The following is a 107,724-nucleotide window of genomic DNA, read 5'->3' as shown; positions in this document are numbered from 1 at the left end:
CCTGTGGGAGAGTAGGACGCCGCCGAACAATTATTCCGGGAAAGCCCCGTGCCCTTGTGGCACGGGGCTTTTCTGCGTTCCGGACCCATTTCTCGGGGCTCTTAGCCGGCCTGAACCAGGCGCTGGCCACCGAAAACGCGGGCGGGCCGGCCTTCGAGGCATCCGTCCAGCATGCCAAGAACGGCTCTGTCGCTGGACTGCTGAGAGCGTGTCCAATCTCGTTTGCCCGGACAGGAACCGCGGGGCACCATCGGCGGATGGAATACGTCATTCGCGCTGTGCGGGCCTGGGAGTGGGAGTCGGTCAGGGAGATCCGCCTGACGGCGCTGCGGGATCCGGTGGCGCCGATCGCCTTTCTGGAGACGTACGAGCACGCGGCGTCCAGGCCGGACGAGTTCTGGCAGCGGCGGACGGCGGACGCCGCCGAGGGCCGGCTGGTACGTCAGTTCATCGCCGAGGCGCCGGACGGCCGGTGGGCGGGAACGGTGACGGTGCTCGTGGAAGGCCCCTCCGTGAAGCCGGTGTTCGGAAGGGCACCCGCGTTCGACCAGACCCACCTGGTGGGCGTGTTCGTCCGGGCCGGGCACCGGGGGCACGGGGTGGTGGACGCGCTCTTCCGGGAGGCGATCGAGTGGTCGTGGTCGCGGAGTGCCCCGCCGGTGCGGCGGGTGCGGCTGCACGTACACGAGGCCAACGCGCGCGCCGAGGCCAGCTACCGTCGGATCGGTTTCGTTCCGACGGGACGGACCGTGCTGATCGAGGGCGATCCGGATTCGCTGGAGCTGGAGTTCGAGGTCCGCCGCCGGAACGGCCTCGGAAGGGCCGTGAGTGGCCCGGCATCACCTCGGACGTGATCGCGCCACCTCGCGGGAGGCACGCGGCGGGAACGGTGCAGGCCGGCCGTCAGGGCGATTCCGGGCTCCCGATGGGAGGGCTCCCGGTGGGACGGTGCGCGCTGGGACGGTGCGCGGTGGTGGCGATCGTGAGGGTGTTCGCACCTACGATCACGGCGATGGCGAGCCAGGCGGGGGTGTCGAGTCGCTGTCCGAGGACCGCGAGACCGACCAAGGCCGCGAAGACCGGGTTCACGCTCATGAACACGCCGAAGTAGTGCGCCGGGATGCGGCGCAGTGCCAGCAGGTCGGCCAGGAACGGCACGGTGGAGGAGAGCACTCCGGCTGCCAGTGCGCAGCCCAGCGCGGCGGGTGTGGGCGGGTGGTGCCACAACGCCCACGCGCCGACCGGCAGGTAGAGGGTGCCGGAGACGGCCGCTGCGGCGGCCGAGCCCTGGAGGCCGGGCAGACGGGCCCCGACGGTCCGGTTGAGCAGGATGTAGGAGGCCCAGCACGCCGCGGCCAGCAGCGCCAGGCCGATGCCCGGGTAGTCGGTGGAGGGTGTGGGGCGAGCGAGGACGGCCACCGCGCCCGTGGCCGCCAAGGCTGCGCCCAGGTCGGTCCGGCGGCGGGAGCCGGCCAGGGCCACGGCCAGCGGGCCGAGGAACTCCAGCGTGACGGCCAGTCCGAGCCCGATCCGCTCGATCGCCGTGTACAGGGACAGGTTCATCGCCGCGAACACCACCGCGAGCCCCAGCACCGGGCGCCACTGCGCCGCGGTGAAGTGCCGCAGCCGCGGTCTGCCGACGGCCGCGAGCGCGACGGCGGCGACCCACTGGCGCACCGCCACCACCCCGGTGGGCCCGAGTACCGGGAACGCCAGCGCCGCGATGGAGGCGCCTGTCTGGTTGGACAGGCCACTGCCCAGCATCAGTGCCACACCGGCCCCGCGTCCCATGCGCTGTGAAGGGGTGGCACCCTCGGCCGCGGTGGAGCCGGGCGGTGCGGCAGGGGAGGAATCGAGCTTCATGCCTCCCCACGATCGGAGAGGCGCGGGTATACGCAAAATGCATCCGCACGCCCACCTATACGCTCAGTGTATGGATGAGACGAGCATGGCCGCAGCGCTCGAGCTGAAGCACCTGCGGTGTCTGGTCGCCATCATGGACACCGGCAGTTTCACCGACGCCGCCCACGAACTCGGGGTCTCCCAGGCCGCCGTCTCCCGCACCCTCGCCGGTCTGGAGGGCCTTCTCGGAGTGCGGCTGCTGCACCGCACCAGCCGCAGCGTCGCCCCCACCGCCACGGGCGTGCAGACGCTTGCCCGTGCGCGCATCCTGCTCGCCGGCGCCGACGAGCTCGTCCGCGAAGCCGCCACCGGGCGTACCCGTCTGCACATCGGTCACGCCTGGTCGGCCTTCGGCCGGCACACCACCGAGTTCCAGCGCCGCTGGCACGAGCAGCACCCCGACACCGAGCTGCGCCTGATCCGCCACAACACTCCCACCGGCGGCCTCGCCGAAGGCCTGTGCGACCTCGCCGTCATCCGTGCCCCCGTCGACCTGCGGCCTTGGTCCCACGCACGGATCGGCCACGAGGCCCGGTACGTCGCCCTCGCGTCCGACGATCCGTGGGCCCGCCGCCGTGGTATCCGGCTCGCCGAGATCCCGGGACGCACGCTGGCCATCGACCGCCGGACGGGCACCACAGCCCTGGATCTGTGGCCGGAGGAGGACCGGCCGGAGGTCGAGTACACCCACGACATCGACGACTGGCTCGCGGCCATCGCCACCGGCCGCTGCATCGGGTTGACCCCTCAGGCGACCGCGGCCCAGTACCGCCGCGACGGCATCGTCTACCGTCCACTCCGCGACGCCGAGCCGATTCCCGTACACCTCATCTGGCGCGCCCACACCACCCACCCCGCGACCCACACCGCGATCGCCCTTGCCGCAGGCCTCTACCGGGAGTACGACGGCGCCCCGCGTGTCTGAACGACCTTCTGCGGTAGTTCTGTCAGGGCCCTGACTAGCTCGCCCGACTGCGGTGGGCGATAGCCGGTGTTTCGGTGGGCACCGCGTCGGCGGGAGCGTCAGCGGGTTCCCGGGGTGGGCAGTGCTTCCTGCCAGCGGGCTCGGGCCTGTTCCTCGGAGCGGAGCAGGACCAGGGCAGGCATGCCCCGGTCCTCGCCGGCTGACAGCAGCTCCGGAAGCCGGGGAAGCGGGGCCACCGCCGCTACGTCGTCGAGGACGAGCGTCATTGGTGGGTCGAGCCGACCGTCGGTTGACCGTGCGGCCATGCGGCGGCCGTGCTCGACCACGTGCGAGGCGAGTGCGGTGAGCAGGGGCATCGCACCGGGGTTTCGGCGGGGATCCTCGATGGGTTCGCCGACCACATAGAGCGTTCCCCCTTCGCGCACAAAAGATTCCAGTACGAGCGCATCGGCTCGGTTGGGTGTGCACGCCTCGCGGATGTGGACCGAGGCGAGAGACGCGAACGCACGTACGGTCAGTTCCTGCGCCATCTCCCGGCGTTCGGGATACGCGGTGAGCGCCGACTCCAGGAGCCCCGAGAGCCCGGAGGCCGCCTTCGGGTGCGTACGGAGCAGGCGCACCGGTTCCTGGGCGCCCGCGCCGGAGGCCCAGCGGTGGACCTGGCGGAAGGGGCGGCCGTCCACGGCCGCGGCGTGCAGCCAGCAGCGCAGGAGGGTCTGGGCCGTGTCGGCGACGGCGGCGTCAGTCCTGGCCCGGGGGCGGACCGGCGCGAGGAGCGCGGCGGCCCGCGCGTCCGCGGTCCCGGGGTCATCGCACCCGGCGACGGGGGACCAGTGGAGTCTGGCCGGGGTGTCGCAGAGGTGGCCCGGGTCGTAGAGGAGGACGGGCCCCAGCTTGCTGCGGGCGTCCTTCGTCTCGGCCCACACGGTGGGGTCCGAGGTCACGACCAGGGCGGGGCCGTCCGCGTCCCTGATGGCCTGGACGACGGCGGGGCGGCGGGCGGGCGACGCGCCGTACATGACCTGCGGTGTCCGGGGTGTGGGTAGGCCGGGTACGAGTCCCCGGGCGTGGGCGGAGACGGGTGCGGGGGCTTCGGCGGGCGTGGGCGCCGCCGCTGCCTCGACCGGGGCCGCTTCGACCGGTGCCGTCGGCGGGGGTACTGCGGCCTGCTGCGGGGCTCGGGCCGCGGGCCCTGGGCGTACGTCTTCCGGCGCGGGTTCCCGTTCCGCTTCGTACGTCTTCGAGGTCGCGCTCCGCTGCTTCCGGACCAGGCGCCAGCGGGTCACCACACCAGCCGTGAACACGGTCAGGACCAGCAGGACCATCACCTCGCCGATGAACAGACCCCAGAACAGGCCGTATCCGGAGAGTTCGGCTGCCGGGGTGTCGGGCCAGGCACCCGGCAGGTTCGTCGGCTGTCCGGCCAGGGCCCGCAGGGCCAGCGGTGTGCGCGCGAAGGTGACGGCGTGCGGCCAGGCGCCGTGGGTGAAGAGCCCGGCGAGGCCCGTGGCCGTCCAGGCGAGGACCGTCAGTCCGAAGAGGAAGGCCAGGAGACCCACCAGCAGGCCGTCCGGGATACCGCCCTGGCCGTCGCCGCGCCCCGTGCCGGACGGTGGCTGGCGTGCCACGTCACGCCACCGTCGACTCGGACGACTCGTTCAGCCGCTGCTGGTTCTCGATGCGCGCCGCCCGCTGCTCCGCCTCCAGCTCCGCGGCCCGTACGTCCTCGGGCAGCAGATCCGCCGTGGAGCCCTCGGTCATGGCCCGGTCGGTGAAGACCAGGGGTCGTTCCGCCTCGGTGATGAGGTGTTTTACGACCTGGACGTTGCCGTTGACGTCCCATACGGCGATGCCCGGGGTCAGCGTCGGGATGATCTCGACGGCCCATCTGGGCAGACCGATGACCTTGCCCGTCGCTCTGGCCTCGTCGGCCTTCTGGGCGTAGATGGTGCGCGTGGAGGCCATCTTCAGGATGGCGGCAGCTTCCTTCGCCGCGGCTCCGTCGACGACGTCGCTGAGGTGGTGGACGACGGCCACGAAGGACAGCCCGAGACGTCGTCCGAACTTCAGCAGGCGCTGGAAGAGCTGGGCCACGAAAGGAGAGTTGATGATGTGCCAGGCCTCCTCGACCAGGAAGATGCGTTTCTTCCGGTCGGGCCTGATCCAGGTGTGTTCCAGCCAGACGCCGACGATCGCCATGAGGATCGGCATCGCGATGGAGTTGCGGTCGATGTGCGAGAGGTCGAAGACGATCAGCGGTGCGTCGAGGTCGATGCCGATCGTGGTCGGGCCGTCGAACATGCCGCGCAGGTCACCGTCGACGAGGCGGTCGAGGACGAGGGCGACGTCCAGCCCCCAGGCCCGTACGTCGTCTATGTCGACGTTCATCGCCTCGGCCGACTCGGGTTCCGGGTGCCGCAGTTGCTCCACGATGTCCATCAGGACCGGCTGGCGCTCGGTGATGGTGTCGGTGACGTACGCGTGTGCGACCTTGAGCGCGAAGCCGGAACGCTCGTCGAGGCCATGGCCCATGGCGACCTCGATGATCGTGCGCAACAGGGCCAGCTGGCCCGTCGTGGTGATCGACGGGTCGAGAGGATTGAGCCGGATCCCGTCGTTCAGCGCTGCCGTCGGGTCCAGCCGGATGGGCGTGATGCCCAGTTCCTCGGCGATCAGGTTCCACTCGCCGACGCCGTCCTCGCCCTGGGCGTCGAGGACGACGACCTGGCGGTCGCGGAAGCGGAGCTGGCGCAGCACGTACGTCTTCTCCAGTGCGGACTTGCCGTTGCCGGACTCGCCGAGGACCAGCCAGTGCGGGGCGGGGAGCTGCTGTCCGTACAGCTGGAACGGGTCGTAGATGTAGCCCTTGCCCGAATAGACCTCGCGCCCGATGATCACGCCGGAGTCGCCGAGGCCGGGTGCGGCCGTCGGCAGGTAGACGGCCTGGGCCTGGCCCGTGGACGTGCGCACCGGCAGGCGGGTCGTCTCCACCTTCCCGAAGAGGAAGGCGGTGAAGGCATCCGACATCGCGGACAGCGGATCTCGCATGGCGTGACTGCCCTCTCGTTAGCGACGGATGCCGGTGGCGAACGGCAAGGTGTTCACAAAGGCGCGGTGGTGTTCGCGGTCGCACCACTCGAGCTTCAGATACGACTTGCCGGCCGAGGCCCGGATCGTCCGCTTGTCGCGGGCGAGGGCCTCGGGGGACCGGGACGACACGGTGATGTACCCCACCAGGTTCACGCCGGCCGCGCCGCTCGCCAGATCTTCACCCCGCTGGTCGAGTCGGCCGTGTGCGGCGATGTCGCGCGGGTCGACCGTACGGTTCATCTTGGCCTGGCGGCTCGCCTCGGCGTCGTCGTTGGTCTTCTCCGTCAGCATCCGTTCGATGGCGACCTCGGTCGGTTCGAGGTCCATGCAGACGGCGACCGTGCGGATGACGTCGGGGGTGTGGACGAGGAGGGGCGCCAGGAAGTTCACGCCGACCGGGGTCATCGGCCATTCCTTCACCCAGGCCGTGGAGTGGCACCAGGGGGCGCGTGTCCTCGACTCACGGGTCTTGGCCTGGAGGAACGTCGCCTCGACGGCGTCCAGTTCGGCCGGCCAGGCGTTGCGCTTCGTCATCGCCTGGATGTGGTCGATGGGGTGGTCCGGGTCGTACATCGAGTGCACCAGGGAGGCCAGCCGGCTCTGGCCGAGCGGCTGGCGTACCCGGATGTCGGCCTCGGCGAGCCGGGCGCAGATGTCGGTCAGTTCGCGTGCCATGACGACGGCGAGCCCCGCGTCGCGGTCGACCTTGCGGCCGCCCTTGGGGCGGATCGCGCGTGCCATGGCGTTGGCCTCGGCAGCCAGGTCGCGGCTGTAGTGCATGCAGGCCACCAGGTAGGCGCGGTGCTGCTCGCTGGAGGTGGAGACCATCGACTGGAGCTGGTCGTACGACTCCTGGAGCCAGCCGGGCGCGGACCTGTCGCCGCGCTGGGCGACGTCCTTGGCGTGTGCGTCGGGGTCGGCGGGGAGCGTGCGCGCGAGGATCTGAAGGCGCGTCACGTATCCGTCGCCGTTGGCGACGTGCTTGAGCAGGGTGCCGAAGCGGTCGACCAGGGCCTCCTGGTCCTCGCTGTCGCGGAGCCCGACACCGGGGCCCTCGATCTCGATGGCGGCGGTGACCGTACGCCGGTCCGCGTGCAGCAGTACGGCGATCTCGTCGGGCCCGAACGGTGCGGCGAGCCAGCTGATCCGGCCGATGCCGGGAGGCGGCCCGATCTCCACCTCGCGCCCGTCCGCGCTCACCCCAGCCTCCATGGCCGAGGAGCGGTAGGCGGTGCCGCGGCGCAGGGTGCGCTTGAAGCTTCGGTTGATCTCGAACCACTTGTAGAAGGTGCGGCCCTTGTAGGGGACGTACACGACGGCCAGGGCCAGCATGGGGAAGCCCACGAGGGACACGATCCGCAGGGACAGGGCGGGGACCAGGAGTCCGCTCATCATGCCGAAGAACGCCCCGGCGATGATCAGGGCGATCTCGCCCGTCTCGCGGTTCTTGCCGACGATCGCGTTCGGCCGGGCGCGGCCGATGAGATACGTGCGGCGGGGCGCGATCGTGTGTGACTGGATCGTCAACGCCCTCCACCTCCTGAGCTCGTGTTACCTGTGCTGCCTGAACCGCCCCGCGAGGGACGGCTGCCGTGGGGGGTGCCGGAGGTGGGCCCGGACGCGCTGCGGGGCGCGGGTGTGGCACCGCCGCCTCCGCCGCCCTGGTTACGGGAGCTGTGGGCGGCGACTCCGCCGCTGACCGGGTTGGCGGGCCGTGCGCCGCCGCCACCGCCACCGCCCTCACCGCCGCCGCGGCCGCTGTGGGTCTTGATGCCCTGTGAGACGAGCGCGGCCGGCGAACTGATCATGGCGGCGGCCTGGGAGCCGTCGGTGGCCTGCTTGCGGTTGGTGCGGGCGCCCTGGATCTCGTCGCCGAAGCCGGGTACGAAGCGGTAGATCATGGCGGAGGCGAAGATGGCCAGCAGGATGATGGCGAGCCCGGACACGACGGCCGAGAACGCGTTGGGCCCGTCGTCGGCGGAGAGCGCGCCGGCGAGGCCGAGCACGATGACGATGACCGGCTTCACCATGATCACCGCGATCATGATTCCCGCCCAGCGGCGGACGTGGCCCCACATGTTCTTGTCGACGAGCCCGGAGTACACGACGACACCCAGCAGGGCGCCCACGTAGAGCAGGGCGGCCCGGATCACGAGCTCGAGCCACAGGATTCCGGCGGCGAGGATCGAGACGAGCGAGACGACGATCAGCATGATCGGCCCGCCCCCGATGTCCTTGCCCTTCTTGAGCGCCTCGGCGAACGAACCGAAGAAGACGTCGGTCTGCCCACCGGTCGCCGTCGAGATGACCTCTGTGACGCCGTCGGTGGCCGAGACCACCACGTACAGGATGAGCGGGGTGAAGGCGGAGGCCAGGACGGTCAGCCAGAGGAACCCGACGGCCTCGGAGATCGCGGTGGTGAACGGCACGCCTCTGATGGCGCGCTTGGCCACGGCGAAGAGCCACAGGACGAGGGTGAGGATGGTGGAGGCCGCGAAGACCACGGCGTACTGGGTACGGAAGGTGGAGTTGGTGAAGTCGACGGTCGCGGTGCTCTCCACGGCCTCGCTGAGCTTGCCCACGAGGTAGGCGGCGGCGTCGGCGCAGCCGCGGGCGAGGGAGGAGAGGGGGTCGAGGGCGTCGTCGGTTACGGAGGGGGCGCGGCGGGGGGCGCTGCCTCCGCCTTGGCAGTAGTCCTTGGCAGGACCACGAATCAAGTCGCAGGCTTCGTTGCTGCCGCTCGGTGTGGGCGTTGGCGTGGGGTCTGCTGTCGCGCGAGTCGCGAAGAGCAGAGCAGCGACCTGCACGCTGCTCACCACGGCTGTCAGCGAGAGTGCTCGGCGGGATCGCTTACCGGGCATAAGTAAACCCTCCGAACTGCTCAACGGCATTCGCCATCTCCTCAGCGGGAGAGGCCGCCTGGTCACGGCCTACCGGGGTGGGTCCGTCCTTCTGCGTGAAATCGGTGACCTTCCAGTCCCCGTTGGTCCATCTCAGCTCGAAGGTGTTCGTGTACCAGCTTTCCGACACCGGATTTTTGGAACCTTCGCCTGCCAGGCCGAACAGGGCCGAGTACCAGACAGCAATGCTTGCCGAGTCCCCGCCGAACTTTTCCACCTTGGATCCCACCGGGTTGGACCGAGAGATGAAGGTGAGCCCCGTTGGGGCGGTTCCGTCAGGATTCAGTCCGATACTCGTCAGGAATGCGTCGCCGGAGTAGACCGCGTCTAGATCGTCCTGCCGTGCGGCAGCCACTTCAGGGGCGTACACGGCTGCGGTGATTGCGCGGCGAAGGTTCTTGTCGAACATCTCCGCAGACCCCAGCGCCACCGCATAGTTCGCCGCAGCGCTCTGCGCCCCCTGCTGGTCATGCGCGAAGCCCGAGGCGATCGTGCCGTTCTTGCCCTCGACCGGCTTGGTCCCCGTCGCGGCCGTGGGTCCCGCACCAGCGGCGTCCGGCTTCTTCTCGCCGGCGTCGCCCGAGGCGTCTCCCCCACCCTGGTTCGCGAACGCGATTGCCGCGATCAGCAGCACCACCACGCCCACGATCATGACCAGCGAACGGGAGTTCCGGGCAGGGCGTCGCCCGTAGCCCTCGCCTTCGTCGGTGCCTCTGGGCATGCGCGTGCGTGTCTGGCGCGTCCCGCCCAGGGTGCTGTACGCATCGTCCGAACGGCCGCCCGGATCGTTGTCGCCGTAACCGCGCTCATCGCCCTGGCTCATGCCGCGTACGCCCCCTCAGCCGTGTGCACTTCCGCGTAGTACGACGGTAGCGGTGCTGGATTCCTCGTGGGAGCTGTGTGGTGACTCGACATCAGGGGACGCAACCTCTGCCGGTGGGCACGACGGACGGATGGTGTGGGGCGTGCCGGTGGACCCGGGCACGGTGTTGCGCTGACGGTAGGTCAGGCAGCCTCGGGTCAGACGGCCATCCCGTACACGATGGTGAACAGCGTGCCGAGCGAGCCGATGATGAAGACGCCGGTCAGGCCCGCCACGATCAGGCCCTTGCCCTGTTCCGCGCTGAAGGTGTCGCGCAGCGCCGTGGCGCCGATGCGCTGTTTCGCCGCACCCCAGATCGCGATGCCGAGGCAGAGCAGGATGGCGACCGCCATCACCACCTCGATCATGATGCGTGCCTCGTTGCCCAGGGTCCCGAACGGCCCCCAGTTCGGGGCGATTCCGCCGATGATGGTGGTGATGTCGCCCTTTTCCGCTGCCAGGATCATGTAAGTCACCGCCCCTGTTGGGTAGTTCGCAGCCCGCGCCGTGCGACACGGGTCGGTCTCTATCTTCGCTGATGAAACCGGCATCGCACGACGCCTTCCGGGGTCTCTTTACCCGAATCTCGCACGTTTGACCGGAGGAGCCGCCCTGACCTGCGGCTCGTGTCGGCATCTGCACGCATATGCATGGTTACTCTGTGTATCACGCGCTGTGACCGCTAGCAACGACGGTGGCCATGGGTTCCGGATGCGGTTGATGCGTTCACGGGATGCGAGGCGTGCGTACGCGCTGTTCGAGAGCTCTGCCCGCGCCGGTGGCTTCCGGCCGATGCGTCGTCAGCTGTCCTGCGGGGAAGAGGGCGTGCGGTGAGGGGACCGTGCGGGGAGGTGGCCGGGATGGCGGCTGCCTCGTCCGTCCCCCGGTCGGCGGCGAGGCCGGTCCTCTCTGCGAACGACCGCTCGTCCTTCCATCGCCGGTTGGCCACCACCCGTGCGTTCGACCAGGTGTACGGGTGCGGAGAAGCGCGGACGGCCACCGATGAAGATGAAGAGGCTCCGGCGGAAGTTCCGGCGGAGGTTCCGGCGATGGCTCCGGCCGGTCACGGCGCGAGGAGCGCCAAGTCGTCCGAGGTGAGCCGCAGGGCGCCGGCGGCGATGTTCTCGACGAGGTGATCCGGGTTGCCCGTACCGGGGATGGCCAGGACGTGCGGTCCCTGGTGGAGTGTCCAGGCCAGCCGCACCTGCGCGGGCGTCGCGTCGTGGGCGCGGGCGACGGCGAGCACCTCTTCCCTCTCGGTTCCGCCGGCGCCGCCTTCGCGACCGCTGCCGACGATGGCGAAGAACGGCACGAAGGCGATGCCCTCCTCACCACAGAAGCGCAGGAGAGTGTGGTCATCGGCCGGTGAGTCGATGCCGTACGCGTTCTGTACGCAGACGACGGGCGCGATGCTCCGCGCTTCGGCGAGCTGCTCCCGTGAGGTGTTGGAGACGCCCAGGTGGCGGATGAGTCCCGCGTCGCGGAGTTCGGCCAGGGCGCCGAAGTGTTCGGCGACCGGCGCGGTCGCCCTGCTCGGTGCGAGGCGCAGGTTGACCACGTCCAGGTGGTCGCGGCCGAGCTGGCGCAGGTTCTCCTCGACCTGGCCGCGCAGCTGCTCGGGGGTGGCCCAGGTCCAGGCGCCCGAGGGGTCGCGGCCGGGGCCGACCTTGGTGGTGATGACCAGGTCGTCGGCGTACGGGGCCAGGGCGCTGTTGATCAGCTCGTTCGCGGATCGCAGCGCCGAGAAGTAGAAGGCCGCGGTGTCGATGTGGTTGACGCCGAGTTCGACGGCGTCGCGCAGGACGCCGATGGCTCGCTTCCGGTCACTGGGGGCGCCGTCGGCGAAGGCAGCGCCGTTCTGCGTGAGCCGCATGGATCCGAAGCCGATCCGGTTGACCGTCAGATCGCCGAGCCGCCAGGTGCCTGCCGAGGAGGCGTCGATCTTCTCCGCTGATGAGGTCATCGTCGGATTCTGCCACTGCGGGCATCTGCCGACCGGGTCCGCCAACCGGCTCTGCCGTCCGTGGCCGTCACCCCCGTGGTCACGCGGGTCGGTCGAGCACGGACGGCCGGGCGGATTCAGGCCCCGCGCGTCAGTACGGCGGTGAAGCTGCGGCCGTAGGCGTGGTGGGTGGTGACGTCGAGGCGGGTGCCGCCGGGTACGTGCCGGGCGCGTACCCCGGGGTCGGTGGAGACGGTTCGCAGCGGTCGGCCGTGGAGGGTTACCTGTACCGTGCGCCGCGTCGTCGTGGGGTCGGACACCGCGACCGTGTACGTGCCGTCGGGAGTCCGCCGCACCATCACCGACGCGGGGCCGTCGATGGAGAGTCCCCTCACGTGGTGCGTGCCCGGGGTGAAGGCGTTGGCGGCGAGGATGCCCAGGTCCGCGTGTGCGACGGCCTGCAGGCGGACGGTGTTGGCCTGCACGGTCAGCGGGCCGTGGCGGTAGGACGCCAGCCGCGCCGCGGAGGCGTGCGGGACGAGGGCGTGTGCCATGGAGCCGGGGCGCTCTCCGGCGGCCAGGTCGTAGGAGAGCGTGAAGACCTGCTTCGTCACCGCGGTGTCGGGGTTGGCGGCGCGTACGAGTCGCCGGCTGCGGGTGACCGTGTCGAGGGAGGCGGTCGGGGCCGGGCCGGACAGGAGGACGTATCCGACCGCCGTTCCCTGCCCGGCGTCGGCGTAGCGCAGCCAGGCCGGCGGGGCGGTTCCGTTTCCGCGCCAGGGGGTCCCGTCGGGCAGGCCCCCGGTGAGGGTGACGGGGGAAGCGGGGTCGGCGATGCGGGTGTCGATGGTGGTGGTCACCGCGCGGCCCGACAGGCCGGCCACGCCCGCGTTGAGTACGACGATCTCGTCGTCGAGCATGAACCACGAGGTGGTGGCGCGTGCCGCCCGGTAGGCCACGAAGTCGTCGGGGAGTCCACCGGCCTGCTGGGCGGCGTACGCGGCGTCGTCGGACTGGACGAGTCCGGCGACGCCGTGGGCGCCGAGGCGGGCGCCGCCGGAGAACGCGTGGCTGCCGCGGGGGAAGTAGACGTAGGTGTTCTGCGACTCGGAGGACGACGTGAAGCCGCGCTCCGGGTTGTCGTACCAGGGGGTGCCGTAGAGCTCGGGGACGGTCCGGCGCGTCTCCACGGGAGCGGTGACGCCCGCGAGGCGGTGGGGCGGGACGGCGGTGAAGTAGTCGACGCCGAAGGACTGCCGCTGGTCCGCGCCCGAGAGGTAGAGGTAGTGGGCTCCGTCGCCCTGGAACCAGGGGAGCAGGTTCTCGCCGCTCATGTACTCGTACTTGCTGACCCGGTCGGAACTGCGCGCGAGAGCGAAGGCGTAGCCGGGCCGGCGGTGGACGGTCCGGTCCATCGCGTTGTACGCGGTGTGGGAGGCGGCGGGGCCCAGGTCTTTCGCGGGTGCCGCCGAGTTCAGGATGTCGGCGTACCGCGCGATGCTGAGGGGGGAGACGAAGGAGAGCGGGTCCGGAGCGGCCTTCGAGGTCTGGTGTACGTGCTTGACGTAGCCCTGGAGCGCCTCGGTGTCGGCGCCGGTCGTATGGGCGGAGAGGTCGACGACCGCCTCCACGACGCCGGTGACGTCCGCGTAGCCCGTGCCGGGACGCGAGACCGCGCGCCCCTTGACGATCTCCATCATCCAGCCTTCGAAGATCAGCGGTGCGAAGCCGTCCGCCACCCACGTCCGGACGACGCCGACCAGGTCGTCCGCCGCCACGTAGCCGGTGCCGGCGAGGAGCTTCAGGGTCTGGACGATCCGGGTGAGCAGGCCCTTGCCGTACGAACCGGTGTACGCGACCGAGCCGTGCTGGACGAACGAACCGTCGGCGTAGAAGCCGTCGGTGACCCCGTGCCGGAGGTCGTAGGGGTCGATCGTGGCGAGGACGGTCAACTGGTCGGCGACCGCCTTCCGGATCCGGTCGTCGTCGCCGAGAACGGCTCCCTGGAGGATCCGGTTAGTCGTGATGTCGGCGAGGTTGGCACCGGTGTGGAAGCGGGAGTCGAGGTCGACGTCCCCGTCCTTGCCGCTGCGCAGGTAGGCGTCCATCGAGGCGACGTACGTCGCGGTGAGGTCCGGTCGCAGGCGGGCGAGTTCGTCGCGCAGGAGGACGAGGGTCCTGCTCACGTGGCCCGGGATGCCGATCTCCCAGTTGAACCAGTTGCCGTAGTACCCCTTCGCCTGGTCGTCGAAGTACTCGTCGTGGAGCCTGGCCACTCCGTCCACGACCTGACCCCGCAGGACCTGGTTGTTCCGCAGGTCCGAGGCGTCGGTGCCGGGGAGGCAGGTGGCGAGGGCGATCTCGTAGAGGTACTGGTACGTCGTGTTCAGGGCGGTGTCGCTGGTACCGAGCGGCAGGCCCTCGAAGAGCTCCCCGGACCCGGCGGCCTCCATGGCGGCGATTCGGGCGTACGCCGTCGCCCGCAGGGACGCGATCTTGGGGGCGACCTCGGGACGGGCGTTGGATTCGGCGGTCCCCGCGAAGACCGCGGCGGTGTTGTCGAGGACGACGGCCGGTCCCGACTCTCCGTCCGAAGGGGCCTCAACCCCGTTGGCGGCCCGGGCGGGCGGGGCCTGCGCGACCGTCGACAGCGTGACCGCCGGGATCAACGACAGTGCGGAACGACGCGAGAGCTCCACCATTGCGCTCCAGGGTCCGGCCCGAAAGTGCGGGTTCCCCAGCCAAACAAGGGTGTCTCGGCGGTGTCAATGGTCAACTGCGTGGTCCGAAGTCGACGTTGAGGCACAACCCGGTCACCGGGGCGCCGGGCGGATCGGTGTCCTGCCCGAAGTGGTCGAACTCGCCGGCCCTGACGCCCCGGGTGAACGCGTCCCATTTCCGGGTGGTCGTGGTGACCACGGTGCCGGGATCGTCCGTCGTCCGCAGGTGTACGAGGCCATCGGCACCGAACGCGATCTCGATCCAGGGGCCGGGACCCTCCGCGTCCTCGGGGGCGGCACGGGACCATGAGAGGCCGGCGGGGACGTCAGCCACGGCTCTGGCTCTCTTTGACGGTGCGGATGAGGGCGGCCAGGGCGGCGGGAGTGGTACGGAGTATCGCCCCGCCGGGGTCGCCGCTCTCGGTGAGGCCTATCGAGCCTCGGAGCGACGCGACGTGCACGCATGCCTCGCCCTGCGCGCAGTAGGAGGACCTCTGCCAGTCGGATGCGGTCATGTTCGTTCCTCACAGTTCCTGAGCGATGGCGTGGACGAGGTCGAGCGATTCCTTCGGGGGCAGCGCGGCGGTGTCGAGGCGTTCGAGCAGAAGTCGGTACTGGGCCAGTTGGGCTTCCGAATCGATGAAGACCGGGCCGTGGGACTGGTCGAGCTGGGTCGTGTCGAGAGCGGGTACCGGCCCTCGCACGTAGTACACGGACTGACCGGATCCCGGGTAATCCGTGGCTGAGAACGGGATCACCTTGATGGACACATGTGAGCGCTCCCCGAGGTCGAGCAGGTGCTGAAGCTGGCGCCGGGCGACGCCGGGTCCCCCGAAGCGCATGCGAAGGGCAGCCTCGTGAATGAGCGCGCGGTACGGGACGGCACCTTCCCTGTACAGGACTGCCTGCCGTTTCACGCGGTACGAGACCCGGTGCTCGATCTGCGGCGGTGACATCTCCGGTACGGCCTGTCGATAGATCTCGCGTGAGTGATCGACGGTCTGAAGAAGTCCCGGTACGTGAATGCTGTGTGCGGCGTGCAGGCTCGTGCCGTGGTGCTCGATCTCCGCCAGATCGAGGAGCTTCGGCGGCAGGATCTCCCGGTACTCCTCCCACCACCCGCGCCTGCGGTCGCCTGTCATGGCGGCCAGGGCTTCGATGAGCGCCTGATCGGTACATGAGTACGCCTGGGCTGCGACTCGCACCCTCTCCGGGCTGACGCCGAACCGTGCCACCTCCATGTTGCTGAGCTGCCCTGGGCTCGTGCCCAGCAGGTCGGCGGCCTGGGTGGTGGTCAGCCCGGCACGCTCGCGCAGCTTGCGCAGTTCTGCGCCCAGGCGTGTGCGGCGCGCTGTGGGGGCGGTCCGGCCTGCCATGTGAACTCCTCCTGAAATCAACCGCGTTGCGGAGTGTCACTCACACGAGTGGTTCATTCCAAGTATTCCGGGCGAATGACGCAAGGAATACTTGCGAGACTCTAGTCTCTGACTCTGGCCACCTGCCCGGAAGTACCCCGCTCGACGGAGCGGTCTCGTCACCGGGCCGTGCGACGTGCACACCCCACCACCAACTCTGCTCCTCGAACGGAGACTTCCATGACCCTGGTCACCGTAACGCCGCCCTGGGCGTACACCCTCCAACTTCCGCAGGATCCCCGTGGGCCCGGTATCGCACGGGCGACGCTGCGGACGGTGCTGCTGGTGCACGGGATGCGGGATCTCGTCGAGACGGCCGAACTGCTGGCGAGCGAGCTGGTCACCAACGCGTACCGGCACTCGTCGGGTCCGTACTCGCTCCGGTTGCGCGGGGCGGGGCGGAACCGGGTGCGGGTCGGGGTGTGGGACGGCAATCCGGAGATTCCGGCACCGTTCGGCGGTGGCACCGTGACCGAACCATGCGCCTTGGCCGAGCGGGGGCGCGGGCTCCAGCTCGTACGGGAGTGCGCGGACAGCTGGGGCGCGTACCCGATCAGGAGCGGGCTGCCGGGGCAGGGCGGGAAGGTGCTGTGGGTGGAGTGCGCCTTCCCGTCCCCGCCCCTGGCCGGGGCGGCTGGTCAGCCGGTGTAGCGCGCCTCGAAGGTACGGAAGGACTCCTCCTGGCGCCATTCCAGGCGGGCCTTGGGACTGTTCGCCAGCAGCCGGGCGCAGCGGGCGGACCGGGGGTCCTGGCACTCCCGGACCGGGCGGAAGCCCTGGCGTACGGGGTCGGGGAGCCAGAGGCTGCGGCCCGGCAGGAAAGAGTACTCCAGGGACGCCCGGGACAGGTCCTTGAGGTCGGGGTAGCCGAGGCCGTAGGTGCGGGCGGCCCGTTGGTACTCCTGGCCGATGTCGCCGCGCGAGACCCCGGGGTCGTCGGTGGACAGGACCACCGGGACCCCGTACTTCCGGTAGACCGGGAACGGGTGCTCGTCACCCTCGACCTGGAGGATCTGCGCGTTGCTGGTGAGCGGCACCTCGACGGCGATCTGTCGGCGGGCCATGTCGCGGGCCAGGCGCCGCCAGCCGTCCTCCTGCACGAGGTCGACGCCGTGGCCGACGCGTTCGGCCTGGCCGGTGCGTACGGCGTCGTCGATGTGGAAGGTGAGGTCCTCGGGCTTCACCAGACCGGGGACGAGCTCTCCCGCGTGGAGGGTGATGTGGGCACGCGGGTAGACCCCGTGCAGGTAGTTGAGCATGCGCATGTGCAGCCGGTAGTCCCGCAGGGAGATCTCACCGTCCTCCGGCTGGACCAGGTTGACGGCGACGAACCGCTGGTCCCGCTCCGCAAGTCGCAGGCCGAGGGCGATCTGCGTGAAGACCCGCTCCGGGGCGCTGTTGCGGGAGACCTGGGAGATCCAGCGGACGGTGATCCGGCAGCCCGGGCCGGGTGTCGCACTCGCGCAGTGCGCGGTCCGGCGGAACTCGGAATCAGCCGTGTCCGCCTCCTGCTTCGCGTCGGTGATCAGCTTGTCCAGCCGGCCGCCGGTGAGCAGCTTGCGATGCATGGCTGCGAGGTCCGGGTCCCATCCGACGTCCGTGGCCAGTTGCTTGGCCCCTGCGGACGCGGGACTGACCATCGTCTCCAGATAGCTCTGGTTCTGCGCTGCCGCGGTGCCCGCCACGTCGGCCAGCATCTTCCCGCGGTGCGCCGTCGCCGCACCGAACTTCCCGAACGTGGCGAAGAAGTGGTCGTGACCGGACTCGTTCGCGGGGAAGTCCTGCATGGACCAGGCCTGGACGATCTGCCGGCGGAATCCGGCATCCGTGAGGGCGTCCGCGGCCGGTCGTGCGCCGGGGCCGCACGGCGGTGCGACGGCGGTCGTCGTGGCGTCGATGCACAGGCCGTCGTCGGCCGCGAGCTGGATGAGGTACTCGGTCCGGACCGCGCCGGAGAGGTGGTTGTGCAGGTCACCTCCCTTGGGCAGGTCCCGGAAGAAGCGGGCCGCCGCCTTCGGGTGGGCGCCCAGCCAGGCGGTGGTGCGGGCCTCGGCCGTGGTGGCCGGCCGGGGATTGGGCACGTCGGATGCGGCGGTGGCGGCCAGGGCCGTCGGGCCGGTGGGCAGGGCTGCGGCGAGGGCCGCCGCGGCGAGTCCCGCGGCTGTCAACAACCGGGGGAGGCGAGCTGAGTTGCGGATTACGGATTTCACGATCACACCTCGCATGATCACGAAGAGCGGCTCGCGCCAGGCCGTACCGCGAGGGCGGAGCGACGTAAACCATCCGTCCGGGGGACACGGCCTCCACTCAGCCGCGGAGCTCTGCGGGGAATCCGGTCCAGCGGAGGCCTGCCGGGAGGTGGCACATGTCGTTGACGACGACCAGGGCAGCGGGTCTCCCGGGGGTGTACCGGAGCACCGTCAGCGCGGCGTTGCCGTGGTTGAGCCCCATCCAGCGCCACGCGGGGGCATCGAGGGCTTCCCGTACCAGCCAGGCGGCCAGGAAGGCGTGGGTGACGACGAGTTCGTGGCGCGGCTCGTCCCCCGCCGCGTATCCGGTGAACCTGGCTACAGCGTCGCGTGCCAGGTCTGAGCCGTGGGCGCGTTCGTCCTCCGGGACCGCCTCCACGAACGTGGAGGGGGACGGAGCGGGCTTCCGGCCGGTTCCGGGTCGCGCGTTCGGGTGCGTACCTGCGCCCACGGACGCGAGTTGAACCCGAGTACGTTCGCCCTTGCTAACGCTGCACGAGGGTTGCTAAGGGCGCCTACCTCGAATGGTCGACATCCCCGTTTGCGCTCCGTCATGAGACAGGTCGGTGCGCTAGCGTCGTGGTGACGGTGCGTTGCATCCGCGTTGCGGAGCGTGGGGGGTGGAGTCACAGATGGCTTGGGACGAATGGGAACAGCTCAAAGCAGCGGCGGCCGGTGGGGGGCCCGCGGTGCCGATGTCGCTCGCCGGGGGTGCTTCCGAGCCGTCAGGAAGCGGATCGGGGGGAGGCGGCGGCAAGGACGGTCTGAAGCACAGCGGTGGGCCGTGGACCAGCGCATCCGGGACTGCCAGCGGTCTGTGCACCAGTACCCAGACGAGTCGCAGCCGTCTCCGTCCCGCGCACGAGGGTGTTGGGGCCGGTGCGGTGGGTCTCGCATCCGTTGTATCGCTGACCGCCGTGCTGGAGTCGTGGGACGAGCGGCTGGGCGCCGTATGTGGTGAGTGCGACTACCTGGCGGGAGCCTTGTCGAAGGTCGCCAAGGAGATGGGCGAGACCGAGACCGCCGTGGACAAGTCCTTCGAGTCGGTCGAGACGGGTAAGGACGAGCGCCGGTGACCGGGGCGACGTTGACCTGGCAGCGGCTGCGGGACCTGAGATGTGCGGAGTTCGAAGACGCAGGCGACGGCTGGCACGAGATCTCGGGCCGGGCGGACTCCGATCGCGTCCGGGTCGAAAGGGCGATGACGGCGAAGCTGCGCGAGACCCAGGACAGTGATTCGGCGGAAGCGGCCATCAAGAGGCTCGAGCGGCTGAGCCGCAACTTCCGGTACGTGCATGCGGAGGCCGGTCTGATCCGTACCGCCCTGAATGGTCTGGCCGCTGAACTCGCCGCCCCGCAGCGGCAGCTGGCGCAGGCGCTGGAGGACGCGGAGAGACTGAGGTTCACTGTGCATCCGGACGGTTCAGTGAGCTATCCGGCAGCGGTGGGCGAGACGCTGCTGGGCAGACAGGAGCACCCGGGCGGTTCGGCCCGGGGCAGCGCGCGGCTCCCGCTCGAAGCGCCCGGACTGAGTGAGCGGCCCGGGCTTCCCGGGGGCGGCTTCCACCCCAATCCGAACGCTGCGAAGGCCGAGGCCGTCGCGGACCTCATCGCACGTGCCGTGCGGTCGGCCGCGGAGATCGACGACCGCTACGCCAAGGTCCTGAACAAGCTCAAGGCGGCCAAGGGGCTCGACGTCACCAAGGCGACCCTGGACGACGTCCTCCAGGACACAGCAGGCGTACGTTCGACCGCCTCCACGTACCTGGCTCGGGGGATTCCGTGGGGTGAATCGCCTACTGAGCGCAAGGAGTGGTGGGACGGACTGACCGAGGAACGACAGCGGGAGTACATCGACGTCGCCCCGGAACTCGTCGGTGGCCTCGACGGAATTCCGGCCACGGCACGAGACGAGGCGAACAGGAATTACCTTCCGGTTCTCATCGATGAGTTGGCGAGGCAGGACGGTGACGACGCCCGGACCAAGCTGGATGCCCTCAGGGGGATCGAAGCGAAGCTGGGCGAGCCATCGAAAGTTCCGATGTTTTTGTTGGGTATCGGGGATGAGGGAAATGGCCGTGCCATCGTGGCGTACGGCAACCCGGACACGTCCCGCAACGTATCGGCTTATGTGCCGGGGTTGGGGACGAAGCTGGATGAGGGTTTCGTCGACGACACGTTGAAGCGCGGATTGGATACTGCGAAGGGTGCGCGGATCCACGATCCGTCCAGTTCGGCAATTGTCTGGCTCGGTTACGACGCCCCGAATTTGATGACGGTCGGAGGGTCGGGAAATGCTGAGGCGGGGGCGCCTGCCTACAATCAGTTCATGAATGGATTGGGAGTCACGAATCAGAGTGAGGACCCACATGTGACGGCGATCGGCCATTCCTACGGCTCGCTCACTGTCGGTACAGCGGCCAAACAGGACGGCGGAATTCCGGCCGTGGACGACATCATCCTGCTGGGCAGCCCTGGTGTTGGTGTCGACAAGGCCGAGGACCTTGGTGTGGGCAAGGGGCACGTCTACGTCGGGGCGGCTGACAACGACCCGGTGACCATGCTGCCTTCGAAGCAGCAGAGTGCGGTAAGTGTTCTGGCTTCGGCCGGAGGGCCGTTCATCTCCTACATGGCGGGCGACATCGCCGACCAAGGCGACGACGATGTCCACTTCGGCAAGGACCCAGCGAGCGAGGCCTTCGGCGCGAAGCGCTTCGAGGTCGGCGACGGGCCGCACCCGATCCTTGACGCCGGTGGTTTTGACGCCCACTCCCAGTACTTCACGCCGGAGAAAGACCAGGTATCCGCCAACAATATAGGCTTGATCGTCGCGGGGCAGCCCGAAAAAATCAAGACGGAAGAATGGCGGTAATTTAGAGCATGAGGAGAACTCTGGCTCTGTCGATTTCCATTTTTGGCGCCCTGCTCGTTGGGTGCGGAGTTTCGGATACCGGAAAGGGAGGGCGTAAAAACATGAACATGCAAGAGGCGGCTGAGTACTCTGACTCCGTGCTCGATGCCACGCTGAGGTCCGTCAAACCGGAAGTCCAGTGGGCTCACGATGACACGACGAGCGGAACGTGTGACCTTTCCCGGCGTCGGACAGTTATGACCATCATTTCTGATGAACGGCGTGGAAATTTCTTGGGATTGGTCGAAAGCTCCTGGAAGCAAAGTGGCTATAAAATCACTTCGGTCAATGAGAATAGAGAATCCCCTGCAATATTTGCCAGGACGCCTGAAGGGTTCGGGGTCTCCCTGATCATCGGCTTCAAGGGGCAGGCGTTTTTCGAGGTGGCCACCCCCTGTGTAGAAAAATCCGAGGTAGCCGAGCCCACCGCCAAGCCCAACGGCCCCGCATATGAGGGCGTCGAGATCCCCCGACCCAATGTCCGCTCCGATTTCTGGTCCGCGGACACCCCGGTCCCATCGCCTGCTCCGGTGGACGGTTGACCTCTGGGAGGCATCACGTCAGCCGCAGGCCGCCGGCGTCGGGCAGGTGCAACCGGGCTCCGGGCTGCGGGGCCTCCCCTGCGGGCGATCGGCCGCTCCAGCTTCTGGTCCGCCGGCGCCCCCTGACCCCCCGTAGCCGCCCCTGACGCCCCCTCATGCCTCCATCCACCCGTACACACCAGCGAATCTCGACGTGAAACGGCTCCGAATGGGGGATGGTTGTGGGGTGCGGAAATACTGGGTGTTCGTCGGCGGTGGGATCGGGCTGGGCCTGTTGTTCATCGCCCTGCTCGTAGTCGGTACGTACTCCGCCGCTGCCGGGATCTCCGGGGCGGGCGGGGCCGTAGGGCTGGCCAAGGGGGCCGTGCCGGCGCGGTATCAGCCGCTGGTCGAGAAGTGGGGCAGTCTCTGTCCGGCCATCAATCCCGCGCTCCTGGCGGCACAGTTGTACCAGGAGAGCGGCTGGAACCCTCGCGCCAAGAGTCCTGCCGCCGCGCAGGGCATCGCGCAGTTCATCCCCGGGACCTGGGCCACGCACGGCATCGACGGGGACAACGACGGGGACCGGGACGTGTGGGATCCGGCGGACGCGATCCCGTCCGCCGCGTCGTACGACTGCGAGATCGCCGGGTACGTCAAGAAGGTGCCGGGCGACCCGACCGACAACATGCTCGCCGCGTACAACGCCGGTGCCTACCGGGTGATCCAGTCCGGCGGGGTGCCCGCGATCAGCGAGACGCAGAACTACGTCAAGATCATCCGATCGCTGGAGAAGAGCTTTGCCAGGCCCGTAGGGCGGGTGCAGCCCTCGCAGCAGGCGGCCGGGGCCATCTACTTCGCCCAGAAGAAGCTCGGCACGCCCTATCTCTGGGGCGGGAACGGCACGGCGGACCAGGGAGGCCGGTTCGACTGCTCCGGGCTGACCCAGGCGGCGTACCGGACGGTCGACATCGAGCTGCCCCGAGTGGCGAACGACCAGTACAACGCCGGCCCGCACCCCTCTCGGGACGAGTTGCTCCCCGGCGACCTGGTGTTCTTCTCCGACGATCTGAACAACTCGCGTGCCATCCACCACGTGGGGCTCTACGTCGGCGGCGGCTACATGATCAACGCGCCCTACACCGGCGCCGTCATCCGGTTCGACAAGATCGACAGCCCCGACTACTTCGGCGCGACCAGGGTCACGAAGGACGGGGCGGCGGCGCTTCCCACCGCGCTCCCGGAGAGCTGACGGACAGTCGGCCGTGGCTGGAACTCTCCGTGAAGCCTGGGCCCTGAGCTGCGACGACGAGTCACTCTTCGATAACGTCATGGTGATCATTCGGTGGAGAGCGGAACGTAGTCGGGGAACACGTCGTTCCCTGGACTGGGACAACACGTGCACTGACCATGCGTAGCTGTCCGGGAGCAGTCGGACGGCAGGGCATCATGGCGTCCCGCGGCACCGAATCCGCACCGACCACGGGGTCCGACCAAGGCGGCGCACACCGTTGTGCGACGCAGCAGCAGACAAGGCAAGGGGCCGCAGCAGATGGCTGGACTCGCACTCGATGGGTCGAACCCCGACGTCAGCCTGCTCTACGACATCAATGGGCTGGCGAAGGCCGCTCCTACCTGGTTCGACCGGGTCATGGAGTTCGTCGGTGAATACGGGATCATGCTCGGCATGGTCCTGGTGGTCCTGTGGTGCTGGTGGAGCGTGCGCCGACGTGGGACGTCCGAGGACTCGGTGACAGCGGTCGCCGGGCTGGTGTGGGCACCCCTCGCAGCCGGTGTCGCCCTGCTCATCAACATCCCCATCAGGGGGTTCGTGGAGAGGCCGCGTCCGTTCTTCGACCACCAGGGACTCGACGTCCTGGTGAAGGGCAAGACGGACTTCTCCTTCGTCAGCGACCACGCGACGATGGCGATGGCGATCGCCGTGGGCCTCTTCGTGGCGAACCGGAAGTTCGGCCTGGTGGCCATCGCGCTGGCGCTGCTGGAGGGCTTCTGCCGCGTCTACATGGGCGTGCACTACCCGACCGACGTGATCGGCGGCTTCGCCCTCGGTACGGCCGTGGCGCTGCTGCTCGCGCCGCTCGCGATGATGCTGCTGACGCCCGTGGTCGGGGCCGTCGCCCGTGCCGGTGCGGTCGGCCGACTGGTCCGCTCGGACCGGGCGGTCGCCGTGGCCGCGGAGGGGCCGGGCGAGGCGCGCGGGATTCCTGAGCCCCGCCCCGGTTCGGGCCGTGGCGGTGCGCCCGGCGAGAAGGACCTCGCCGCGTAGTGCCACCTGCCGCGTAGGCGGAGCCGGGCGCGCGGAGTGCTCGACGGTGTGAGGGGGCGTCCCGAAAGGGGCGCCCCCTCACGTGCGTTCCGCCTTCACGCGTGCTAGGCCCTCACGCCGACGGGGAGCCTTGTCGAGCGTGTTCCGGCCGTACCCGGGCCGCGGGCTCTCCGCAATTCCTGAGAATGGCTGACTTCGATCGTTCGGAGCCCGTGCCCGTACCCGCGCCCGTGTGTGCCGTGACGGCACGTCCCCTTCGCGCGCCGCCGACTGCGGGAGGCGCTCGCCGTGCTGTCCGGGACGGCGTGAGGCGGGTGCGCGCGTCGGCGCACCACCGAACCACCGACCCGGCTCAGCGCTCCGGGGCCGTGAGGTGCTCCGCTGCGTCGGTGCGGGCCCGGTCGCGGGAGCGGCGCGCGGGGCCCGACCAGCCGCAGACGCAGCGCGCGATACAGAACGAGCCCCGTTCGACGGTGTTCGTGTCGTGTGCCCGGTCCGGGTCCTGGGAGGGAATGCGTACGGGGTCCGTCACGCGGGGGTCCGGGGGCTCCTGATGCACGCCTCCACGGTACTTGGGACCGCGTCCGGAGGCCGGGGTGTGGGCCGATCGGCATCCGGCGGTGGCCTCCCGGCGTGACGGGGCGCCCCGGACGTCGTTAGGCGAAGTGGGCGGCAGCTCGGGCAGGTGTACCTCGTTGGGGGTTGGCAGGCGATGGTGGTGCAGCAGCAGAGGCGCGGAGGCGGGGCACTGGCTGTGTGCGCCCTGACCGTCGCCGGTGTCATGACGGTGGTCACCGGGTGCTCCACCGACGCCGGCGAGGACGGCGCCGGCCGGGACGGCGCCGACGGGCGGGCCGTGACCCGGGCGGACCCCGCCGGGAAACCGGCCGAGGTGGTCCGGCGGGCCCCCGACACCCTGGCCGGCGCGGGCAGCGCCGAGACGCGTACGTCGATGGAGACGGCGGCCGGGGGAACCCGGGTGACGATCCGGGGGCACGGGGTGTACGACTTCCGCGGGCAGCTCGGGCGGATCAAGGTCCTCCTGCCGAAGGACCCGGCGGGGGCGGACGAGCACCGGCCGATCACCGAGCTGCTGGCGCCCGGCGCGCTCTACATGAAGAACCGAGGTGCCGGAGTACCCGACGACAAGTGGGTGCGGATCGACACGACGGCCCTGGAGGACGGCAATCTGGTCACCGGCGGTGTGACGGATCCGACGGCCGCCGCCGAGCTGCTGCGCGGTGCGGGCGAGGTGACGTACGTGGGGCGGACGCAGCTGGCCGGGGTCGAGGTGCGGCACTACCGGGGGACGGCGGACATCGGCAAGGCGGCGCGGGCGGCGTCGCGGGACTCGCGCGGCGCGCTGACGGCTGCGGCGAAGGGGTTCAGCACGGACACGGTGCCGTTCGACGCCTACCTTGACGACGAGGGCCTGCTGCGGAAGGTGCGCCACCGCTTCACCTTCGCCACGGAGGGGCCGGCGGTCGCGGTGGTGTCGACGCTGCTGCTGTACGGCTTCGGGGTGCCGGTCACGGTGGAGTTGCCCCCGGAGGAGGACCTGTACACCGGCCGGGTCCAGCAGGGGAGGAGCGGCCCGGAAACGCCGTAGGGAGGGGGCTGAAATGGTCCGTCCGTGCCATGCGCGGTGCCTGGTGCGCTCCCTACGCTAGGCAGTGGGTGCGCCAGGAGTCGGCGACGGCAGAGAGAGGTGACGCAGGTGGTGACGCTCAGCGCTCCGAACGCTCAGGACTGTGTGGCCCTCGCCGAGATCGAGCTGTGCGGTGAGCTCATGATCGCGGCGTCGGACGCGATCGAGGACCGGCTCAGCCACGACCGTATCGACGAGGTGCTCAACGTCAGGCCGGAAGTGTGCGGGCAGGCGCCGTCCGTTCCCCGGCAGGCCCGCCACCGGGTATGACCTCCGCGGCCCGTCTCAGGTGCGCAGGAGGCGGGCGATCGCCTTGGTGGCCTCCTCGACCTTCGCGTCGATCTCGTCACCGCCCTTGACCGCGGCGTCCGCGACGCAGTGGCGCAGATGCTCCTCCAGGAGCTGGAGCGCGAACGACTGCAGGGCTTTGGTGGAGGCCGAGACCTGGGTGAGTATGTCGATGCAGTAGACGTCCTCGTCCACCATCCGCTGGAGTCCGCGGATCTGGCCCTCGATGCGGCGCAGACGCTTGAGGTGCTCGTCCTTCTGGTGGTGGTAGCCGTGGATACCGCGGTCGTGGTCGGTGACGACCGCGTCCGTACCGGCTGCGTCGGCGGCATCGGTGGTGGTCATGGGGTCCTCCCGTTGTCCTCTTGCCCTGCGGAGTGTGTGCCGTTCCGTACCGTCTGCATACCCCTGCCGGGTATATGGTAGCGAATCCAGCCGAAACGTGACCGGGGGTCCGTGCTGATCACTGTGCCCGATGCGCGACACTGAGGAACGCCGGTTAGCCGTGGCCGGATGATGCGCCTAGCATCAGCCTGACCGAATCCAAAGCATCCCGAGGACCCCACGTGCGCTTTCGTCTGACCCCCAGGGAGACGAGCTTCTACGACATGTTTTCCGCATCCGCGGACAACATCGTCACAGGCTCGAAACTCCTGATGGAACTGCTCGGGGCGGATTCTGCCTCCCGAGTCGAGATCGCGGAGCGTATGCGGGCAGCGGAGCATGCGGGGGACGACGCGACCCACGCGATCTTCCACCAGCTGAACTCCTCCTTCATCACGCCGTTCGACCGCGAGGACATCTACAACCTGGCCTCGTCGCTCGACGACATCATGGACTTCATGGAGGAGGCCGTCGACCTGGTCGTGCTGTACCAGATCGACGAGCTCCCCAAGGGTGTCGAGCAGCAGGTCGAGGTCCTGGCCAGGGCCGCCGAGCTGACCGCCGAGGCCATGCCGAGCCTGCGGACCATGGAGAACCTCACCGAGTACTGGATCGAGGTCAACCGCCTGGAGAACCAGGCCGACCAGATCCACCGCAAGCTGCTGGCCCAGCTGTTCAACGGCAAGTACGAAGCCATGGACGTGCTGAAGCTCAAGCAGATCGTGGACGTGCTGGAAGAGGCGGCGGACGCGTTCGAGCACGTCGCCAACACGGTGGAGACCATCGCGGTCAAGGAGTCCTGAACCTCGTGGACACCTTTGCGCTGATCGTGACCATCGGTGTCGCGCTCGGCTTCACGTATACGAACGGCTTCCACGACTCGGCGAACGCCATCGCCACCTCGGTCTCCACCCGGGCGCTGACCCCGCGTGCGGCTCTGGCGATGGCGGCTGTGATGAACCTCGCAGGCGCCTTCCTGGGCCAGGGGGTCGCCAAGACCGTCAGCGAAGGCATCATCGCCACGCCCCAGGGCCAGAAGGGGATGGGCATCCTGTTCGCGGCGCTGGTCGGCGCGATCATCTGGAACCTCGTCACCTGGTACTTCGGCCTGCCCTCCTCGTCCTCGCACGCGCTGTTCGGCGGCATGGTCGGGGCGGCGCTCGCCGGTGGGACCGACGTGATCTGGTCGGGGGTGCTGGACAAGATCGTCATCCCGATGTTCGTCTCCCCGGTCATCGGGCTGCTCGTCGGCTATCTGGTGATGGTCGGCATCCTGTGGATGTTCCGCAAGGCCAACCCGCACAAGGCCAAGCGCGGCTTCCGGATAGCCCAGACCGTCTCGGCGGCCGGCATGGCGCTGGGACACGGTCTCCAGGACGCGCAGAAGACCATGGGCATCGTGGTGCTGGCCCTGGTCATCGCCGACGTCGAGGGTCCGAACGACGAGATCCCGATCTGGGTGAAGATCGCCTGTGCGGCGATGCTGTCCCTCGGCACGTACGCGGGTGGCTGGCGCATCATGCGCACGCTCGGCCGCAAGATCATCGAGCTGGACCCGCCGCAGGGCTTCGCGGCCGAGACGACCGGCGCGTCGATCATGTTCGGCTCGGCGTTCATCTTCCACGCACCGATCTCCACGACTCACGTGATCACCTCGGCGATCATGGGTGTGGGCGCGACGAAGCGTGTGAACGCGGTGCGCTGGGGCGTCGCCAAGAACATCATCCTGGGGTGGTTCATCACCATGCCGGCCGCGGCGCTGGTCGCCGCGCTGAGCTACGGGGTCGTCGTACTGCTCTTCGGCTAGCCACGGACGGCCGGCCCACCACGACTCACGCGTAAACGGGTCCGCCCCCGCTCTCCTTTGCCGAGAGCGGGGGCGGACCCTTTCGCCTTGGTGGTGGCACCGCCATGCAGCACCCCAAGGCCGTCTGTGGCTAGCCGAAGCGGCCCGAGATGTAGTCCTCGGTCGCCTGCACCGACGGGTTGGAGAAGATCCGCTCCGTGTCGTCGATCTCGATCAGACGGCCGGGCTTGCCCACCGCCGAGAGGTTGAAGAACGCCGTACGGTCCGAGACGCGTGCCGCCTGCTGCATGTTGTGCGTCACGATGACGATCGTGAAGCGCTCCTTCAGCTCGCCGATCAGGTCCTCGATGGCGAGGGTCGAGATCGGGTCGAGCGCCGAGCACGGCTCGTCCATCAGCAGCACGTCCGGCTCGACCGCGATGGCGCGGGCGATGCACAGGCGCTGCTGCTGGCCGCCGGAGAGGCCGGAGCCCGGCTTGTTCAGGCGGTCCTTGACCTCGTTCCAGAGGTTGGCGCCCCTGAGGGACTTCTCCACGACGTCCGACAGCTGGCTCTTGCGGTACGAGCCGTTGAGCCGCAGGCCCGCCGCGACGTTGTCGAAGATCGACATGGTCGGGAACGGGTTCGGGCGCTGGAAGACCATGCCGACCGTGCGGCGCACGGTGACGGGGTCGACGCCGGGACCGTAGAGGTTCTCGTCGTCCAGCAGCACCTTGCCCTCGACGCGGCCACCGGGGGTGACCTCGTGCATGCGGTTCAGGGTGCGCAGGAACGTGGACTTGCCGCAGCCGGAGGGTCCGATGAAGGCGGTCACGGAGCGCGGCTCCACTGTCATCGAGATGTCCTCGATGGCCTTGTGGGAGCCGTAGTAGGCGGTGAGGCCGCCGATGTCGATGCGCTTGGCCATGTGAATCAGCTGCTTTCTGCGTGGCCTCAGCGGCCGGACTTCGGGGCCTTCCAGCGGGCTATGCCGCGGGCCACCAGATTGAGGATCATGACGAAGGCGATCAGGACCAGGGCAGCTGCCCAGGCGCGGTCGTAGGACGCGGCCTCGCCGACCTTGTACTGCTCGTAGATGTAGAAGGGCAGCGAGGACTGGGCGCCTTCGAAGGGGTTCGTGTTGATCAGCTGGCTGCCGAAGACCAGCAGGATGATCGGTGCCGTCTCTCCCGCGATACGCGCGATGGCGAGCATGACGCCCGTGGTGATGCCGCCGATCGCGGTGGGCAGGACCACCTTCAGGATGGTGCGCCACTTGGGGATGCCCAGGGCGAGGGAGGCCTCGCGGAGCTCGTTCGGGACGAGCTTGAGCATCTCCTCGGTGGAGCGGACCACGACCGGGATCATCAGGATCGTCAGGGCGAGCGCGCCCATCAGGCCGGACGGCTCGATGCTCGCGATCAGCATGATCGACAGGATGAAGAGGCCCGCCACGATCGACGGGATACCGGTCATCACGTCGACGAAGAAGGTGACGGACCTGGCCAGCGCGCCCTTGCCGTACTCGACGAGGTAGACCGCGGTCAGCAGTCCGAGCGGGGCGGAGATCACCGTGGCGATACCGACCTGCTCCAGGGTGCCGATCAGCGCGTGGTAGACGCCGCCGCTGTCCTCCGAGCCGAGCACCCCGGCCATCGAGTGGGTGAGGAAGTACCCGTCGAGGCGCTCGGAGCCGCGGCTGACGGTGGTCCAGAGCAGCGAGGCGAGCGGGACGACGGCGATGAGGAAGCACACCCAGACGAGGCTGGTGGCGAGGCGGTCCTTGGCCTGGCGCTTGTTCTCGACCACGGTCGTCGCGACGTACGAGAGGGCCAGGAAGAGCAGGGCGGAGACCATGCCCCACTGGACGCGGCTGTGCCAGCCGGCGGCGACGCCGACGCCGACGCCGAGGGCGATCGACACGGCGGCGAAGCCGAGCGGGGACCAGCGGGGGAGGCTGCGGCTGCTGAGGGCGGGCTCGCGGTTGTCCGGCGAGGTCCGCGGACGGTCGTCCTGGACTTCGGTGGTGGTGGCGTGGCTCATGCGTTGGCCCCCGAGTACTCCTTGCGGCGGGCGATGATGAGCCGGGCCGCGCCGTTGACCAGCAGGGTGAGGACGAAGAGGACGAGGCCCGAGGCGATCAGGGCGTCTCGCCCGAACTCGTCGGCCTCGCCGAACTTCGCGGCGATGTTCTGGGCGAAGGTCCCGCCGCCCGGGTTGAGCACGTGCAGCGAGATGAGGAAGCTCGGCGAAAGGACCGTGGCGACGGCCATCGTCTCGCCGAGCGCCCGGCCCAGGCCCAGCATCGAGGCGGAGATGATCCCGGAGCGTCCGAAGGGCAGGACCGAGAGGCGGACGACCTCCCAGCGGGTGGCTCCCAGGGCGAGCGCCGCCTCCTCGTTCATCTTCGGGACCTGGAGGAAGACCTCGCGGCTGACGCTGGTCACGATCGGCAGGATCATGATCGCGAGCAGGACGCCGACGGTGAAGAGCGAGCGGGCGACGCCGACCTCGGTCTTCTCGAAGATGTACGTCCAGCCGAAGAACTGGTCGAGCCAGAGGTTCAGGCCCTCCAGGTACGGCACGAGGACGAGCGCGCCCCAGATGCCGTAGACGATGCTGGGCACGGCGGCGAGCAGGTCGATGACGTAGGCGAGCGGGGCGGCCAGCTTGCGCGGCGCGTAGTGCGAGATGAACAGGGCGATGCCGACGGCGATCGGAACCGCGATGAGCATCGCGATGATCGAGCTGACGACCGTGCCGAAGAGGAGGACCGCGATGCCGAAGACCGGCGGGTCACCGGCCGGGTTCCAGTCGAAGGTGGTGAGGAAGTTGCCCTCGTCCTTCGATATCGCGATGACGGCGCGATAGGTGAGGAACACGGCGATCGACGCCATGATCGCGAGCAGCAGGATGCCCGAGCCCCGCGAGAGGCCCAGGAAGATCTTGTCGCCGGTGCGCCCGGTGGACCTGGGGCGGCCGGGTGTGGCCGGCGGAGCCGGTGGGATGTCGAGCGGTGTGGTGGAAGCCATGGTCTTTCCGGTCTGTGTGGGGGAGCGGCTCGCTCCCCTGGCGGCGGTGCACCGGATGGGGGTGGGTGGCGGGGCCGGTCCGGAGGGGTGCGCCGGACCGGCCCGCCTGTGCGTACGCGCTGTGCGTGGGGCGGGTTACGAGAGGGCGGCGACCGTCTCGCGGACCTTGGCGTTGATCGCCTCGGGGATCGGGGCGTAGCCGGCGTCGGTCAGGACCTTCTGGCCCTCCGCGGAGGAGGTGTAGGTCAGGAAGGACTTGACCGAGCCGAGGGTGTCGGCCTTGTTGCCGGTGTCGCAGACGACCTCGTAGGTCACCAGGACGATCGGGTAGGCGCCCTCGGCCTTGGTGGTGTAGTCGAGGTCGAGCGCCAGGTCCTTGCCGGTGCCCTTGACCTTGGCGGCGGCGATGGCCTTGGAGGCGTTCTCCGAGGTGGCCTCGACCGGGGCGGCGCCGCCGGTGTTGATGTCGACGGTGGTGATGTCCTGCGAGGCGGCGTACGACAGCTCGAAGTAGCCGATGGAGCCGTCCACCTGCTTGACCTGCGTCGCGACACCGGCGGAGCCGGACGCGGCCTGGCCACCGGGGGCGGGCCACTTCTTCTCGGCCTCGTACTTCCAGTCGCTCGGGGCCGCGGCGTTCAGGTACTTGCCGAGGTTCTGCGTGGTGCCGGAGTCCTCGGAGCGGTGGAACGGCTGGATCGCCTTGTCCGGCAGCTTGACGCCGTCGTTGAGCTCGGCGATCGCCGGGTCGTTCCACTTCTTGATCTTGGTGTCGAAGATCTTGGCGAGCGTGGGGGCGTCCAGCGTGAGCTTGTCCACGCCCTCGAGGTGGAAGCCGATCGCGATGGGGCCGCCGACCATGGGGAGGTTGATGCCCTGGCCGGTCTTGCAGATCTTCTTCGACTCGGCGACCTCTTCGGGCTTCAGCGCCGAGTCGGAGCCGGCGAAGCCGACGGTGCCCTGGTTGAACGCGACGATGCCCTCACCGGAGGAGGAGGAGTTGTAGTTGACCTCCACGCCGGAACAGGCGGCCATGTAGTTCTTGACCCACAGGTCCATGGCGTTCTTCTGGGCGCTCGACCCGGAGGCGCGGAGCTGGCCTTCGGCGTCGTCGCACTTGATGTTCGACGCGGCGGTGCTCTTCTTGCCGCCGCCGTCCGCGCCGGCACCGCTGTTGTCGTCCGAACCGCACGCCGTGAGGACCAGGGCGCCGGAGACGGCGAGGGCACCGAGCGCGGTGGCACGAAGCCGGTTCTTGCGCTGAAGCTTCACTTTCGGGGTGTTCCTTCCAGGAGCCGCCGCGGCTGTGGATGCCTGGCGGCGTGCGATGAGGAGTGGTGCGGTGGCTTGGCGCCGTGCACCGTGTACGTCCGAAATTAGGCAGAACAGGTGAAGCGCCCTACGGGGCAGGGTGAACGGCAGGTGAACCGTGTCGGGCGGGCTGGTTCCGGGGCGCTGTGGGGCTGTGCCGGGGGCGGTTCACGGGGCGCCAAGTGCCCAGGGCGGTCGACGGGGCGTCTGCCGCGCACGCGGCGGGAGTGGCGAAAGCACGCCTGCCGTGCACGCGGCGGGAGTGGCCGGAGCACGGCGGGACGCGGCGGGACCGGCCCGACCGGGGCCCGACCGGCGTCTTGCCGGGACGATCCCGTCAGCGGCCGGATTCGGGTGCCGGCCTGGTCGGCCCGCCCCGTCCGTGGCCGGATTCAGGCGTCGGTCGGGAGCGTCCGCAGGAAGGCGTGCAGCTGGACGCGGTCGCCGGGGCGGGTCAGACGGTCGCCGGCCGAATCGGGGGAGAGCCACTCCAGCCGGTCGACCTCGTCGTTGGGCTCGAAGGCGCCGTCCGCGGCCTCGGCCGCCCAGTAGCTGACCTCCTTCGGACGCCCGTTCGCCGTGTAGCGGGCGGTGGGCAGGGCGGCGCCCGGAACACAGCGGTGGCCGGTCTCCTCCAGCACCTCGCGCAGGGCGGCCTCCAACGCGGTCTCGCCGCGCTTCAGCTTGCCTTTCGGGAACGACCAGTCGTCGTAGCGGGGCCGGTGGACCAGGCAGATCTCCGGGCCGCCGTCCGGCGAGCGCCGCCAGAGCACGCAGCCCGCCGCGCGTACGAGTCCGCTCATGGCGCGGTCACGGCCGCCGCGTACGGCCACGCCTCCCGGAACACCGCGCGCGCGGCCTCCACCTCGTGCCGCTGGTCGGCGTGCAGCACGCCGAGGGCGTACGCGGTCGCCGGGGCGATCCTCGGGGTGCGGGCGGCCTCCGCCGCGGCGGAGGCCGCCTCCGCCGCGTCCCGGTGCAGGTCGAGGGCGTGCCCCGGCCCCGCCAGGGCCGGATCGGGGACGCCCCGCAGCACCTCGTGGGCGTACCGGTGCAGCCGCAGGAGCAGGCGGGCCTGGTGCCAGAGGGCGTCGTGGGCCTCGTTGTACGGCTCCGCGGCCTCGTCCGGCGGCAGGGCGGCGACCGCGGCCAGCATCCGCTGCTCCGCCCGTGCGGCCGGTTCGTGCAGCGACCCGGCGGCGGTCGACAGCGGGACCTCCGAGGCGAGCAGTGCGACGCCGTCGGCGACGGCGTGGAAGCGGGAGGACCCGATGGCCTGGAGCGCGGCCGAGTGGGCGCGGGTCCTGGCGAGGGTGAGCCTGCGTTCGAGGAGGGCCCCGGCCCTGGCGGCGCCGACGCCGAGCGCCGCCCGTTCCTTGTCGCGTTCCGCCGAGGTGTCCGTGTCCCGCGTGGCCCTGGCCGCCGGGAGCGACACGCCGGAGAGCTGGTGCAGGGCCTCCAGGAGCAGGCCGAGCCGGGTGGCGTACGCGTGTTCGCGTGCCAGGGTGCCGGAGAGCCAGGCCAGTTCCGTACGGAGCTGGTCGGCCCAGGACGGTTCGAGCGCCTCCCGGAAGGTGTGCAGGGTGCCGCTGATGCGCCGGGCCGCGTGGCGCAGTGCGCGGGCCGCCTCGTCGGCGCCCTGCGTGCCCGCGTCCGCCGGGGCGCTGTGCTCACGGTGCAGACGCAGACCCCGCAGGAAACAGGCTGCCTGTTCGCGCAGGTAGGGCGCGAGGACCGCTTCGGCCGGGCGGACCGCCTGGGAGGGGGCGGTGGTCGTCTGGTGGTCAGGGCGTCGCACGCCTGCGCCTCCGGGCTTCGATGAGCATCTCTTGTACGTGCCGCAGGGGTTGGCCGTCCGCGTCCGCGGAGTGCCTGGTCCAGTTGCCGTCGGGGCCCAGGTGCCAGGACGCGGTGGTGTCGGACATGCCTGTTTCCAGGAGCCTGCTGAGCGCGGCGCGATGTGCGGGGTCGGTGACGCGGACCAGTGCCTCGATCCGGCGGTCGAGGTTGCGGTGCATCATGTCGGCGCTGCCGAACCAGACTTCGGGTTCGCCGCCGTTGCCGAAGGCGAAGACCCGGGAGTGTTCGAGGAAGCGGCCCAGTATCGAGCGGACCCTGATGTTCTCGGAGAGGCCGTTGACGCCGGGGCGTATCGCGCAGATCCCGCGCACCCAGATGTCGACCTGCACACCGGCCTGCCCGGCGCGGTAGCAGGCGTCGATGACCGCTTCGTCGACCATCGAGTTGACCTTGATGCGCACGTACGCCGACCGGCCCGCCCGCTGGTGGGTGATCTCCTTGTTGATGCGGGCGATCAGCCCGTCGCGCAGGGACTTCGGGGCGACCAGCAGCCGGCGGTAGGTCTCACGGCGGGAGTAGCCCGACAGCCGGTTGAAGAGGTCGGAGAGGTCCGCCCCGACCTGCGGGTCGGCGGTGAGCAGCCCGAGGTCCTCGTAGAGCCTGGCCGTCTTGGGGTGGTAGTTGCCGGTGCCGACGTGGGAGTAGCGGCGCAGCGTGTCGCCCTCCTGACGGACCACCAGGGACAGCTTGCAGTGGGTCTTGAGCCCGACCAGGCCGTAGACGACGTGGCAGCCTGCTTCCTCCAGCTTGCGGGCCCACTTGATGTTGGCCTGTTCGTCGAAGCGGGCCTTGATCTCGACGAGGACGAGGACCTGCTTGCCCGACTCGGCGGCGTCGATGAGGGCGTCGACTATCGGGGAGTCGCCCGAGGTCCGGTAGAGGGTCTGCTTGATCGCGAGGACGTCGGGGTCGCCCGCCGCCTGTTCCAGGAAGGCCTGTACTGAGGTGGAGAAGGAGTCGTACGGGTGGTGCAGCAGCACGTCGCGTTCGCGCAGCGCGGCGAAGATGTCCGGCGCGGAGGCGGACTCGACCTCCGCCAGGTCGCGGTGGGTGCCGGCGACGAACTTGGGGTACTTCAGCTCGGGCCGGTCCAGCGAGGCGATGCCGAAGAGTCCGGTGAGGTCGAGGGGGCCGGGCAGCGGGTAGAGCTCGGTCTCGGAGATCTTCAGCTCGCGCACGAGCAGGTCCAGGACGTACGGGTCGATGGACTCCTCGACCTCCAGGCGGACCGGCGGGCCGAAGCGGCGCCGCATGAGCTCCTTCTCCAGCGCCTGGAGCAGGTTCTCGGTGTCGTCCTCCTCGACCTCCAGGTCCTCGTTCCTGGTGACCCGGAACATGTGGTGGGCGAGGACCTCCATGCCCGGGAAGAGCTCTTCGAGGTGCGCCGCGATGATGTCCTCTATCGGGACGTAACGCTGCGGGGACGCCTCCAGGAAGCGCGTGAGCAGCGGGGGCACCTTGACGCGGGCGAAGTGGCGGTGGCCGCTGACGGGGTTGCGCACGACGACGGCGAGGTTGAGCGAGAGCCCGGAGATGTACGGGAAGGGGTGCGCCGGGTCGACGGCCAGCGGGGTCAGCACCGGGAAGACCCGCTGCCGGAAGAAGGTGAACAGACGGGCCTGTTCCTTCTCGGTCAGCTCGGGCCAGCGCACCAGCTGGATGCCCTCGTCGGACAGGGCGGGCGCGATGTCCTGCTGGTAGCAGGCGGCGTGCCTGGCCATGAGCTCGCGCGAGCGGGTCCAGATCAGGTCGAGGACCTCGCGGGGCTGCAGGCCGGAAGCCGACCGGGTGGCGACACCGGTCGCGATACGCCGCTTGAGGCCGGCCACCCGGACCATGAAGAACTCGTCCAGGTTCGAGGCGAAGATCGCGAGGAAGTTAGCCCGTTCGAGTAGTGGGGTGGAGGGGTCCTCGGCCAGTTCCAGGACGCGTTCGTTGAACGCGAGCCAACTGCGCTCCCGGTCGAGGAAGCGGCCCTGCGGCAGCTCGTCGCCTCCGCCGTCCGGTTCGTAGGCGTCCGCGTCGCTGTCCAGGTCGGGATCCAGGTCGGCGGCTGTGGACAGACCCGAGGGCACCCCGCCGGCTACGGCGCCGGGCCGGTGCGCGGCGAGGGAGCCCACGGACGGCTGGGCGGGCTGGACCGGGACCTCGGAGCTCGGCTGCTGGCTCATGGACCTATTCTTCCGCGCGTTCGGCTCCTCAGGCGCGTCGGAGCCGAGAAAGATCGCGGAAGAGACGGGACCGGTCCGTGCTGCGCGGTCCTTGCCGTTGCGGGGGGTGGGCAGAGCTGGCTGCATCCCGTGAGGGTCGCAAGCTCTTCTGAATGGCCGGTAACGGCGACATGACGTACAGGAAGCGGTGTGGCTGCGGTGCCGCGCCGGTCACGGTGGGTGAACCCCTGCCCGGCCTTCCGTCCGGGGGCCGGGCAGGGCGGTCCTCAGCCGGTGCGGCGGCGCAGCACCCGGAAGGCGAGCGTGACGGCCAGGGCGGCGAGGACGAGCAGGATGCCCGTCTCGACGAGCTGGAGGGGCCAGTGGTGGGAGGCCGGGTGGTAGTCGATGAACGTCCCGGTGATGTCGTGGGCGGCGATGCACCGGTCCTTCACCCCCTGGTCGACCTGCGGCGGGCACACGTCGAAGGGCAGCCGGCCGCCGCCGCCGGTGACGTGGCCTGCGTCGACCACCCAGGAGCCGAGGGTCGAGTCCGGGCCCTCCGTCGAGACGCTGGTCCGCGTGGGCCAGAGGCTGCTCCGCAGGGTTCCGAGCGTCCCCGCCACCGTGCCGGTGACGAGCACGGCCACCGACATCGCGGCCACGGTGCGGGGCACCAGCAGGCCGGTGAGCGTGCCCACGGTGACGCCGAGCAGCGTGTAGCCGATGACGACCGGGACGGTCGCGCCGAAGACCGGGACCTCGTACCAGAAGCTCTGGAAGCCGGTGGCCGTCCACTTCCGTGCCCAGGCGAGGACCGCGGACAGCACGGTCACGCCGGCCACGAGCAGGACGGTGGGGACGGCGAGTTTGGCCGCCAGCCAGCGAGCGGGCGTCACGGACTGGGTCCAGGCCATGCGGTGGGTACCGCTCTCCAGCTCCCTGGCGATCAGCGGCCCGGCGACGAACGCGCTCACGACTGCGGGAAGGACCACCAGGGTCAGTCCCGCCCCGGTGAGCACACTGCTGTAGAGGGACATCGAACCGTTGAAGTCCACGATCCGCCGGTCGCAGGCGGCGCCCGAGACGCCCGAGGCCTCGCAGGGAGCCGCCTCGAAGCCGTCGATCAGGTGGGACGCCCACAGGGCGAAGCCGATGAGGACGACGGCTCCGGCCACGGCGAGAAGTCCCGCGGTGCGCAGGGTGTTCCGGTGCTGGCGTACGACGACGCGGGCGGGGCCGCGCAGCTTGGTGAGGGTGCTCATGCGGATGTCACCGTCCTGGACTGGTCGTTGGACGCGCTCGGGGTGAGCAGGGCCGGGGCGTCGGGGGCGCGGAGGTGGGCCAGCAGCAGTTCCTCCAGGGACGGGTCCGTGACATCCCAGGCGGTGCGGTCCACGGGGCCCTCCCTCCGTACGAGTGCGGTGAGCTGACGCCCCGTCGTACGGGCCTCGACCACCGTGTGCGGGGCCGGATCGCGTACCTGGCCGGTGAGCACGGCGTGCGCGGCGAGGATGTCGTCGCTCTCGCCGCCGAGCCGGATCCGGCCGTCGTCCACGAACAGGAGGTAGTCGCAGGCGCCCTCCAGCTCGGCCAGGATGTGCGAGGACATCACGATGGTGGTCCCGCGCTCGGCGGCGTCGGCCATCAGGACGCCCATCAGCTGGTGGCGGGCGAGGGGGTCGAGGTCGGACATCGGCTCGTCCAGCAGCATCAGTTCGGGCCGCTTGCCGAGCGCCAGGGCCAGGGCGAGCCGGGTGCGCTGCCCGCCGGACAGTGTCCGGACCTTGGCGTCCTGGGGGAGGGGGCCGGCGACCCGGTCGGCGGACGCGCGGTCCCAGGTGGCGGGATTGAGCTCGGCCCCCGCCCACAGGGTGTCGGCCACGGTGAGCTGCGGGTACAGGGGCTTGCCCTGCGCGACGTACGCGACACGGGGCCGCGCCTCGGCGGCGGTGGAGCCGAGCACCCGCACCGACCCCTCGGCGGGCCGGAGCAGGCCGGCCGCGAGGGAGAGCAGGGTCGACTTCCCGGCACCGTTGGGTCCGACGAGTGCGCATATCCGTCCGGTGGGCAGGCGGAACGAGCAGTCGCGCAGCGCCCACCCGCGCTTTCGCCCGTAGGCCATGCCGAGGCCGTTCGCCTCGATCGCGGCGCCTGTCATGAGTTCTGGTCCCCCTTGAATGTGCTGTCCAGTACGTCGGTGAAGAGCGCGCTCACGTCGTCCTTGTCCAGTCCGGCGGCGCGGGCCCTGGTGATCCACGCGGACAGTTCGGCGCGCAGGGGCGGGTCGGTGGTGACCGCCGCGCTGCCGAGGGTCCGGCGGACGAATGTGCCGAGGCCGCGGCGGGCCTCGACGAGCCCTTCGCGTTCCAGTTCGCGGTAGGCCTTGAGCACGGTGTTCGGGTTGATCGCGGTGGCCTCGACGACCTCGCGGGCCGTGGGGAGCCGGTCGCCCGGCTCCAGCACACCGAGGCGGAGGGCCTGCTTGGTCTGCTGCACGATCTGGAGATAGGTGGCGACGCCGCTGCGCCGGTCGATGCGGAACTCGACCGCTGCGGACTCTGCCATGAACACCACCCTTTCACTAATTGAGTAGTGAAAGGGTGGCGTAAAGAAGGGGCGGCGTCAAGCGGCGCCGCCCCTGGACGGGTCGAGTGCTCAGGACTCCGTGCGGTACATCAGGTCGACCTCGTGCGTCGCGAAGCCCATCCGCTCGTACACCGACAGGGCGGCGGGGTTGTCGGCGTCCACGTAGAGCATGGCCGTCGGGAGTCCCCTGGAGGCCAGATGGCGAAGGCCGATCGCGGTGAGCGCCTTGCCGAGGCCGCCGCCCTGGGCGTCGGGCCTGATGCCGACGACGTAGACCTCGCCCAGCTCGTCCTCGGCGTGCACCTTCGTCCAGTGGAAGCCGATGATCTCGCCGTCGCGCTCGGCCAGGAAGAAGCCCTCCGGGTCGAACCAGGGTTCGGCCTTGCGGTCGTCCAGGTCCCGCTGGGTGAGGGAGCCCTGCTCCGGGTGGTGGGCGAACGCGGCACTGTTCACGGCGAGCCAGGCGGCGTCGTCCCGGCCCGGCACGAAGGTGCGGACGGTGACGCCGGGCGGGAGCGCCGGCTCGGCGATGTCGAGGGAGTCCAGCGGGCGCCGCAGCTGGCGCAGTTCGCGGAAGAGCGACAGGCCGAGGACCTGCGCGAGGTGGCGGGCGGCCGACTTCCCGCCGTGCGCCCAGGCCCGCAGCCGCTTCCCGGTCGCGCCGAGGAGGGCGGCCCCCAGGGCCCGGCCGTGCCCGCGGCCCCGGTGGGACGGGGCCACGACCAGCTCGGCGGCCGGGGCCTCGACGGGGTCGGTGTCCTCCAGCTGCGCGTATCCGGCCAGTTCGCCGTCGACCGTGAGCAGGAAGTGCCTGACGCCCTCGCGGTGCCCGCCCCTCAACTGCAGCCGCCCCTGCTCGGAGACGGCCTGCCTGCCGTCGGTCCCGGCGGCTTCGCCGAGGAGGGCGAGGACGGCATCGGCCTGCTCGGGGGTGAGCGCGTCGAGGGTCTCGATCTCGCGTCCGGGGGAGGGGAGGGGCGTGTCAGTCGTCATGGGTACGAGCGTACGGCGGAGAGGCTGGGAGCCGGGGCGGCAAGCCCGGTGCGGGACCGGTCGGGCGCCGTCCGCCGTTGCCGGCCGGAGGGCGACCCCGCGCCCCACGGTCCGCGCTCCACGCCCCAAGGTCCGCGCCTCCGCGACCCGCGACCCGGGATCTGGGACGAGCCGCGCGCACACGTGTGGCCCGCGCGATCGGCCCGAGGGGTATCGGCCATCTCGCGGCGATGTACCGGCAGTTCGGTCCTGGGGCGGTCCGGGACCACCGCGCGGGGCGCGAGTTCGCCGTCCCCCCGCCGACGGGCTCCCCGGCGCGTACGGGCGCGGTGACGTTTCTGCTGGTATATGTGCGCTCTCCGGGTGATCGGTCCCATTCCGGGCGCACGGCAACCAGTTCGTAACCCCGGGCACCTGTCGCGCTACGCGCGTTGACTCTAGGCTGCGGCACGCAGGATCCAGAGAATCGAAGGGGACCGATGTCAGCGACTCCACAGAAGAACCGTGTGCCCAGGCGGGTGCTCGCCGCCGCCGCCGGGCTGGCCACCGTGGGCGCGCTCGTCGCCGCGATGCCGGCCGGTGCCCATGACCGTGGCCACGGTCACGGCCACCACAAGCCCCGTACCGTCGACGTGCAGCTGCTCTCCTTCAACGACCTGCACGGCAACCTGGAGCCGCCGGCCGGTTCCGCCGGGACGGTCGCTGAGAAGCAGGCCGACGGCACGGTGAAGTCGGTCCCGGCCGGTGGCGTCGAGTACCTGGCGACCTCGCTGCGCACCGCGCGCAAGGGCCACCCGTACTCCGTCACGGCTGCCGGCGGCGACATGGTGGGCGCGAGCCCGCTGTTGTCGGGGCTCTTCCACGACGAGCCCACCATCGAGGCGCTCAACGGGCTCGACCTCGACGTGACGGCCGTCGGCAACCACGAGTTCGACGAGGGGGCCACGGAGCTGGGCCGCCTCCAGAACGGCGGCTGCCACCCGGTCGAGGGCTGCTACGAGAAGGGCAAGAAGTTCAAGGGGGCCGACTTCCCCTACCTCGCGGCCAACGTGACGAGTGAGAAGACCGGCAAGCCGATCCTCAAGCCGTACACGGTCTGGAAGAAGAACGGCGTCAAGGTCGGCTTCATCGGGGTGACCCTGGAGGGCACGCCGAACATCGTCACGGCCAACGGCGTCAAGGGCCTGAAGTTCCACGACGAGATCGAGACGGTCAACAAGTACGCCAAGGAGCTCGACCGGCAGGGCGTCAAGTCCATCGTCGCGCTGATCCACGAGGGCGGGGCCCCGGCCTCCTCCTCGTACAACTACGACTGCGACAGCCCGGGTGCCGGTGACGGCGTCTCCGGTCCGATCGTCGACATCGCCAAGGGCATCACGCCGAAGGTCGACGCACTGGTCACGGGCCACACCCACCAGGCGTACGTCTGCACGGTCCCGGACCCGTCCGGCAAGCCGCGCATGGTCACGTCGGCGTCGTCGTTCGGCAAGCTCTACACGGACACCACGCTCACCTACGACCGCCGCACCAAGGACATCGTGCGCACGTCGGTGAAGTCCGCGACGTCGGCGAACCACGTCGTCAGCCGGGACCAGGCGAAGGCCACCGACATGACGGCCCTGATCGCCCGCTGGAACACGCTCGCCGCGCCGATCGCGAACCGGCCCCAGGGCTTCATCTCCGCCGACATCAACGGCCGGGGCTCCACCGCCCCGGAGAAGCCGCTCGGCAACCTGATCGCCGACGCCCAGCTCGAGGGCCTGGCCCCGGCGGACAAGGGCGGCGCGGTCGTCGCGTTCATGAACCCGGGCGGTATCCGCTCCGACCTGGTGTACGCGGCCTCCGGCAGCGAGGGCGACGGGGTGGTGACGTACGGCGAGGCGTTCACCGTCCAGCCTTTCACCAACATGATGAACGTCGTCGACCTCACCGGCGCACAGCTGGTCGCCGCACTCCAGCAGCAGGTCAGCGGCTCCAACGAGGCGTCCCCGAAGATCCTCCAGGTCTCGAAGGGGCTCACGTACACGCTGGACCTGACGAAGGCGGGCGCCGACCGGGTGGTCGCTTCCTCGATCCTGCTGAACGGTGAGGCGATCGATCCGGCCAAGACGTACCGCGTCGCGATGAACGAGTTCCTCGCGGGCGGCGGCGACGGCTTCGCGGCCCTCGGCCAGGGGACGAACAAGCTGGTCGGCGCCTCCGACCTGGACCTGTTCAACACCTACCTGGCGGCGCACTCCACGGCCACCGCGCCGCTGGCCCCGCCGGCCACGGACCGGATCACGGTCGTGCAGTAGTTCCGGCGCGCGGGAGCGTCGCGCTGCTCCTGCCCGGCTCGAAGACCGACGGTCCGCCACGCGAGGTGGCGGACCGTCGGCATGTTCAGGCCGGCCCGGGGACGAAGATGTGGTGCCCCCCTACCCGGCGCCACAGGATGCGCCTTTCCCCGGGACGGACTTCGTCTCCGTACTGCCAGGTGGCACGACCGTCCGGCGCCAGGTCATCTCCATGACGGGGCGTGCGCCCTGCGGCGGAGAGATGCGTGATTCCTGTCCCGGGATGTAGCGCGGATTCCGGCCGTACGGGTCCGTGCGGGGTGGACCCTGTTCCGGTATTGAGGTGTACCCGACATAATTCGAGCCTCCCCCCACAGCCGACGGAGGCCTCCCCGCATGAGCCCGTACACCCCCAGCCGACGCGCCTTCCTCACCGGCGCCCTCGCCGCCACCGCCGGAGTCCTCATCGGCGGGACGCCCGCCTCCGCAGCGGCAGGCCGCGCGTTCGGCACCCAGGACTGGATGGGAGGCATCGCCGACGCCACCCCGCTGCAGCGCCTCACGATCCCGGGAACGCACAATTCGGGGGCGCGTTTCGGCGGCCCCTGGACGGAGTGCCAGAACACCACGGTCGCCGAGCAGCTCGACAGCGGTATCCGCTTCCTCGACATACGCTGCCGGATCAGCGGCGACGCCTACGCCATCCACCACGGAGCGTCGTACCAGAACCTGAACTTCGACGATGTCCTGGGCGCCTGCCGGGACTTCCTGGCCCGGCGGCCGTCGGAGACCGTACTGATGCGGGTCAAGCAGGAGTACTCGCAGGAGAGCGACGCCGCGTTCCGGCGGATCTTCGACATCTACCTCGACGGCAAGGGCTGGCGTCCGCTCCTGCGCCTCGACTCCACGCTCCCGGACCTCGGTGCCGCACGCGGCAAGGTCGTGGTTCTCGCCGACAACGGTGGTCTGCCCGGGGTCCGCTACGCCGACTCCGCGCTCTTCGACATCCAGGACGACTACATGGCCGAGCCGGGAGCCAAGTACCCGAAGATCCAGGCGCAGTTCCGCAAAGCCGCGCAGCAGCCCGGCAAGCTGTTCATGAACTACGTGAGCACGGCGGCGCTGCTGCCGCCGCGCTGGAACTCCGACCGGCTCAACCCGCAGGTGCACTCGTTCCTCGAAGGGTCCGAGGCGGCGGGCTGGACCGGCCTCGGCATCGTCCCGCTGGACTATCCGGCGACCCGTTCGGGCCTGGTCGAGTCGTTGATCCGGCACAACCCGGCGGCCTGAGGCGGCGCACTCGGGCCCAGGGCCCGGTGGTGCTCACACTGCCGGCGGCGGCTGCGGTGCCCCCGGCAGGCGGATCACGGCTGTCGTGCCACCGCCCTCCGCCGGGCGCAGGTCGATCTCGCCGCCGGCCTGCTGGACCGTGCGCGCCACGATGGACAGGCCGAGGCCGGAGCCGGGGAGCTGGCGGGCCGACGGTGATCGCCAGAAGCGGTCGAAGACGTGCGGCAGGTCCCCGGCGGGGATGCCGGGGCCGTGGTCCCGCACGGTCAGCTCACCCCGGTGCAGCGCGACCTCGATCGTCCCGCCGGGCGGGCTGAACTTCACCGCGTTGTCCAGGACGTTGACCACCGCGCGCTCCAGCGCCGCAGGTTCGGCGCGGACGTACCAGGGGGCCAGCTCGGCGGTGATGGTCAGCTCGGGGCCGCGCAGCCGGGCGCGCCGCAGTGCTTCGCGGGTGACGTCGTGCAGGGCGACCACCTGGAGGGGGCCGGGCTCGGCGGCGTCGGGGCGGGAGAGTTCCTGGAGGTCGCCGATGAGCGCGGCCAGCTCGGTCATCTGCGCCTTCACCGAGGACATCAGGGCCTTGCGGTCGTCGGGCGGGATCGCGCGGCCCGTCTCGTCACTGCGGGCGAGCAGCTCGATGTTCGTACGGAGCGAGGTGAGCGGGGTGCGCAGCTCGTGTCCGGCGTCGGCGATCAGCTGCGACTGCCGGTCGCGCGAGGTGGCCAGGGCGCCGGTCATGGAGTTGAAGGAGCGAGAGAGCCGGGCGATCTCGTCCTCGCCCTCGGCGGGGATCCGGACGGTGAGGTCCTCGGTGCGGGCGACGTGCTCCACGGCGTGGGCGAGGTCGTCGACCGGGCGCAGTCCGGTACGGGCGATCCACAGGCCGGCGGCGCCCGCGCCGACGACACCGATGCCGGAGACCAGGAGCAGCACCCAGGCGAGGGTGGAGAGCGGGTCGGTGACCTCCTTCTCGGGGCGGGCCACCGAGACGGCGTAGAGCTGGCCGGACGGGCGCAGCTCCAGGCCGTAGGTGTAGACGCGCATCCTCGTGCCGTCCGAGTCGGTCCCCGAGTGCAGTGAGTCCCGCCGTTCGCCCGCCGCCACGGCCAGGTCCTCGTCCGCCGGTGAGATGCGGGTCGTGTTCGGGCTCCCGCAGACCGTTCCGGCCGCGTCGATGATCTGGAGGGTGTAGGAGCCCGGCGGCTTCAGGGGGCCGCGTCCGGCACCCTGGCAGCTGGCCAGCAGTTCGGTGACGAGCGACCTGTCGACGGCCGGCGAGTTGCGGAGTGAGCTGTCCAGCTGGTGCTCCAGCTGCTCCCGCGTCACGAACCAGCAGGCCGCCGCCACTGCCGCCACCGCCACCGCCACCGCCATGGCGACCAGCAGCGCCAGCCGTGAGCGGAGCGGGAGGGCGCGGAGCCGGCGGGGCAGGCCGGTCACCCGTCACCGCCGCCCGAGCGCAGCGCGTACCCGACGCCGCGCACCGTGTGGACCAGGCGTGGCTCGCCGCCCGCTTCCGTCTTGCGGCGCAGGTACATCACGTACACGTCCAGGGAGTTGGAGCTGGGTTCGAAGTCGAAGCCCCAGACGGCCTTGAGGATCTGCTCACGGGTCAGCACCTGCCGCGGGTGGGCGAGGAACATCTCCAGCAGGGTGAACTCGGTGCGGGTGAGCTCGACGCGGCGCGTGCCGCGCGTGACCTCGCGGGTGTTCAGGTCCATACGGAGGTCGGCGAAGGACAGCACGTCGTCGTCGGGCAGGGCGCCCGCCGCGACCGCGTACGAGCTGCGGCGCAGCAGGGCCCGGATGCGGGCGAACAGTTCGTCCAGCTCGAACGGCTTGACGAGGTAGTCGTCGGCGCCCGCGTCGAGGCCCGTGACCCGGTCGCCCACGGTGTCGCGGGCCGTGAGCATCAGGATGGGAGTCGTCGTTCCGGTGGACCTGATGCGGCGGGCGGCGGTGAGGCCGTCCATGCGCGGCATCTGGATGTCCAGGACGATCAGGTCGGGGGCGTACGACTCGGCCTTGGCCAGGGCGTCGTAGCCGTCCACGGCCACTTCCGTGCCGTAGCCCTCGAAGGCGAGGCTGCGCTGCAGGGCCTCGCGCACCGCGGGCTCGTCGTCGACGATCAGGACGCGCTGCGGATCGTCTTCGGCGGGGCTCATCGCTTGTTGGTCCTCTTCCTGGTCGGGCTGGGTGCTGTGTGTGCGGGTGCGGGGTTCTCAGCCTCGCACGGCCGCCGCACGGCGTCGCGCGGCACGGCGTCCGCGGCTGCCGCCGCCGCGGATCCCGGCCGCCCTGGGCGCGGCCGGGTCGCGGTGGCGAGTCCGGCCACCAGGGCGAGCGGCAGCGCGAGGTCGGACGGGCCCGCCACCGCGGGGCCGGTGCCGGGGTTCACGGGTCCTCCTCGTCAGGAGCCGTTGCCGGCGCGCAGGGTGTCCAGGTCGGACTTGACGGTGTCGACCGGGATGGCGAAGCCGAGGCCCACGCTGCCCGCGGCCGAGCTGCCCGTGGAGCTGGCCGAACTGGGCGAGTACATGGCGGAGTTGATGCCGATGATCTCGCCGTTCATGTTGATGAGCGCGCCGCCGGAGTTGCCGGGGTTGAGCGAGGCGTCGGTCTGCAGTGCCTTGTACGTCGTCTTGGACGAGCCGGTGTCGCCGTTGAACTGCCGGCCGCCGAACTCGAAGGGCCAGTTCCCGTCGCCCTGCTGCTGCTGCTGCTGCTGTTGCTGCTGGCCCTGCTCGTCGTCCTTGGCGACGGTGACGTCGCGGTCCAGCGCCGAGACGATGCCGCTGGTGACCGTGCCGGTGAGGCCCTCGGGCGAGCCGATCGCCACGACCTGGTCGCCGACCTTCACCGAGGAGGAGTCGCCGAGCGAGGCCGTCTTGAGTCCGCTCGCCCCCTGGAGCTTGATGAGCGCCAGGTCCTTGTCGGCGTCGGTGCCGACGACGTCGGCCGTGTAGGTCTTGCCGGTGCTGAGCGCGACCTCGATCTTGGAGGCGCCGGAGACGACGTGGTTGTTGGTGACGATCTCGCCGTCCGACGTGATGACGACACCGGAACCGGTGGCCTCGCCCGCCGAGGACGTCGCGCTGATCTCGACGATGGCCGGCGACACGGCCGCCGCCACACCGGAGACGGTGCCCGCGCTGCTCTGCGAGACGGTGGTGCCGTTCACGGCGCCGGCGGAGCCCGTGCTGCCGGAGTCGCCGCCCGCGAGCTCGCCGATGAGCGTGGCTGTCCCGCCGCCGATCGCCGCCGCGGCGATCGCCACGGCGGCCAGCAGTGCGAGGGGCCGCTTGACCCGGCGCTCGGACCTGGGCGCCTCCGCTGCCGGTCCCGCGGGGTCGGGCTGGGGTGCCGGGGGCGGCCAGGCGTGGGCGGCGGGCATCTCGGAGGTCTGCCGCTCGGGTTCGTAGGCCGGAGGCGGCGGGTAGGCCGCCTCGCCGCCGTTGTACGAACCGCTGTTGTTCGAACCGCCGGCGTACGGACCGCTGCCGTACGAACCTTCGCCGTACGAACCTTCGCCGTACGAACCGCTGCCGTACGCGTTGCCGTACGAGGGGGACTTCGGGGACTCGCCGCTCGGGCGGTGGCTGTCGGTCATGTCCACGAGAGTGGGCGGCGAACATGAGAGCAGCCTGAGTACGTCCTGAGAAGCCCGGCAGAACCGTGTATGCCCGATATAAGGGCGCCCGAGGCGCCCGCGCTGTCGGGGTCTCCGCCTTGCGAGGCACCGCATCCGACGCCGCGCGCCGATCCACCGGGGATCAAGGGGACAGCCCTTACCGGGCAGCCGTCACCGGGCGGTGGCGGTCGGTTCCCCGCACCCGCACGAACGGCGCACGACCAGCGCGGACGGGAACTGCTTCAGGCGCTCGCGGCGTGACCCGGAGACCCGCAGTGAGTCGTCGAGTACCAGGTCGACGGCCGCCCTGGCCATCGCCGGACGGTCGGAGAAGACGGTGGTCAGCGGCGGATCGGTCAGTCCCGCCTCCTTCACGTCGTCGAAGCCGGCGACCGCGAGCCCTTCCGGTACGTCGATCCGCAGCTCGCGGGCGGCCCGCAGCACCCCGATCGCCTGGTCGTCGGTCGCGCAGAAGATCGCCGGGGGCCTGTCCGGTCCGGAGAGCAGCTTCAGCGCGACCTGGTAGGCGTCGTAGCGGTTGTACGGGGCGTGGAAGAGGCGGCCCTCGGTCGGCTGCCCCGCCTCCTGCATGGCGCGTCGCCAGCCCTCGATGTGGTCGGCCACCGGGTCGCCGACGACCGGGGTCGACTCGATGCCGCCGAGGCACGCCACGTAGGCGTTGCCGTGTTCCAGGAGGTGGCGGGTGGCGAGCTGGGCGCCGCCGATGTCGTCGGTGACGACCGCGACGTCGTCGATCGCCTCGGGGCGCTCGTGCAGCAGCACGACCCGGGCGTCCCAGGCCTCTATCTCGGCCGCCGCCCGCTCGCTGGGGCCCTGGCTGACCAGGATCAGTCCGGAGACGCGCATGCCGAGGAAGGCCCGCAGATAGTGGACCTCGCGCTCGTCGCGGTAGTCGGAGTTGCCGACCAGCACCATCTTCCCGCGCTCGGCGGCGGCCTGTTCGACCGCGTGCGCCATCTCCGCGAAGAAGGGCTGCCGGGCGTCCGGCACGATCATGCCTATGAGGTCGGTGCGCCGCGACGCCATGGCCTGGGCGACCCGGTCGGGCCGGTAGCCCAGCTCCTTGATCGCGGCGAGCACCCGCTCGCGCGTGGCCGGGGCGACCGGCCTGGGTCCGTTGTTGATGACGTAGCTGACGACCGCTGTCGAGGTCCCCGCCAGTCTCGCCACATCGTCCCGCGTCACCTTGGCCACGCGCGGCAGTCTACGCGGATCGACCTACCGCTTGGCAGGCCGGACCGGGGCTTCTTCCGTGATCTCGGCGTCCCCGGACTGCTCCGGACGGGTGGCCGGCTCCTCCACCTGCCTCGTAGTGGCCCTGGCCTTGGCCTCCTCGGCCGCCCGCTCCACCTTCTCGGGGGTGACGAAGCGGTAGCCGACGTTGCGTACGGTGCCGATCAGCGACTCGTGCTCGGGGCCGAGCTTGGCGCGCAGCCGTCGTACGTGGACGTCGACCGTGCGCGTGCCGCCGAAGTAGTCGTATCCCCAGACCTCCTGGAGCAGCTGGGCCCGGGTGAACACCCGTCCCGGGTGCTGCGCCAGGTACTTGAGGAGTTCGAACTCCTTGAAGGTCAGGTCGAGGACCCGGCCCTTCAGCTTGGCGCTGTACGTCGCCTCGTCGACCGACAGGTCACCGTTGCGGATCTCCATGGGGGAGTCGTCGGAGGTGATCTGCATACGGCCGGTGGCCAGCCGCAACCGGGCCTCGACCTCCGCGGGGCCCGCGGTGTCCAGCAGGACGTCGTCGATGCCCCAGTCGGCGGTGACGGCCGCGAGGCCGCCCTCCGTCACGACGAGGATCAGCGGACAGCCCGGTCCGGTGGACCGGAGGAGCTGGCACAGCGAGCGGACCTGTGGGAGGTCGCGGCGGCCGTCGATGAGAATGACGTCGGCACCGGGGGTGTCGACGAGAGCGGGTCCCTCGGCGGGGGCGACCCGCACGCTGTGCAGCAGGAGGCCGAGGGCGGGAAGCACCTCCGTCGACGGTTGAAGGGCATTCGTCAGTAGCAGCAGTGAACTCATCGCCGCCCACCTGCCTGGGTCGTCGGTCGATCGTGCACGGTTCGCTCGCCCATTACGTCGGTCCTCCTCGTTCCCTGCGAGAGGGGCACTCCCGGGTCGGACCCGGGGGAGTAGTGCGGCACTGCTTCGTACTCCCGTACGGCCATCACCTGCGACGGCTGTCATACGGTTTTTACTGTGCGGTCCCGCGCCCGGGGGCCGCTGAGCTTATGGAAACGCTGCCGTAACAACGCTCGGAAAGCACAAAAGGACCCGGGGGCTGCTTTGCCCGGATCCTCTTCGCAGCAGAATAGCCCACATGAGTTCTGTGTCCGAGGGTCGATTCCTGAGTTCTTCTGTTCCCTCGATCACGCCGACCACCCGGCGCACCACGTTGCGGACCGGTGACGGGGTGCGTATCGAGGCGGTGTACACCCCGTGTACGGCGGGTTCCGAGGAGAGCGGAGGCTTGGCCTCCGCCGAGACCGCCGTCGTCCTCGCGCACGGCTTCACCGGTTCCGCCGACCGGCCGGCCGTGCTGCGTGCCGCCGGGGTGTTCGCCCAGCGTGCGGCCGTGATCACGTTCTCCTTCCGGGGTCACGGAAGGTCCGGTGGGCGGTCCACGGTGGGCGACCGGGAGGTGCTGGACCTGGCCGCTGCGGTCGCCTGGGCGAGGTCGCTCGGACACCGGAGAATCGTTACGGTCGGCTTCTCCATGGGCGGTTCCGTGGTGCTCCGGCACGCCGCTCTGTATACGGCTCCGGAACCCGGTGAATTCGCTACCGAACAGGGGCGCACTCAGGGGGCCGAACGGGTCGGGCGGCGCAGTGAGGCGCACGAGGGGCGCACGGGGGCGCATACGGACGTGGTCGTCGCCGTGAGTGCGCCGGCCCGCTGGTACTACCGGGGCACCGCTCCGATGCGCCGCCTGCACTGGGTCGTCACCCGCCCCACGGGCCGGCTCGTCGGCCGGTACGGCTTCCGCACCCGGATCCAGCGCGAGGACTGGGACCCGGTGCCGCTCTCGCCGGTGGAGGCGGTTGCGCTGATCACCGCGCCCCTGCTCATCGTGCACGGCGACCGGGACGCGTACTTCCCGCTCGACCACCCCCGGATGCTGGCGGGAGCCGCGCGCGGCGGGGCCGAACTGTGGCTGGAGCGCGGGATGGGGCACGCGGAGAACGCGGCGGACGAGAAACTGCTCACCCGCATCGCCGACTGGACGGAGTCGGCGTGATCCATCATGGACAGCCGACGCACGACGAAAGGGGAGCCGCCATGGCAGCGGGAACGATCCGCTACTGGGCCGCGGCCAAGGCCGCCGCGGGGACCGCGGAGGAGCCGTACGCCGCGGACACGCTCGCCGAGGCGCTCGCCGGGGTGCGCGCGAGACACCCCGGCGAACTGACGCGCGTACTGCTCAGATGCTCGTACCTGATCGACGGGAATCCTGTGGGGACCCGCGGGCATGAGACCGTACGCCTTGCCGAGGGCGGCACGGTCGAGGTGCTCCCGCCGTTCGCAGGAGGGTGAACCGCAGACCATGAGCGACAACGATCAGCAGTACCCGTACGACCCGGTGTACGGGCAGCAGCCGCAGGACCCGGCGTACGGAGAGCCGCAGCAGGCGTACGGACAGCCGCAGGACCGGGCGTACGGACAGCCGCAGCAGGCGTACGGGGAGCCGGTGTACGGGCAGCAGCCGCCGCAGGCATACGGGCAGCCCGCCTACGGGCAGCCGGCCGGCTACCCGGAGCAGGGGGGCCCGCAGGTCCAGGGCCACGGTGAGGAAGGTGCGGCCCAGACCTGGCAGGGCCAGACCTGGGACACCCAGTACCAGCCGACGGTCCAGCGGCAGCCGCAGCCGCAGCCGCACCGGTCCGAGCAGCAGGCCGCCCCCGCGCAGGGCGTTGGCCCCGCCGCCTACCCGCTGCCGCCCGAGGCTCCGTCCGTTCCGGCGGCCGTACCGGCCCCCGCGCCCGCCGCCGGTTCCGAGTACGGAGCGCCGACCACCGTGGGGAACACCCGGGTCACCGATGCCCAGCGGGCCCGCGCCGAAGGGCGTTCGCCGATCATCGCGCCCGGCATGCAGCCCGCCGCGATCACGGCCGGCCTCGGTCTGCTCCTCGCGCTCGGCGCTGCCGTCGGCCCGTACGCGCTGCTCGTCCCGCTGGTCCTGCTCCAGGCCGTGACGGCGGCCGGATGGTTCCGGCTCAACGGCATGTGGCCGGCCAGGCAGGGCATCGCGCTCGCGTTCGCGGGCGGCGTCGTCGCCGACGCCGTCCTGCTCGCCGCGGGCCGGAGCAACGCTCCCGCGGCCATCCTCGGGACGCTGGGCGTCTGGGTGCTGCTCACCCTCATGCTCCAGCTGCGCAGCCGTGCCGGGGCCGACGAGCGGATGTACGGCCTCACGGCCACCGTGGCGTCCGCCGCGCTCGCCGTCCTGGCCGCAGGGCATCTGGCGGCTGTTCCGGACGCCGTGACGGTGGGCGGTATCGCGGTCGCCGTGGCCGTGCTCGTCAGGGCCCTTCCGCTGCCCGGCGTGGTCTCGGTCGTGGCCGCGCTGCTCGCCTCGGCGGGGGCCGGACTGGCCGCCGCGGCCCTCACGGACTTCGGGACGCCCGCCGCGCTCCTCGGATTCGCCGCCGGTGGTTGCGCGCTGATCGGCCTGCGGGTCGCGAGCTACGACTACCCGTCCCGCTTCGTGCACATGACGGCGGGAGTGGCGCTGCCGCTCACGGCGGCGGCCCCCGCCGTGTATCTGATCGGCCGTGCGATCGCCTGACGTTCCGGACGTTCCTGACGTTCCCTCACCCCCGCCCGGACCCGGCCGCTCCTGGGGGAACCTGTCGGCCCCCGGATTCGTCGATCAACTGGGCGCACGACGGCAGTAGGCTCACGTGCGTCATACGTCCGGCTGGTCCGAGTGGGGGAACAACAGGCATGCGCGCACTGCGAATACTGCTCGTCATCGCTGTGGTGCTGGGGGGCATCTTCGTCGCAGCGGATCGCGTCGCACTGCACTTCGCGGAGTCCGAGGCGGAGGACCGGGTCGGGTTCGGCGGCGCCGAGGCGGGGGCGACCGACATATCGATCAAGGGCTTCCCCTTCCTGACCCAGGTCGTCGACTCGCAGCTGGACGAGGTCGACGTCAAGGTCAAGGACATCCGGGCCAGTGCGGGCGGGCGGGACATCCGGATCAGTGAGATCCGCGCCCAGCTGCGCCACGTGAGACTGGGTGCCGGCTACACCAGCGCGACCGCGGCCAGCGCCACGGGCACCGCCCTCCTGTCCTACGCGGCCCTCACCGAGGCGGCCGACGACGGGGTCACCGTCTCCTACGGCGGCGACGGCAAGGTCAAGGTCGCCGGCTCGGTCCGGATACCGCTGCTTGACCGCACGGTCACGCGCAGCGTGCTGTCGACCGTCACGCTGGTGGACGGCGACACCGTCCGGGTGCGCGCGGACGAGGTCCCGGGTGAGGGCATCCCCGGCCTGGAGGACCTGGTGAGGAAGAAGACCGACTTCGAGCGCGGCATCGGCGGGCTGCCGGAGGGCCTGGAGCTGGAGAAGATCGTGGTCGCGCCGGGCGGTCTGGAGATCTCGATGAGCGGCGCCGACATCGCACTCGCCGGATGACGGCCCGGCGGCTGACCCGTCTCCGGGCGGGGCGGTCCGGGTAGTCCCCGGCGCGGCGGGGCAGGGGTCTCAGGGAGACCGTCCGGGCTGCTGATCCGGATGCTGAGACGGTCCCGTCCGATCCGCAGATGGCTGTCCGGCCCCGACCGTCGCCATCCCGTGCCGGGCAGGGCCGGGAGGCGGTCGCGTCTCACACGGTGGACGATCGCGTCTCATCATGCGACACGACGGTGACATCTCCGCCCGTACCTCCCTACGATCGGAGGCATGAAGCGACAGGCGGACCTCACGAAGCGGCGGGCAGTAGACCTGTGCCGCGTCGCCGCCATGCTCTGTCGCACCTTCTGAGCGGGACCCTCTCCCGTTTCCCGGGCCCTTCGACGCTGTCAGGGCCGACCCCGTGCCTCCGTACGCGTTCCGCCGCAGGCACCCGCGCGTACACCCCGCACATCGCACCACCCCGCCGCAGACTGCCCCGGAGGAGAAACACATGAGCCGCGCAGACGTTCTGGTCGACGCCGACTGGGTCGAGGCCCACATCGACGACCCGCAGGTCGCCATCGTCGAGGTCGACGAGGACACCTCGGCGTACGAGAAGAACCACATCCGGAACGCGATCCGGATCGACTGGACCCAGGACCTCCAGGACCCGGTCCGCCGCGACTTCATCGACCAGCCCGGCTTCGAGAAGCTCCTGTCGGAGAAGGGCATCGGCAACGACACCACGGTCGTCCTGTACGGCGGCAACAACAACTGGTTCGCCTCCTACGCCTTCTGGTACTTCAAGCTCTACGGCCACCAGGACGTCCGCCTGCTCGACGGCGGCCGCAAGAAGTGGGAGCTCGACTCCCGCGACCTGACCGACGCCGTCCCGGCGCGCCCGGCCGCGCAGTACAAGGCCAAGCCCCAGGACGAGTCGATCCGCGCCTACCGCGACGACGTCGTGAAGGCCATCGGCAGCCAGAACCTCGTCGACGTGCGTTCGCCCGACGAGTTCAGCGGCAAGCTGCTCGCCCCGGCGCACCTCCCGCAGGAGCAGTCGCAGCGTCCCGGCCACGTGCCGAGCGCCCGCAACATCCCGTGGTCGAAGAACGCCAACGACGACGGCACCTTCAAGTCGGACGACGAGCTCAAGGCCCTCTACGAGGACGAGCAGGTCGACCTGGCCAAGGACACCATCGCGTACTGCCGCATCGGTGAGCGCTCCGCGCTCACGTGGTTCGTCCTGCACGAGCTGCTCGGCCAGGAGAACGTCAAGAACTACGACGGTTCGTGGACCGAGTACGGCTCCCTCGTGGGCGTGCCGATCGAGCTCGGCGCCAACAAGTAGTTCCGCAGGACCCGATCAGCAGGACCCCGACCAGAAGGACAGAACACCATGTGTGGAGCACAGGCCGGCGGCCCCGACGCTTCGACGATCAAGCCGGGCGAGACGACCATCCAGGGCAGCGTGACCCGCGACGGCGAGCCGGTCACCGGCTACGTCCGGCTGCTGGACTCGACCGGTGAGTTCACCGCCGAGGTCCCGACCTCGGCGACCGGGCAGTTCCGCTTCTACGCGGCCGAGGGCACCTGGACGCTCCGCGCCCTGGTTCCGGGCGGTACCGCCGACCGCACGGTCGTGGCGCAGACCGGTGGCCTCGCCGAGGTCGCCATCGCCGTGTAGTTCACGCGCGCATACGGCGCGGAGGGCCGCACCCCAGGGGGTTGGACGCCACCTGGCAGGGGTGCGGCCCTCCGCGCCGTCCGTATCCGTTCCGCGCCGGGGGTCCTACGCTGGAGTCATGTACGCGCGGCGCAGGCGCGCCTATTTCCTGATGATGGGCGGATGCCTCTTCCTCTTCGTATCCGCCTGGGCCTTCGTGCGCCTCTGGTCCGTTCCGGCGGCCGTGGCGATGTGCGTGGTCGCCATGGTCATACCGCCCGTCGCGGCGATGGTCGCCAACCGCCGTGGCCCCGAGGACCGTTGGTGGGACGATCCCTCCGGCGACCCGAAGTCGGACGAGTGGTGGGACGAGCTCGACGGCAGGAAGCGCCGACGGTGAGGCCGCCGGGCGGCGGTCAGTAGACCAGGGCCTGGGTGCCGTCCGCCATGGCCTCCTGCACGAAGACCTGCGCTCCCGCGATCCGCACGCCCTCCAGGACGTCCTTCTCCGTGATGTCGCGGCGCGCCGCGCACTGCGTGCAGAGCGTGATCCGGCCGCCCGCCAGGATCGAGTCGACCAGATCGGGCAGCGGCGCGGAGTGCGGCAGCTCGAACTCGGCGGCCCGCCCCGGCAGGGCGAACCAGGCGGACTCGCCGGTCAGCCACAGCGAGACCTCCACGCCGCTCGCGACCGCCACGGCCGCCACGGTGAAGGCCTGTGAGCAGCGCTCGGGGGAATCGGCACCGGCGGTCACCTTGATCACGAGCTTCTTCGACATGTACCGAACTGTAATCCTCAGGTGCGCGACCATCCCCGGGACCTGTGACCTGCGGCGGTCGCGCCGAACCTCCGTGTATGCCGAGTCGTTGGGCTGACCGGGCCCGGGCCGCGCCCCGGAACCGCGTGCCGGGTCCCCACCCATTAGGCTGGGGGCCCGGACGCGTACTGCCGTCGCGTCGTTCGTTTCGAGGAGCTCCCGTGCTTGAGGCTTTCTTCTCCGCCCTGCTGGTCCTGGTCTGCGTCGGCGTGCTCGCCTTCGCGGCGGTGACCGTGAAGAAGCTGTACCAGGGCCAGCGCTGACCCTCGCCGAACTCCTTCCGTACACCCTCACAGATCGTCTGAGCCGCTCATGATCGAGATTCCGTCCGACCTCCACCCGGACCTCGTGCCGCTGGCCTTCCTCCTCGGGAACTGGGCGGGTGCGGGCGTCTCCGACTTCCCAGGCGCCGAGAAGTGCAACTTCGGGCAGGAGGTCACCTTCAGCCACGACGGCCGTGACTTCCTGGAGTACGTCTCCCACTCCTGGGTGCTGGACGCCGACGGCAAGCAGGTCAGGCCGCTGGAGACCGAGTCCGGTTACTGGCGCGTCGACAAGGACCGCAAGGTCGAGATCGTGATGGTCCGTGACCAGGGCATCGTCGAGGTCTGGTACGGCGAGCTGGCCAAGCAGAAGCCGCAGATCGACATCGTCACCGACGCGGTGGCCCGCACGGCGGCCTCCGGCCCCTACAGCGGTGGCAAGCGGCTCTACGGCTATGTGAACAGCGACCTGATGTGGGTCGGCGAGAAGGCCACCCCCGACGTGGAGCTCCGTCCGTACATGTCGGCGCACCTCAAGAAGGTCGTCACCCCGGAGGAGGTCGCCGAGATGGCGAAGAGCCTCGGGGACATGCCGGACGACGGCATCGCCTTCTTCAAGTAGCCGGTCCGGGCCCCGTTCCCCGCGGACACCGGGGCCCGTGCCCGCTCCGCCCTACACTGGGGCTGTGGTGAGCATCGACTGGAAGACCGACCTTCGGCAGCGTGGTTACCGGCTGACGCCTCAGCGGCAGCTCGTCCTGGAGGCAGTCGACAAGCTGGAGCACGCGACGCCCGACGACATCCTCTGCGAGGTGCGCCGGACGGCGTCCGGCGTGAACATCTCGACCGTCTACCGGACCCTGGAGCTCCTGGAGGAGCTCGGGCTGGTCAGTCACGCCCACCTCGGCCACGGCGCTCCGACGTACCACCTGGCCGACCGTCATCACCACATCCACCTGGTGTGCCGGGACTGCGCGGACGTCATCGAGGCCGACGTCGACGTGGTCGCGGACTTCACCGCGAAGCTGCGGGGCGCGTTCGGCTTCGAGACGGACATGAAGCACTTCGCGATCTTCGGGCGCTGCGCCGACTGCACGGCGAAGGCGGCCCAGGACGGTCCCGCCGCCGGGCGTTAGTCCGGGCCGTACGAGTCGTAGGCTGGTCGCATGAAGAGCCCCTTGCTGTCCCTCCCCGGCGCCGTCCCCGCCGAGGGCCGCGACGAAGGTGTCGCCGCGCACTACGGCGACCTGTTCCGTGAGCAACGCGCACTCGCCGACGGTGGCGGCCTGGTCGACCTCTCGCACCGCGGCGTGGTCACCGTCACCGGCGACGACCGGCTGGCCTGGCTGCATCTGCTGCTCACCCAGCACGTCAGCGACCTGGCGCCGAACCGGGCGACCGAGTCGCTGATCCTCTCCGCGAACGGGCACATCGAGCACGCCCTCTATCTCGTCGACGACGGCACGACGATGTGGATGCACGTCGAGCCGGGGACCCAGGGCGACCTGATCGCGTACCTGGAGTCGATGAAGTTCTTCTACCGGGTGGAGGTCGCGGACAGTACCGCCGACTTCGCCGTCGTGCACCTGCCGGCCGGGTCCATCGCCGAGGTCCCGGACGGCGTGGCCGTACGCGAGACCGCGCACGGCCGCGACCTCTTCCTGCCCCGTGCGGACCTCGAGGCGTACGCCGCCGGCCACGGCCCTGCGGTGGGCATCCTGGCGTACGAGGCGCTGCGCGTCGAGACGCACCGCCCGCGTCTCGGCTTCGAGACCGACCACCGGACGATCCCGCACGAGCTGGGCTGGATCGGCTCCGCCGTGCACCTCCAGAAGGGCTGCTACCGGGGCCAGGAGACGGTCGCGCGTGTCCACAACCTGGGGAAGCCGCCGCGCCGCCTGGTCTTCCTGCACCTGGACGGCAGCGAGGTCCACCTGCCGGGCCACGGGACGCCGGTCAGGCTCGCGGCCGACGGCGAGGAGGGCCGGCAGCTCGGTTTCGTCACGACGTCCGCCCGGCACCACGAACTGGGCCCGATCGCCCTGGCGCTGGTGAAGCGGAACGTGGCCGTGGACGCGGAGCTGATCGTGGGTGACACCGCTGCGGCACAGGAGACGATCGTCGAGCCGTAGAAGCACTACGCCGGTCCGTCCATGCGGACCGCCCGTCCGCGGCTAGACCTCGATCAGCACGGTGAACGGGCCGTGGTTCGTGAGTGAGACGCGCATGTCCGCCCCGAACCGGCCCGTCTCCACCCGGGCGCCGAGCGCGCGCAGCCGTGCCACCACCTCGTCGACCAGCGGTTCGGCGACCTCGCCCGGTGCGGCGGCGTTCCACGTGGGCCTGCGGCCCTTCCTGGCGTCCCCGTAGAGAGTGAACTGCGAAATGACCAAAAGCGGTGCATTCACGTCCGAGCAGGACTTCTCACCCTCGAGGATCCGTAGGGTCCACAGCTTGCGGGCGAGCTGTGCCGCCTTCTCCGCCGTGTCCCCGTGAGTGACCCCCACCAGCACACACAGTCCCTCGCCGACGATCTCGCCGACCGTCCCCGGCTCCGGCGCATCGCCCGCGGCGCCCGCCACGGTGACGCTCGCGCCGTCCACTCTCTGTATCACCGCACGCATACGGCCCAACCTATCTTGGGCTGAACGGGTAACAGAGCATCCACATGAACACCGTGCGTAGTGGCACGATGCACGATGTCGGTGTGTCGACGCACCGGTCGAGGGGACGGAACATCATGACTGCACATGGAACCGGGCCATCACCCGGTGCCCTACCAGTGGCGTGCACGGCCGGCAGCATGCGGCCACCGGTCCAGCGGAACGGCGCCTCGCCGGGCCGGCCACCCGTGACGCCGCCCGCCGCCCAGCTGACGGGGGCGGTGTCCGTGCCGGGGCAGACCGGTGTCGGAGCCGGCGAGGCACTCGCCTCCGTCCGCCCGCAGGCCGAGTTCGGGGGGCTCCGGCTGCCCGATCTGCGCGCGAGGCGCCGTGACGCCCAGCGCGACGAGGCGGACCTCAGTTACGTACGCCGTCTGGTCCAGGGCCGGATCGACATCCTGCGGGCCGAACTCGCCTGCCGTGCGGGCCCCGGGTCGCCCGTCGTGGGCCGGCTCTCGGAGATCCTCGCCGACACCCCCTCCACCCACCGGACCTCGGCCAGGCACGTCACCCTGACCACTCCGCGCAGTGACGAGTACCGGCAACTGGCGGAGGACACGCTCGCGGAGGTCGAGCTCTCCGACCTCGACGCCCGTACGGACGAAGAGCTGCTGACCGCGATGGGACGCCTCGTCCGCTACGAGCAGCAGGTCTCCCGCCGGCGTCACCGGCTCCAGCGGACCGTCGACGATTGCAGCGCGGAGATCGCCCGCAGGTACCGTGACGGAGAAGCACAAGTAGAGGACCTGCTCGCCTGAAGCGACCCTTCCGGGGGCGGGTCACGCCCGTCCCCGGAAGGCCACCCGCCCCATGACCTCCTTCATAGCCCCGTCGTCGTCCCCGTCCCCCGCGCTCCCGGTCCTCGCCGAGGTGGTGCGGTCCGGTTTCACGGAGGGCAGGCACCGGGGGTCACTGGTCGTCCTGGCCGCCGACGGCAGTGTGGAACTCGCCCTCGGCGACCCGGCGGCCCCGGTCTTCCCGCGCTCGTCCAACAAGCCGATGCAGGCCGCCGCGATCCTGCGCGCCGGGCTGGACCTCTCGGGCGAGCGGCTGGCCCTGGCCGCGGCGAGCCACTCCGGGGAGGCCTTCCACCTCAGCCTGGTACGCACGATGCTCGCCGAGCACGGCCTGAAGCCGGACGATCTGCAGACCCCGCCCGACCTGCCGCTTGACCCGGTCGAGGCGGAGGCGTACCTCGCCGCCGGTGGCGTGCGGGAGCCGCTCACCATGAACTGTTCCGGCAAGCACGCGGCCATGCTCGCGGTCTGCGTGCTCAACGGCTGGGACACGGCCGGCTACCTCGATCCCGGCCACCCGCTCCAGCGGCTGGTCGGCGAGGTGGTCGCGGAGTCGGCGGGCGAGCCCGTCGCGGCGATCGGTACGGACGGCTGCGGGGCCCCGCTGATGGCGATCGGCCTGGTGGGCCTGGCGCGTGCGTTCCGCGCGTTCGTACTGGCGGAGCCCGGCTCGGCGGAGCGCCGGGTCGCGGACGCCATGCGGGCGCACCCGGAGTACGTCGCGGGGACCCGGCGGCCGGACACCTGGCTGATGCGCGAGGTGCCGGGCACGCTCTCCAAGATGGGGGCCGAGGCGGTCCAGGCGGTGGCCCTCCCGGACGGCCGGGCGCTGGCCTTCAAGATCGACGACGGCTCGACGCGTGCCCTGGGGCCCGTGCTGGCCCGCGCGCTCGGACTGCTGGGCGTCGACGCCCCCGTGGTCTCCCGCATCGGGCGGGCCCCGCTGCTGGGCGGCGCGGCCGAGGTGGGCGAGATCCGGGCGGCCTTCTGAGCGAGGGCCGTCCCGTCGGGGCCCGCACGCGAGGAAAGCCGGGCCGCCGGGGTCCGCTCCGTGCGCGGAAAAGCGGGCGACATCGCGAATCCCCTGTGCTTAGCGTGGGCCTCATGAGCCCTGATCCGCGTACCGTCACCGCCGCCGAGTTCCCCGACTGGATACGTGCCGTGGGGACGGGATTCCTGCGGGCGTCCGACGTGCCGGGGGAGGAGGAGGTCGCCGTGCGCCTGGCCCACACCGATCTGGCCCGTGTCCAGGGCGTGTTCGACGCCGGGCGCTGTGTGGCCACGTTCCGGTCCTTCGCCCAGGAGCTGACCGTCGTCGGCGGCGCCAAGGTGCCGGCCGACGCGATCACCGCGGTGACGGTGACTCCCACACACCGGCGGCGGGGCGTGCTCAGCCGGATGATGGCCAGGGACCTGGCGGCGGCGAAGGAGCGGGGCGACGTCGTCGCCTCGCTGATCGCCGCGGAGTACCCGATCTACGGGCGGTACGGCTTCGGGCCCGCCGCCTGGGCGGCGGAGTGGGAGATCGACGTCCCCCGGGCCGGTCTGGACCCGCGCACGCCGGTCCCCTCGGAGAAGGACGGCGGGCGGATCGAGCTCGTCGAGGGCGCGGACGTCCGCAAGCTGGGTCCCGAGCTCCACGACCGCCTCGCCGCCCGGCAGCACGGAGTCGTCTCCCGGGACGAGCGCTGGTGGCAGCGCGGCACCGGGGTCGACGTCCCGGCGTTCGAGACGTGGACGGAGCCGTTCCACGCCGTGTACCGGTCGCCGGACGGGGAGGCGGACGGGTTGATCACCTACCGCGCCGACGACCACTGGGGTGACGGGAAGCAGCCGCTGAACAAGGCGACGGTGGCAGGCATGATCGCCGTGACACCTGCGGCGGAGCGCGCGCTGTGGCGGTTCGTCTGCTCCATCGACTGGATCACCACGGTCCGCACGGGCTACCGCGCCCCCGACGACCTGCTCCCCCTGCTCCTGCCGGACCCTCGCGCCGCTCGCGTCGTGACCCAGTCGGACTGGCTGTGGCTGCGGGTCCTGGACGTTCCGCGCGCTCTGGAGGCCCGTACGTACGCCGGTGAGGGGGCCCTGGTCCTGGACGTGCGCGATGCCACGGGACTGGCGGGCGGCCGCTTCCGGCTGGAGGCCGCACCGTCCGGCGTCTCCTGCGTGCCCACGACGCGGGACGCCGATCTCACGCTGGACGTGGCGGAGCTGGGGACGCTGTATCTCGGCGACGAGTCCGCGGTGCGGCTGGCCGCGCTGGGCCGGCTCGACGAAGGCCGGGCGGGTGCGGCGGCCTCGGCCGACGCGCTGTTCCGGGCGTCTCGGCGGGCGTGGTGCCCGGACGTGTTCTGAGGTGTCTCCGATGTCCTGTGAACCGTTGCGCCGGCCTGGACCGCCGGCGGGACGCCGTACTTCCACTGGATGATCTGCTCAAGGCCCAAGGCGAACGGGGGCATGGCGGTCACTCCTTCCCGGACGGAGGCACCGGCCGATGACCGTGCGCCGCTGGTGGGGGAGGCCGGTTGCCTTACGCGACTCTGCGTAGAGACCGAACAACTGCCTTACAAGTCACCCGCTATCCCGGAGGAGGGCACCGCGACGCTGCCCGACGGGGAGGACGTCGCGACGTACGACGCGTACGGCACGGGGGCCACCCTCTATCCGTTCCGGGCGTCGGCCGACTCCACCCCCGAACAGGCGGGAGTGGTGCGGGCGGCGCGAAAGTTCTTCGACGCCACGTGGGACAACCTGGCCACGAAGGCGCCCTTCTGACCGTGCCCGGCACGACGACCCGCTGACGGCCCTGGTGAACGGATCGACCGCATGACTGTTCGGCGCGATGCCACCCCTCCCGGTGCCACGGCGTCCGGCCCCGCCGCACTCCTCGCGGCGGTGGAATGTGTCCTCTTCGACTTCGACGGCCCGTTGTGCGACCTGTTCGCCGCCCGCCCGGCGGCGGAGGTGGCGGCGCGCCTGGTCGCCGAGCTGTGCAGGACCGGCTGCGACCCCGGTGTCGCGGCGTCCGGCGGGGACGACCCGCTGGCCCTGTTGCAGGCGGTCGGCAAGCACTACGGAGTGGGCGGGACGACGGCGCACGCCGAGCGCTGCCTCACCGCCGAGGAGACCGAGGCGGCGGCCGGCGCCACACCGACCGAACACGCGCTGGAGCTGCTCGGGGTGCTCGACGCCGGTGGCTGGGACCTGGCCGTCACGACGAACAACTCCCCGGCCGCCGTGGTCCGTTTCCTCGACCGGCACCTGCCCGCGGTTCTGGCCGCCGAGCACATTCACGGACGTACGTCCGACCCCGGGCTCCTCAAGCCCGATCCGCACTGTCTGGTACGCGCCCTGGAGTCGACCGGGTCCACCGCCGCGACGGCGGTCATGATCGGGGATTCCCCCGCGGACTGCCTGGCGGCGAAGGCGGTCGGTGTACCGTTCATTGGCTATGCGGTGCACGCGCGCAAGCGCCGTGCCCTGGAGGAAGTGGGGGCCAGGTGGGCGGTGCGTTCGCTGCGGGGTCTCGTGGAGACGGCCCGGCAGCGCGTGGAGTCGAGGGAGCCGGGAGTGGGGCCGCTGCCGGCCGGTGTCCGCGGGTAGAGGCGGGAGCCCGCCCGGACGGTGAGCCGGCCGAGGACCGGCTGCTCCTGGACCTGCGGGGCCGGGTGCGGCGGATACCCGAGATCGTCGTACTCGACGAGCACATCCTCCTGCAGGGGTTCATCGAGGGGCGGACGCTCGGCCGCGGCACGGCGGGCGCGCTCTCGGCGCGGCACGCGGCCCAGTTGGGCCGGCTCTTCGGGGAACTCGTGGCGCTGGACACCGGGTCGATCGACGCGCCGAGGCTGTGTGTCCCGGCGGATCACCCCGGTGACGGGGATTCCGTGGCCTTCCTGGAGGGCCTGATCGCCTTCACCGAGGACGAGGTGTACGGCCGTCACGCCGACCGCTCCGGCTCGCTGCTGCGCGAACTCAGCCTGCGAGAAGGTGCGTTGGACGGGGTCAGGGGTCGAGCGAGGGGGCTGACCGGCCGGCCCTTCACACTCGTCCACGGCGACCTGCACCGGCTGAACTTCGTGGTGGACGGCGGCGGCGACCTCTGGACCATCGACTGGGAGCTCGCCATGATCGGCGATCCGCTCTACGACCTGGCGACGCACCTGCACCTGATGCGGTACTCGCCGCCCCGGGAGGCCGCGCGGACCGCCCGTCTCTGGGCGGCGGCCGTGCACGGCGTACGGCCGGAGTGCGCTAGGGGGTGGCGTGACGACCTGGGCGTGCTCCTGGCGTACAAGCGCGCCCAGTCCGTCTACACCGACGTGATTCGCGGAGCCATCGCGCTGGAGCAACCCGGCACCGGGCCGGCCTGGAGCCGGCTGCCCGTGACCGCGCACCGCGTACGTGAGGTGCTGGAGCGGGCGCGGGAGCCGCTCGGCCTCGACACCGTCCCGTCGCTGCGCGAGGTCATGGGTGCCTACGCCCGCCGGCTGCACGGCCGCGAGCCGGGTGTCACCGCGTCCGGACCCTGAACAGCACCCCGGAGAGGGCCACCGCCACGACCAGGATTCCGCCCGCCCACGCGAGCGCGATCCACGGGGCGCCGCCCACCGGCTGGTTCAGCAGGAGTCCGCGGAGGCTTTCGATGGCGGGGGTGACCGGCTGGTGGTCGGCGAAGCCGTGCAGCCAGCCCGGCATGCTGTCGACCGGGACGAACGCGCTGCTCGGGTAGGGCAGGAACGACATGAAGAAGGTGAACCCTCCGGCCGACTCCGGGCTGCGGGCGAGCAGGCCGATCGCCGCCGAGATCCACGACAGCGCCACGATCCAGGCGAGCAGGACGGCGGCCACCCCGAGCCAGCCGGCGAGGGTGGCCGCGGGGCGGAAGCCGATGAGCAGGGCGATGCCGAAGACGAGGGTGGTGGAGATGAGGTTGCGTGCGGTGCTCGCCACGACATGGCCGGCCAGGACCGCCGTACCGCCGATGTCCAGGGAGCGGAAGCGGTCGATGACGCCGCCCTTCATGTCCTCGCTGACGGCGACGGCCGTGGTGGCGGAGCCGAACCCGGCGCACAGGAACAGCACGCCGGGGACGACGTACATGACGTACGAGTCGTAGGCGTCGCCGGTGTCGATCGCGCCGCCGAAGAAGTAGACGAAGATCAGCATCAGCATCACCGGCAGCATCATCGAGGTGATGACGGCGTCGGTGTTGCGGCGGCTGACGAGCAGGCTGCGGCCGGTCATGACCGTGGCGTGCGTGAGGATGCCGGGTGCGTCAGACATGGGCGGATGCCTCCGGGGTGTCGTGTGCCTGCGGGGCCTCGGGGGTCTCGTTGGTCCCGGACGGCTCGTTGGTCCCGGGCGACTCGGTCGAGCCGGGCGTCTCGGTGGTCCCGGAGGTGAGGGCGAGGAACACGTCGTCGAGGGTGGCGCCGTGCACGGAGAAGCGGTCGACGTCGGTGCGGTGCGGGTCGATCTCGTCGAGCAGGGCGCGGGCGTGGCCGGCCGTGCCGTCCGTGGGGATCCCCAGGGTGAGGGACTCGGGGGAGTGGTGGACGGCGCGGAGGGCGAGCCGGAGGTAGGCCTCGCGGCTGGTGAGGACGAGGTCGAGGCGGTGCCCGAAGACGCGTGCCTTCAGGGCGTCCGGGGTGCCCTCGGCGACGACGCGTCCCTTGTTCAGCAGGGCGATGCGGTCGGCGAGCTGGTCCGCCTCCTCCAGGTACTGGGTGGTGAGCAGCACCGCCGCGCCCCGGCCCGCCAGTTCACGGACGACCTGCCAGAGCTCGCGGCGGCTGCGGGGGTCGAGGCCGGTGGTCGGCTCGTCGAGGAAGAGGACGCCGGGTTCGGGTGAGCCGACGAGTCCGGCCGCCAGGTCCAGGCGCCGCCGCATCCCTCCGGAGTACGTGCGTGCCCGGCGTCGTGCCGCGTCGGAGAGGTCGAAGCGGACGAGAAGGTCCTCGGCGCGCTGTCGGGCCCGGGCGCGGGTCAGGCCGCTCAGCCGCGCCATCATCCGGAGGTTCTCCTCGCCGGTCAGGGACTCGTCCACGGCGGCGAACTGCCCGGTCAGGCTGATGGCCCGGCGTACCCGGCGGCGGTCGGTGACGACGTCGTACCCCGCCACGCGCGCCGTTCCCGTGTCGGCGGTCGTGAGGGTGGCGAGGATCCGTACGGCCGTCGTCTTGCCCGCGCCGTTGGGGCCGAGCAGGGCGTGGATCCCGCCGCGCGGTACCCGGAGGCCGACGCCGTCCAGGACGCGGACCCGGGCGCTCGGCCTCCCGTAGGACTTGGTCAGGCCGTGCGCCTCGATCATGACGTCGCCCATGACGTCGTCGCCTGCCCCGTGCGAGGTGTCCTGCCGGTCTTCTCGTGTGTCCGTGTGTCTGTCCGTGCGCATGACGGATCCCCCTTCTGCGTATGCTGTACGCGTTACTGCGTAAGCATTACGCAAACCTAGGATGGTGGCAAGCCAGTTACGGGAAAGGCGGCTTCGGGTGACCGACAACAGCAGTGCGGCCGACGGCACGGGGCTGCCGGCGAGCATCGAGGCCGCATGGGGCCTGCGGGACCGTCCGGCCAAGGGCCCGAAGCCCGGAATGACGCTGGACCGCATCGTCGCCGCGGCCGTGTCGGTGGCCGAGTCGGAGGGCCTCGCGGCCGTCTCCATGGGCCGGGTGGCCAAGGAGTTGGGCGCGTCCACGATGTCGCTGTACCGCTACGTCTCCGCCAAGGAGGAGCTGTACCTCCTCATGCACGAGGCCGCCATGGGCACCCCCGAACCCCTGCGCGCGCTGGAGAGGGGCGCGGACTGGCGGGAGGCGCTCGGCGAGTGGGCGTGGGCGCAGCGCCGGATGTACCACCGCAGCCTGTGGGCCCTGCGCATCCCGATCTCCGGCCCTCCCGCCAGCCCGCATTCGGTCGCCTGGTGGGAGCAGGGGCTCCAGGCGCTGGAGGGCAGCGGGCTGGACGAGGGCGACCGGATCTCCGTCATCCTCCTGATCACCGGCTTCGTACGGAACGAGGCCCTGCTGATGAGCGACATGGCCGCCGCGGTCGAGGCGAAGGGTGTCCCGCCCCGCGAGGTGCGGGGGCAGTGGGAGCGGACCGTGCAGCGGCTCGTCGACCCCGTACGCCACCCGGCGCTGTCCCGGCTGCTGTCCACCGAGGTGATGAGCGAGCCGGACGACCCCGACTACGAGTTCGTGTTCGGCCTCGAACGGATGCTGGACGGCGTCGGGGTGCTCATCGCGAAGCGGGGCGCGGCGTCATGAGCGCGGAGAAGCCCGGGCTCCGGGAACGCAAGAAGCGGCTGACCTACCAGGCGGTCTCCGACGCGGCGATCTCGATGTTTCTCGAACGCGGTTTCGACAAGGTCTCGGTCGCCGAGATCGCCGCCGCGGCCGACATCTCCAAGCCGACGCTGTTCCGCTACTTCCCGGCCAAGGAGGACCTGGTCCTGCACCGGTTCGCGGACCACGAGGACGAGGCGGCCCGGGTCGTCTCCGACCGGCCGGACGGTACGTCCCCGCTGGACGCCCTGCGCCGGTACCACCTGGACGGCCTGGACCGCCGTGACCCGGTGACCGGACTCTGCGACGTCCCGGAGGTGCTCGCCTACCACCGACTGCTCTACGGGACCCCGTCGCTCGTCGCCCGTCTGTACGGCTACCAGAGCCGCTCCGAAGCCGCACTCGCCCACGCCCTGGACCCGGCCGCCCCGGTGGCCGCGCGGCTCGCGGCGGGCCAGATCGTCGCCGTACTGCGGATCCTGGCCGAGGAGAACTGGCGGCGGATCGACGCGGGGGAGAGCGTCGCACAGGTCCACGACGACGCGGTGGCGGCGGCCGGACTCGCCTTCGCACAGCTGGCGGACGGCCTGGTCGGCGGCCCCGCTGCTGTGTGAGCCCGACAGGCCCGAAAGGGGCGTCACCGGGTTATAGGGAGTCCTCGGGCGCCGTCCCGCGCAGGGGACGTCCGCACGGGCGGGAGGCCGGCCACGCCGCGACTCGCCCGCCCGCTCGTGCGTCGGTCTCCCGTCCGGCTCCGCGCTACGCGTTCCGTTCGGCCTCCAGCGCGGCGCGCTCCAGCCTGTCCCGGTGCTTCTCCCAGTACGCGGGGTCGGCCGACGGCATGCTGTCGTTGCCCTGCTGCATCCCGGTCGCGCCGTCCAGGAGTTCGCGGATGATGTCGGCGTGGCCGGCATGCCGGTGCGTGTCGGCGATCACGCGGACCACGGCATGATGCAGCGTCACCTCGTCCCGGTGACCCGGCCACCACGGAACCTTGCCGACCGTGTCCAGCGCGAGTGCGCCGATCGTCGCGTCCGAGTGGGCCCAGGCGCGTCGGTAGAGCCCCACGACCTGTTCGCGTGACTCGTCGGCGGTTGCCCACATGTCCGCGTTGGCCTCGGCGTCCGCCTCGGCCCAGGGCAGCGGTTCGCCGGACGGGCGTCCGAAGGTGTCGCCGAGGTAGCCCAGTTCCACGCTCGCCGTGTGCTTCACCAGTCCCAGGAGGTTCGTGCCGGTCGGGGTCAGCGGGCGGCGGATGTCGTACTCGGAGAGCCCGTCGAGCTTCCACAGCAGGGCGTCGCGTGCCGACTGCAGGTAGCGGTGGAGATCGGCCTTCGCGTCCGGTGTCGTCATGGCCCCAGTCTGACTCGCGGCGACCACGGGAGCCATGGCCGGGTGCGTTCGCCGCTGTTGCCCTCAGGCGACTTCCGGTGCGGCGCGCGCCTTCTCGGGGTCGGCGGTGGCGTCGCCGGGCACCGCTCCGAAGTGCGGCGGCCCCGAGGTGCCCCCACCCGCTCCTACGTGTACCGATCCCGGGCGGTGACCGCCCAGCCCGCACGGGAGAGTGCGAGGCTGGGCGGTGACAGCTGTCCGCTCAAGTGACAAACCGCCGGGCGCAGCCGCCGCCCCGCATGGCGTGGAACACTTTTGCAAGCAGGCGCTTGCAAAAGTTAGCAAGGGTGGGCAGTATCGAGGCATGGCATCACTCAACGTCGGCAATCTCGGCGAGTACCTGCGCGAGCAGCGGCGTACCGCGCAGCTCTCGCTGCGGCAGCTCGCCGACGCCGCCGGAGTGTCCAATCCGTATCTCAGCCAGATCGAGCGAGGTCTGCGCAAGCCGAGTGCCGAGGTCCTGCAGCAGGTCGCCAAGGCCCTGCGGATCTCTGCCGAGACGCTGTACGTGCGGGCCGGGATCCTCGACGAGCGGGAGCGGGAGGAGCTGGAGACGCGGGCGGTCATACTCGCCGATCCGTCGATCAACGAGCGGCAGAAGAACGTTCTTCTGCAGATCTACGACTCCTTCCGACACGAGAACGGATTCGATGCCGCGTCCGACACCGACGCCGGGTTCCACGGTGCCGCCGCCTCGGAGAGCAGAATCGACGCCGACGCGGAAAGCGGTGCCGGCGATGCGAACGGCGCCGGTAAGGATGCCCGCGGCCCCCGTACGGCCGGCGGCAGTGATGCAGAACCACCCCTGAACTGACTTCGATGATCCGGGAGGACCACAGCCATGGCCATCACCGACGACCTGCGTAAGACCCTCACCGACCCGACCCCCCTCTACTTCGCCGCCGGTACGGCCGACCTCGCCGTCGAGCAGGCGCGCAAGGTCCCGGGTCTCATCGACCAGCTGCGTGCCGAGGCGCCCGAGCGGATCGACGCGGTGCGCAACACCGACCCCAAGGCCGTCCAGGAGCGGGTCACCTCGCAGGCCAAGGAAGCCCAGGCCACCGTGCAGGCGAAGGTGAGCGAGGTCTTCGGGGCACTCGACACCGACCTGAAGAAGCTGGGCGAGACCGCTCAGGACCTGGCGCTGCGGAGCGTGGGTGTGGCCGCCGAGTACGCGGTCCGTGCCCGTGAGACGTACGAGAAGGTCGCCGAGCGCGGCGAGGTCTCCGTGCGGACCTGGCGTGGCGAGACGGCCGAGGAGATCGTCGAGATCGCGGCCGTCGTCGAGGCGGAGCCGAAGGCCGTGCCGAAGCAGAAGTCCGAGGCCGCCGTGAAGCCGGCGACCCCGGCGAAGCCTGCTGGCTCGGTCAAGCCGGCGTCCACGGCCAAGCCGGTGTCGCCCGCGGCGAAGAAGCCCGCGCCGAAGGCCGCCGAGTCCAAGGCCGCGCCCGCCGCGTCCGCGAAGAAGTCAGCTCCCGCGCGCAAGCCCGCCGCCCGGAAGACCACCCCGCCCTCCGCGAAGTAGCGGAGGCGGCCGCGGGCTGCCGGAAGAACGGGCCGGGCACCTTCGAGGGTGCCCGGGTCGTTGTCCCGGTACCGTTGCGGCGAGAGCTCATCCATCGATTAGGCGGTGCTCACCGTGTTGCTCGAAGCATTCGGCTCGGTCCTCCAGCTGCTGTACCTGGCCATGCTCGTCCTGGCCGTGGTCGCGCTGGTCTTCGCGGTGACGGCGCGCGAGGACGCCTACCGTGCGGCTGACAAGCAGAAGAAGTCCTTCTGGCTGATCATCCTCGGGATCACCGTGTTCGTGAACCTCGTCATCCCGATCCTGTTCCTGCAGATCGCGGGTGTGATCGCGTCCATCGTCTTCATGGTGGACGTGCGGCCGGCGATCAAGGCAGTGTCGGGCGGCCGCCGCGGCGGTTCCAGCAGTGACGGACCGTACGGCCCCTACAACGGCGGGCGCTGAGCGCCCGCGGGCGAGGCGGCACCAGGGCGGGAGCGCGTTGCGCTCCTGCCCTTTCGTCGTATCAGGGCCTCGTCGCGCTCCAGCAGCACGACCGCCACGTCGTCCGTCAGCTCGCCGCCGTTCAGCTCCTGCACCTGCGTGACGGCGGCCTCCAGCAACGCCTCGCCGCCGAGCCCCTGGTCCAGCCGGCCGTTGATCATCGCGACCATGCCGTCCTGGCCGAGCCTCTGGCCTCCGAGGCCCACGCGGCCTTCGATCAGCCCGTCCGTGTACAGCATGAGGCTCCAGGAACCGCCGAGCTCCACCTGCCGGCGCGGCCAACGGGCGTGCGGCAGCAGGCCGAGGGCCGGGCCGCCGTCCTCGTAGGGGAGCAGGTGGGCCGCCCTGCCCTGGCGGGCGATCAGCGGTGCGGGGTGCCCCGCGATGCACAGGCCGGCGCGGCGGCCGTCGGGAGTGATGTCGACGGTGCACAGCGTCGCGAAGATCTCCTCGCTCTGCCGCTCGTGCTCCAGGACCTGCTGGAGCGTGGACAGCAGGGCGTCGCCGCACAGCCCGGCCAGGGTCAGCGCCCGCCAGGCGATGCGCAGCTCCACGCCGAGCGCCGCCTCGTCCGGGCCGTGCCCGCAGACGTCACCGATCATCGCGTGGACCGTGCCGTCGGGCGTACGGACCGTGTCGTAGAAGTCGCCGCCGAGCAGGGCGCGGCTGCGGCCGGGGCGGTAGCGGGCGGCGAAGGACAGGTCGGAGCCGTCCAGGAGCGGGGTGGGCAGCAGCCCGCGTTCCAGCCGGGCGTTCTCCTGGGCGCGCAGCCGGGACTCGGTCAGCTGGTGCTGTGCGGTGTCCGCCCGCTTGCGCTCCACGGCGTACCGGATGGCGCGGCTGAGCTGGCGGCCGTCGAGCTCGCCGCGGAAGAGGTAGTCCTGGGCCCCTACGCGTACGGCTTCGGCTGCGCGCTCGGCGTCGTCCTCGGCGGTGAGCGCGAGGACGGCGTGGCGCGGGGCGATGCGCAGGACGTGCTTGAGGGTGGCGAGCCCGTCCGGGTTGGCGCTCACCCCGTCGGCGCGGGCACCGGTCGGCTGCGACGACTCGAGTTCCAGGTCGAGCAGGATGCAGTCGACGTCGTCGGTGAGCAGCCGGCCGGCCTCGGTGAGGTTGCGCGCGGTGCGGACACGGACCCGTGCCCCGGTCGACGACAGCTCGGGGACGGTGAAGTTGCCCGCCGGGTCGTCCTCTATCACCAGCAGTGTGAGGTCGGTGCCGTGAGTGGTCTCCGCAGCGGGAACGGCACGCTGCTGCGGTACTGGTACGGGCATCGGTTCGGGTTTCCTTCCCTCCCCCCGAGGGCGCGGCGGGACGACGATCGACGACCCGCCGACGGGACGATAGCGGTCCGCAGCCGGGGAACGGAACGGCGCCAGGCGACCAGTGCGTGTCATATGCGCGGCCATAAGCCGCGTCCCGCCACGGATCCGGCGTGATGGGCACGCACGAAACGGACATGAGGTCATGACGAACATCACGCGCCGCACACACCTCCCACGCGCCGTTCGCCGGACCGTGGTGCGGCGTGCGTCACGCGGTCCGCGTCACACGGCGTCGGCCCGGCCTCGCGGGCCTACTTGTCCGGGCGGACCACCCCGAGTATCTGCATCGAGCCCGCACCCGCGAGCGTGACGTGCCTGCCGGGCCGGGGTGCGTGCACGATCGAGCCGTCGCCGACGTACATCCCGACGTGGCTGGCATCGCTGTGGTAGATGATCAGGTCGCCGGGGCGCATGTCCTGGACGGGGATGCGGGGCAGTTGGCGCCACTGCTCCTGGGATGTCCGGGGGATCGGCCGCCCGGCAGCCGCCCAGGCCTGCGAGGTCAGCCCCGAGCAGTCGTACGAGCCGGGGCCCTCGGCTCCCCATACGTACGGCTTGCCCATCTGGGCGGTCGCGAAGGCCAACGCCTTCTTGCCGCTCGCGCTCGCCTCGCGGTTGATGTCCTTGAGCGCGCCGGAGGAGAGCCAGGCGGCCTGGGCCGTCGACGCGGCGTCCTTCTCCAACTGGAGGAGCCTGGCCTGCTCCTCCTTCGCCAGCTGCGACTCGATCTTCTTCGCGGCCGCTATCTGCGCGTCGATGCTCTTCTTGGCCTTGGCCTGCTTGACCCGATTGGCTTCGAGCTTCTCCCAGTTGAGGTTGGCGTCCTGGGTGTAGGTCTCCAAGTCCTCCTGAGCCTGCTCCAGTTCGGTCAGCATCCCCTTGGTGGCCTGCTGGCCCTGCCTGGCCTGGTTGACGCCGTCGAGGAAGAGGTGCGGGTCGCCGCTCAGCACGAGTTGTGCGCCCGGGGGGAGTCCGCCGCTGCGGTACTGCTCGCGGGCCTGGGCTCCTGCCCTGTCCTTGAGATCGGCGATCTTCGCCCGGCCGTCGGCCATCGACCTGGTGAGCCGGGCGATCTCGCCGGACTGCTTCTCGGCCTGCTCGTCGGCGAGGTTGTACGCGTCGGTTGCCGCCCCGGCCTTGCGGTAGAGGGTGTCGATCTCCTCGCGCACCTCTTCGAGGGACTTCCCTCCGGCGGTGGGCGCCGTGGCGGTCGGGTCGGGCTCGGGAACGGGGGCGGCCATGGCCTGGACCGGCGCGGTCAGCAGGGCCAGTGCGCAGACCAGGGTGATCGCGGCAGCGGCACAGTGGCGTCGGTTCACAAGCTCCCCCTCCGGGCGAAAGGCAACGAAAGCCGTATCGCACTCATGTGACTTACCGTCAGTAACGTTTGGATGACGACGCGATCGTGCCATGCCGTCCGGTAAAGCAACAGAGGTCCGCGCGGGCGGGCCCGTCACACAGGGGACGAACGGTGATCCACCGGCGTTCCCGGTTCCGGCAGGGTTCCCCCTGTCGTGTCCGGTCCGCTGGCGTTCAGCGGCCCCGCCCGCAACCCTTGCCCCGGCCCTGACGTCCCCCGAGGCTCACGCTGTGCCGGGTCGTAGCGCGGGCCAGCGCACGGTGATCTCGCCCTCCCGCCATCGCCGTACCTCGTCCGTCAGCGGCCAGTCGGCGGAGACCGCGCGGGCCGTGGCGATCCAGCGCTGCCGTGCGCCCAGCGACGCGTAGGGGGACGCGGTGGCCCAGGCCCGGTCGAGGTCCCGCAGGAAGGCGTGGACCGGTTCGCCCGGCACGTTGCGGTGGATCAGGGCCTTGGGAAGGCGTTCGGCGAGGTCCGAGGGGCGGTCCAGGGAGCCGAGCCGGGTCGCGAACGTGACCGTGCGCGGCCCCTCCGGGCCGAGCGCGACCCACACGTGCCGCCGGCCGATCTCGTCGCACGTGCCCTCCACCAGCAGCCCGTCCGGGGCGAGCCGGGCGCACAGTCGCTGCCACACCGCCGCGACCTCGCCCTCGTCGTACTGGCGCAGCACGTTCGCCGCACGGATGAGGGCGGGGCGCCCGGCCGACGGGATCTCGAAGCCCCCGTGGACGAAGGTGAGGCCCTCGCGCGCGTACGGCGCCGCCGCGGCGACCCTCTCCGGGTCGATCTCGACGCCGACGACGGCCGTCCGCGGATCGGCGGTGCGCAGCCGCTCCAGCAGCTCGACCGCGGTCCAGGGCGCGGCCCCGTAGCCGAGGTCGACCGCGACGGGGGCGTCGCTGCGGCGCAGGGCTGGGCCGTGGGTGGCGGCGATCCAGCGGTCCATACGGCGCAGCCGGTTGGGGTTGGTGGTCCCGCGGGTCGCGGTGCCGACGGGGCGCTGGCGCATGACAGGGAGCGTATGCGAAGCGCGGGCGGGCACCCGTGCGAGCGGGAAGCGCGTGCCTCGGCGCGCCGATCGGACCGTAATGATTTGGCAAAGCGGGAAATGAAAGGCCGAGTTCCGCTGTTCTGGCCCTTCGAAGGGGCCGTGTGCCCCGTACGTGTCATGCCCTGAGCGAGGAGGAGCGGACCCGTGAGCCAGTACGTCTCCCGGCTCGGCAGCAGCCGTGCGGCACCCCGTATCCGCTTCCCGGGCGGTTTCGCCGGCGGTCACCGCAAGCCGCGTCGTGTCGCGATGCTCTCCGTCCACACCTCGCCCCTGCACCAGCCCGGTACCGGCGACGCGGGCGGTATGAACGTCTACATCGTCGAGCTGGCCAGGCGCCTCGCCGCGATCGGCATCGAGGTCGAGATCTTCACCCGGGCCACCTCCGGCGGGCTGGCCCCGACCGTCGAGCTGGCCCCCGGTGTCCTGGTCCGCCACATCGACGCGGGTCCGTACGAGGGGCTGGCCAAGGAGGAGCTGCCCGCGCAGCTCTGCGCCTTCACCCACGGCGTGATGCAGGCGTGGGCCGGCCAGCGCCCCGGATACTACGACCTCGTCCACTCGCACTACTGGCTCTCCGGCCAGGTCGGCTGGCTCGCCGCCCAGCGCTGGGGCGTCCCCCTCGTCCACGCCATGCACACCATGGCGAAGGTCAAGAACGCCGCGCTCGCCGCGGGCGACACCCCTGAGCCCGCCGCACGTGTCATCGGCGAGACCCAGATCGTGCGCGCCTCCGACCGCCTCATCGCCAACACGGCGGGGGAGGCGGACGAGCTCGTCCGCTTCTACGACGCGGACCCGGCCTCGGTCGCCGTCGTGCACCCCGGGGTCAACCTGGACCGCTTCCGCCCCGCCGACGGCCGCGCCGCCGCCCGTGCCCGCCTGGGCCTGCCGCAGGACGCCCTGATCCCGCTCTTCGCCGGACGCATCCAGCCCCTGAAGGCCCCCGACGTGCTGCTGCGCGCGGTCGCCGTGCTGCTGGACCGCGACCCGTCACTGCGCTCGCGCATCGTCGTACCCGTCGTCGGCGGCCCCAGCGGCAGCGGCCTCGCCAAGCCCGAGGGCCTGCAGAAGCTGGCGGCGCGCCTGGGTGTCGCCGACGTCGTACGCTTCCACCCGCCGGTCGGGCAGGACCGACTCGCCGACTGGTTCCGGGCGGCCTCCGTGCTGGTCATGCCCTCGTACAGCGAGTCCTTCGGGCTCGTCGCCATAGAGGCCCAGGCGGCCGGCACGCCGGTGATCGCGGCGGCCGTGGGCGGACTTCCGGTGGCGGTGCGGGACGGGACCAGCGGTTTCCTGATCCCGGGCCACGACCCTCAGGCGTACGCCGAGGCGCTGGGCCGATTCGCCGAGAACGCGGAGCTGGCCGACCGGATGGGCGAGGCCGCCGCCGCGCACGCCCAGTCGTTCGGCTGGGGCACGGCGGCCTCGGCCACCGCCGACGTGTACACGGCGGCGATCCAGGACCACCGGCGCCGCGCCCGCTCGCACCGCGGCTGAGCGCCGCGACGCCTTGTCGTACGCTCGCAGCATGGCTGACGTATCCGGCGGGACAGCAGCGGCGCAGGTCATCGAGGCGACGCTGGACGACGCCGAGCTCGAGTGGGAGAGCCCCGAGCCCGGCGAGTACGTGGTGAAACTCCCCGGCACGCGAAAGCTGTCCACGACCTGTTCCCTGCGCGTCGGCCGGCACTCCCTCGCCCTCGACGCGTTCGTCATCCGCCATCCCGACGAGAACGACGCGGCCGTCCACCGCTGGCTCCTGGAGCACAACCTCCGTCTCTACGGGGTGAGTTACGCCATCGACCGGCTCGGCGACATCTATCTGGCCGGCCGGCTCCCGCTCTCCGCCGTCACGCCCGAGGAGCTCGACCGGCTGCTGGGCTCCGTCCTCGAAGCCGCGGACGGCGCGTTCAACCCGCTGCTCGAACTGGGCTTCGCGAGCGCGATCCGCAAGGAGTACGCCTGGCGGGTGGAGCGCGGCGAGTCCACCCGCAACCTGGACGCCTTCGCGCACCTCACCCAGCGCCCCTCCTGACCGGTCGGCCTCCTGGCGTCCTGCCCGTCGGCCCCGCACGCCCGGTGAGTGGCGGGCACGCGTACCCGGTGTCACTCCCGGGCCGACGTCACCTCGTCCAGTGCCTCCACGAGCCGCGGTGCCACCTCGCGCCACGTCCGGTCCGCCGCCTCCGCCCCCAGCCCTCGGGGCACCGTCTCGGTGAGCATGATCAGGTAGAGGTACGCGCGGTAGAGGCCGAGTCGGCGGCGTACGGAAGCGGTGAACACGAAGGGCTCGGCCGCCGTGGACGCGTACCCGGCGAGGAACTCGGTGTCCTCCTCCGGGCGGCCGAACAGTGACACGGAGACCAGCTCGGCGACGGGGTCGCCCCAGAACATCCGCTCACCGTCGACGACCCCGCCGATCCGTCGGGCGCCCGTCGGCCCGGTGACCAGGATGTTCCCCGGCCACAGGTCGAAGTGGACCAGAGCGGGCCGCGTCACCTCGTCCAGCAGGCCGGCCCCCGCTGCGAGCGCCTCGCGGATCTGCCCGGCCGGGCGCGGCAGACGCGCCCCGAACCCCTCCGCGTCGGCGAGCACGGCGTCGGTCATCCCGGTGAACGCCTCCCGCCAGGTGGGGGACAGGGCCCCCAGGGGCTCGGCGGGATAACCGAACCCGGCGGCACCCGTCACGCCGTGGAGACGTCCGACGATCCGCCCGAACTCGGTTCGCAGGCCCCGGTGCTCCGCGTCCGTCAGCTGCGGGGCGAAGTCGTGCCAGGGCAACCCGGGTCGGGCGGTCATGACGACGTACGGGCCGGTCGGGGCGCCGGGGTCGAGCTCGCTGTGCACGACCTGCGGGATCGTGCGGTCGCCCGTGGCGGCGGCCGACGCGTAGAAGGTGACCTCGTTGGTGAGCAGCCGCTTCTCGTAGCTCAGCCCGGCGTGGTGGCCGGGCGGTGTCTTCACCACCCAGTCCCTCCCGTCCGTGAGGACGACACGCGTGACGGTGTTGTACGTGCCCCCGGTGAGCGTTTCGCGGGAAGCGATGCCGCGGCTCCCGACCCCCAGCGCTTCGAGTACGGCTGTGGTCGCGTCCACGGACATTGGCGGGTCCCCCGGGCTCTCCTGCGGCATCGACCGCCCCACAGCGTCTTCACAGGATGATCACGGAGGAATCACGATCACATCCCGCGACCGCTCGGAACGATCATCGGACAGGTGTCGATCGTAGAGTGTGCCGCACTGTGACAACCCTCCCCGCGGTCATGAATTCCGCCCCGGGTAAGGGTCGTTGCTCCTTCCGACCGAGAGATGAACGAACCATGCGCGCCACCGCCGTACGCCGCACCTCCCTCGCCGCCTCCGCGGCGTGTCTGGCCCTGCTCGCCACCGCCTGCGGGGGTTCGGACTCCGGTGACAAGGACGACAGCGCTGCGTCGGGCGCCAAGGACGACGCCACGAAGCCCGCGGTCAAGGCCCTGACGTCGGCCGAGCTGGAGAAGGCCTCGCTGGAGCAGGGAGACGTCGCCGGCCACAAGATCTCGAAGACGGGCCCCGAGGACATCGCGCAGCCCGGTGCCGTCACCGTCGACAAGAAGGAGTGCGAGCCCATCGGCTTCGCCTTCTACGGCGTGAAGCGTGGCAACCCGGTGGGGAACGCCGGGCGCAAGGTCGTCGAGGAGCCCAAGAAGAAGAGTGCCGCGCCCGAGGACTTCGAGGACGCCATGGGCGCCGCGCTCGACATGACGTCGTCCCTGGTCACGCTGGCCTCGTACGACGGTGACGGCGCCGAGAAGAACCTCGCCGAGCTCCGCACCTCGGCCGCGGCGTGCGCGACCGGTGGGTTCACCCTGTCGATGAAGGACTCGAAGCAGACGATCACCAAGCTGACCGAGGAGAAGGTGACCGGGGGCGACGAGGTCGTCGCCTGGCGGGTGCAGATGGGGAAGGGCGAGTCGGCGGCCCCCTTCAAGCTCGTGAGCCTCCGCAAGGGCGGCACCGTCGCCACCTTCTTCTCCTTCAACCTCGGCGCTACGGGCGCGAAGTCCGACTTCGACCTGCCGACCGCGGTGATCGACGCGCAGGCCGGGAAGCTCGGCTGATTCGCAGGAGGCGGGGAACGGGGGCGGGGCGGGCAGGACGGCTCCCGCTCCTTCGTCCCGGCCCGCAGGAGATTCTGGGGGCTGGGTCCACCGGACGCTGAGCCCCGCGGGGGCAGTGGTCAACGGTTACCCGCTCGCGACGATCTGACTGCCCGTCGCCTCAGCGGCTCACGGCAGGGGGACGAGTCTGACGACGGTCACCGTCAGCACGGTCCCGGAGACGTAGTAGAGGACGATGGCCCCGGCCACGGTCGCCTCGCGCCGGTCGCGTTCACGCTTGACGGCGCTGGAGGCGTGTCCGTATGGATTCAGGCCCACGGTGCGCGCCATCTCGCCGCGGAACGAGTCGCCGTCGCGCATCTTGGCCAACGTGTCGTCGGCGGGCGGTGCGTAGGAGATGCGGAAACTCAAGCGACGTTCCGCCTCTCGGCCTCGTCCTGGGCCAGCCGGTCCAGGATCTCCTCGGCCTCGGGGTCGGGCACGGACTCCAGCATCCAGTGCCGCATCACGGCCTGGATCTCGTGCACCCCAGCCTCGTTGATCGCGTGGTCGAACTCCTCGCGTCTCTCCTCGGGCAGCGCGGCACGGATGGCCGGGATGCTGTTGGGTACCTCGACCTCGGTCCCGCCGACGAAGGTCCTCAGAGACTCGCCCATGATCGCTCTCCTCGATCTCCTTGCTCTCCGCGCTCCGCCTGCCGCCGCCGGTGGGGGTGTGCACCCGGGCAACAGACAGGCATGAGCGCCACGTTAGCGCGTACCGCTACGGCAGAGACGGACGGCAGGCGGGCCTGCGCTGGACGGACGCCGTTCAACCCGCGCGTCGGGGACGGGGATGGCGTACCTGGTTGCGGGCTCGTGGGCGGGCGTACTCACGTCTTCCCGACTTGGTCCGATTGGCCCGCCCCGATGCCCCTGGTCAGCGAGAGCCGGGTTCAGCCGAGACCGCGATGAGCTGCCCACAGCGCCCCGGCACGGCTGGCGGCGTCGGCGACAAGGGCCACCAGTTCGGGCTTGTCGGGCACGGGGAACGATACGTACGCGCCCCGACCGCCCCCGACCGGTCGGCCGTAGGCCTTCGTCGCGAGGCGGCCGTCCGGGAGAAGCCGGACGTTGAGCGTGGTCAGCGTGAAAGCTTCACCGCGTCGAGTGTCCGTCCAGCGGAGCGACTGCGGGATCGTGACGTTGATCGCCAGCGCACTCACTTCCAGGTCGCTACTCATGGACGGATGTTCTCACGCGGCCTAGACCACGCAGAGGTCTGCGGGGATGCCTTCGAGGACCTGGCGGCCAAGGGCGGGAAAGCGCCACGGGGGATCTGGACACCGGCCGGAGGAACGCCCGCCCTGAGGGCCCAGGGGTGGCCCGAGAACGAACAACAGCCCCTGACTTGCACAGTGAGTGCAGGTCAGGGGCGTGATCGCTAGCTCTACTTCTTCTTGCCCTGGGTCTTGCGGGATATCTCGCCGACCAGGGTTTTCGCAGGTGGGGAAGCTGATCGACTCGGGGTGAGCAGTCGTCATTGGTCGTCATCGGGTGCCGTTGAGCAACCTCGGACGGCCCAGAGACGGCCCAGGAACGGCCCGGTCACCGCTCGCCGCGATGGTCACTGACGACCGATGGGAACCTCGTAAACGATCTCGCACAGCGCTGCGGGAAGGACGATGTCCGCCGTCTCCACCGGCCGCCCCTGATCGCTGTAGTAGGTCCGCTTGATGTGCGTCACGAGAGCGGATTTCTGGATCCCCAGGAGCGAAGCTTCCTCGTAGGGTGACCCGGTCGGCTGCTCGCGCGCCGACGATCGCACCACCCGCACGCGCGGTCGGGGCTCGGCGACGTAGGTGCCCGACCCGGCACGGCCCTCCAGCACACCTTGGGAGATCAGCAACTCCTGCGCCCTGCGGACCACGTTCTCGCCTACGCCGCATTCCTCGCCGATCTGGGCGCGGGAGGGCAGGCGGTCTCCCGGCTCCCACACGTGCTCCACGATCCGCTGCCGGAGGACATCGGCGACGCGGAGATAAGGCGGCTGCTCAGGCATATGGAAGATCTAGTCCACTAGCTCTAATCTAATTAACTAGCTTCACTGAAGGTGATCGCTGGTGACGGAGGCTGCCCTGTGCCCGCTTCGGGAGTTAGTGCGGCGGCCCCGCTGATAGTCCGGCGACAGCGACGACACCTCGACGCCTTCACTCCTGACCGGCACCACTGACCCCGGCACCCTCCCGCCCTTCGGCGTCGGCGTCGGCGCAGCGTTTTCCGCAACCGGCACAGCTGTCTCCTCGACGTCAGCACCCCCGCCCGGGCCAGCAAGGACCTCGACAAGAACCTCCCGCGCAGTCACGAACCGTTCCCAGAACAGCTCCGCGTCGCGCAGCTCGGCAAGGACCCGGTCCGCTTCCTCACGCAACACCTCAACCCGCTGCCGGGCACCCCGTTCCCGCTCCTCCAGCAAACCGACCACCGACGGCATCCCAGAACCTCCACGACCAAGACGACACGACGTGTCCTATCTGCCATAGAACCCGCCACACCATGCCTGACCAGTAGAAAGTCAGCGTTCAAGTACGGAAAGACAACGGCTTCTCAGGTAAGCGGATAGGGCTCAACTCTGACCTGGTGCGTCCTTCACCTGCGCTGATGGTTAGCGGAGGTCGTTTTCGTCCGCCTTCGTCCGTCGGTGCGAGAACGTCGGCAGACTTACAGCGGGCTGGTCCCGATATCCCCGGCCAGGCCGTTCGGCAACCCGACGCCTCTCTGGGGAAAACCTGGGGGAAAGCCCCAAGTGGGGCAGTAACTGTCTGCCCGGGGCGGGCGGGATCGGCGCGGTCCGTCCTCATCGTCGTAAAGGAGGCGTGACCCTGGCCGCTGCCCCCATAGGTGAAGGGGCCCCCTGGTCGGTCTCGCCGTGGAGTCCTCAGCAGACTCCGTCAGGCGGCGGGTGGCAAGCAGGGGCGTGCCCTCCGACCCCTGCCCCATCAACGGCACCCACAGCGCAAGGGCCCGTTCGGCCAGTCACTTCCCAGGAGAGGGCAAGTGGCGCCCCTCGTCCGGCACCACTGCTGGCAAGGGGCCCGAAGCACTGCCCGGATAAGCGGAACTATAAATTCCGGGACTGCGAAATCGAAGGAGATTGCGTCCACGTTCCGGAGACCGTTCGGCAGCTCACTGAGACTGCCTGGGAGGCGCTCCAGAGCACGGGGGTAAGGGATCCGAAGGAAGTAGCGTACTTACGCGTGCACAGATGCAGCACGGGTCCCCTACATCATGAGTCGTAGCGGCATCGCTTCTTTCCGCCGCCGGGCCATCAAGACATCCAATCGCCTTTACACGCAGTGAGTCCGCAGCGATCATCGTCACATGGTCAGATGGCGCGATGAGGTCCCTGCCAGTGGAGGCGTCGATCTGCCGCCAGAGGCACGGTCGATGGATGGTCTCGGTCGGAATCACTCGTTAGAAACCGCGCTGGCCGACCTGGTGGATAACTCCGTAGACGCAGGAGCCACAGACACTCTCATCCGCATAGTCAGGAATGCGGGCAGACTCTGTAGCCTCTACGTGGTTGACAATGGCTCCGGTATAGCACCTGAAGCCATCGATGACGCCATGACTCTGGGGGGACGCCGCACATACAAGACCGGTGATCTAGGCCGTTTCGGCATTGGCTTGAAGGCCGCCTCTTTCAGTCAGGCTCGCAGTCTCACCCTGCTCTCTCGGGACCAGAGAGGACGTGCAGTTGGACGCCGGTGGGAGCTTAGTTCTCAGCAGAGCGGCTTTCTCTGTGGCGTGGTGCCTGAACACTTCGCCGCCGGCGAGCTTGACCGCGAGTGGAACCTCCCCCAGGGCGCCGGACGAACCGTTGTTCGTTGGGACGAGGTCACGGGATTCCCCGCCACCGATGACCCGACCCGAGTAGAGGAATACATCAGCAAGACTCTAGTACAGATACGCCAGCACCTCGGGCTGGTTATGCATCGACTACTGGCCGCGCAACGCGTGAAAATATGGGTCGAAGTAGAAGAGGCAGAGACCGGGGAATTCGGTAGCCGGTTCAGCATTTCACCACTCGACCCCTTCGGCTATACGCGGACAGGTAAGAGTGGCTGGCCCAAAAATTTGGTCGGCCGGGCCGAGGGGCTCACCTTGAGCATGCGCTGTCACATCTGGCCTGGTCGCTCGCAACTGCCCGAGTTCAACCTTCCGGGCGGGACTGACTCCAGGCAGGGTCTGTACTTCTATCGAAACGACCGTCTACTCCATGCTGGCGGCTGGGAGGGGATCCACGCCGGCGACCGCCGACTCCGTTTGGCCCGTGTCGAAATCGATATCGAAGACGACGCGATCGGCCTTTTTAAAATGAATCCGGAAAAGTCCAAAGTCAGCGTAGGAGCCAAGTTCGCATATCTATGCGAAGAGGCTCGCGCCGAGGATCAGACCACGCTCGCTGAATACCTGAAAGTCGCCGAAACAGCATTCCGCGACTCCCGCAAAAGAACTATGCAGCGAAAACGGATGATTCCCCCCGGGCGCGGCCTTTCCCCGCCCCTAAAGAAGGCCATCGAGCGAGAAATCCCGCTACTAGAGGACGAAGAGTCCATCAATATTCGCTGGGCCGCATTCGCGGATGAGTCTTTCTTTCGCATCGATCGCGATAACCGTACCCTGTGGCTCAATGACAGTTATCGGACAACACTTCTCGGTGGCCGCAGAGGCGGTCTCAATGACATGCCCGTCCTCAAAGCCCTTCTATATATCCTCATGGAAGACCTATTCCAGGGTGAATATCTCGGTTCGAAAGACAAAGATAATCTTGAAATGTGGCAGGAATTGTTGACTGTGGCAGCGCAAGGGGAGAAATCGTGACTGACGGGGTCGAACGACGCCATCTTAGCGAAGCGAGCCTCAGGAGCTACCTGCGCTCCAACGTGCCCATCGACCAGCCGATACCTGGCGAGCCGACTCTCGTTCTCTTCATCTCTCCAAAAAGATCCGAAATTGGACTGAGAGTCCCTTTTGATGGCACTGGGATTGTCAATGACCCAGGGTTGGAGCACATTCGCTGCGGGATTGCATGGAACGGCGGCCGCCGTCACCTAGAGATCGCGGTGACTCGCCGTGATCTGTTCGCCGACGCATATCCCATGCTTTGTGCCATCGCCGACCGGATCCAGCTTAAAGGCCTTTCTCCAGAACAGGCGCTTGTCGAAACCGTTCGTTTACTTGCCAACTTGATCAAGAGCAGCCACTCCCTGGAGATCGAGCGCGAGGTAGGACTCTTCGGTGAGCTCATCGTATTCCTCGGATTGACGCGGACTGTCGGCAGCAAGGAGGCTCTCGCTGCTTGGTTGGGCCCCCAGCGGGAAGAGCACGACTTTGCCCTATGCGGTCTCAACATCGAAGTGAAGACAACACGGTCGGAACGACGCATCCATTGGATCGAATCTCTAACCCAGCTGCGCCCTACCGGCTCCCGGCCTCTCTGGCTTGTTTCTTGCCAAATAACGTCGGCAGGGTCAGGTGCCGGGAATGGGCTGCCTGACTTGGTCCACCTCGCCCGAGCCGAAGCGCGAAACGACGAAGACCGCGCCGCCTTGGAAGCACGCCTGAGACAGGCTGGCTGGCGCGATCGCTTCGAGCGCACATGTCAGGGACCCTGGGCGCTTCGGACGAAGCCGGCGGCTTTCGCCGTTACGGACGACTTCCCTCGCCTGACCCCGGATGAAGTCCGCAGAGTTGCAGCTCGGGAACAGATCGTCCAGGTCCGCTACCAAATCGACCTGACGGGCCGCAATCCAAGTGCTCCACTACCAGAATTTCTCGCAGACATCCTAGAAGAAGTGGAAATTGTATGAGCGGCTGCCAAACACTGACGGACGCCTACCTGGCGGCCCTCAAATTGATGGAAGGGCGCGGCCCTCGCGCAATTCACACCGCAGCGGAATTTGCTGCGGATGACTCCCATGCTCCAGCGGTTCCGGTCGGGGATACCGAGCTTTGTCGCCACCTTAGCTCAGTCGGCGCTAATGACCCTCTTCGGATCAAAATGCACCTAAGCATAGCCGGATGGGACGCCGCGCTTTCCACCGACTCATGGACGCAGCACACTGAGGCTGGAAGTAACCAACGCCGAGCGGTCATCATTGATCGCCTGCGGGTCGATGAGACAACGGCCATACTATTTATGGAACTCTTCCCGGTAGCGCAGACGGGCCGACCCACGGTAATCGCGTCGTCCGAAAATTGGATTCCCTGGTACACGGAAGGACTAGCCAGCGACAGGGGATTCTACTGGGAACATTATAAGAACTATCTTATCGATAAAGGGTGGTCTGCCGAAGACGTCGCGAGCTCTCTCGGGCCAGCCACCACACGCGTGGTGGAGCGGTTGGCTGATCCGACTGCTGATCAGCCTTACCAGTCAAAGGGGCTCGTTGTCGGTTATGTGCAGAGCGGAAAGACGGCCAACTTCACTGGAGTGATCGCTAAGGCGGTCGATGTTGGCTACCGGCTCATTATCGTGTTGACGGGGACCACGGATAAGCTACGGTCCCAGACTCAGCGGCGCCTCGATATGGAATTCGCTGGAGTCAGCAGTGTGTTGGGAGGCATCGACCCTACAGACGAGTTCGCGCTGGATGATGTCGACTACCAGCAGGATAAAGAATGGGTCGCCGGTCGATTCATTGACCACGGGCAGATACCCGCAGGGGCGCGCATCCCTGAGGTGCACCGTCTCACCAGGCATCATCAGGACTATCAATCCGGCGCAATCGATGCTCTCGACTTCCATGGCACAAACCCGACCAAGCCGCTATATCACCCTGACAATGTATTCCCTGAAGCCGCTCGCCTCGCCGTGGTGAAGAAGAACTCTGGTGTTCTCAAGCGGGTTATCAAGGACCTGAAAAAGGTCCATTCGCGCCTACCTGGAATCCCCACCCTGATCATCGACGACGAGTCGGATCAGGCTTCGATCAACACGAACCGTAAAAAGTGGTACGAGGAAGAAGCCGAACGGACTGCCATCAACAAAGCGATATCTGAACTCCTCACGATGTTGCCTCGTGCCCAGTACGTGGGGTATACGGCAACACCATTCGCCAACGTTTTCATAGATCCCGGAGATCCCCACAGCCTTTTCCCGAAGGACTTCCTCGTTTCCCTGGATCGACCCAGTGGATACATGGGGGCATCGGACTTCAACAACGCTGATTCGTCTACAGGCGAGGAAGAGGAGACTTACGAGAACTCCCCTGAGAAATGCCATGTGAGATTCCTACCTCGACACAAGGATGATGATTCCAAGCTTGGGGAGGCCCTCGACGCCTTCGTCCTTTCTGGAGCGGTTAAGCTCTTCAGGGAAAGCCTTGGCGTTGGAAAATTCAAGCACCATACTATGCTCGTACATGAAGCCCAGAAGAAGACCGTGCATAGAGATCAAGCCGAAAACATCAAGCGGCACTGGCGCAGGGCGGGATACTCTTCAGCCAAAAGCTATGAAAGGCTCCGGGACCTTTATCTGCGTGACATCGCACCAGCCTCTTCCGCCACCGCTAGCGATTTGCCACTGCCCACTGGATTTGACGAGCTCAAACCCTACGTGGCAGAAGCTGTAGCACTGATCGAGCAGACTGGGCAGCCGGTACTGGTCGTCAACAGCGATAAGATCGAAGGCGAGGAGCTGGACTTCGACTCATCGCCCGTCTGGCGAATCTTGATCGGCGGCAACATGCTTGCCCGCGGTTTCACCGTCGAGGGTCTCACAGTTACCTACTACAGGCGGGCTGCACGGGCAGCTGACACTCTCATGCAGATGGGACGCTGGTTCGGATTCCGGAAGAATTACCGTGATCTGGTGCGTCTCTATATTCCCAAGAGTCTCCATGAGACCTTCGCTGGCATCTGCCAAGATGAAGAATTCTTTCGGAATCAACTCGGCAAGTATGCGAAGATGGATGACAATGGCCGACCTCTGATCACGCCTCAGAGGATTGTCCCTCTCGTCGCTCAGCACTCCTCCGTCAAGCCCACTGCGGCGAATAAGAGATGGTGCGCCATCCTCGAACAGGATGCCACGGGCGTTAAGGAGCCCAGTAGCGCGTACCCGCTACTGGGAGAGAAAGCGAAACTGCACGATAACTTGAAGGCTTTTGGCCCTGTCCTGGCCGGCATGAGTGGTCCACAGCCTGCCCCGCACGTAAGCAAGTCGCTGGACATCTTCCAAGGCGACTTTGCTCACGGCTTGGTTGTCAAGATCTTGGAGAGGCTGTCCTGGCTGGATGAGGAGAAATTTAAGGCGGACCTGCGCTGGCTGAAATCCTTGGATTCCTCGCAAGTCGACAGCTGGCACGTTGTCATGCCACAGCTTCTCGACGCTGAATCGACCACGCCATTGCTCGGTTTCGGACCCTTCAGTCTCCACAGCCGAAACGAGATCGAAGGGCGCCTCCAGGCGAAGTCGCAACCCATACATCATCGGTTGCTTCATGATGTTGTGCGCGTCCCGGGTTCACGTACGGCTGGCATGTTGCTTTACCCGATGATCGCCAAGCCGGAGGAGGAGACCATCAGGTTTGACTCGACTCGAATCGTCATGGCGTTCCGCTTGGAGCTCCCCTCGGCCGCCAAACCAGACGATGGGCGGGTCCTGAAGTACCGCGTGGAGTCGAGCCTCTGACAGCGGACTCGGCCGTATCTTCAGGCATTCGCTGTCTGACGGATGCATGTTCCCCGACGTCCGCGATCCCGCTCTGCGCACTTGCGGTGGCTGGGTCCGCAGGCGGACCCAGCCACCGCCCCTCGTCACACTTCGACGCCATCTGCGGCCGCGCCGAGCACTAGACCTCTCAAATGCCGCTGGGACACGGCATCAGTTGAGTAGAGCCGCGTGCCGCGTGTTCCTCGAGTCGCGAGGACTCTGTAGGTTTTCGACGCGTAGCGCAGATAGTCGCTCGGGGAGAGTCCCTGAAGGGCGCTGACATGGCTCTTCTCCGGCTTGCCAGGCCACCCGTCGCGGTTCTGGTGGTGATGCCTGCGCTGTGGCCCGCGTGATGGTGGCCGGTGCATGATTCGGGCACGATCATGCTGGATGTGGCTCTCGCGGTCGCGCTGGGCGGGGACTGCCTGGCCGATGCGGGACTGCTGCGGGCCGAGCCGGCCGTGTTCGGGCCGGTGGCCTCCGACCCAACGGTCTCCCGGCTGATCGACACCCTCGCCGTGGCCGGGGGGCGTCTGGACATCACCCCCCGGTGGCCTCCGTCGACCACGGAAGGAGATCGAGGTTAGGCGAAAGTTCCGTACCAGCGATGTAATGCCTTCGCGCGCTCTGGGAGTACATCTCCCTTGGATACATTACGGCGTATCCAGGAAGCACCATGATCTGCCACGAATCAGGCAGCTGGGCGCTCACAAAACGAAGGAACTCATTCGCCGTCATCTCTGGCTGCTCGATGATTACCTCGAACTGCTCGTAGAAACTCTCCTTCTGGGTTCGGTAGTACGCGTACCTGAAGGTGTACGGCAGCGTCGTCTTGGCGAACTTCAAGAAGGAGCGCAGGGTTTGAGTCCCTTGAGGGAGATCGCCTATCACCCAAGCAAGGTCAGCGGGGTAGAGCTGATCGAAATGATCATCTGAGAAAACCGTGGTGTCACGCTCAACCCCGGGATCATTGATGCCGAAGCCGTTCTCGTTCCACGGTGCCTGGCCTTCGCTCTGAAATCTGTCGATGAGGAGCTTTTCCGGAGCTACCGCCGCGAAATCCTCGTCCACGGATAGAGCCGTGAAGGTCATCCACTCCAAGTGAATATTTTCGCGACCACTGAGCTTCTTAAGGTGCTTCCTCAGCCTTTGGCCGAGGGTGGCGTCGGCCTTCCCGATGTACACAGGCTCGCCGTGCCGGTAGAGCTGATATACCCCCTTGTGACGCGGGAGGCGACTGACGTTCTCCTCCGTCAGGGGTGCGGGCGTGAGCTTCTCCAGGGCCGCGGCCAACTGATCGCCGAGCGCCTTCGTGATGCTCAGCTTGAACTCGGCATGGTTCTCAAGCGGCAAGACCGGGGCTCCCTTCGGGCGAGTGATCGGCATCACCTTAACCGGTGAAAACGGGGCGCCTGTTGCGCGTCTTCGTTGAAGCGGCTTGGTGATCACAAACTCCGCGGTACGCTTCTCTCATGCCTGAGCTGCGAGAAGAACGCCAAGAGGTGGGGACGTGTGTCGAACTGTTCGCCGGCGGCGGGGGGCTCGCGATGGCTGTGCACGCCGCGGGCTTCCGTCCGCTCCTGGTAAATGAGTACGCCAAGCGGGCGTGCGAGTCCCTGAAGAACAACCCGCCGGACCCCGACGAGCCGGAGAAGCGTTGGCCGCTCATCCCGGGCGACGTGCGTGACGTCGACTTCACCGACCTTGTGACGGACGAGGTCGATGTCCTCGCCGGTGGACCGCCCTGCCAGCCGTTCAGCCTGGGAGGCGTCCACAAGGGCATGGAAGACGAGCGGAACATGTTCCCGCAGATGTTCCGCGCGATTCGGGAGATGAGGCCGAAGGCAGTCATCTGCGAGAACGTGCGCGGCCTGCTTCGACCGTCTTTCAAACCCTACTTCAAATACATCTTGAACGAAATGCGCCTGCCTTTTGTGGAGCGCGACAAGAACGCGACGTGGGAAGACCACAACGAAATTCTTGAGAAGCTTATCGCCAACGACTCGGTTGAACTGTCGGAGCGATACCTGGTCAAGGAGATGGAAGTCAACGCGGCTGACTACGGTGTTCCGCAGATTCGGAATCGAGTGATTATCGTCGCGTTCCGTGCCGACCTCGGCGTCGATTGGGACGACTTCATGCCTAAGGAGACGCACTCCGAGGAGTCGATGATCCACTCCATGCGCGAGGGCGGACCCTACTGGACAGAGCGGCACAAGAAAGTGCCCGCGGATGTTCGCAAGCGCACCATCGCCAACCTTCCGAAGCTTGACTACGAGAACAAGAAGGTTAAGGAGAAGCTGAAGCTGGAGCCGTGGCGCACGCTGCGCGACGCCATCACGGGAATCGACGAGAACGAGGGGAAGCCGCTTCCGTACGTTACGGAGGAAGCCGTCAAGGGCAAGCTCGAAGTCAGTGGCATCGCCGACCACATCGGGTGGCCTGGAGCTCGCATGTACACCGGGCACACCCCGAACCTGCTGGACCGACCCGCGAAGACCGTGAAGGCGGGTGTACACGGCGTGCCGGGCGGCGAATCCGTCATGCAGCTCGACAACGTCAACTTTGTCAACGCCGGGGGCGGAAACGGATACCGATACATGACTGTGCGGGAGACGGCGCGAGTCATGACGTTCCCGGACCGTTGGATTCTCGACGGGCCGCGGGGGGAGAAGATGCGGCAGTTGGGTAACGCCGTGCCCGTGAAGCTTGGGGCGGCCTTCTCAACGGCTGTCGCCGAGGCTCTCAGGTCGGTTGGGGCTCTGGAGGACCCGGAGAAGCGAAAGTGACCGAAGCCGCGAGCGATCGGCAGAGGCGTTGGAAGGATCGGATGCCTCCCGATCGGGCGTGGAAGCCGAGAGCAGGGATAAACAGGGAGGCCCGAGCGGCTGAGCAAGATCGAGCCGCTGGCAGCCGCCTCTCGCGCGCGGTCGACATCGGCGAGGGCCGATATGCGCGCGCGTCCATCGCGCTGCGCCTGTACCGCAGCACCCGCCGCATCCGCGCGTACCTACGGTGGTCACAGGAGGGCGAGACACAGGAACGGTACGTCGGCGAGGTGGACGCCGCGACTCGCGCCGCAAACCTGGCGCAGGCATGGGAGGTCGCTCACGTCGCCGGATACGTGACCACCGAGACCGTTCCCCGCGACTCGTGGGCGTCCTCCCCCGCTTCCCGAGCGGTCATGACCGCCAACAAGGGACGGGACACGAAACCCGAGAAGCTGTTGCGGTCCGCGCTCCATAGACACGGACTGCGATACCGCGTGGGCGTCAGACCGATCCCCGACCTGCGCCGTACCGCCGACGTGGTGTTCACCAAGGCTCGCGTCGCCGTATTCGTCGATGGCTGCTACTGGCACGGCTGCCCTGAACACCACCGTCCCGCCAAGAAGGGGGCGGCGTTCTGGCAGGAGAAGATCGCTGGGAATCAAGCCCGCGACGCCGAGACCAACGAGGCACTACGCAACGCGGGATGGCTCGTGGTCCGATTCTGGGAACACGAAGATCCGGAGCAAGCCGCGCAAGAAGTGGTCAAAGCAGTGCGGTCGAGACAGAGTCCACCACCGAGCGTCGACAAGCAAGACTGACTCTCGGCAGCTCTGGCAGGAGCGGCCGGCACCCGCGCACATCGCCCCGATCATCCCGGAGTCTCGGGCCCCCGCCGGAGGCATGTCTTGTGCCTGCGGATGGCTTCTCCCCTTTGCCCGCTGCACGCAGCGCGCCGCCGGGCGCGGCCAGCCGGGGCGAAGACAGAGGCAGGCCGCGCCGCTGAGGCGGGGCGCGCCCGCGCCGTGCGCGGGTCTTGATGAAGTAGGGAAAGTTCTATCGCACCGGCGTCAGGCGCTTGCCGTCATGGCTTCGCACATGGGGCCCGTTGCCGTCGAGAGCATCCAGCAGTCGGACCGCATAGACCTCGGACATCCACTCGGTGACCTCGTCCGGCGTGAGCCAGCTGACCGCGGTCGATTCGCTGGAAGTCCGCTCGCTTCCGCCGGCGGGCTTGCACCGGAAGACCAGGGCAACGGTCTACCAGTGGCGCCGGAAGCGGACCGGACCCTGCGGCTTCCGTGTCGGCCGGCACCTCCGCTTCGACCCCGACGACGTCCGGGCCTGGGTCGACTCCCGCCGGAGCGAGGCGGCTGCCTGATGGCCGGACACATTCAGGACCGCTGGTTCGTGACCGTGACCGGTCCTGACGGTAAGCCGCGCAAGGTGAAGTCGGATCGCTACGGAGTGGGGTCCCGCTACCGCGCGCGCTACGTCGGGCCGGACGGCACGGAGAAGTCAAAGAGCTTCCCGGACCGACAGAAGCGGCTCGCTGATCAGTGGCTGGCCCATACCGAAGCGGACATGGCGCGGGGTCAGTACATCGATCCCCGCGCGGCCCGGACCACCTTCCAGCAGTACGCGGAGAGCTGGGTGTCCACCCAAGGGGCGGACCCCAACACGCAAGCCTCGATGGAGTCGCAGCTCCGGCTGCACGCGTTCCCGTACCTCGGCACGCGTCCGCTCGGTTCGTTCCAGCCGGCGCACATCCGCGACTGGGTGCAGCAGCTCCAGGCGAACGGGGTGCGTGGCTCGTACGCCCGGACGATCTACTCCAACGTGCGGGCGGCTCTCAGCGCGGCCGTGGATGACGGGCACCTTCCGCGGAACCCTTGCTCTGCGCGTTCGGTACGGCCGCCGACCGTGGACACGAAGCGCGTCACGCCTGCGCGGGCATGCCGGAGCGGTATCAGGCGATGGTCGACCTGGGCGGCGGCTGCGGCCTACGGCAGGGCGAGATCCTGGGCATCGCGGTGGACGCGATCGACTTCCGCTCGGACACGCTGCACGTCGTCCAGCAGCTCAAACTGAGCCGCAGCAAGCCCGTCTTCGCTCCACCCAAGGGCGGCAAGCTGCGGGACGTGCCGCTCCCCGGCCCTGTCGCCGACGCGCTGCGGGCACACATGAAGCAATTCCCGCCGGTCGAGATCACGTTGCCGTGGAAGGTGGCGGGCGGACCGCTGGTGACCAAGCGACTCATCTTTATGGGACCGCGCGGTGGTCATGTCTGGCGCACCTCGCTGAACGAGGAAGCGTGGAAACCTGCCCTGGCCTCGGCCGGAGTGATCCCGGTCCCGGCGGCCGGCGCTCCGCACGCCGAGTCACGCGAGAACGGTATGCACGGGATGCGGCACTTCTACGCGTCGGTGTTGCTGGACGCTGGGGAGAACATCAAGGCGCTCGCCGAGTACCTCGGGCACTCCGACCCTGGCCTGACGCTCCGGGTGTACGCGCACCTGATGCCGTCGAGCCAGGAGCGCACGCGCAAGGCGGTCAGCGCGATTTTCGGATCGCAGAACCTAGAATCAGGCAAGGGCTCGTTCTCGAAGGCGTCTGGTCTGAAACCCGAACCTTACATCTGAGATCTGTTCAAGGTTCCAAATATGAGTTTCGAAGCAAGGTTGAAATCGGTAAGGAGAAACCGATACTCCGCAACCGATTCTCCGACATCGATTTCCCGAAATCAGCTACGGAAACCGATTGGCGCAACCGGTTGCTCATGCCTGGCGGCGGCGGCCCTGGGCGGCATCGTCCTCGTGTCCTGCGGGGCGAGGTGGCGCGAGGTCACACGGCGGCACCAGGCAACGAGGGGTAACGAGCCGCATCGGACGGCGCCTGGAAAGATTCGAGGGTCTGGAAAGTCTCCGGGAAATGTCGGAGTGCTGTGGCTGTCCATGTGCGTGGACAATCTGTCTACGCAAACGAACAGGGTAGCTTTCAGCTGCGCGTTTGTCCGACGCGTGACGACTGTGGGAAAGTTCCTGCGGCATGTGAATGCCGCCCCTGCAAGGGCGGCATTCACCTCCATTGCCACGCCCCAGAAATCACCTTGCGAAGTGAACCGAGCACAGCTGGAGGGCTTCATGGTCCCACGCGTCGGCGTAACCGTCGATATCCACCCTCGCGATCTCCCGATCGCGCTCATCGGCACTGCCGGCGGCGCACTCGCCCTCTGGGCTGACGCCCCCGCAGAGATCGCCGTACCCGTGGCACTGCTGATCGTCCTCGACATCCGCATCCGCCGCTGGAGCCGCCGCGCCTGACGGCCCGTTGAACATGTGACGGCCCACAGACGGCCCAGCGCACCAAAAAGCCCCCCACCAAGCGGAAAACCCGCAGGTGGGGGGGGGGCTAGTTCAGCTCTGCTTACTTCTTCTTGCCCTGGTTCTTCACGGCCTCGATCGCGGCCTTGGCCGCATCCGGGTCGAGGTAGGTGCCGCCCGGCTTCAGGGGCCGGAAGTCGGCGTCCAGCTCGTAGGCGAGCGGGATGCCGGTCGGGATGTTGAGGCCCGAGATGGCGTCGTCGGAGATGCCGTCCAGGTGCTTCACCAGGCCACGCAGGCTGTTGCCGTGGGCGGCGACCAGGACGGTCTTGCCGTCGAGGAGGTCCGGGACGATGCCGTCGTACCAGTACGGCAGCATGCGGTTGACGACGTCCTTGAGGCACTCGGTGCGCGGGCGCAGCTCCGGCGGGATCGTCGCGTAGCGCGGGTCGGCGCTCTGCGAGAACGCGGTGCCGTCCTCGAGGGCCGGCGGCGGGGTGTCGTAGGAGCGGCGCCACAGCATGAACTGCTCCTCGCCGAACTCGGCGAGGGTCTGGGCCTTGTCCTTGCCCTGCAGCGCGCCGTAGTGGCGTTCGTTCAGTCGCCAGGAGCGGTGGACGGGGATCCAGTGGCGGTCCGCGGCTTCCAGCCCGAGCTGCGCGGTGCGGATCGCACGCCGCTGGAGGGAGGTGTGCACGACATCGGGGAGCAGGCCGGCGTCCTTGAGCAGCTCACCGCCGCGGACCGCCTCCTTCTCGCCCTTGTCGGTGAGGTCCACGTCCACCCATCCGGTGAACAGGTTCTTCGCGTTCCATTCGCTCTCGCCGTGGCGGAGGAGGATCAGCTTGTACGGTGCGTCGGCCATGGGTCCGAGCGTAATCGAACCCGTGCGGGCTCCGCGCAGGCGGCCAAGGGGCGGACCGCGACGTCGCCGGGCGTGTCGACCGACGGCTGGGCGTCAATCGGGTGGCGGCCGGGGACTCGACTTCGTAAGGCTCGGAGAGCTGTCGGATCACTTACGTGGCTGCGTCCCGTCCTCCGGACGGCCGGCCGAACCGCGCTACGGCGGTGCCCAACCACGGACAGCACGCGTCCGTAGTGCGGCACCGCCGTCGCGCGGTTCGGCCCGGGTCAGCCGCCGCACTGGCAGGGCGCGCCGGACTGGCAGCCGCACCCGCAGCCCGAGCCGCAGCCGCAGGCGCCCAGCACGGTCAGGCGCACCACTTCGGTCGGCGGCTCCTGCTGGGGTTCGGTCACGGGGGAATCGGCCATGGTCCCTCCTCAGGGGGTACGACTCGACGACGTACGGCGCACGCGAAAGGCGCGCACGCCTACGGCGGGGGTGTACGGCATGGCTCGCCGCCCCCGCACCCATTGCATGCCCCGTCAGGAGGGCGCATCAACGGCGCACGAAGGCGGCAACAGACGTACGGGCGCGGCGACGCCCGCGCCCTCTACGCGCCCTCCGCCGTGTTCGAGGCCTGGAGCTCGTCCGCGTGCTCGCCCGTGACCAGGTAGACGACCCGCTTGGCGACCGATACGGCGTGGTCGGCGAAGCGCTCGTAGTACCGGCCGAGCAGGGTCACGTCGACGGCCGTCTCGATGCCGTGCTTCCAGCGGTCGTCCATCAGGTGCTGGAACAGCGTGCGGTGCAGCAGGTCCATCTCGTCGTCGTCCTGCTCCAGCTGCAGCGCCAGGTCGACGTCCTTGGTGATGATGACCTCCGCGGCCTTCGCCATGAGCCGCTGGGCGAGCTGGCCCATCTCGAGGATGGTCGCGTGCAGGTCGTTCGGCACCGCGGTCTCCGGGAAGCGCAGCCGTGCCAGCTTGGCGACGTGCTGGGCGAGGTCGCCCGAGCGCTCCAGGTCGGCACTCATCCGCAGAGACGTCACCACGATCCGCAGATCGGTGGCGACGGGCTGCTGGCGGGCCAGCAGCGCGATGGCGCGCGCCTCCAGGTCGTGCTGGAGGTCGTCGACCTTCTGGTCGGCGGCGATCACGCTCTCGGCGAGCTTGAGATCGGCGTCCAGCATGGACGTCGTGGCCCGTCCGATCGCCGAGCCGACGAGCCGGGCCATCTCGACCAGGCCTTCGCCGATCGAATCGAGTTCCTCGTGATAAGCGTCGCGCATGGAAGTCCCTCTCCAGATCCTTACTGAGGCCGGGGTCACTGGGCCGACCCCCACGCTGCCACGATGCGGCCCCAACGCGTCGGGTTCCGGCCGCCTAAGTGAACCGGCACTATCCCCTTGGTGAACTCTGGGCGACGAGTGTTCGAGATGGCACCCGGATGGCTGGGAGAGTGTCGGCGCGCCCGCATAACCTTGAAGCATGGACGTGAACGCGGCGGTCGCCGCAGCTTCCGCGATCGCCGGGCTGTGCACCGGGGTGATCGCGATGCTGGCGTTCCGCTGGAGCGAGCGTGAGCAGAAGCGGCCCACGCGTACGTCCCTGCGGCCCGACGGCAACGCGGCCCTGCCCCCGGGCGTCGACACCGTACTCTCCGTGCTCAGCTCGTCCGCCGTCGTCCTCGACGAGAGCGACAGCGTCGTCAAGGCCAGCTCCGCCGCCTATGCGCTGGGCCTGGTCAGGGGCGGGCGCCTGGCCGTCGAGCCGATGCTCAACATGGCCAGGGACACCCGGCGGGACGGCGAGATACGGCAGGGGGAGCTCGATCTGCCCCGCCGCGGCACCGGCCGGGGCGAGGCGCTGGCCGTCTCCGCGCGGGTCGCACCGCTGGGGTCGCGACTCGTCCTGCTGCTGGTCGAGGACCTGACGGAGGCGCGCCGCATAGAAGCGGTACGACGCGACTTCGTCGCCAACGTCAGCCATGAGCTCAAGACCCCGGTCGGTGCGCTCTCGCTGCTCTCCGAAGCCGTCATGGACGCCTCCGACGACCCGGAGGCGGTGGAGAGGTTCGCCGGGCGCATGCAGATCGAGGCGACCCGGCTGACCAACCTCGTGCAGGAGCTCATCGACCTCTCCCGGGTGCAGAACGACGACCCGCTCGAGGACGCCGAGCCCGTACGGGTGGAGGAGCTGGTCGTCGAGGCCATCGACCGGTGCGGCCAGCAGGCCGGCTCCAAGCAGATCACCATGGCCTCGGGCGGCACCGCGGACCTCTTCGTCTGGGGCAACAGGGGCCAGCTCGCGGCTGCCCTGGGCAACCTCGTGGAGAACGCCGTCAACTACAGCCCCGCCCGCACCCGCGTAGGCATCGCCGCCCGGCGACTGCCCGCACCAGGCGGGGACCTGATCGAGATAGCCGTGACCGACCAGGGCATCGGCATCTCGGAGAAGGACCGCGAGCGTGTCTTCGAGCGGTTCTACCGCGTCGATCCGGCCCGTTCACGGGCCACCGGTGGCACCGGTCTCGGCCTCGCCATCGTCAAGCACGTGGCCGCCTCGCACGGCGGGGAGGTCACCGTCTGGAGCTCGGAGGGACAGGGCTCCACGTTCACCCTGCGGCTGCCCGAGTCGGGTGTCGTCAGGGGTCGTACCACCGGCGGACCGTTCGTCGTCGACGACGCTGTCGACGACGAGGGGCCGTACGAGACCGATACTTTCGAACCATTCCCTGCCCCGGAGGCTCTTCCGTGACCCGAGTGCTTGTCGTCGAGGATGAGGAATCCTTCAGCGACGCCCTGTCCTACATGCTCCGCAAGGAGGGCTTCGAGGTGGCCATCGCGGCCACCGGCCCCGACGGCCTCGACGAGTTCGAGCGCAACGGCGCCGACCTCGTACTCCTCGACCTGATGCTGCCCGGTCTGCCCGGTACGGAGGTCTGCCGGCAGCTGAGGGTGCGGTCCAACGTCCCGGTGATCATGGTCACCGCCAAGGACAGCGAGATCGACAAGGTCGTCGGCCTGGAAATAGGAGCCGACGACTACGTGACCAAGCCCTTCTCCTCGCGGGAGCTCGTGGCCCGCATCCGCGCGGTCCTGCGCCGCCGCGGTGAGCCGGAGGAGGTCACTCCCGCGGCCCTGGAGGCGGGTCCGGTCCGGATGGACGTGGACCGCCACGTCGTGACGGTCTCCGGCGGCAAGGTCGACCTGCCGCTGAAGGAGTTCGACCTGCTCGAGATGCTCCTGCGCAACGCCGGTCGCGTGCTGACCCGCATGCAGCTGATCGACCGGGTCTGGGGCGCGGACTACGTGGGTGACACCAAGACCCTGGACGTCCACGTCAAGCGGCTCCGCGCCAAGATCGAGCCGGACCCCGGTGCGCCGCGCTACCTGGTGACGGTGCGCGGCCTGGGTTACAAGTTCGAGCCGTAAACCGAGGGTGGCGAAACGCTGTGGGGGTGTCTCCGGCCGGAGACACCCCCACAGTCAGTCGTACGCGGACCCGTCCGGGTCATCGTGCTCGGGTCACTCGGAAGCGGGAACCTCGTCCGACCCGTTGGCCGATCCCTCCGCCGACTCCGACGGGCCGGCGGAACCGTCCGCCGGGGCCGACGGGCTGCCGGACTCCGTGCCCGGGGTCTCGGACGACGCGTCCGAGGGGGTGGGCGTGGGCTTCGGCGTCGGCAGCGTGCTCGGGCCGAAGTCCTTGAAGAAGCTGGTCGCGGGGACGACGGCGGCACCGAGCTGGATGTCGCCGGTCTCGCTGAAGCTGAAGGCCACGTTCTGGACGCTGCCGTCGGCACCGACCTGACGGCCGTTCTCGATCACGGCGGAGGCGTTGTTCTTCCCGCCGAGCACGAGCCGTCCCCCGGCGGGGAGCACGAGCGGCCCCTTGCCCTTGGCGGGCTGGAGCTTCACGGTGGCGTCGCCGCCGGGCAGCGTGATCCTCTCCAGGACCTCACGCTCGGTGCCGTCGTTGAAGAGGGTGGCACTGATGACGGCCGGGCCCTCTGCCTCGTGGTCGGGCTGCGTGATCACGTTCAGGTTCTGGATCTTGATGCCGTCGACAGCGGTGGCTGCGTTGTCCGGCCTGACCTGGAGCGTCTGCGCGTTGTTGCCTGCACCGCACGCGGACAGGGTGGCGATCGAGAACACGAGGGCAGTGGCGGCGAGGGCGCCGTGTCGAAGGCTGCGGCTCACGGCGGCGGCAACTCCTTGAACGTTCGGACTGCGGACTTCGGACTCTGCGGACAGGAAGGCCCGAGCGGCCGTAAAGCCGCCCTAAGTGTGTGTCAGCGGCCTCAGGTTACCGAGCCGCCGTCCCGGGCCCGCACCCGACCCGCCCCCGAGGCGGTCCCACCTGTGGACCGCACCCGCCCGGTGCCGCCCGTCCCGTGCGCCGACGCGCCCGGGACGCGCGCGTCCCGGGGGTCCGCCGTGGTGCTGCGGACGTTCCCGACAGGTGCGCGACCAGGCTGATTCGCACCGCGTTCACATAACGCGGTCGGGTGGTCCGCCGGTCGACCGATGATCGATTTCCGGGCGGTGGCGCATTTCCCGCGCATAATCCACCGGCCGCCGGACGTTGATCAATTTCAATGACCACGGAGCTAAGACTCGTACGGGTGGTCGATGTTCGAGCGCGGGAGGGAAATTTCGCCATCTTGAATCCGGCAAAACGGGACGTTCGGCCCCTTCTGGTGGACTTCCGGCCCGTGTGACGCGCGTGTTTCAGCTCGGTCGTACGCCCGCTCCGACCTGCGAATATCGCCTTCCGGAAGCCTCGCGCAGCACGTTCGTGTTGCAGTTGTCAAGCCCCGAGATATGCCCTGACCTGCGAAAACGCCATTCAGGAGATGCCGTTCTCGTGTTACTCTGGATAGCCACGGAAGGGGTACCTGTCACATGACGTTCAAGGTTGGCGACACCGTGGTCTATCCCCATCACGGGGCCGCGCTGATCGAGGCTATCGAAACTCGTCAGATCAAAGGCGTGGACAAGACCTACTTGGTGCTCAAGGTCGCCCAGGGCGACTTGACGGTTCGTGTGCCGGCGGACAATGCGGAGTTCGTCGGTGTGCGTGACGTCGTCGGGCAGGAAGGGCTGGACCGGGTCTTCGAGGTGCTGCGCGCGCCGTACGCCGAAGAGCCGACGAACTGGTCCCGACGCTACAAGGCAAATCTCGAGAAGCTCGCATCCGGCGATGTCATCAAGGTCGCCGAAGTGGTTCGCGACCTGTGGCGTCGTGAGCGCGAGCGCGGACTCTCCGCGGGTGAGAAGCGCATGCTCGCCAAGGCCCGCCAGATCCTGGTGAGCGAGCTCGCCCTCGCGGAGAACACGAACGAGGACAAGGCCGAGGCCCTTCTCGACGAGGTTCTCGCGTCCTGAATCCGGACGACACCGACCGGATGACCCGAATCACACCGACGACCGGATGACAGCGATGACCGGATAGCACCGGCGAGAAGAATCCGGTCCGAAGTAATTGTGCCGCAGTGCCCGTTGACCAGCCGTTTTCACGGCACGTCGTCGGGCGCTGCGGCATGTTCGGATCCAGGGCAGGCCTGAGACGGTCCTGCCCTGCCGCGCGTCTCCTGGGCGGTACCGGTCGCCGAACGGCCCGTACGCCCTGGTGCGCCCTCGTACGCAGAGGGTCCGGTCCCGTCCTGGATCCGGTGGTGGGACGGAACACCACCCGAGCCCGCCCGTCGTCCTCCGGGCCTGCCCGCAGGATTCGGAAGCCGCATCGGTGAGCTCGCGCTCCCGGTCGTGGAGCCGGCGCCCCGGTCATGTCCCCGTGTCGTTCCCCCGGTAACCTCGCACCCTCTTCGAGCCCGCGCTGCGGCTCGACCGACCAGGGGTCACGGAAGGGGTCCCGGTCAGGTCAAGGCGTCACGCCAGGCTCTGCCCCCAACCTACGGCCGGGGGTACGCCCAGGCCATACCCACGTCGGCCGTGGAAACAAACCTGCCGAAGCTTCGGAGTGCAACCGATGTCACCGCTGTCACCGACGCCCGCTGAATCCGGCCCCGCCCGCACCGCCGCGGTGATCCCCGCGGCGGGCCGGGGCGTCCGGCTCGGCCCGGGTACCCCCAAGGCGCTCCGCGCCCTCGGCGGTACCCCGATGCTGATCCACGCCGTACGGGCGATGGCCGCTTCCCGTGCCGTCACGCTCGTCGTCGTGGTGGCGCCCCCGGACGGAGCGCCCGAGGTCAGGAACCTCATCGACGGACACGCCCTACCCGAGCACACCGACTACGTCGTCGTCCCCGGCGGGGCGACGCGGCAGGAGTCCGTGAGGCTCGGCATCGCCGTGCTGCCGGAGGACGTCTCCGTCGTACTCGTCCACGACGCGGCCCGTCCGCTGGTGCCCGTCGACACCGTGGACGCCGTCATCGAGGCCGTACGGGACGGGGCTCCCGCGGTGGTTCCCGCCCTTCCGCTCGCCGACACGGTCAAGGAGGTCGAGCCCGCCGCCGGTCCGGGCGTTCCGGAGCCCGTCCTCTCGACCCCCGTACGGTCGAGGCTGCGGGCCGTGCAGACCCCCCAGGGCTTCGACCGGGACACCCTCGTGCGGGCGCACGGGAGCGTGGCCGTCGACGGTGACGGTGCGACCGACGACGCGGGCATGGTCGAGCGGCTGGGCGAGCCCGTCGTGGTCGTGCCCGGACACGAAGAGGCCTTCAAGGTGACCAGGCCCCTGGACCTGGTCCTGGCCGAGGCCGTTCTCGCACGCAGGAGGGCGAACGATGGGTTCTGAAGCAGCGATTGGGCAGTCCGCCCCGGTGATCCCGCTCGTCGGGATCGGGACCGACATCCACGCCTTCGAGGAGGGGCGCGAACTCTGGTGCGCCGGGCTGCTGTGGGAGGGCGAGGGCCCCGGCCTCGCCGGCCACTCGGATGCGGACGTCGTGGCGCACGCGGCGTGCAACGCCCTGTTCTCCGCCGCCGGACTGGGTGATCTGGGGCAGCACTTCGGCACCGGCCGGCCCGAGTGGTCGGGAGCTTCCGGTGTCACCCTGCTCACCGAGGCGGCCCGGATCGTGCGGGCCGCGGGCTTCGGGATCGGCAACGTCGCCGTGCAGGTCGTCGGCCTCCGGCCGAAGATCGGCAAGCGCCGGGACGAGGCGCAGAAGGTGCTGTCCGACGCGGTCGGCGCCCCGGTGTCGCTGTCCGCCGCCACCTCCGACGGCCTCGGGTTCACCGGCCGGGGCGAGGGCATCGCGGGCATCGCGACCGCCCTGGTCTACCGCGCCGCCGACTGACACCGGATCGCCGCCGCCCGGAGTTCGAGGAGGGAGGTACGCGGCCCGGCCCCGCCACTTTGTTGCACATCGCTCGCAGGTACGCTGATTCGGCAAGTGATGTGCGACAGGTGTCGAGGGTGAGGGTGGGTGTCCGTGGCGATTGCCACCGCCGGGCAGGCGGCGACGCGGGACGCGTCGGCCGGTGTGGACGGGTACGTCCTGCGCACCGCCACCGCGCAGGACGTCGGCGGCGCGCGCGCCGTCATGCTGGACACCGTCTACCGCGACCTCCGCTCCGGTTACGTTCCGCGCTGGCACGCCGACATCATCGACATCGAGGGCGCTTATCTGGTGCCCCCGCGCTGCACCCTCCTGGTGGCCCTGCACGGCGGCGAGGTCGTGGCGACGGGTGCGGTACGGGACCGCGGTCCGCAGGCGCCGCCCAATCCGCGACGGGTCGCGGACCGCTTCCCCTCCGGTACGACCGCGCAGCTCTGCCGGATCTACGTACGCCCGGCGCACCGCAGGCGCGGTCTCGCCCGCCGGATGGTGCGTGAGCTGGGCGAGTTCGCCGTGCGGGCGGGCGGCTACACATCGCTCTACCTGCACACCGACCCGGCCGTACCCGGCGCCGAGCCCTTCTGGCGGTCGCTGGCCGAGGAGGTGTGCGACGAGCGGACACTGCCGGACGGAGGCCAGGGCATCGTCCACTTCGAGCTGCCGATGCCCCGCCCGGGTGGGCGGGCGTGAGTGCTCCCGGGCGTCCCGGAAGGGCCCCGAGGCACCCTCAATATCAGATGATAATCGTTTTCATATAGGGTTTCCGTCATGCCTACGCCCCGAAGCCGCCGCGCACCGCTGCCGATCGTCGCCGCCGCCCTCGTGCTCCCGCTCGCCGCCTGCTCCATGTCGGGCGGCTCCAAGGCCTCCGGCGACGCGCAGCGGCTCCGGGTCGTGATGGCCTTCCCGCCCGCCCAGGCCATGTCCCCCTTCGGCGACGACGCGGTCACCCTCAGCCGGCTCGCGGTCACCGAGGGGCTCACCACCCTGGACGCGAACGGCGCGGCCAAGCCCTCGCTCGCGACGTCCTGGAAGCGGGACGACCCCACCACCTGGACCTTCACCCTCCGCGACACCCTGTTCCAGGACGGCGCGAAGGTCGACGCCGCCGCCGTCGTGCGGTCGCTCACCGCCGCGGGCAAGGCCTCCCCGCCGCCCCGGGTCCTGTCCGACACCACCCTCAAGGCGACTGCGACCGGCGCGGACACCGTGCGGATCGTCACCGGGGACGCCGACCCGTTGCTCCCGCAGCGGCTCGCCAACCCGTCCCTCGCCATCCTTTCCCCTGAGGCCTACGGGAAGGACGGGAAGGTGGACCCCGCCGGGCACGCCACCGGTCCGTTCACCCTCACCGACGTCGAGGGCGCCGTCGCCGCCACCCTCGAACGCAACGAGGACCACTGGGGGAGCAAGGCCGAGGCGCCGGGTGTCGACGTCACCTTCGTCGCCGACGGCACCGCCCGTGCCAACGCTCTGCGTACGAAGGCGGTCGACGTGGCCGAGTACATACCCGTCTCCCAGGCCTCGCTGCTCGGGGACGGCCTCGTCCACGAGTTCCCGTCCGCCCGCACCAACGGCCTCTCGCTGAACACCCGGCACGGCGTCTTCGCGGACCCGGCCATGCGCGCCGCCGCCAGGGCTGCCATCGACTCCGACGCCCTGGTCGACGGGGTGTACGAGGGCCGGGCCGACTCCGCGCAGGGCCTCCTCGGCCCCGGCGTCCCCTGGGCCGCCGGGAAGCGCACGGCCCCCACGGACAGGGTGGCGGCGGCCGGCCGCGACGAGGTGGCGAAGACGGAGGAGATCGTCCTCGCCACCTACACCAACCGGCCCGAGCTCCCCGAGGTCGCGACGCTCGTCCAGCAGCAGCTCGAGAAGCGCGGCTTCACCGTCAAACAGGTCGTACGCGACTACGCGCAGCTGGAGGCGGACGCCCTCGCCGGGAAGTACGACGCATTCGTCCAGGCCCGCAACACCCTGCTGGACACCGCCGACCCGGTCTCCTACCTCGCCTCCGACTTCACCTGCGACGGCAGCTTCAACATCTCCCAGCTGTGCGACGAGCGGGTCGACGCCGCGGTGGACAAGGCCGCCTCCCTGGCCGGCACCGAGGATCGCCACCGCGCCGAGATGACCGCCGAGGCCGCGGTCCTGGGCGCCGACGCCCTCGTGCCGCTGGTCCACGAGCGCTTCGTCCAGGGCTACGACGACGCCCACGTCGAGGGCGTCGCCCTCGACCCGATGGAACGCACCCTCATCACCGCCGACACCCGCATCGGGTGACCGGGTGAAGCACCTGGCCGGACGGCTCGGCGCGCTCCTGGCCGTCGTCGCCGTCATCGGCCTGCTGCCCCGGCTCACCCGTACCGATCCGGCACTCACCATCCTGCACGCGCGTTACGGGGACCGGCCGCCCACACCGGCCGTGCTCGACGCTATCCGTGCCGAGACCGGGCTCGACGGCGGTCCGGCACACGTCCTCGGCGGCTGGGCGGCCGGACTCCTTCGCGGCGACCTGGGGGAGTCCTGGGTCTCCGGACAGCCCGTCGGCCCCGACGTGACGTCCGCACTCGGCGTCTCGCTCACCCTGATGGGCGCCTCGCTCGCCGTGGCCGTCCTCCTCGCGCTCGCCCTGGCCGCCGGGACCCTGCGGCGGGGGGCCCACCGGAGGCTGGTCAGCACCCGGGCGGGCGTCGGGGCGGCCACACTCGCCGCGCTGCCGGAGTTCCTCCTGGCCTCGGTGCTGGCGACGGTCTTCGCCGTACAGCTGGGATGGCTGCCCGCGCTCGGTTGGGGCGGGGCCGGCCAACTCGTCCTGCCGGCGCTCGCCATGGGCGTTCCGGCCGGTGCGCTGCTCGGGCGGCTGCTGGACGACGCGCTGCCCGCCGCGTTCACCGAACCCTGGGCCCGTGCGGCCACGGCCAACGGCCTGCCCGCGCACCGGATCGCCGCCCACGCCCTGCACCGCACCCTGCCCGCGCTGCTGCCCCAGCTCGGCCTGGTCGTCGTCGGGCTCACCGGCGGGGCGGTCGCCGTCGAGACGCTCTACGCGATACCCGGGCTCGGCGGCACGGCCCTGGCCGCCGCACTCGCCCAGGACCTGCCCGTCCTCCAGGCCTGTGTGCTGCTCCTCCTCCTGCTGGGGGCAGCCGCCGGGCTCGCGGCCCGGCTCGGGTCCCGGGCGCTGCTCGGGCCCGCCCGCACGGACGGAGCCCTCCCACCGCTCGTCGCCCCGTCGCTCCCCGCCCGGCGCCCGGTCGCCGTGGCCGCGTCGGTCCTCGGGGCGCTCCTCGTCGGCGCAACCCTCACCGGCCTGCTGCGCGACCCCTTGTACGCCGATGCCGCGGCCCGTCTCGCGTCCCCTTCGGCGGCTCACCCGCTGGGAACCGACTCGCTCGGCCGGGACGTACTCGCCCGGCTCGGCCACGGCGCCGCCACGACCGTGCTCACCGCCGTCGCTGTGGGCGCCGTGACTCTGGTGGTCGGGCTGCTCGCCGGCGCCGTACGGGCCGGGGCGCTCACCGAGACGGCCAACGCGCTGCCCGCCGTGCTGGCCGGCCTCGTCGTCGCGGGTGTCGTGGGCCCCGGGCCGTGGGGCGCGGCCACGGCCGTCGCGGCCGTCGCCTGGGCGCCGCTCGCAGCGCACACCTCCGCGCTGTACGCCCAGGAACGGGCGGCCCCGCACGTCACCGTCGCCCGCGCCCTCGGCGCCGGCCGCCTCCACCGGCTGCGGCGCCACATCCTGCCGGGCGTCGTACCACCGGTCGTACGCCACGCCGTCCTGCGCGTCCCGGCGGTCGCCCTGGCCCTGGCCTCCCTCGGCTTCCTCGGCCTCGGGACCGAGGCCCCGGCCCCTGAGTGGGGCCGCATGCTCTCGGAGAACATGCCGTACGCGGAACGCGCCCCCTGGGCCGTCCTCGCCCCCGCCGCCGCCCTCGCCCTGCTCGGCTCGCTCGCGGTGCTGACCTCGGCGGCCGTACGGGGCAGGGGCCGCCGCGCGTGACGACGTATCCGCGGAGCACCCGGCCCGCCACGGACCCCGCGGGGCTCAGGCCCTACCTGCGGCTGCTGACCGCCACCCAGTTCGCCTTCAACACCGGCTTCTACGCGGTGCTGCCCTATCTCGCCGCCCACCTCGGCGACGGGCTCGGCATGGCGGGATGGCTGGTCGGGCTCGTGCTCGGGCTGCGCACCTTCAGCCAGCAGGGGCTCTTCGTCGTCGGCGGGGCGCTCACCGACCGGTACGGTCCCCGACCCGTCGTGCTGGCGGGCTGTGTCCTGCGCATCGCCGGATTCTGCTGGCTGGCCCTGGCGGGTTCCACCGCCACCGTCATCGGGGCCGTCCTGCTCATCGGCTTCGCCGCCGCGCTCTTCTCGCCCGCCGTCGAGTCGGAGACCGCCCGCGCCGCCGTGGCGTACGAGACCTCCACCGGGACGCCGCGCGCCCAGGTGCTGGCCGTGTTCTCCGCCGCCGGTCAGGCCGGCGCGTTCCTCGGTCCCCTGCTCGGCAGTCTGCTGCTGCTCCTCGGCGGCGGGTTCCGGACCGCGTGTGCCGCCGGGGCCGTGGTCTTCGTCGGCGTACTCGCCGGACACGCCCGCCTCATGCCCCGCGGGCCGCGCCGGGTGCGCCGCGGGCGAGGTCCCGGGGCGGGCAGCGGTGAGCCCCGGGAGGTCTTCGCCAACCGGCCCTTCCTCGTCCTGTGCCTCGTGTACAGCAGCTACCTCGTCTCCTACAACCAGCTCTACCTCGCCCTGCCCGCCGAGGTGGAGCAGGCCACCGGATCGCAGGAGGCGCTCGGCGGACTCTTCGCGCTCTCGTCGCTGCTCGTGGTCGCCGTCCAGCTGCCCCTGACCCGGTGGTCCGCCCGCCGCGTCGCGCCCAGGAGCGCGCTGGCCACCGGGCTCGCCGTCGTCGCCGCCGGGTTCGTGCTGGTGCCGGTCCTGCCGGGCGGGCCCGCCGGACTGCTCCCCGTGGCCGCCTTCACCGTGCTGCTCACGCTCGGCCAGATGCTGCTGGTCCCGGCCGCCCGGGGGCTTGTGCCCGACCTGGTCGAGGACCGGCGCCTCGGCCTCGCCACCGGAGCGATGTCCTCGCTCTCCGGCGTCGCGGTCCTCGTGGGGAGCGCCGCCACCGGGGCCCTCCTCGACGCACCCGGCCCCGTCCTGTGGACCGCGCTCGCCGCGGTTCCCCTTGCGGGCGCCGGAATCGCCCTGACACTGCCCTCCGGACGGGGTGCGGGGGAGCCCGCGACCACCGTCACCGATTAGTTGTGACACGTTTTCCACAGGGGGCGCCGGGCACTGGTGCGGGCCCACTACCCTTGAGGGGTGACTATTCGCCTGCACGACACCAACGCCCGGCAGATCCGTGACTTCGTCCCGCTCACAGCGGGCTGTGTCTCGATCTACCTCTGTGGCGCGACTGTCCAGGCTGCCCCGCACATCGGGCACATCAGGTCCGGGCTGAACTTCGACATCATGCGCCGCTGGTTCGAATACCGCGGGTACGACGTGACGTTCATCCGGAATGTCACCGACATCGACGACAAGATCATCAAGAAGTCGGCCGAGCAGGGCCGACCCTGGTGGGCCATCGGCTACGAGAACGAGCGCGCGTTCAACGACGGCTACAACGCCCTGGGCTGCCTTCCGCCCACGTACGAGCCGCGTGCCACCGGCCACATCACCGAGATGGTCGAGATGATGCGCGGCCTCATCGAGCGCGGCCACGCCTACGAGGCCGAGGGCAACGTCTACTTCGACGTGCGCTCGTTCGAGGGATATCTGGAGCTCTCCAACCAGGACCTCGACGACCTGCGCCAGCCCTCGGGCGACAACGAGACCGGCAAGCGGGACAAGCGCGACTTCGCCATGTGGAAGGCCGCCAAGCCCGGCGAGCCCAGCTGGGAGACCCCGTGGGGCCGCGGCCGCCCCGGCTGGCACCTGGAGTGCTCCGCGATGGCGCACAAGTACCTCGGCAGCGCCTTCGACATCCACGGCGGCGGCATCGACCTGGTCTTCCCGCACCACGAGAACGAGATCGCCCAGGCCAAGGCCTTCGGTGACGAGTTCGCGAAGTACTGGGTGCACAACGGCTGGGTCACCCTGTCCGGCGAGAAGATGTCGAAGTCCCTCGGCAACTCCGTGCTGGTCAGCGAGATGGTGAAGGCCTGGCGCCCCATCGTCCTGAGGTACTACCTCGGCACCCCGCACTACCGCTCCATGATCGAGTACAGCGAGGAGTCCCTGCGCGAGGCCGAGTCGGCCTTCGCGCGGATCGAGGGCTTCGTCCAGCGCGTGGTGGAGAAGGCCGGGGGACCGGTCGAGGCCGCCGCCGAGGTGCCGCCCGCGTTCGCCGACGCGATGGACGACGACCTGGGTGTCCCGCAGGCGCTCGCGATCGTGCACACCACCGTCCGGCAGGGCAACTCCGCCCTCGCCGCCGACGACAAGGAAGCCGCCGTCGCACGCCTCGCCGAGGTGCGCGCCATGCTCGGTGTCCTCGGTCTGGACCCGCTCGACCCGCACTGGGCGGGCGAGAGCGACCGCGGCGAGGATCTGCACGGCGTCGTCGACACCCTCGTACGCCTCGTCCTCGACCAGCGCCAGTCGGCCCGCGAGCGCAAGGACTGGCCCGCCGCCGACGCCATCCGCGACCAGCTCAACCAGTCCGGCCTCGTCATCGAGGACGGCGCCGGCGGACCGAGGTGGAACCTCGGACCGCGCTGAGCGGACCTTCGCACCATGCGTGAGCAGCGCAAATGTGCCGCCCGGCCGTCCGGGCGGCACACTTTCACTTGACGACGTTTTTCTGAAGCAACGAAACAGGTAGGTCATGGCCGGGAACAGCCAGCGCAGGAACCGCCGCACGTCCAACAAGAAGGGCATGCAGGTCGGCAGCGGCGGTAACCGACGCCGTGGTCTCGAAGGCAAGGGACCGACGCCGCCCGCCGCCGACCGCAAGGGACACAAGAAGAACAGGGTGGCGAACGCCCAGGCCAAGCAGGCCGCGTCCCGCCGCCCCGCCCCGCGCCGCGGTGGCGCCAAGGGCACGTCGGAGATGGTCGTCGGCCGCAACCCGGTCTTCGAGGCGCTGCGCGACGGCGTCCCCGCCACCACGCTCTACGTCCAGCAGTACATCGACAACGACGAGCGGGTCCGCGAGGCGCTCCAGCTCGCCGGTGAGCGCGGCAACATCCACCTCATGGAGGCCCCGCGCCCCGAGCTCGACCGGATGACGAACGGCCTGAACCACCAGGGCCTCGTCCTCCAGGTCCCGCCGTACGAGTACGCGCACCCGGAGGACCTCACCGCCGCCGCGTACGACAACAACGAGGACCCGCTGATCGTCGCCCTCGACGGCGTCACCGACCCCCGTAACCTCGGCGCGATCGTCCGTTCCGTGTCCGCCTTCGGCGGCCACGGTGTCGTCGTCCCCGAGCGC

Annotated in this window: 108 protein-coding genes and 4 pseudogenes (1 of these 112 cut by a window edge); 59 read left to right on the top strand and 53 right to left on the bottom strand. The window is 69.9% G+C overall.

The genetic code is table 11. The features are described 5' to 3' along the window. The first annotated feature begins 257 nt into the window (after window positions 1-257). Complete coding sequence (locus tag AB0I83_RS24975; protein WP_363306201.1) at window positions 258-854, top strand: GNAT family N-acetyltransferase; 597 nt, start codon at window positions 258-260, stop codon at window positions 852-854. Between the two features lie 49 nt (window positions 855-903). Here AB0I83_RS24975 and AB0I83_RS24970 read toward each other — a convergent pair whose 3' ends face one another. Next, window positions 904-1,863 carry an EamA family transporter gene (locus AB0I83_RS24970; RefSeq protein ID WP_363306200.1) on the bottom strand — a complete coding sequence of 320 codons (960 nt, stop codon included), beginning with the start codon at window positions 1,861-1,863 and terminating at the stop codon, window positions 904-906. Between the two features lie 70 nt (window positions 1,864-1,933). On the opposite strand from AB0I83_RS24970, the gene AB0I83_RS24965 reads away from it, so the two are divergent. Further along, a complete protein-coding gene (locus AB0I83_RS24965) occupies window positions 1,934-2,827 on the top strand; it encodes a LysR family transcriptional regulator (RefSeq protein WP_363306199.1) in 894 nt (297 codons plus the stop codon). A gap of 98 nt (window positions 2,828-2,925) precedes the next feature. On the opposite strand, the gene AB0I83_RS24960 is transcribed toward AB0I83_RS24965, so the two are convergent. The 11 genes from AB0I83_RS24960 to AB0I83_RS24910 all read right to left on the bottom strand — a co-directional run bounded on the left by AB0I83_RS24960 (window position 2,926) and on the right by AB0I83_RS24910 (window position 15,717). Beyond that, on the bottom strand, window positions 2,926-4,455 hold the full coding sequence (locus tag AB0I83_RS24960) for a type IV secretory system conjugative DNA transfer family protein (RefSeq protein WP_363306198.1): 1,530 nt from the start codon (window positions 4,453-4,455) through the stop codon (window positions 2,926-2,928). A gap of 1 nt (window position 4,456) precedes the next feature. Next, the gene (locus AB0I83_RS24955) at window positions 4,457-5,875 is read right to left on the bottom strand and encodes an ATP-binding protein (protein WP_356537515.1); all 1,419 of its coding nucleotides are present in this window, start codon (window positions 5,873-5,875) and stop codon (window positions 4,457-4,459) included. A gap of 18 nt (window positions 5,876-5,893) precedes the next feature. Continuing rightward, a complete protein-coding gene (locus AB0I83_RS24950) occupies window positions 5,894-7,444 on the bottom strand; it encodes an SCO6880 family protein (RefSeq protein ID WP_356537517.1) in 1,551 nt (516 codons plus the stop codon). Further along, window positions 7,441-8,778 (bottom strand): hypothetical protein, encoded by a 1,338-nt coding sequence (locus AB0I83_RS24945; protein ID WP_363306197.1) that lies wholly within the window; start codon window positions 8,776-8,778, stop codon window positions 7,441-7,443. Before AB0I83_RS24945 ends, AB0I83_RS24950 begins: the two co-directional genes overlap by 4 nt. Then, a complete protein-coding gene (locus tag AB0I83_RS24940) occupies window positions 8,768-9,640 on the bottom strand; it encodes a hypothetical protein (protein WP_363306196.1) in 873 nt (290 codons plus the stop codon). Before AB0I83_RS24940 ends, AB0I83_RS24945 begins: the two co-directional genes overlap by 11 nt. Before the next feature lie 197 nt (window positions 9,641-9,837). After that, a complete protein-coding gene (locus AB0I83_RS24935; RefSeq protein ID WP_014047394.1) occupies window positions 9,838-10,146 on the bottom strand; it encodes a hypothetical protein in 309 nt (102 codons plus the stop codon). 596 nt (window positions 10,147-10,742) lie between these two features. Beyond that, window positions 10,743-11,642: an aldo/keto reductase gene (locus AB0I83_RS24930; protein ID WP_363306195.1), complete on the bottom strand. Its 900-nt coding sequence runs from the start codon at window positions 11,640-11,642 to the stop codon at window positions 10,743-10,745. Between the two features lie 116 nt (window positions 11,643-11,758). Then, the gene (locus tag AB0I83_RS24925; protein WP_363306212.1) at window positions 11,759-14,320 is read right to left on the bottom strand and encodes a polysaccharide lyase family 8 super-sandwich domain-containing protein; all 2,562 of its coding nucleotides are present in this window, start codon (window positions 14,318-14,320) and stop codon (window positions 11,759-11,761) included. A 73-nt stretch (window positions 14,321-14,393) separates the two neighbouring features. Beyond that, window positions 14,394-14,675, bottom strand: a complete 282-nt coding sequence (locus AB0I83_RS24920) for a DUF397 domain-containing protein (protein WP_363306194.1) — start codon at window positions 14,673-14,675, stop codon at window positions 14,394-14,396. Beyond that, window positions 14,668-14,856: a DUF397 domain-containing protein gene (locus AB0I83_RS24915; protein ID WP_363306193.1), complete on the bottom strand. Its 189-nt coding sequence runs from the start codon at window positions 14,854-14,856 to the stop codon at window positions 14,668-14,670. The genes AB0I83_RS24920 and AB0I83_RS24915 overlap by 8 nt, the downstream gene beginning before the upstream one ends. A gap of 9 nt (window positions 14,857-14,865) precedes the next feature. Next, on the bottom strand, window positions 14,866-15,717 hold the full coding sequence (locus tag AB0I83_RS24910; protein ID WP_363306192.1) for a helix-turn-helix transcriptional regulator: 852 nt from the start codon (window positions 15,715-15,717) through the stop codon (window positions 14,866-14,868). 219 nt (window positions 15,718-15,936) lie between these two features. On the opposite strand from AB0I83_RS24910, the gene AB0I83_RS24905 reads away from it, so the two are divergent. Then, window positions 15,937-16,407, top strand: coding sequence for an ATP-binding protein (locus tag AB0I83_RS24905; protein ID WP_363306191.1), 471 nt, complete (start codon window positions 15,937-15,939; stop codon window positions 16,405-16,407). On the opposite strand, the gene AB0I83_RS24900 is transcribed toward AB0I83_RS24905, so the two are convergent. Continuing rightward, window positions 16,395-17,981, bottom strand: a complete 1,587-nt coding sequence (locus AB0I83_RS24900; protein WP_363306189.1) for an adenosine deaminase — start codon at window positions 17,979-17,981, stop codon at window positions 16,395-16,397. The genes AB0I83_RS24905 and AB0I83_RS24900 overlap by 13 nt on opposite strands. Before the next feature lie 82 nt (window positions 17,982-18,063). Next, a pseudogene (locus AB0I83_RS24895) lies at window positions 18,064-18,372 on the bottom strand (histidine phosphatase family protein); the annotation flags it as partial. A 517-nt stretch (window positions 18,373-18,889) separates the two neighbouring features. On the opposite strand from AB0I83_RS24895, the gene AB0I83_RS24890 reads away from it, so the two are divergent. From AB0I83_RS24890 to AB0I83_RS24870, 5 genes are all read left to right on the top strand, one after another. Continuing rightward, on the top strand, window positions 18,890-19,081 hold the full coding sequence (locus tag AB0I83_RS24890; RefSeq protein ID WP_363306188.1) for a hypothetical protein: 192 nt from the start codon (window positions 18,890-18,892) through the stop codon (window positions 19,079-19,081). Next, window positions 19,078-20,877, top strand: a complete 1,800-nt coding sequence (locus tag AB0I83_RS24885; RefSeq protein WP_363306187.1) for an alpha/beta hydrolase — start codon at window positions 19,078-19,080, stop codon at window positions 20,875-20,877. Before AB0I83_RS24890 ends, AB0I83_RS24885 begins: the two co-directional genes overlap by 4 nt. Before the next feature lie 101 nt (window positions 20,878-20,978). Further along, window positions 20,979-21,458: a hypothetical protein gene (locus AB0I83_RS24880; protein ID WP_363306186.1), complete on the top strand. Its 480-nt coding sequence runs from the start codon at window positions 20,979-20,981 to the stop codon at window positions 21,456-21,458. Window positions 21,459-21,699: 241 nt separating this feature from the next. Beyond that, the gene (locus tag AB0I83_RS24875; RefSeq protein WP_363306211.1) at window positions 21,700-22,689 is read left to right on the top strand and encodes a bifunctional lytic transglycosylase/C40 family peptidase; all 990 of its coding nucleotides are present in this window, start codon (window positions 21,700-21,702) and stop codon (window positions 22,687-22,689) included. Window positions 22,690-22,989: 300 nt separating this feature from the next. After that, entirely contained in the window at window positions 22,990-23,724 is a 735-nt protein-coding gene (locus AB0I83_RS24870; RefSeq protein WP_363306185.1) for a phosphatase PAP2 family protein, read from the top strand. 352 nt (window positions 23,725-24,076) lie between these two features. Here the strand turns inward: AB0I83_RS24870 and AB0I83_RS24865 are convergent, their stop codons facing one another. Beyond that, the gene (locus tag AB0I83_RS24865; protein WP_363306210.1) at window positions 24,077-24,256 is read right to left on the bottom strand and encodes a hypothetical protein; all 180 of its coding nucleotides are present in this window, start codon (window positions 24,254-24,256) and stop codon (window positions 24,077-24,079) included. Between the two features lie 180 nt (window positions 24,257-24,436). Here AB0I83_RS24865 and AB0I83_RS24860 point away from each other — a divergent pair, with 180 nt between their 5' ends. Both AB0I83_RS24860 and AB0I83_RS24855 read left to right on the top strand, forming a co-directional pair. Further along, window positions 24,437-25,333: a hypothetical protein gene (locus tag AB0I83_RS24860; protein WP_363306184.1), complete on the top strand. Its 897-nt coding sequence runs from the start codon at window positions 24,437-24,439 to the stop codon at window positions 25,331-25,333. Window positions 25,334-25,432: 99 nt separating this feature from the next. After that, the gene (locus AB0I83_RS24855) at window positions 25,433-25,642 is read left to right on the top strand and encodes a hypothetical protein (protein ID WP_363306183.1); all 210 of its coding nucleotides are present in this window, start codon (window positions 25,433-25,435) and stop codon (window positions 25,640-25,642) included. A gap of 15 nt (window positions 25,643-25,657) precedes the next feature. On the opposite strand, the gene AB0I83_RS24850 is transcribed toward AB0I83_RS24855, so the two are convergent. Next, window positions 25,658-26,005 carry a metal-sensitive transcriptional regulator gene (locus AB0I83_RS24850; protein WP_356537546.1) on the bottom strand — a complete coding sequence of 116 codons (348 nt, stop codon included), beginning with the start codon at window positions 26,003-26,005 and terminating at the stop codon, window positions 25,658-25,660. Window positions 26,006-26,226: 221 nt separating this feature from the next. On the opposite strand from AB0I83_RS24850, the gene AB0I83_RS24845 reads away from it, so the two are divergent. Next, a complete protein-coding gene (locus tag AB0I83_RS24845; protein WP_356537548.1) occupies window positions 26,227-26,847 on the top strand; it encodes a DUF47 family protein in 621 nt (206 codons plus the stop codon). Between the two features lie 5 nt (window positions 26,848-26,852). Then, window positions 26,853-27,851, top strand: a complete 999-nt coding sequence (locus AB0I83_RS24840) for an inorganic phosphate transporter (protein ID WP_356537549.1) — start codon at window positions 26,853-26,855, stop codon at window positions 27,849-27,851. A gap of 130 nt (window positions 27,852-27,981) precedes the next feature. Here AB0I83_RS24840 and pstB read toward each other — a convergent pair whose 3' ends face one another. From pstB to mshD, 11 genes are all read right to left on the bottom strand, one after another. After that, complete coding sequence (pstB, locus tag AB0I83_RS24835; RefSeq protein ID WP_356537551.1) at window positions 27,982-28,758, bottom strand: phosphate ABC transporter ATP-binding protein PstB; 777 nt, start codon at window positions 28,756-28,758, stop codon at window positions 27,982-27,984. A 26-nt stretch (window positions 28,759-28,784) separates the two neighbouring features. Beyond that, on the bottom strand, window positions 28,785-29,873 hold the full coding sequence (gene pstA, locus AB0I83_RS24830) for a phosphate ABC transporter permease PstA (RefSeq protein WP_363306182.1): 1,089 nt from the start codon (window positions 29,871-29,873) through the stop codon (window positions 28,785-28,787). Further along, complete coding sequence (gene pstC, locus AB0I83_RS24825; protein ID WP_363306181.1) at window positions 29,870-30,862, bottom strand: phosphate ABC transporter permease subunit PstC; 993 nt, start codon at window positions 30,860-30,862, stop codon at window positions 29,870-29,872. Before pstC ends, pstA begins: the two co-directional genes overlap by 4 nt. Before the next feature lie 135 nt (window positions 30,863-30,997). Beyond that, window positions 30,998-32,134 carry a phosphate ABC transporter substrate-binding protein PstS gene (gene pstS, locus AB0I83_RS24820; RefSeq protein ID WP_356537557.1) on the bottom strand — a complete coding sequence of 379 codons (1,137 nt, stop codon included), beginning with the start codon at window positions 32,132-32,134 and terminating at the stop codon, window positions 30,998-31,000. 431 nt (window positions 32,135-32,565) lie between these two features. Next, on the bottom strand, window positions 32,566-32,976 hold the full coding sequence (locus AB0I83_RS24815; protein WP_363306180.1) for an NUDIX hydrolase: 411 nt from the start codon (window positions 32,974-32,976) through the stop codon (window positions 32,566-32,568). Further along, window positions 32,973-33,971: a CHAD domain-containing protein gene (locus tag AB0I83_RS24810; protein WP_363306179.1), complete on the bottom strand. Its 999-nt coding sequence runs from the start codon at window positions 33,969-33,971 to the stop codon at window positions 32,973-32,975. Before AB0I83_RS24810 ends, AB0I83_RS24815 begins: the two co-directional genes overlap by 4 nt. Beyond that, window positions 33,958-36,204 (bottom strand): RNA degradosome polyphosphate kinase, encoded by a 2,247-nt coding sequence (locus AB0I83_RS24805; RefSeq protein ID WP_363306178.1) that lies wholly within the window; start codon window positions 36,202-36,204, stop codon window positions 33,958-33,960. The genes AB0I83_RS24810 and AB0I83_RS24805 overlap by 14 nt, the downstream gene beginning before the upstream one ends. 266 nt (window positions 36,205-36,470) lie before the next feature. Then, a complete protein-coding gene (locus AB0I83_RS24800; RefSeq protein ID WP_363306177.1) occupies window positions 36,471-37,448 on the bottom strand; it encodes a hypothetical protein in 978 nt (325 codons plus the stop codon). Further along, window positions 37,445-38,344 (bottom strand): ABC transporter ATP-binding protein, encoded by a 900-nt coding sequence (locus AB0I83_RS24795; protein ID WP_356531245.1) that lies wholly within the window; start codon window positions 38,342-38,344, stop codon window positions 37,445-37,447. Before AB0I83_RS24795 ends, AB0I83_RS24800 begins: the two co-directional genes overlap by 4 nt. Then, a complete protein-coding gene (locus AB0I83_RS24790) occupies window positions 38,341-38,751 on the bottom strand; it encodes a GntR family transcriptional regulator (RefSeq protein WP_356531246.1) in 411 nt (136 codons plus the stop codon). Before AB0I83_RS24790 ends, AB0I83_RS24795 begins: the two co-directional genes overlap by 4 nt. A gap of 90 nt (window positions 38,752-38,841) precedes the next feature. Continuing rightward, window positions 38,842-39,765, bottom strand: a complete 924-nt coding sequence (mshD, locus tag AB0I83_RS24785; RefSeq protein ID WP_363306175.1) for a mycothiol synthase — start codon at window positions 39,763-39,765, stop codon at window positions 38,842-38,844. Between the two features lie 479 nt (window positions 39,766-40,244). Between mshD and AB0I83_RS24780 the strand changes: the two genes are divergently transcribed. Continuing rightward, window positions 40,245-42,062, top strand: coding sequence for a bifunctional metallophosphatase/5'-nucleotidase (locus AB0I83_RS24780; protein ID WP_363306174.1), 1,818 nt, complete (start codon window positions 40,245-40,247; stop codon window positions 42,060-42,062). 375 nt (window positions 42,063-42,437) lie between these two features. After that, window positions 42,438-43,331, top strand: a complete 894-nt coding sequence (locus AB0I83_RS24775) for a phosphatidylinositol-specific phospholipase C (RefSeq protein WP_363306173.1) — start codon at window positions 42,438-42,440, stop codon at window positions 43,329-43,331. A 33-nt stretch (window positions 43,332-43,364) separates the two neighbouring features. Here AB0I83_RS24775 and AB0I83_RS24770 read toward each other — a convergent pair whose 3' ends face one another. The 6 genes from AB0I83_RS24770 to AB0I83_RS24745 all read right to left on the bottom strand — a co-directional run bounded on the left by AB0I83_RS24770 (window position 43,365) and on the right by AB0I83_RS24745 (window position 49,008). Further along, the gene (locus AB0I83_RS24770) at window positions 43,365-44,774 is read right to left on the bottom strand and encodes a HAMP domain-containing sensor histidine kinase (protein WP_363306172.1); all 1,410 of its coding nucleotides are present in this window, start codon (window positions 44,772-44,774) and stop codon (window positions 43,365-43,367) included. Further along, window positions 44,771-45,499 (bottom strand): response regulator transcription factor, encoded by a 729-nt coding sequence (locus AB0I83_RS24765; RefSeq protein WP_356843311.1) that lies wholly within the window; start codon window positions 45,497-45,499, stop codon window positions 44,771-44,773. The genes AB0I83_RS24770 and AB0I83_RS24765 overlap by 4 nt, the downstream gene beginning before the upstream one ends. Then, window positions 45,496-45,732 carry a hypothetical protein gene (locus tag AB0I83_RS24760; RefSeq protein WP_363306171.1) on the bottom strand — a complete coding sequence of 79 codons (237 nt, stop codon included), beginning with the start codon at window positions 45,730-45,732 and terminating at the stop codon, window positions 45,496-45,498. Before AB0I83_RS24760 ends, AB0I83_RS24765 begins: the two co-directional genes overlap by 4 nt. A 12-nt stretch (window positions 45,733-45,744) precedes the next feature. Then, entirely contained in the window at window positions 45,745-46,944 is a 1,200-nt protein-coding gene (locus tag AB0I83_RS24755; protein ID WP_363306170.1) for a trypsin-like peptidase domain-containing protein, read from the bottom strand. Between the two features lie 192 nt (window positions 46,945-47,136). Further along, window positions 47,137-48,180 (bottom strand): LacI family DNA-binding transcriptional regulator, encoded by a 1,044-nt coding sequence (locus AB0I83_RS24750; RefSeq protein WP_363306169.1) that lies wholly within the window; start codon window positions 48,178-48,180, stop codon window positions 47,137-47,139. 24 nt (window positions 48,181-48,204) lie between these two features. Next, window positions 48,205-49,008, bottom strand: coding sequence for a response regulator transcription factor (locus AB0I83_RS24745; RefSeq protein ID WP_363306168.1), 804 nt, complete (start codon window positions 49,006-49,008; stop codon window positions 48,205-48,207). Window positions 49,009-49,306: 298 nt separating this feature from the next. Between AB0I83_RS24745 and AB0I83_RS24740 the strand changes: the two genes are divergently transcribed. From AB0I83_RS24740 to AB0I83_RS24705, 8 genes are all read left to right on the top strand, one after another. Next, the gene (locus AB0I83_RS24740; protein ID WP_363306167.1) at window positions 49,307-50,224 is read left to right on the top strand and encodes an alpha/beta hydrolase; all 918 of its coding nucleotides are present in this window, start codon (window positions 49,307-49,309) and stop codon (window positions 50,222-50,224) included. A 41-nt stretch (window positions 50,225-50,265) separates the two neighbouring features. Continuing rightward, on the top strand, window positions 50,266-50,520 hold the full coding sequence (locus AB0I83_RS24735) for a MoaD/ThiS family protein (RefSeq protein ID WP_356531265.1): 255 nt from the start codon (window positions 50,266-50,268) through the stop codon (window positions 50,518-50,520). Between the two features lie 10 nt (window positions 50,521-50,530). Then, window positions 50,531-51,772 carry a hypothetical protein gene (locus tag AB0I83_RS24730; RefSeq protein ID WP_363306166.1) on the top strand — a complete coding sequence of 414 codons (1,242 nt, stop codon included), beginning with the start codon at window positions 50,531-50,533 and terminating at the stop codon, window positions 51,770-51,772. 158 nt (window positions 51,773-51,930) lie between these two features. Continuing rightward, a complete protein-coding gene (locus tag AB0I83_RS24725; RefSeq protein WP_363306165.1) occupies window positions 51,931-52,626 on the top strand; it encodes a DUF2993 domain-containing protein in 696 nt (231 codons plus the stop codon). Window positions 52,627-52,893: 267 nt separating this feature from the next. Beyond that, complete coding sequence (locus AB0I83_RS24720) at window positions 52,894-52,974, top strand: putative leader peptide (protein WP_350310325.1); 81 nt, start codon at window positions 52,894-52,896, stop codon at window positions 52,972-52,974. Between the two features lie 142 nt (window positions 52,975-53,116). Further along, a complete protein-coding gene (locus AB0I83_RS24715; protein ID WP_356531269.1) occupies window positions 53,117-53,956 on the top strand; it encodes a sulfurtransferase in 840 nt (279 codons plus the stop codon). 48 nt (window positions 53,957-54,004) lie between these two features. Continuing rightward, window positions 54,005-54,292, top strand: coding sequence for a DUF1416 domain-containing protein (locus AB0I83_RS24710; protein WP_014154938.1), 288 nt, complete (start codon window positions 54,005-54,007; stop codon window positions 54,290-54,292). Window positions 54,293-54,410: 118 nt separating this feature from the next. Continuing rightward, window positions 54,411-54,671: a DUF3099 domain-containing protein gene (locus tag AB0I83_RS24705; RefSeq protein WP_356531270.1), complete on the top strand. Its 261-nt coding sequence runs from the start codon at window positions 54,411-54,413 to the stop codon at window positions 54,669-54,671. Window positions 54,672-54,687: 16 nt separating this feature from the next. On the opposite strand, the gene AB0I83_RS24700 is transcribed toward AB0I83_RS24705, so the two are convergent. After that, on the bottom strand, window positions 54,688-55,050 hold the full coding sequence (locus AB0I83_RS24700) for a DsrE family protein (protein WP_356531272.1): 363 nt from the start codon (window positions 55,048-55,050) through the stop codon (window positions 54,688-54,690). A gap of 351 nt (window positions 55,051-55,401) precedes the next feature. Between AB0I83_RS24700 and AB0I83_RS24695 the strand changes: the two genes are divergently transcribed. The 3 genes from AB0I83_RS24695 (at window position 55,402) to AB0I83_RS24685 (ending at window position 57,484) form a co-directional block, all read left to right on the top strand. Beyond that, the gene (locus AB0I83_RS24695; protein ID WP_356531273.1) at window positions 55,402-55,974 is read left to right on the top strand and encodes an FABP family protein; all 573 of its coding nucleotides are present in this window, start codon (window positions 55,402-55,404) and stop codon (window positions 55,972-55,974) included. A 64-nt stretch (window positions 55,975-56,038) separates the two neighbouring features. Then, window positions 56,039-56,488: a Fur family transcriptional regulator gene (locus AB0I83_RS24690; RefSeq protein WP_363306164.1), complete on the top strand. Its 450-nt coding sequence runs from the start codon at window positions 56,039-56,041 to the stop codon at window positions 56,486-56,488. Window positions 56,489-56,518: 30 nt separating this feature from the next. Next, entirely contained in the window at window positions 56,519-57,484 is a 966-nt protein-coding gene (locus tag AB0I83_RS24685; RefSeq protein WP_356531277.1) for a folate-binding protein, read from the top strand. 42 nt (window positions 57,485-57,526) lie between these two features. Here the strand turns inward: AB0I83_RS24685 and dtd are convergent, their stop codons facing one another. Then, entirely contained in the window at window positions 57,527-57,976 is a 450-nt protein-coding gene (gene dtd, locus AB0I83_RS24680; protein ID WP_356843300.1) for a D-aminoacyl-tRNA deacylase, read from the bottom strand. A 116-nt stretch (window positions 57,977-58,092) separates the two neighbouring features. Here dtd and AB0I83_RS24675 point away from each other — a divergent pair, with 116 nt between their 5' ends. The 6 genes from AB0I83_RS24675 to AB0I83_RS24650 all read left to right on the top strand — a co-directional run bounded on the left by AB0I83_RS24675 (window position 58,093) and on the right by AB0I83_RS24650 (window position 63,347). Continuing rightward, on the top strand, window positions 58,093-58,773 hold the full coding sequence (locus AB0I83_RS24675; RefSeq protein WP_363306163.1) for an ABC transporter substrate-binding protein: 681 nt from the start codon (window positions 58,093-58,095) through the stop codon (window positions 58,771-58,773). 52 nt (window positions 58,774-58,825) lie between these two features. Continuing rightward, window positions 58,826-59,803 carry an asparaginase gene (locus AB0I83_RS24670; RefSeq protein ID WP_363306162.1) on the top strand — a complete coding sequence of 326 codons (978 nt, stop codon included), beginning with the start codon at window positions 58,826-58,828 and terminating at the stop codon, window positions 59,801-59,803. 113 nt (window positions 59,804-59,916) lie between these two features. Beyond that, on the top strand, window positions 59,917-61,170 hold the full coding sequence (locus AB0I83_RS24665) for a GNAT family N-acetyltransferase (protein ID WP_363306161.1): 1,254 nt from the start codon (window positions 59,917-59,919) through the stop codon (window positions 61,168-61,170). A gap of 102 nt (window positions 61,171-61,272) precedes the next feature. Continuing rightward, complete coding sequence (locus AB0I83_RS24660; protein ID WP_363306160.1) at window positions 61,273-61,590, top strand: hypothetical protein; 318 nt, start codon at window positions 61,273-61,275, stop codon at window positions 61,588-61,590. 51 nt (window positions 61,591-61,641) lie between these two features. Then, window positions 61,642-62,418: an HAD family hydrolase gene (locus AB0I83_RS24655; RefSeq protein WP_363306159.1), complete on the top strand. Its 777-nt coding sequence runs from the start codon at window positions 61,642-61,644 to the stop codon at window positions 62,416-62,418. Further along, on the top strand, window positions 62,316-63,347 hold the full coding sequence (locus AB0I83_RS24650; protein WP_363306158.1) for an aminoglycoside phosphotransferase family protein: 1,032 nt from the start codon (window positions 62,316-62,318) through the stop codon (window positions 63,345-63,347). Before AB0I83_RS24655 ends, AB0I83_RS24650 begins: the two co-directional genes overlap by 103 nt. Here the strand turns inward: AB0I83_RS24650 and AB0I83_RS24645 are convergent. After that, window positions 63,328-64,101 (bottom strand): ABC transporter permease, encoded by a 774-nt coding sequence (locus AB0I83_RS24645; RefSeq protein ID WP_363306157.1) that lies wholly within the window; start codon window positions 64,099-64,101, stop codon window positions 63,328-63,330. The two genes, AB0I83_RS24650 and AB0I83_RS24645, sit on opposite strands and share 20 nt — an antisense overlap. Further along, entirely contained in the window at window positions 64,094-65,140 is a 1,047-nt protein-coding gene (locus AB0I83_RS24640; protein WP_363306209.1) for an ATP-binding cassette domain-containing protein, read from the bottom strand. Before AB0I83_RS24640 ends, AB0I83_RS24645 begins: the two co-directional genes overlap by 8 nt. A gap of 169 nt (window positions 65,141-65,309) precedes the next feature. On the opposite strand from AB0I83_RS24640, the gene AB0I83_RS24635 reads away from it, so the two are divergent. Further along, complete coding sequence (locus AB0I83_RS24635; protein ID WP_363306156.1) at window positions 65,310-66,086, top strand: TetR/AcrR family transcriptional regulator; 777 nt, start codon at window positions 65,310-65,312, stop codon at window positions 66,084-66,086. Continuing rightward, complete coding sequence (locus AB0I83_RS24630) at window positions 66,083-66,718, top strand: TetR family transcriptional regulator (RefSeq protein ID WP_363306155.1); 636 nt, start codon at window positions 66,083-66,085, stop codon at window positions 66,716-66,718. The genes AB0I83_RS24635 and AB0I83_RS24630 overlap by 4 nt, the downstream gene beginning before the upstream one ends. 145 nt (window positions 66,719-66,863) lie before the next feature. Here the strand turns inward: AB0I83_RS24630 and AB0I83_RS24625 are convergent, their stop codons facing one another. Next, window positions 66,864-67,457 carry a DinB family protein gene (locus tag AB0I83_RS24625; protein WP_363306154.1) on the bottom strand — a complete coding sequence of 198 codons (594 nt, stop codon included), beginning with the start codon at window positions 67,455-67,457 and terminating at the stop codon, window positions 66,864-66,866. A gap of 343 nt (window positions 67,458-67,800) precedes the next feature. Between AB0I83_RS24625 and AB0I83_RS24620 the strand changes: the two genes are divergently transcribed. The 3 genes from AB0I83_RS24620 (at window position 67,801) to AB0I83_RS24610 (ending at window position 69,465) form a co-directional block, all read left to right on the top strand. Then, entirely contained in the window at window positions 67,801-68,310 is a 510-nt protein-coding gene (locus tag AB0I83_RS24620) for a helix-turn-helix transcriptional regulator (protein ID WP_356531297.1), read from the top strand. A 27-nt stretch (window positions 68,311-68,337) separates the two neighbouring features. Beyond that, window positions 68,338-69,021 carry a hypothetical protein gene (locus tag AB0I83_RS24615; protein WP_363306153.1) on the top strand — a complete coding sequence of 228 codons (684 nt, stop codon included), beginning with the start codon at window positions 68,338-68,340 and terminating at the stop codon, window positions 69,019-69,021. A gap of 114 nt (window positions 69,022-69,135) precedes the next feature. Next, window positions 69,136-69,465, top strand: a complete 330-nt coding sequence (locus AB0I83_RS24610) for a DUF2516 family protein (protein WP_356531300.1) — start codon at window positions 69,136-69,138, stop codon at window positions 69,463-69,465. Here the strand turns inward: AB0I83_RS24610 and AB0I83_RS24605 are convergent. The 3 genes from AB0I83_RS24605 to AB0I83_RS24595 all read right to left on the bottom strand — a co-directional run bounded on the left by AB0I83_RS24605 (window position 69,447) and on the right by AB0I83_RS24595 (window position 73,198). Continuing rightward, window positions 69,447-70,778, bottom strand: coding sequence for a fused response regulator/phosphatase (locus tag AB0I83_RS24605; protein ID WP_363306152.1), 1,332 nt, complete (start codon window positions 70,776-70,778; stop codon window positions 69,447-69,449). The genes AB0I83_RS24610 and AB0I83_RS24605 overlap by 19 nt on opposite strands. Before the next feature lie 302 nt (window positions 70,779-71,080). Continuing rightward, window positions 71,081-72,148 carry an NlpC/P60 family protein gene (locus AB0I83_RS24600; protein ID WP_356531303.1) on the bottom strand — a complete coding sequence of 356 codons (1,068 nt, stop codon included), beginning with the start codon at window positions 72,146-72,148 and terminating at the stop codon, window positions 71,081-71,083. A gap of 264 nt (window positions 72,149-72,412) precedes the next feature. Further along, window positions 72,413-73,198, bottom strand: a complete 786-nt coding sequence (locus AB0I83_RS24595; protein ID WP_363306151.1) for a class I SAM-dependent methyltransferase — start codon at window positions 73,196-73,198, stop codon at window positions 72,413-72,415. Between the two features lie 186 nt (window positions 73,199-73,384). Between AB0I83_RS24595 and mshA the strand changes: the two genes are divergently transcribed. Continuing rightward, window positions 73,385-74,737, top strand: a complete 1,353-nt coding sequence (mshA, locus tag AB0I83_RS24590; protein ID WP_363306150.1) for a D-inositol-3-phosphate glycosyltransferase — start codon at window positions 73,385-73,387, stop codon at window positions 74,735-74,737. A gap of 31 nt (window positions 74,738-74,768) precedes the next feature. Further along, window positions 74,769-75,275, top strand: coding sequence for a YbjN domain-containing protein (locus AB0I83_RS24585; RefSeq protein ID WP_363306148.1), 507 nt, complete (start codon window positions 74,769-74,771; stop codon window positions 75,273-75,275). 71 nt (window positions 75,276-75,346) lie between these two features. On the opposite strand, the gene AB0I83_RS24580 is transcribed toward AB0I83_RS24585, so the two are convergent. Beyond that, window positions 75,347-76,342, bottom strand: a complete 996-nt coding sequence (locus tag AB0I83_RS24580; protein WP_363306147.1) for an aminoglycoside phosphotransferase family protein — start codon at window positions 76,340-76,342, stop codon at window positions 75,347-75,349. 218 nt (window positions 76,343-76,560) lie between these two features. Between AB0I83_RS24580 and AB0I83_RS24575 the strand changes: the two genes are divergently transcribed. Next, window positions 76,561-77,340, top strand: a complete 780-nt coding sequence (locus AB0I83_RS24575; protein ID WP_363306146.1) for a hypothetical protein — start codon at window positions 76,561-76,563, stop codon at window positions 77,338-77,340. Between the two features lie 168 nt (window positions 77,341-77,508). Here the strand turns inward: AB0I83_RS24575 and AB0I83_RS24570 are convergent, their stop codons facing one another. From AB0I83_RS24570 to AB0I83_RS24550, 5 genes are all read right to left on the bottom strand, one after another. Next, window positions 77,509-77,751 carry a hypothetical protein gene (locus tag AB0I83_RS24570; protein ID WP_363306145.1) on the bottom strand — a complete coding sequence of 81 codons (243 nt, stop codon included), beginning with the start codon at window positions 77,749-77,751 and terminating at the stop codon, window positions 77,509-77,511. Further along, complete coding sequence (locus tag AB0I83_RS24565; protein ID WP_356531315.1) at window positions 77,748-77,996, bottom strand: hypothetical protein; 249 nt, start codon at window positions 77,994-77,996, stop codon at window positions 77,748-77,750. The genes AB0I83_RS24570 and AB0I83_RS24565 overlap by 4 nt, the downstream gene beginning before the upstream one ends. Before the next feature lie 278 nt (window positions 77,997-78,274). Continuing rightward, window positions 78,275-78,562, bottom strand: coding sequence for a hypothetical protein (locus tag AB0I83_RS24560; protein WP_363306143.1), 288 nt, complete (start codon window positions 78,560-78,562; stop codon window positions 78,275-78,277). A gap of 383 nt (window positions 78,563-78,945) precedes the next feature. Next, a complete protein-coding gene (locus tag AB0I83_RS24555; protein WP_363306142.1) occupies window positions 78,946-79,380 on the bottom strand; it encodes a GntR family transcriptional regulator in 435 nt (144 codons plus the stop codon). Window positions 79,381-79,422: 42 nt separating this feature from the next. Continuing rightward, window positions 79,423-79,812: a hypothetical protein gene (locus AB0I83_RS24550; protein ID WP_363306141.1), complete on the bottom strand. Its 390-nt coding sequence runs from the start codon at window positions 79,810-79,812 to the stop codon at window positions 79,423-79,425. Between the two features lie 887 nt (window positions 79,813-80,699). Between AB0I83_RS24550 and AB0I83_RS24545 the strand changes: the two genes are divergently transcribed. From AB0I83_RS24545 to AB0I83_RS24530, 4 genes and pseudogenes are all read left to right on the top strand, one after another. After that, a complete protein-coding gene (locus AB0I83_RS24545; RefSeq protein WP_363306140.1) occupies window positions 80,700-82,202 on the top strand; it encodes an ATP-binding protein in 1,503 nt (500 codons plus the stop codon). Then, on the top strand, window positions 82,199-83,191 hold the full coding sequence (locus tag AB0I83_RS24540) for a PD-(D/E)XK motif protein (protein WP_363306139.1): 993 nt from the start codon (window positions 82,199-82,201) through the stop codon (window positions 83,189-83,191). The genes AB0I83_RS24545 and AB0I83_RS24540 overlap by 4 nt, the downstream gene beginning before the upstream one ends. 329 nt (window positions 83,192-83,520) lie before the next feature. Further along, a complete protein-coding gene (locus AB0I83_RS24535; RefSeq protein WP_363306138.1) occupies window positions 83,521-86,016 on the top strand; it encodes a Z1 domain-containing protein in 2,496 nt (831 codons plus the stop codon). 383 nt (window positions 86,017-86,399) lie between these two features. After that, a pseudogene (locus AB0I83_RS24530) lies at window positions 86,400-86,555 on the top strand (IS1380 family transposase); the annotation flags it as partial. A 22-nt stretch (window positions 86,556-86,577) separates the two neighbouring features. Here the strand turns inward: AB0I83_RS24530 and AB0I83_RS24525 are convergent. Next, the gene (locus tag AB0I83_RS24525) at window positions 86,578-87,390 is read right to left on the bottom strand and encodes a GIY-YIG nuclease family protein (protein ID WP_363306137.1); all 813 of its coding nucleotides are present in this window, start codon (window positions 87,388-87,390) and stop codon (window positions 86,578-86,580) included. A gap of 119 nt (window positions 87,391-87,509) precedes the next feature. On the opposite strand from AB0I83_RS24525, the gene AB0I83_RS24520 reads away from it, so the two are divergent. Together AB0I83_RS24520 and AB0I83_RS24515 are read left to right on the top strand one after the other, a co-directional pair. Then, complete coding sequence (locus AB0I83_RS24520) at window positions 87,510-88,826, top strand: DNA cytosine methyltransferase (RefSeq protein ID WP_363306136.1); 1,317 nt, start codon at window positions 87,510-87,512, stop codon at window positions 88,824-88,826. Beyond that, window positions 88,823-89,626 (top strand): very short patch repair endonuclease, encoded by an 804-nt coding sequence (locus tag AB0I83_RS24515; RefSeq protein ID WP_363306135.1) that lies wholly within the window; start codon window positions 88,823-88,825, stop codon window positions 89,624-89,626. Before AB0I83_RS24520 ends, AB0I83_RS24515 begins: the two co-directional genes overlap by 4 nt. Window positions 89,627-89,861: 235 nt before the next feature. Here the strand turns inward: AB0I83_RS24515 and AB0I83_RS24510 are convergent. Further along, window positions 89,862-90,062 (bottom strand): annotated as a pseudogene (locus tag AB0I83_RS24510) (NUDIX hydrolase); the annotation flags it as partial. Between AB0I83_RS24510 and AB0I83_RS24505 the strand changes: the two are divergent. From AB0I83_RS24505 to AB0I83_RS24495, 3 genes and pseudogenes are all read left to right on the top strand, one after another. Next, on the top strand, window positions 90,010-90,186 hold the full coding sequence (locus AB0I83_RS24505; RefSeq protein ID WP_363306208.1) for a helix-turn-helix domain-containing protein: 177 nt from the start codon (window positions 90,010-90,012) through the stop codon (window positions 90,184-90,186). The pseudogene AB0I83_RS24510 and the gene AB0I83_RS24505 sit on opposite strands and share 53 nt — an antisense overlap. Beyond that, window positions 90,186-91,447 (top strand): annotated as a pseudogene (locus AB0I83_RS24500) (tyrosine-type recombinase/integrase). Before AB0I83_RS24505 ends, AB0I83_RS24500 begins: the two are co-directional and overlap by 1 nt. A gap of 474 nt (window positions 91,448-91,921) precedes the next feature. Then, window positions 91,922-92,128, top strand: coding sequence for a hypothetical protein (locus AB0I83_RS24495; protein ID WP_261988567.1), 207 nt, complete (start codon window positions 91,922-91,924; stop codon window positions 92,126-92,128). 103 nt (window positions 92,129-92,231) lie between these two features. On the opposite strand, the gene AB0I83_RS24490 is transcribed toward AB0I83_RS24495, so the two are convergent. From AB0I83_RS24490 to phoU, 3 genes are all read right to left on the bottom strand, one after another. Next, on the bottom strand, window positions 92,232-92,993 hold the full coding sequence (locus AB0I83_RS24490; RefSeq protein ID WP_363306134.1) for a phosphoglyceromutase: 762 nt from the start codon (window positions 92,991-92,993) through the stop codon (window positions 92,232-92,234). 266 nt (window positions 92,994-93,259) lie between these two features. Then, window positions 93,260-93,400, bottom strand: coding sequence for a hypothetical protein (locus AB0I83_RS24485; protein ID WP_356531342.1), 141 nt, complete (start codon window positions 93,398-93,400; stop codon window positions 93,260-93,262). Window positions 93,401-93,582: 182 nt separating this feature from the next. Then, window positions 93,583-94,260, bottom strand: a complete 678-nt coding sequence (gene phoU, locus AB0I83_RS24480; protein ID WP_356531344.1) for a phosphate signaling complex protein PhoU — start codon at window positions 94,258-94,260, stop codon at window positions 93,583-93,585. Window positions 94,261-94,459: 199 nt separating this feature from the next. Here phoU and AB0I83_RS24475 point away from each other — a divergent pair, with 199 nt between their 5' ends. Together AB0I83_RS24475 and AB0I83_RS24470 are read left to right on the top strand one after the other, a co-directional pair. Next, a complete protein-coding gene (locus AB0I83_RS24475; RefSeq protein ID WP_356531345.1) occupies window positions 94,460-95,728 on the top strand; it encodes an ATP-binding protein in 1,269 nt (422 codons plus the stop codon). Then, a complete protein-coding gene (locus AB0I83_RS24470) occupies window positions 95,725-96,405 on the top strand; it encodes a response regulator transcription factor (protein ID WP_014047499.1) in 681 nt (226 codons plus the stop codon). Before AB0I83_RS24475 ends, AB0I83_RS24470 begins: the two co-directional genes overlap by 4 nt. A gap of 93 nt (window positions 96,406-96,498) precedes the next feature. Here the strand turns inward: AB0I83_RS24470 and AB0I83_RS24465 are convergent, their stop codons facing one another. After that, on the bottom strand, window positions 96,499-97,173 hold the full coding sequence (locus AB0I83_RS24465; RefSeq protein ID WP_356840457.1) for a DUF461 domain-containing protein: 675 nt from the start codon (window positions 97,171-97,173) through the stop codon (window positions 96,499-96,501). A gap of 705 nt (window positions 97,174-97,878) precedes the next feature. Here AB0I83_RS24465 and AB0I83_RS24460 point away from each other — a divergent pair. The 9 genes from AB0I83_RS24460 to rlmB all read left to right on the top strand — a co-directional run. Continuing rightward, a complete protein-coding gene (locus AB0I83_RS24460) occupies window positions 97,879-98,361 on the top strand; it encodes a CarD family transcriptional regulator (RefSeq protein WP_006380568.1) in 483 nt (160 codons plus the stop codon). A gap of 604 nt (window positions 98,362-98,965) precedes the next feature. Further along, complete coding sequence (gene ispD / locus AB0I83_RS24455) at window positions 98,966-99,733, top strand: 2-C-methyl-D-erythritol 4-phosphate cytidylyltransferase (RefSeq protein WP_356531349.1); 768 nt, start codon at window positions 98,966-98,968, stop codon at window positions 99,731-99,733. Continuing rightward, on the top strand, window positions 99,723-100,238 hold the full coding sequence (gene ispF, locus AB0I83_RS24450; protein ID WP_363306133.1) for a 2-C-methyl-D-erythritol 2,4-cyclodiphosphate synthase: 516 nt from the start codon (window positions 99,723-99,725) through the stop codon (window positions 100,236-100,238). Before ispD ends, ispF begins: the two co-directional genes overlap by 11 nt. Window positions 100,239-100,379: 141 nt before the next feature. Beyond that, window positions 100,380-100,970, top strand: coding sequence for a GNAT family N-acetyltransferase (locus tag AB0I83_RS24445; protein WP_363306207.1), 591 nt, complete (start codon window positions 100,380-100,382; stop codon window positions 100,968-100,970). Window positions 100,971-101,048: 78 nt separating this feature from the next. Further along, window positions 101,049-102,563: an ABC transporter substrate-binding protein gene (locus AB0I83_RS24440; protein ID WP_363306132.1), complete on the top strand. Its 1,515-nt coding sequence runs from the start codon at window positions 101,049-101,051 to the stop codon at window positions 102,561-102,563. Between the two features lie 4 nt (window positions 102,564-102,567). After that, on the top strand, window positions 102,568-104,283 hold the full coding sequence (locus AB0I83_RS24435) for an ABC transporter permease subunit (RefSeq protein WP_363306131.1): 1,716 nt from the start codon (window positions 102,568-102,570) through the stop codon (window positions 104,281-104,283). After that, window positions 104,280-105,548, top strand: coding sequence for an MFS transporter (locus AB0I83_RS24430; RefSeq protein WP_363306130.1), 1,269 nt, complete (start codon window positions 104,280-104,282; stop codon window positions 105,546-105,548). The genes AB0I83_RS24435 and AB0I83_RS24430 overlap by 4 nt, the downstream gene beginning before the upstream one ends. A 60-nt stretch (window positions 105,549-105,608) precedes the next feature. Continuing rightward, entirely contained in the window at window positions 105,609-107,009 is a 1,401-nt protein-coding gene (gene cysS / locus AB0I83_RS24425) for a cysteine--tRNA ligase (protein WP_363306128.1), read from the top strand. Window positions 107,010-107,115: 106 nt separating this feature from the next. Next, on the top strand, window positions 107,116-107,724 hold the 5' portion of the coding sequence (rlmB, locus tag AB0I83_RS24420; protein ID WP_363306127.1) for a 23S rRNA (guanosine(2251)-2'-O)-methyltransferase RlmB. 348 nt of this gene lie beyond the right edge of the window; 609 of the gene's 957 nt are visible here — the first part of the coding sequence; it begins with the start codon at window positions 107,116-107,118; the stop codon falls past the right edge of the window.

This window comes from Streptomyces sp. NPDC049970 (assembly GCF_040660235.1).
Classification (GTDB): domain Bacteria; phylum Actinomycetota; class Actinomycetes; order Streptomycetales; family Streptomycetaceae; genus Streptomyces.
This window is presented reverse-complemented; position numbering and strand designations above follow the sequence as displayed.

What these genes read in the sequence shown, in the direction of transcription:
- AB0I83_RS24905 (WP_363306191.1), top strand. Translation starts at nt 15,937, where the DNA reads ATGACCCTGGTCACCGTAACGCCGCCCTGGGCGTACACCCTCCAACTT.
- AB0I83_RS24745 (WP_363306168.1), bottom strand. Translation starts at nt 49,008, where the DNA reads ATGAGTTCACTGCTGCTACTGACGAATGCCCTTCAACCGTCGACGGAG.
- AB0I83_RS24665 (WP_363306161.1), top strand. Translation starts at nt 59,917, where the DNA reads ATGAGCCCTGATCCGCGTACCGTCACCGCCGCCGAGTTCCCCGACTGG.
- AB0I83_RS24655 (WP_363306159.1), top strand. Translation starts at nt 61,642, where the DNA reads ATGACTGTTCGGCGCGATGCCACCCCTCCCGGTGCCACGGCGTCCGGC.
- AB0I83_RS24730 (WP_363306166.1), top strand. Translation starts at nt 50,531, where the DNA reads ATGAGCGACAACGATCAGCAGTACCCGTACGACCCGGTGTACGGGCAG.
- pstC (WP_363306181.1), bottom strand. Translation starts at nt 30,862, where the DNA reads ATGGCTTCCACCACACCGCTCGACATCCCACCGGCTCCGCCGGCCACA.
- AB0I83_RS24615 (WP_363306153.1), top strand. Translation starts at nt 68,338, where the DNA reads ATGGCCATCACCGACGACCTGCGTAAGACCCTCACCGACCCGACCCCC.
- AB0I83_RS24735 (WP_356531265.1), top strand. Translation starts at nt 50,266, where the DNA reads ATGGCAGCGGGAACGATCCGCTACTGGGCCGCGGCCAAGGCCGCCGCG.
- AB0I83_RS24705 (WP_356531270.1), top strand. Translation starts at nt 54,411, where the DNA reads ATGTACGCGCGGCGCAGGCGCGCCTATTTCCTGATGATGGGCGGATGC.
- AB0I83_RS24645 (WP_363306157.1), bottom strand. Translation starts at nt 64,101, where the DNA reads ATGTCTGACGCACCCGGCATCCTCACGCACGCCACGGTCATGACCGGC.
- AB0I83_RS24575 (WP_363306146.1), top strand. Translation starts at nt 76,561, where the DNA reads ATGCGCGCCACCGCCGTACGCCGCACCTCCCTCGCCGCCTCCGCGGCG.
- AB0I83_RS24935 (WP_014047394.1), bottom strand. Translation starts at nt 10,146, where the DNA reads ATGATCCTGGCAGCGGAAAAGGGCGACATCACCACCATCATCGGCGGA.
- AB0I83_RS24910 (WP_363306192.1), bottom strand. Translation starts at nt 15,717, where the DNA reads ATGGCAGGCCGGACCGCCCCCACAGCGCGCCGCACACGCCTGGGCGCA.
- AB0I83_RS24765 (WP_356843311.1), bottom strand. Translation starts at nt 45,499, where the DNA reads ATGAGCCCCGCCGAAGACGATCCGCAGCGCGTCCTGATCGTCGACGAC.
- AB0I83_RS24805 (WP_363306178.1), bottom strand. Translation starts at nt 36,204, where the DNA reads ATGAGCCAGCAGCCGAGCTCCGAGGTCCCGGTCCAGCCCGCCCAGCCG.
- AB0I83_RS24605 (WP_363306152.1), bottom strand. Translation starts at nt 70,778, where the DNA reads ATGCCCGTACCAGTACCGCAGCAGCGTGCCGTTCCCGCTGCGGAGACC.
- AB0I83_RS24565 (WP_356531315.1), bottom strand. Translation starts at nt 77,996, where the DNA reads ATGGGCGAGTCTCTGAGGACCTTCGTCGGCGGGACCGAGGTCGAGGTA.
- AB0I83_RS24710 (WP_014154938.1), top strand. Translation starts at nt 54,005, where the DNA reads ATGTGTGGAGCACAGGCCGGCGGCCCCGACGCTTCGACGATCAAGCCG.
- AB0I83_RS24535 (WP_363306138.1), top strand. Translation starts at nt 83,521, where the DNA reads ATGGAACTCTTCCCGGTAGCGCAGACGGGCCGACCCACGGTAATCGCG.
- AB0I83_RS24800 (WP_363306177.1), bottom strand. Translation starts at nt 37,448, where the DNA reads ATGAGCACCCTCACCAAGCTGCGCGGCCCCGCCCGCGTCGTCGTACGC.
- AB0I83_RS24630 (WP_363306155.1), top strand. Translation starts at nt 66,083, where the DNA reads ATGAGCGCGGAGAAGCCCGGGCTCCGGGAACGCAAGAAGCGGCTGACC.
- AB0I83_RS24975 (WP_363306201.1), top strand. Translation starts at nt 258, where the DNA reads ATGGAATACGTCATTCGCGCTGTGCGGGCCTGGGAGTGGGAGTCGGTC.
- AB0I83_RS24545 (WP_363306140.1), top strand. Translation starts at nt 80,700, where the DNA reads ATGGTCAGATGGCGCGATGAGGTCCCTGCCAGTGGAGGCGTCGATCTG.
- AB0I83_RS24670 (WP_363306162.1), top strand. Translation starts at nt 58,826, where the DNA reads ATGACCTCCTTCATAGCCCCGTCGTCGTCCCCGTCCCCCGCGCTCCCG.
- AB0I83_RS24640 (WP_363306209.1), bottom strand. Translation starts at nt 65,140, where the DNA reads ATGGGCGACGTCATGATCGAGGCGCACGGCCTGACCAAGTCCTACGGG.
- AB0I83_RS24945 (WP_363306197.1), bottom strand. Translation starts at nt 8,778, where the DNA reads ATGCCCGGTAAGCGATCCCGCCGAGCACTCTCGCTGACAGCCGTGGTG.
- AB0I83_RS24440 (WP_363306132.1), top strand. Translation starts at nt 101,049, where the DNA reads ATGCCTACGCCCCGAAGCCGCCGCGCACCGCTGCCGATCGTCGCCGCC.
- AB0I83_RS24550 (WP_363306141.1), bottom strand. Translation starts at nt 79,812, where the DNA reads ATGCCGTCGGTGGTCGGTTTGCTGGAGGAGCGGGAACGGGGTGCCCGG.
- AB0I83_RS24625 (WP_363306154.1), bottom strand. Translation starts at nt 67,457, where the DNA reads ATGACGACACCGGACGCGAAGGCCGATCTCCACCGCTACCTGCAGTCG.
- pstA (WP_363306182.1), bottom strand. Translation starts at nt 29,873, where the DNA reads ATGAGCCACGCCACCACCACCGAAGTCCAGGACGACCGTCCGCGGACC.
- AB0I83_RS24850 (WP_356537546.1), bottom strand. Translation starts at nt 26,005, where the DNA reads ATGACCACCACCGATGCCGCCGACGCAGCCGGTACGGACGCGGTCGTC.
- AB0I83_RS24880 (WP_363306186.1), top strand. Translation starts at nt 20,979, where the DNA reads ATGAACATGCAAGAGGCGGCTGAGTACTCTGACTCCGTGCTCGATGCC.
- AB0I83_RS24595 (WP_363306151.1), bottom strand. Translation starts at nt 73,198, where the DNA reads ATGCGCCAGCGCCCCGTCGGCACCGCGACCCGCGGGACCACCAACCCC.
- phoU (WP_356531344.1), bottom strand. Translation starts at nt 94,260, where the DNA reads ATGCGCGACGCTTATCACGAGGAACTCGATTCGATCGGCGAAGGCCTG.
- AB0I83_RS24560 (WP_363306143.1), bottom strand. Translation starts at nt 78,562, where the DNA reads ATGAGTAGCGACCTGGAAGTGAGTGCGCTGGCGATCAACGTCACGATC.
- AB0I83_RS24940 (WP_363306196.1), bottom strand. Translation starts at nt 9,640, where the DNA reads ATGAGCCAGGGCGATGAGCGCGGTTACGGCGACAACGATCCGGGCGGC.
- AB0I83_RS24955 (WP_356537515.1), bottom strand. Translation starts at nt 5,875, where the DNA reads ATGCGAGATCCGCTGTCCGCGATGTCGGATGCCTTCACCGCCTTCCTC.
- AB0I83_RS24755 (WP_363306170.1), bottom strand. Translation starts at nt 46,944, where the DNA reads ATGACCGACAGCCACCGCCCGAGCGGCGAGTCCCCGAAGTCCCCCTCG.
- AB0I83_RS24915 (WP_363306193.1), bottom strand. Translation starts at nt 14,856, where the DNA reads ATGACCGCATCCGACTGGCAGAGGTCCTCCTACTGCGCGCAGGGCGAG.
- AB0I83_RS24580 (WP_363306147.1), bottom strand. Translation starts at nt 76,342, where the DNA reads ATGTCCGTGGACGCGACCACAGCCGTACTCGAAGCGCTGGGGGTCGGG.
- AB0I83_RS24795 (WP_356531245.1), bottom strand. Translation starts at nt 38,344, where the DNA reads ATGACAGGCGCCGCGATCGAGGCGAACGGCCTCGGCATGGCCTACGGG.
- AB0I83_RS24685 (WP_356531277.1), top strand. Translation starts at nt 56,519, where the DNA reads ATGAAGAGCCCCTTGCTGTCCCTCCCCGGCGCCGTCCCCGCCGAGGGC.
- AB0I83_RS24780 (WP_363306174.1), top strand. Translation starts at nt 40,245, where the DNA reads ATGTCAGCGACTCCACAGAAGAACCGTGTGCCCAGGCGGGTGCTCGCC.
- AB0I83_RS24715 (WP_356531269.1), top strand. Translation starts at nt 53,117, where the DNA reads ATGAGCCGCGCAGACGTTCTGGTCGACGCCGACTGGGTCGAGGCCCAC.
- AB0I83_RS24620 (WP_356531297.1), top strand. Translation starts at nt 67,801, where the DNA reads ATGGCATCACTCAACGTCGGCAATCTCGGCGAGTACCTGCGCGAGCAG.
- AB0I83_RS24930 (WP_363306195.1), bottom strand. Translation starts at nt 11,642, where the DNA reads ATGACCTCATCAGCGGAGAAGATCGACGCCTCCTCGGCAGGCACCTGG.
- AB0I83_RS24970 (WP_363306200.1), bottom strand. Translation starts at nt 1,863, where the DNA reads ATGAAGCTCGATTCCTCCCCTGCCGCACCGCCCGGCTCCACCGCGGCC.
- AB0I83_RS24520 (WP_363306136.1), top strand. Translation starts at nt 87,510, where the DNA reads ATGCCTGAGCTGCGAGAAGAACGCCAAGAGGTGGGGACGTGTGTCGAA.
- AB0I83_RS24870 (WP_363306185.1), top strand. Translation starts at nt 22,990, where the DNA reads ATGGCTGGACTCGCACTCGATGGGTCGAACCCCGACGTCAGCCTGCTC.
- AB0I83_RS24675 (WP_363306163.1), top strand. Translation starts at nt 58,093, where the DNA reads ATGACTGCACATGGAACCGGGCCATCACCCGGTGCCCTACCAGTGGCG.
- AB0I83_RS24460 (WP_006380568.1), top strand. Translation starts at nt 97,879, where the DNA reads ATGACGTTCAAGGTTGGCGACACCGTGGTCTATCCCCATCACGGGGCC.
- AB0I83_RS24965 (WP_363306199.1), top strand. Translation starts at nt 1,934, where the DNA reads ATGGATGAGACGAGCATGGCCGCAGCGCTCGAGCTGAAGCACCTGCGG.
- AB0I83_RS24790 (WP_356531246.1), bottom strand. Translation starts at nt 38,751, where the DNA reads ATGGCAGAGTCCGCAGCGGTCGAGTTCCGCATCGACCGGCGCAGCGGC.
- AB0I83_RS24725 (WP_363306165.1), top strand. Translation starts at nt 51,931, where the DNA reads ATGCGCGCACTGCGAATACTGCTCGTCATCGCTGTGGTGCTGGGGGGC.
- mshD (WP_363306175.1), bottom strand. Translation starts at nt 39,765, where the DNA reads ATGACGACTGACACGCCCCTCCCCTCCCCCGGACGCGAGATCGAGACC.
- AB0I83_RS24860 (WP_363306184.1), top strand. Translation starts at nt 24,437, where the DNA reads ATGGTGGTGCAGCAGCAGAGGCGCGGAGGCGGGGCACTGGCTGTGTGC.
- ispF (WP_363306133.1), top strand. Translation starts at nt 99,723, where the DNA reads ATGGGTTCTGAAGCAGCGATTGGGCAGTCCGCCCCGGTGATCCCGCTC.
- AB0I83_RS24485 (WP_356531342.1), bottom strand. Translation starts at nt 93,400, where the DNA reads ATGGCCGATTCCCCCGTGACCGAACCCCAGCAGGAGCCGCCGACCGAA.
- AB0I83_RS24490 (WP_363306134.1), bottom strand. Translation starts at nt 92,993, where the DNA reads ATGGCCGACGCACCGTACAAGCTGATCCTCCTCCGCCACGGCGAGAGC.
- dtd (WP_356843300.1), bottom strand. Translation starts at nt 57,976, where the DNA reads ATGCGTGCGGTGATACAGAGAGTGGACGGCGCGAGCGTCACCGTGGCG.
- AB0I83_RS24720 (WP_350310325.1), top strand. Translation starts at nt 52,894, where the DNA reads ATGAAGCGACAGGCGGACCTCACGAAGCGGCGGGCAGTAGACCTGTGC.
- AB0I83_RS24740 (WP_363306167.1), top strand. Translation starts at nt 49,307, where the DNA reads ATGAGTTCTGTGTCCGAGGGTCGATTCCTGAGTTCTTCTGTTCCCTCG.
- AB0I83_RS24700 (WP_356531272.1), bottom strand. Translation starts at nt 55,050, where the DNA reads ATGTCGAAGAAGCTCGTGATCAAGGTGACCGCCGGTGCCGATTCCCCC.
- AB0I83_RS24555 (WP_363306142.1), bottom strand. Translation starts at nt 79,380, where the DNA reads ATGCCTGAGCAGCCGCCTTATCTCCGCGTCGCCGATGTCCTCCGGCAG.
- AB0I83_RS24475 (WP_356531345.1), top strand. Translation starts at nt 94,460, where the DNA reads ATGGACGTGAACGCGGCGGTCGCCGCAGCTTCCGCGATCGCCGGGCTG.
- AB0I83_RS24775 (WP_363306173.1), top strand. Translation starts at nt 42,438, where the DNA reads ATGAGCCCGTACACCCCCAGCCGACGCGCCTTCCTCACCGGCGCCCTC.
- AB0I83_RS24660 (WP_363306160.1), top strand. Translation starts at nt 61,273, where the DNA reads ATGGCGGTCACTCCTTCCCGGACGGAGGCACCGGCCGATGACCGTGCG.
- pstB (WP_356537551.1), bottom strand. Translation starts at nt 28,758, where the DNA reads ATGGCCAAGCGCATCGACATCGGCGGCCTCACCGCCTACTACGGCTCC.
- AB0I83_RS24695 (WP_356531273.1), top strand. Translation starts at nt 55,402, where the DNA reads ATGATCGAGATTCCGTCCGACCTCCACCCGGACCTCGTGCCGCTGGCC.
- AB0I83_RS24815 (WP_363306180.1), bottom strand. Translation starts at nt 32,976, where the DNA reads ATGAGCGGACTCGTACGCGCGGCGGGCTGCGTGCTCTGGCGGCGCTCG.
- ispD (WP_356531349.1), top strand. Translation starts at nt 98,966, where the DNA reads ATGTCACCGCTGTCACCGACGCCCGCTGAATCCGGCCCCGCCCGCACC.
- AB0I83_RS24585 (WP_363306148.1), top strand. Translation starts at nt 74,769, where the DNA reads ATGGCTGACGTATCCGGCGGGACAGCAGCGGCGCAGGTCATCGAGGCG.
- AB0I83_RS24900 (WP_363306189.1), bottom strand. Translation starts at nt 17,981, where the DNA reads ATGCGAGGTGTGATCGTGAAATCCGTAATCCGCAACTCAGCTCGCCTC.